The 113,373-nt window shown below is 65.0% G+C and carries 105 protein-coding genes, 2 tRNA genes, 1 other RNA gene and 1 riboswitch (1 of these 109 only partly in view); of the genes, 51 read left to right on the top strand and 57 right to left on the bottom strand.

Going from position 1 to position 113,373, the window contains the following annotated elements; all coding sequences use genetic code 11:
* From RN02_RS28680 to RN02_RS28670, 3 genes are all read left to right on the top strand, one after another.
* Positions 1–1,601, top strand: partial view of a DEAD/DEAH box helicase gene (locus RN02_RS28680; RefSeq protein WP_043318615.1) — the 3' portion only. Its footprint begins 466 nt before the window's first position; only the last 1,601 of its 2,067 coding nucleotides appear in the window; the start codon falls outside the window, past its left edge; it ends in the stop codon at positions 1,599–1,601.
* Positions 1,594–2,778, top strand: coding sequence for a GIY-YIG nuclease family protein (locus tag RN02_RS28675; protein WP_043318611.1), 1,185 nt, complete (start codon positions 1,594–1,596; stop codon positions 2,776–2,778). Before RN02_RS28680 ends, RN02_RS28675 begins: the two co-directional genes overlap by 8 nt.
* A 101-nt stretch (positions 2,779–2,879) precedes the next feature.
* On the top strand, positions 2,880–3,650 hold the full coding sequence (locus RN02_RS28670) for a nuclease-related domain-containing protein (RefSeq protein WP_043318609.1): 771 nt from the start codon (positions 2,880–2,882) through the stop codon (positions 3,648–3,650).
* Between the two features lie 176 nt (positions 3,651–3,826).
* Here RN02_RS28670 and RN02_RS28665 read toward each other — a convergent pair whose 3' ends face one another.
* Together RN02_RS28665 and RN02_RS28660 are read right to left on the bottom strand one after the other, a co-directional pair.
* On the bottom strand, positions 3,827–4,615 hold the full coding sequence (locus RN02_RS28665; protein ID WP_043318608.1) for a hypothetical protein: 789 nt from the start codon (positions 4,613–4,615) through the stop codon (positions 3,827–3,829).
* A gap of 127 nt (positions 4,616–4,742) precedes the next feature.
* On the bottom strand, positions 4,743–5,096 hold the full coding sequence (locus tag RN02_RS28660) for a hypothetical protein (RefSeq protein ID WP_042929653.1): 354 nt from the start codon (positions 5,094–5,096) through the stop codon (positions 4,743–4,745).
* Between the two features lie 131 nt (positions 5,097–5,227).
* Between RN02_RS28660 and RN02_RS28655 the strand changes: the two genes are divergently transcribed.
* Positions 5,228–5,575, top strand: coding sequence for a helix-turn-helix domain-containing protein (locus RN02_RS28655; RefSeq protein ID WP_043318606.1), 348 nt, complete (start codon positions 5,228–5,230; stop codon positions 5,573–5,575).
* On the opposite strand, the gene RN02_RS28650 is transcribed toward RN02_RS28655, so the two are convergent.
* From RN02_RS28650 to RN02_RS28570, 19 genes are all read right to left on the bottom strand, one after another.
* Positions 5,562–5,867, bottom strand: coding sequence for a hypothetical protein (locus tag RN02_RS28650; RefSeq protein ID WP_042929550.1), 306 nt, complete (start codon positions 5,865–5,867; stop codon positions 5,562–5,564). The two genes, RN02_RS28655 and RN02_RS28650, sit on opposite strands and share 14 nt — an antisense overlap.
* Before the next feature lie 60 nt (positions 5,868–5,927).
* Complete coding sequence (locus RN02_RS28645; protein WP_042929548.1) at positions 5,928–6,137, bottom strand: hypothetical protein; 210 nt, start codon at positions 6,135–6,137, stop codon at positions 5,928–5,930.
* A 13-nt stretch (positions 6,138–6,150) separates the two neighbouring features.
* A complete protein-coding gene (radC, locus tag RN02_RS28640) occupies positions 6,151–6,648 on the bottom strand; it encodes a RadC family protein (protein ID WP_042929547.1) in 498 nt (165 codons plus the stop codon).
* Positions 6,620–7,570 (bottom strand): recombination directionality factor, encoded by a 951-nt coding sequence (locus RN02_RS28635; protein WP_042929546.1) that lies wholly within the window; start codon positions 7,568–7,570, stop codon positions 6,620–6,622. Before RN02_RS28635 ends, radC begins: the two co-directional genes overlap by 29 nt.
* 88 nt (positions 7,571–7,658) lie before the next feature.
* Entirely contained in the window at positions 7,659–8,663 is a 1,005-nt protein-coding gene (locus RN02_RS28630) for a YqaJ viral recombinase family nuclease (protein ID WP_043318604.1), read from the bottom strand.
* A gap of 75 nt (positions 8,664–8,738) precedes the next feature.
* A complete protein-coding gene (locus RN02_RS28625) occupies positions 8,739–9,707 on the bottom strand; it encodes a DUF932 domain-containing protein (RefSeq protein WP_042929544.1) in 969 nt (322 codons plus the stop codon).
* Between the two features lie 94 nt (positions 9,708–9,801).
* Entirely contained in the window at positions 9,802–10,131 is a 330-nt protein-coding gene (locus tag RN02_RS34390) for a hypothetical protein (RefSeq protein WP_023094888.1), read from the bottom strand.
* A gap of 228 nt (positions 10,132–10,359) precedes the next feature.
* Positions 10,360–11,076 carry a hypothetical protein gene (locus RN02_RS33570; RefSeq protein ID WP_139092879.1) on the bottom strand — a complete coding sequence of 239 codons (717 nt, stop codon included), beginning with the start codon at positions 11,074–11,076 and terminating at the stop codon, positions 10,360–10,362.
* A 9-nt stretch (positions 11,077–11,085) separates the two neighbouring features.
* A complete protein-coding gene (locus RN02_RS28615; protein WP_043318599.1) occupies positions 11,086–13,812 on the bottom strand; it encodes an N-6 DNA methylase in 2,727 nt (908 codons plus the stop codon).
* A gap of 816 nt (positions 13,813–14,628) precedes the next feature.
* Positions 14,629–15,885 carry an integrase domain-containing protein gene (locus tag RN02_RS28610; protein ID WP_043318597.1) on the bottom strand — a complete coding sequence of 419 codons (1,257 nt, stop codon included), beginning with the start codon at positions 15,883–15,885 and terminating at the stop codon, positions 14,629–14,631.
* A gap of 185 nt (positions 15,886–16,070) precedes the next feature.
* Positions 16,071–16,426: a transfer-messenger RNA gene (gene ssrA, locus RN02_RS32900) on the bottom strand.
* A 73-nt stretch (positions 16,427–16,499) separates the two neighbouring features.
* Complete coding sequence (locus tag RN02_RS28605; RefSeq protein ID WP_043318595.1) at positions 16,500–17,177, bottom strand: type 1 glutamine amidotransferase domain-containing protein; 678 nt, start codon at positions 17,175–17,177, stop codon at positions 16,500–16,502.
* Between the two features lie 104 nt (positions 17,178–17,281).
* Positions 17,282–18,292: a sodium:calcium antiporter gene (locus tag RN02_RS28600; protein ID WP_043318593.1), complete on the bottom strand. Its 1,011-nt coding sequence runs from the start codon at positions 18,290–18,292 to the stop codon at positions 17,282–17,284.
* A gap of 58 nt (positions 18,293–18,350) precedes the next feature.
* Positions 18,351–18,525: riboswitch (yybP-ykoY riboswitch) on the bottom strand.
* A gap of 112 nt (positions 18,526–18,637) precedes the next feature.
* Positions 18,638–18,889, bottom strand: a complete 252-nt coding sequence (locus RN02_RS28595) for a hypothetical protein (RefSeq protein ID WP_043268982.1) — start codon at positions 18,887–18,889, stop codon at positions 18,638–18,640.
* A gap of 92 nt (positions 18,890–18,981) precedes the next feature.
* Positions 18,982–20,367, bottom strand: a complete 1,386-nt coding sequence (locus tag RN02_RS28590; RefSeq protein ID WP_043318591.1) for a sensor histidine kinase — start codon at positions 20,365–20,367, stop codon at positions 18,982–18,984.
* Positions 20,364–21,038, bottom strand: a complete 675-nt coding sequence (locus tag RN02_RS28585; RefSeq protein WP_043268986.1) for a response regulator — start codon at positions 21,036–21,038, stop codon at positions 20,364–20,366. Before RN02_RS28585 ends, RN02_RS28590 begins: the two co-directional genes overlap by 4 nt.
* A gap of 241 nt (positions 21,039–21,279) precedes the next feature.
* Positions 21,280–24,111 (bottom strand): FAD-binding and (Fe-S)-binding domain-containing protein, encoded by a 2,832-nt coding sequence (locus tag RN02_RS28580; protein ID WP_043318589.1) that lies wholly within the window; start codon positions 24,109–24,111, stop codon positions 21,280–21,282.
* Positions 24,112–24,246: 135 nt separating this feature from the next.
* Positions 24,247–25,392 carry an FMN-dependent L-lactate dehydrogenase LldD gene (lldD, locus tag RN02_RS28575; protein ID WP_043318588.1) on the bottom strand — a complete coding sequence of 382 codons (1,146 nt, stop codon included), beginning with the start codon at positions 25,390–25,392 and terminating at the stop codon, positions 24,247–24,249.
* 70 nt (positions 25,393–25,462) lie between these two features.
* A complete protein-coding gene (locus RN02_RS28570) occupies positions 25,463–27,139 on the bottom strand; it encodes a lactate permease LctP family transporter (protein ID WP_043318586.1) in 1,677 nt (558 codons plus the stop codon).
* Between the two features lie 318 nt (positions 27,140–27,457).
* Between RN02_RS28570 and RN02_RS28565 the strand changes: the two genes are divergently transcribed.
* On the top strand, positions 27,458–28,222 hold the full coding sequence (locus tag RN02_RS28565; protein WP_009613080.1) for an FCD domain-containing protein: 765 nt from the start codon (positions 27,458–27,460) through the stop codon (positions 28,220–28,222).
* Between the two features lie 102 nt (positions 28,223–28,324).
* Here RN02_RS28565 and smpB read toward each other — a convergent pair whose 3' ends face one another.
* Positions 28,325–28,804: an SsrA-binding protein SmpB gene (smpB, locus tag RN02_RS28560; protein ID WP_043268990.1), complete on the bottom strand. Its 480-nt coding sequence runs from the start codon at positions 28,802–28,804 to the stop codon at positions 28,325–28,327.
* Between the two features lie 172 nt (positions 28,805–28,976).
* Between smpB and RN02_RS28555 the strand changes: the two genes are divergently transcribed.
* Positions 28,977–29,411 carry a type II toxin-antitoxin system RatA family toxin gene (locus tag RN02_RS28555; RefSeq protein ID WP_043268992.1) on the top strand — a complete coding sequence of 145 codons (435 nt, stop codon included), beginning with the start codon at positions 28,977–28,979 and terminating at the stop codon, positions 29,409–29,411.
* Entirely contained in the window at positions 29,404–29,712 is a 309-nt protein-coding gene (locus RN02_RS28550; RefSeq protein ID WP_043318584.1) for an RnfH family protein, read from the top strand. The genes RN02_RS28555 and RN02_RS28550 overlap by 8 nt, the downstream gene beginning before the upstream one ends.
* A gap of 61 nt (positions 29,713–29,773) precedes the next feature.
* Here the strand turns inward: RN02_RS28550 and RN02_RS28545 are convergent, their stop codons facing one another.
* Positions 29,774–30,307, bottom strand: coding sequence for an outer membrane protein assembly factor BamE (locus tag RN02_RS28545; protein ID WP_043268997.1), 534 nt, complete (start codon positions 30,305–30,307; stop codon positions 29,774–29,776).
* Positions 30,308–30,403: 96 nt separating this feature from the next.
* Here RN02_RS28545 and fur point away from each other — a divergent pair, with 96 nt between their 5' ends.
* A complete protein-coding gene (fur, locus tag RN02_RS28540; protein ID WP_009613072.1) occupies positions 30,404–30,808 on the top strand; it encodes a ferric iron uptake transcriptional regulator in 405 nt (134 codons plus the stop codon).
* Between the two features lie 427 nt (positions 30,809–31,235).
* Here fur and recN read toward each other — a convergent pair whose 3' ends face one another.
* Entirely contained in the window at positions 31,236–32,912 is a 1,677-nt protein-coding gene (gene recN / locus RN02_RS28535; protein ID WP_043318582.1) for a DNA repair protein RecN, read from the bottom strand.
* 169 nt (positions 32,913–33,081) lie between these two features.
* On the opposite strand from recN, the gene grpE reads away from it, so the two are divergent.
* From grpE to RN02_RS28490, 9 genes are all read left to right on the top strand, one after another.
* Positions 33,082–33,645: a nucleotide exchange factor GrpE gene (gene grpE, locus RN02_RS28530; protein WP_009613068.1), complete on the top strand. Its 564-nt coding sequence runs from the start codon at positions 33,082–33,084 to the stop codon at positions 33,643–33,645.
* An 89-nt stretch (positions 33,646–33,734) separates the two neighbouring features.
* A complete protein-coding gene (gene dnaK, locus RN02_RS28525; protein ID WP_009613067.1) occupies positions 33,735–35,651 on the top strand; it encodes a molecular chaperone DnaK in 1,917 nt (638 codons plus the stop codon).
* Positions 35,652–35,773: 122 nt separating this feature from the next.
* Positions 35,774–36,904 carry a molecular chaperone DnaJ gene (gene dnaJ, locus RN02_RS28520; protein WP_009613066.1) on the top strand — a complete coding sequence of 377 codons (1,131 nt, stop codon included), beginning with the start codon at positions 35,774–35,776 and terminating at the stop codon, positions 36,902–36,904.
* Positions 36,905–36,991: 87 nt separating this feature from the next.
* A complete protein-coding gene (dapB, locus tag RN02_RS28515) occupies positions 36,992–37,798 on the top strand; it encodes a 4-hydroxy-tetrahydrodipicolinate reductase (RefSeq protein WP_043318580.1) in 807 nt (268 codons plus the stop codon).
* 229 nt (positions 37,799–38,027) lie between these two features.
* On the top strand, positions 38,028–39,164 hold the full coding sequence (gene carA / locus RN02_RS28510; RefSeq protein ID WP_043269001.1) for a glutamine-hydrolyzing carbamoyl-phosphate synthase small subunit: 1,137 nt from the start codon (positions 38,028–38,030) through the stop codon (positions 39,162–39,164).
* A 26-nt stretch (positions 39,165–39,190) separates the two neighbouring features.
* Positions 39,191–39,841: a leucine efflux protein LeuE gene (leuE, locus tag RN02_RS28505; RefSeq protein WP_099049140.1), complete on the top strand. Its 651-nt coding sequence runs from the start codon at positions 39,191–39,193 to the stop codon at positions 39,839–39,841.
* Positions 39,842–39,860: 19 nt separating this feature from the next.
* A complete protein-coding gene (carB, locus tag RN02_RS28500; RefSeq protein WP_009613059.1) occupies positions 39,861–43,082 on the top strand; it encodes a carbamoyl-phosphate synthase large subunit in 3,222 nt (1,073 codons plus the stop codon).
* Positions 43,079–43,555 (top strand): transcription elongation factor GreA, encoded by a 477-nt coding sequence (greA, locus tag RN02_RS28495; protein ID WP_009613057.1) that lies wholly within the window; start codon positions 43,079–43,081, stop codon positions 43,553–43,555. Before carB ends, greA begins: the two co-directional genes overlap by 4 nt.
* Positions 43,556–43,565: 10 nt before the next feature.
* Positions 43,566–43,970, top strand: a complete 405-nt coding sequence (locus RN02_RS28490) for a hypothetical protein (RefSeq protein WP_043318857.1) — start codon at positions 43,566–43,568, stop codon at positions 43,968–43,970.
* 49 nt (positions 43,971–44,019) lie between these two features.
* On the opposite strand, the gene RN02_RS28485 is transcribed toward RN02_RS28490, so the two are convergent.
* Positions 44,020–44,334 carry a YhbY family RNA-binding protein gene (locus RN02_RS28485; RefSeq protein ID WP_043318578.1) on the bottom strand — a complete coding sequence of 105 codons (315 nt, stop codon included), beginning with the start codon at positions 44,332–44,334 and terminating at the stop codon, positions 44,020–44,022.
* Positions 44,335–44,412: 78 nt separating this feature from the next.
* Here RN02_RS28485 and rlmE point away from each other — a divergent pair, with 78 nt between their 5' ends.
* The 18 genes from rlmE (at position 44,413) to RN02_RS28395 (ending at position 61,875) form a co-directional block, all read left to right on the top strand.
* A complete protein-coding gene (gene rlmE, locus RN02_RS28480) occupies positions 44,413–45,036 on the top strand; it encodes a 23S rRNA (uridine(2552)-2'-O)-methyltransferase RlmE (protein ID WP_009613054.1) in 624 nt (207 codons plus the stop codon).
* Between the two features lie 198 nt (positions 45,037–45,234).
* Entirely contained in the window at positions 45,235–47,154 is a 1,920-nt protein-coding gene (ftsH, locus tag RN02_RS28475) for an ATP-dependent zinc metalloprotease FtsH (RefSeq protein WP_024128095.1), read from the top strand.
* A gap of 9 nt (positions 47,155–47,163) precedes the next feature.
* Positions 47,164–48,033, top strand: a complete 870-nt coding sequence (folP, locus tag RN02_RS28470; protein WP_043318576.1) for a dihydropteroate synthase — start codon at positions 47,164–47,166, stop codon at positions 48,031–48,033.
* Positions 48,030–49,370, top strand: coding sequence for a phosphoglucosamine mutase (gene glmM / locus RN02_RS28465; protein ID WP_009613051.1), 1,341 nt, complete (start codon positions 48,030–48,032; stop codon positions 49,368–49,370). The genes folP and glmM overlap by 4 nt, the downstream gene beginning before the upstream one ends.
* Before the next feature lie 65 nt (positions 49,371–49,435).
* Positions 49,436–50,191, top strand: a complete 756-nt coding sequence (gene tpiA, locus RN02_RS28460) for a triose-phosphate isomerase (RefSeq protein ID WP_043318573.1) — start codon at positions 49,436–49,438, stop codon at positions 50,189–50,191.
* 2 nt (positions 50,192–50,193) lie between these two features.
* Positions 50,194–50,586, top strand: a complete 393-nt coding sequence (secG, locus tag RN02_RS28455) for a preprotein translocase subunit SecG (RefSeq protein WP_024128094.1) — start codon at positions 50,194–50,196, stop codon at positions 50,584–50,586.
* A gap of 13 nt (positions 50,587–50,599) precedes the next feature.
* Positions 50,600–50,685 (top strand) — tRNA-Leu (locus RN02_RS28450).
* Positions 50,686–50,774: 89 nt separating this feature from the next.
* Positions 50,775–50,851, top strand: a tRNA-Met gene (locus tag RN02_RS28445).
* A 128-nt stretch (positions 50,852–50,979) separates the two neighbouring features.
* Positions 50,980–51,438: a ribosome maturation factor RimP gene (gene rimP / locus RN02_RS28440; RefSeq protein WP_009613046.1), complete on the top strand. Its 459-nt coding sequence runs from the start codon at positions 50,980–50,982 to the stop codon at positions 51,436–51,438.
* A 46-nt stretch (positions 51,439–51,484) separates the two neighbouring features.
* Positions 51,485–52,966 (top strand): transcription termination factor NusA, encoded by a 1,482-nt coding sequence (gene nusA, locus RN02_RS28435; protein WP_043318572.1) that lies wholly within the window; start codon positions 51,485–51,487, stop codon positions 52,964–52,966.
* A 27-nt stretch (positions 52,967–52,993) separates the two neighbouring features.
* Positions 52,994–55,519, top strand: coding sequence for a translation initiation factor IF-2 (gene infB, locus RN02_RS28430; protein ID WP_009613042.1), 2,526 nt, complete (start codon positions 52,994–52,996; stop codon positions 55,517–55,519).
* Positions 55,520–55,622: 103 nt separating this feature from the next.
* Positions 55,623–56,012 carry a 30S ribosome-binding factor RbfA gene (rbfA, locus tag RN02_RS28425; RefSeq protein WP_009613040.1) on the top strand — a complete coding sequence of 130 codons (390 nt, stop codon included), beginning with the start codon at positions 55,623–55,625 and terminating at the stop codon, positions 56,010–56,012.
* 3 nt (positions 56,013–56,015) lie between these two features.
* Positions 56,016–56,930, top strand: coding sequence for a tRNA pseudouridine(55) synthase TruB (truB, locus tag RN02_RS28420; protein ID WP_043269015.1), 915 nt, complete (start codon positions 56,016–56,018; stop codon positions 56,928–56,930).
* 99 nt (positions 56,931–57,029) lie between these two features.
* The gene (rpsO, locus tag RN02_RS28415) at positions 57,030–57,299 is read left to right on the top strand and encodes a 30S ribosomal protein S15 (protein ID WP_009613036.1); all 270 of its coding nucleotides are present in this window, start codon (positions 57,030–57,032) and stop codon (positions 57,297–57,299) included.
* 166 nt (positions 57,300–57,465) lie between these two features.
* On the top strand, positions 57,466–59,571 hold the full coding sequence (pnp, locus tag RN02_RS28410) for a polyribonucleotide nucleotidyltransferase (protein ID WP_009613034.1): 2,106 nt from the start codon (positions 57,466–57,468) through the stop codon (positions 59,569–59,571).
* A gap of 90 nt (positions 59,572–59,661) precedes the next feature.
* A complete protein-coding gene (locus RN02_RS28405; protein WP_043318569.1) occupies positions 59,662–61,080 on the top strand; it encodes a hypothetical protein in 1,419 nt (472 codons plus the stop codon).
* A gap of 194 nt (positions 61,081–61,274) precedes the next feature.
* A complete protein-coding gene (locus RN02_RS28400; RefSeq protein ID WP_009613032.1) occupies positions 61,275–61,625 on the top strand; it encodes a BON domain-containing protein in 351 nt (116 codons plus the stop codon).
* 52 nt (positions 61,626–61,677) lie between these two features.
* Positions 61,678–61,875 (top strand): CsbD family protein, encoded by a 198-nt coding sequence (locus RN02_RS28395; protein WP_009613031.1) that lies wholly within the window; start codon positions 61,678–61,680, stop codon positions 61,873–61,875.
* Between the two features lie 54 nt (positions 61,876–61,929).
* Here the strand turns inward: RN02_RS28395 and RN02_RS28390 are convergent, their stop codons facing one another.
* The 26 genes from RN02_RS28390 to dksA form a co-directional block, all read right to left on the bottom strand.
* Entirely contained in the window at positions 61,930–63,381 is a 1,452-nt protein-coding gene (locus RN02_RS28390) for a rhomboid family intramembrane serine protease (protein WP_043318567.1), read from the bottom strand.
* Between the two features lie 60 nt (positions 63,382–63,441).
* Positions 63,442–63,738: a DUF2845 domain-containing protein gene (locus RN02_RS28385; RefSeq protein WP_043318565.1), complete on the bottom strand. Its 297-nt coding sequence runs from the start codon at positions 63,736–63,738 to the stop codon at positions 63,442–63,444.
* Between the two features lie 16 nt (positions 63,739–63,754).
* Positions 63,755–64,045, bottom strand: coding sequence for a DUF2845 domain-containing protein (locus RN02_RS28380; RefSeq protein WP_043318563.1), 291 nt, complete (start codon positions 64,043–64,045; stop codon positions 63,755–63,757).
* Between the two features lie 11 nt (positions 64,046–64,056).
* Positions 64,057–67,203, bottom strand: coding sequence for a DUF748 domain-containing protein (locus RN02_RS28375; RefSeq protein ID WP_043318561.1), 3,147 nt, complete (start codon positions 67,201–67,203; stop codon positions 64,057–64,059).
* Positions 67,204–67,294: 91 nt separating this feature from the next.
* Positions 67,295–67,915, bottom strand: coding sequence for a response regulator transcription factor (locus tag RN02_RS28370; RefSeq protein ID WP_009613026.1), 621 nt, complete (start codon positions 67,913–67,915; stop codon positions 67,295–67,297).
* A gap of 77 nt (positions 67,916–67,992) precedes the next feature.
* The gene (locus RN02_RS28365) at positions 67,993–69,171 is read right to left on the bottom strand and encodes an acetyl-CoA C-acetyltransferase (RefSeq protein WP_043318559.1); all 1,179 of its coding nucleotides are present in this window, start codon (positions 69,169–69,171) and stop codon (positions 67,993–67,995) included.
* 116 nt (positions 69,172–69,287) lie between these two features.
* On the bottom strand, positions 69,288–70,166 hold the full coding sequence (locus RN02_RS28360) for an oxygenase MpaB family protein (protein ID WP_043318557.1): 879 nt from the start codon (positions 70,164–70,166) through the stop codon (positions 69,288–69,290).
* 94 nt (positions 70,167–70,260) lie between these two features.
* Positions 70,261–72,198 carry an acetate--CoA ligase gene (gene acs / locus RN02_RS28355; protein WP_043318555.1) on the bottom strand — a complete coding sequence of 646 codons (1,938 nt, stop codon included), beginning with the start codon at positions 72,196–72,198 and terminating at the stop codon, positions 70,261–70,263.
* 405 nt (positions 72,199–72,603) lie between these two features.
* Positions 72,604–74,268 (bottom strand): glucose-6-phosphate isomerase, encoded by a 1,665-nt coding sequence (gene pgi, locus RN02_RS28350; RefSeq protein WP_009613022.1) that lies wholly within the window; start codon positions 74,266–74,268, stop codon positions 72,604–72,606.
* Between the two features lie 68 nt (positions 74,269–74,336).
* On the bottom strand, positions 74,337–74,717 hold the full coding sequence (gene panD, locus RN02_RS28345; protein ID WP_009613020.1) for an aspartate 1-decarboxylase: 381 nt from the start codon (positions 74,715–74,717) through the stop codon (positions 74,337–74,339).
* 110 nt (positions 74,718–74,827) lie between these two features.
* Positions 74,828–75,679: a pantoate--beta-alanine ligase gene (panC, locus tag RN02_RS28340; RefSeq protein WP_043318553.1), complete on the bottom strand. Its 852-nt coding sequence runs from the start codon at positions 75,677–75,679 to the stop codon at positions 74,828–74,830.
* Entirely contained in the window at positions 75,676–76,476 is an 801-nt protein-coding gene (gene panB / locus RN02_RS28335) for a 3-methyl-2-oxobutanoate hydroxymethyltransferase (RefSeq protein WP_043318551.1), read from the bottom strand. Before panB ends, panC begins: the two co-directional genes overlap by 4 nt.
* Before the next feature lie 124 nt (positions 76,477–76,600).
* Complete coding sequence (gene folK, locus RN02_RS28330) at positions 76,601–77,086, bottom strand: 2-amino-4-hydroxy-6-hydroxymethyldihydropteridine diphosphokinase (RefSeq protein ID WP_043269035.1); 486 nt, start codon at positions 77,084–77,086, stop codon at positions 76,601–76,603.
* Positions 77,083–78,486, bottom strand: a complete 1,404-nt coding sequence (locus RN02_RS28325; RefSeq protein WP_009613011.1) for a polynucleotide adenylyltransferase PcnB — start codon at positions 78,484–78,486, stop codon at positions 77,083–77,085. Before RN02_RS28325 ends, folK begins: the two co-directional genes overlap by 4 nt.
* A gap of 757 nt (positions 78,487–79,243) precedes the next feature.
* A complete protein-coding gene (locus RN02_RS28320; protein ID WP_043269039.1) occupies positions 79,244–80,680 on the bottom strand; it encodes a sigma-54-dependent transcriptional regulator in 1,437 nt (478 codons plus the stop codon).
* Positions 80,681–80,706: 26 nt separating this feature from the next.
* The gene (locus RN02_RS28315) at positions 80,707–83,658 is read right to left on the bottom strand and encodes a sensor histidine kinase (RefSeq protein ID WP_043318549.1); all 2,952 of its coding nucleotides are present in this window, start codon (positions 83,656–83,658) and stop codon (positions 80,707–80,709) included.
* Positions 83,642–83,818, bottom strand: a complete 177-nt coding sequence (locus RN02_RS33565; protein WP_003095129.1) for a hypothetical protein — start codon at positions 83,816–83,818, stop codon at positions 83,642–83,644. The genes RN02_RS28315 and RN02_RS33565 overlap by 17 nt, the downstream gene beginning before the upstream one ends.
* Positions 83,819–84,177: 359 nt before the next feature.
* Positions 84,178–84,597, bottom strand: coding sequence for a hypothetical protein (locus tag RN02_RS28305; protein WP_152623830.1), 420 nt, complete (start codon positions 84,595–84,597; stop codon positions 84,178–84,180).
* A gap of 159 nt (positions 84,598–84,756) precedes the next feature.
* On the bottom strand, positions 84,757–85,329 hold the full coding sequence (locus RN02_RS33560) for a hypothetical protein (RefSeq protein WP_152623829.1): 573 nt from the start codon (positions 85,327–85,329) through the stop codon (positions 84,757–84,759).
* Positions 85,310–85,993, bottom strand: a complete 684-nt coding sequence (locus tag RN02_RS28300; protein ID WP_052267917.1) for a hypothetical protein — start codon at positions 85,991–85,993, stop codon at positions 85,310–85,312. Before RN02_RS28300 ends, RN02_RS33560 begins: the two co-directional genes overlap by 20 nt.
* 69 nt (positions 85,994–86,062) lie before the next feature.
* Complete coding sequence (locus RN02_RS33555; RefSeq protein WP_152623828.1) at positions 86,063–86,638, bottom strand: hypothetical protein; 576 nt, start codon at positions 86,636–86,638, stop codon at positions 86,063–86,065.
* Positions 86,619–87,302 carry a hypothetical protein gene (locus RN02_RS28295; protein WP_052267916.1) on the bottom strand — a complete coding sequence of 228 codons (684 nt, stop codon included), beginning with the start codon at positions 87,300–87,302 and terminating at the stop codon, positions 86,619–86,621. Before RN02_RS28295 ends, RN02_RS33555 begins: the two co-directional genes overlap by 20 nt.
* Positions 87,303–87,371: 69 nt before the next feature.
* On the bottom strand, positions 87,372–87,950 hold the full coding sequence (locus tag RN02_RS33550) for a hypothetical protein (protein WP_152623827.1): 579 nt from the start codon (positions 87,948–87,950) through the stop codon (positions 87,372–87,374).
* Positions 87,931–89,127: a hypothetical protein gene (locus RN02_RS28290; RefSeq protein WP_052267914.1), complete on the bottom strand. Its 1,197-nt coding sequence runs from the start codon at positions 89,125–89,127 to the stop codon at positions 87,931–87,933. Before RN02_RS28290 ends, RN02_RS33550 begins: the two co-directional genes overlap by 20 nt.
* A gap of 381 nt (positions 89,128–89,508) precedes the next feature.
* On the bottom strand, positions 89,509–90,396 hold the full coding sequence (gene gluQRS, locus RN02_RS28285; RefSeq protein WP_043318541.1) for a tRNA glutamyl-Q(34) synthetase GluQRS: 888 nt from the start codon (positions 90,394–90,396) through the stop codon (positions 89,509–89,511).
* Between the two features lie 85 nt (positions 90,397–90,481).
* Positions 90,482–90,925, bottom strand: a complete 444-nt coding sequence (gene dksA, locus RN02_RS28280) for an RNA polymerase-binding protein DksA (RefSeq protein WP_009612973.1) — start codon at positions 90,923–90,925, stop codon at positions 90,482–90,484.
* Between the two features lie 191 nt (positions 90,926–91,116).
* On the opposite strand from dksA, the gene RN02_RS28275 reads away from it, so the two are divergent.
* Both RN02_RS28275 and sfsA read left to right on the top strand, forming a co-directional pair.
* Positions 91,117–92,289 carry a pyridoxal phosphate-dependent aminotransferase gene (locus RN02_RS28275; protein ID WP_043318539.1) on the top strand — a complete coding sequence of 391 codons (1,173 nt, stop codon included), beginning with the start codon at positions 91,117–91,119 and terminating at the stop codon, positions 92,287–92,289.
* The gene (gene sfsA / locus RN02_RS28270) at positions 92,289–92,996 is read left to right on the top strand and encodes a DNA/RNA nuclease SfsA (RefSeq protein WP_043318537.1); all 708 of its coding nucleotides are present in this window, start codon (positions 92,289–92,291) and stop codon (positions 92,994–92,996) included. Before RN02_RS28275 ends, sfsA begins: the two co-directional genes overlap by 1 nt.
* Positions 92,997–93,143: 147 nt before the next feature.
* Here the strand turns inward: sfsA and RN02_RS28265 are convergent, their stop codons facing one another.
* On the bottom strand, positions 93,144–93,473 hold the full coding sequence (locus RN02_RS28265; RefSeq protein ID WP_043318536.1) for a Rieske (2Fe-2S) protein: 330 nt from the start codon (positions 93,471–93,473) through the stop codon (positions 93,144–93,146).
* 446 nt (positions 93,474–93,919) lie between these two features.
* On the opposite strand from RN02_RS28265, the gene RN02_RS28260 reads away from it, so the two are divergent.
* Genes RN02_RS28260 through RN02_RS28240 form a run of 5 tightly spaced genes read left to right on the top strand, consistent with a single transcriptional unit; the run spans position 93,920 to position 98,576 of the window.
* On the top strand, positions 93,920–94,975 hold the full coding sequence (locus tag RN02_RS28260) for a hemin-degrading factor (protein ID WP_043318534.1): 1,056 nt from the start codon (positions 93,920–93,922) through the stop codon (positions 94,973–94,975).
* A 10-nt stretch (positions 94,976–94,985) separates the two neighbouring features.
* The gene (locus tag RN02_RS28255; RefSeq protein WP_043318531.1) at positions 94,986–95,879 is read left to right on the top strand and encodes a heme/hemin ABC transporter substrate-binding protein; all 894 of its coding nucleotides are present in this window, start codon (positions 94,986–94,988) and stop codon (positions 95,877–95,879) included.
* A gap of 50 nt (positions 95,880–95,929) precedes the next feature.
* Positions 95,930–96,913 (top strand): FecCD family ABC transporter permease, encoded by a 984-nt coding sequence (locus tag RN02_RS28250; RefSeq protein ID WP_152623835.1) that lies wholly within the window; start codon positions 95,930–95,932, stop codon positions 96,911–96,913.
* A complete protein-coding gene (locus RN02_RS28245) occupies positions 96,913–97,680 on the top strand; it encodes a heme ABC transporter ATP-binding protein (RefSeq protein WP_043318528.1) in 768 nt (255 codons plus the stop codon). The genes RN02_RS28250 and RN02_RS28245 overlap by 1 nt, the downstream gene beginning before the upstream one ends.
* Positions 97,681–97,691: 11 nt before the next feature.
* Positions 97,692–98,576, top strand: a complete 885-nt coding sequence (locus RN02_RS28240; RefSeq protein WP_043318527.1) for a ChaN family lipoprotein — start codon at positions 97,692–97,694, stop codon at positions 98,574–98,576.
* An 804-nt stretch (positions 98,577–99,380) separates the two neighbouring features.
* Here the strand turns inward: RN02_RS28240 and RN02_RS28235 are convergent.
* The 3 genes from RN02_RS28235 to RN02_RS28225 form a co-directional block, all read right to left on the bottom strand.
* Positions 99,381–100,181, bottom strand: a complete 801-nt coding sequence (locus RN02_RS28235; RefSeq protein WP_009612954.1) for a Crp/Fnr family transcriptional regulator — start codon at positions 100,179–100,181, stop codon at positions 99,381–99,383.
* Positions 100,182–100,288: 107 nt separating this feature from the next.
* On the bottom strand, positions 100,289–100,561 hold the full coding sequence (locus RN02_RS28230) for a TfoX/Sxy family protein (protein ID WP_009612953.1): 273 nt from the start codon (positions 100,559–100,561) through the stop codon (positions 100,289–100,291).
* Between the two features lie 209 nt (positions 100,562–100,770).
* Positions 100,771–102,333, bottom strand: coding sequence for a bifunctional aminoglycoside phosphotransferase/ATP-binding protein (locus RN02_RS28225; protein WP_043318525.1), 1,563 nt, complete (start codon positions 102,331–102,333; stop codon positions 100,771–100,773).
* 219 nt (positions 102,334–102,552) lie between these two features.
* On the opposite strand from RN02_RS28225, the gene mrcB reads away from it, so the two are divergent.
* From mrcB to RN02_RS28210, 3 genes are read left to right on the top strand one after another with little or no spacing between them, the layout of a single operon-like run.
* Complete coding sequence (gene mrcB / locus RN02_RS28220) at positions 102,553–104,874, top strand: penicillin-binding protein 1B (protein WP_043318524.1); 2,322 nt, start codon at positions 102,553–102,555, stop codon at positions 104,872–104,874.
* 16 nt (positions 104,875–104,890) lie between these two features.
* On the top strand, positions 104,891–105,721 hold the full coding sequence (locus tag RN02_RS28215; protein WP_043318523.1) for a hypothetical protein: 831 nt from the start codon (positions 104,891–104,893) through the stop codon (positions 105,719–105,721).
* A complete protein-coding gene (locus RN02_RS28210; RefSeq protein ID WP_043318522.1) occupies positions 105,721–106,050 on the top strand; it encodes a YqcC family protein in 330 nt (109 codons plus the stop codon). Before RN02_RS28215 ends, RN02_RS28210 begins: the two co-directional genes overlap by 1 nt.
* Before the next feature lie 10 nt (positions 106,051–106,060).
* Here the strand turns inward: RN02_RS28210 and RN02_RS28205 are convergent, their stop codons facing one another.
* Positions 106,061–106,507, bottom strand: a complete 447-nt coding sequence (locus RN02_RS28205; RefSeq protein WP_009612942.1) for a DUF4124 domain-containing protein — start codon at positions 106,505–106,507, stop codon at positions 106,061–106,063.
* A gap of 402 nt (positions 106,508–106,909) precedes the next feature.
* Here RN02_RS28205 and RN02_RS28200 point away from each other — a divergent pair, with 402 nt between their 5' ends.
* From RN02_RS28200 to msrQ, 6 genes are all read left to right on the top strand, one after another.
* Positions 106,910–108,640: an acetolactate synthase 3 large subunit gene (locus RN02_RS28200; protein WP_009612941.1), complete on the top strand. Its 1,731-nt coding sequence runs from the start codon at positions 106,910–106,912 to the stop codon at positions 108,638–108,640.
* A gap of 2 nt (positions 108,641–108,642) precedes the next feature.
* On the top strand, positions 108,643–109,134 hold the full coding sequence (gene ilvN, locus RN02_RS28195) for an acetolactate synthase small subunit (RefSeq protein ID WP_009612939.1): 492 nt from the start codon (positions 108,643–108,645) through the stop codon (positions 109,132–109,134).
* A gap of 46 nt (positions 109,135–109,180) precedes the next feature.
* Positions 109,181–110,197 (top strand): ketol-acid reductoisomerase, encoded by a 1,017-nt coding sequence (gene ilvC, locus RN02_RS28190; RefSeq protein ID WP_009612937.1) that lies wholly within the window; start codon positions 109,181–109,183, stop codon positions 110,195–110,197.
* A gap of 140 nt (positions 110,198–110,337) precedes the next feature.
* Positions 110,338–111,156 (top strand): CDP-diacylglycerol--serine O-phosphatidyltransferase, encoded by an 819-nt coding sequence (pssA, locus tag RN02_RS28185; RefSeq protein ID WP_009612935.1) that lies wholly within the window; start codon positions 110,338–110,340, stop codon positions 111,154–111,156.
* A gap of 62 nt (positions 111,157–111,218) precedes the next feature.
* The gene (gene msrP, locus RN02_RS28180; RefSeq protein WP_043318521.1) at positions 111,219–112,232 is read left to right on the top strand and encodes a protein-methionine-sulfoxide reductase catalytic subunit MsrP; all 1,014 of its coding nucleotides are present in this window, start codon (positions 111,219–111,221) and stop codon (positions 112,230–112,232) included.
* Positions 112,233–112,237: 5 nt separating this feature from the next.
* Positions 112,238–112,846, top strand: coding sequence for a protein-methionine-sulfoxide reductase heme-binding subunit MsrQ (msrQ, locus tag RN02_RS28175; RefSeq protein WP_043269178.1), 609 nt, complete (start codon positions 112,238–112,240; stop codon positions 112,844–112,846).
* A 126-nt stretch (positions 112,847–112,972) separates the two neighbouring features.
* On the opposite strand, the gene RN02_RS34070 is transcribed toward msrQ, so the two are convergent.
* The gene (locus tag RN02_RS34070; RefSeq protein WP_177331082.1) at positions 112,973–113,245 is read right to left on the bottom strand and encodes a hypothetical protein; all 273 of its coding nucleotides are present in this window, start codon (positions 113,243–113,245) and stop codon (positions 112,973–112,975) included.
* Positions 113,246–113,373 lie beyond the last annotated feature (128 nt).

The raw sequence follows: 113,373 nt of genomic DNA, 5'->3' as shown, positions 1-113,373 counted from the left end.
TGATCGCCGTGGATGAGTTCCACCACGTTTCCGCCAATCCGGACAATAAACTGGGCACTCACCTGGGCCAATTCATCGCTCGCGACAAGGTGCACATCGTCGCCATGACCGGCTCCTATTTCCGAGGTGATGCCGAGGCCGTACTGGCGCCGACCGATGAAGCTCGCTTCGATACCGTGACTTACACCTACTACGAACAGCTCAACGGCTACGAGCACCTGAAGAAGCTAGACATTGGTTACTACTTCTACTCGGGCGCATACTCCGACGACATCCTGAAGGTGCTCGACCATAGCGAAAAAACCATCCTCCACATCCCGAACGTGAACTCCCGCGAGAGCACCAAAGACAAGATCCGGGAGGTCGAGCACATCATCGAAGAGCTCGGTGAGTGGCAAGGCACCGACCCGGTGACAGGCTTCCAACTTGTGAAGACCGCCAATGGACGCTTACTCCGTATTGCCGACCTGGTGGATGATGACCCGGCCAAGCGCGACAAAGTCGCGGCAGCCTTGAAAGACCCGACCCAGAAGAACAACCGCGACCATGTCGACATCATCATCGCTCTGGGCATGGCCAAAGAGGGCTTCGACTGGATCTGGTGTGAGCATGCACTCACAGTGGGCTACCGCTCCAGCCTGACAGAGATTGTGCAGATCATCGGCCGAGCAACCCGCGATGCTCCCGGTAAGGCACGGGCGCGCTTCACCAACCTGATCGCCGAGCCAGATGCCAGCGAGAAGGTGGTGGCCGAGGCCGTGAACGACACACTCAAGGCAATTGCCGCCAGCCTCTTGATGGAACAGGTTCTGGCACCGCGCTTCGAGTTCAAGCCGAAGACCCCCACCAGTGGGCCTCAGGAAGGCTTTGACTACGGAGACGCAGGCTATCAGCCGGACAAGTGCAATGTTGGCTTCAACCACGAAACCGGCCATCTACAGATCGAAATCAAGGGCCTGGCTGAACCCAAGAGCCCTGAAGCCAATCGCATCTGCCAGGAAGACCTGAACGAGGTCATTGCCAGCTTCGTACAGGACAAAACCAACATCGAGCGCGGCCTGTTCGATGATGAGTTGGTGCCCGAGGAGCTGACCCAGCTGCGTATGGGCAAGATCATCCGCGACAAGTATCCCGAACTGGATGCCGAGGATCAGGAGGCCGTTCGCCAACACGCCATTGCTGCCCTGAACCTGACCCAGCAAGCCAAGCAGCTGGTATTAGGTGATGATCCGCAAAGTACGCTTAATGGGGGGAATGGCACCCCCAGCACGGCTCTGATTGATGGCGTGCGCAAGTTTGCAATGGATGTGCGGGAGCTGGATATCGACTTGATCGACCGGATCAATCCGTTCAGCGAGGCATACGCGATCCTGGCCAAGACCATGAGCGAGGAAAGCCTCAAGCAGGTTGCGGCGGTGATTGGTGCCAAGCGCACTCGACTGACGCCTGAAGAAGCCAAAGATCTTGCCGTGCGGGCAGTAAAATTCAAGAAGGATCATGGCCGGGTGCCTTCCCTGACCGCTCAAGACCCTTGGGAGCGGAGCATGGCGGAAGGCGCTGCAGCCTTTATGCGTTTCAAGAAAGAGGGCCGATATGGCTAACGAATTCGATCTGGATGAGCTGGAAGCGGAGCTTTCCGATTTCGCCACTTCAGACAAGAAGGTCGGTCGCACTCCTCGCGAGGAGCGCATCATCGCCGGCTTCGAGGATATCCAACGCTTCGTTGAGCTGCACGGCCGCGCGCCGCGCCACGGCGACGATAAGGATATCTTCGAGCGCCTGTATGCCGTGCGTCTGGATCGCCTGCGCGAACAGGAAGAATGCCGCGTGCTGCTGCAACCAATGGACCATCAGGGCCTGCTGAATGCCATCGAGGTACGGGAGCCGCAAGGTGACTACTCCATGACGGACGATGAGCTGTTGGCGGAGTTGGCTGGGGACGATGATGGTGCTGACATCCAGAATCTTCGCCACGTTCGCAGCAATGCTGAGAAGCGTGAGGCAGAGGAGATTGCCCAGCGCGATCGTTGCGAGGACTTCGAGCGCTTCCAGCCGCTTTTTGAGCTGGTACAGCGTGAGCTGCAGTCAGGCAGCCGTGTGACTCGCACCTTCATCCGGGATGCCAGCATCGAGGAAGGACAGTTCTTTATCCTTGGCGGACAGACGGTTTATGTGGCTGAAGTCGGTGAGCCCATTAAGGCTCCGAATGGTGAGAGCGATGCTCGGCTGAGGGTGATCTACTCCAACGGCACAGAGAGCAATCTACTGCGAAGATCCTTGCAGCGTGCACTGTACAAGGATGATGCCGGCCGTCGTATTACCGATGCGGATGCAGGCCCATTGTTTGGCGAAACGCTGGATCCCGACGACATCGAGAGTGGCACCATTTACGTGCTTCGCAGCCACTCAACGCATCCCTTCGTGGCCGAGCATCGCGATCTGATCCACAAAATCGGCGTCACGGGCGGCAAGGTGGAAACCCGCATCGCCGGTGCTGACAAGGACGCCACCTACCTACTGGCGGAAGTTGAGGTTGTGGCGACCTACAAGCTGCACAACATCAATCGCGCACGGATGGAAAACTTATTCCACCGGCTGTTCAGCCCTGCCCAAATAGAGCTGACCATCCCCGACCGCTTTGGCAACCCGGTCAAGCCCAGGGAGTGGTTCCTGGTGCCGCTGCACGTGATTGACGAAGCAGTGGAGCGTATTCGTGATGGCTCAATCACTGGCGTGGCGTACGACCCGCAATCAGCTCGACTCATCACGCAGGGATAGCTGTGCTACAGGGCGCGAGGCCAATAAACCGCGCGCCTTATCCTCTGTTGAGGTTTGTTTGGGTAAGATCCGGCAGATTCAGGATCGCCGAAGGTTAAGAAATGGACTTCACCCCCATCATCGCCCAGGTCTGGAGTACCGTCAGTTGGCTAATCCCGCTGATGCTGCTGATTGGCCTACTCAAGTCGCCCTGGGCCAAGGGCCATATTGGCGAGCTCCTGGTACGCCTGTTCGCTCACTGGCAACTGGACAAGCAAATCTACCGTGGCCTGCACAACGTCACCCTGAACACTCCAGACGGCACCACCCAAATCGACCACGTATTCCTCTCGCCCTACGGCATCTTCGTGCTAGAAACGAAGAACATGAGCGGCTGGATCTTCGGCAGCGAGAAGCAGGCGCAGTGGACGCAGAAGCTCTACAAACGCACTTTCAAATTCCAGAATCCGCTGCGGCAGAACTACAAGCATCTCAAAGCGCTTGAAGCCACTCTGGGCGTCAGCCCTGAGTACCTGCACTCGGTGATTACCTTTGTCGGCGGCAGCACGTTCAAAACCGAGGTGCCGGCCAACGTGACCCAGGGAATTGGTTTTATCCGCTACATCAAGTCGTTTCAGCAGCCGATATTCAGCCAGACTGAAGTCGAAACCATGGTGCAGGCCCTGCAAACTGGCCGCCGCGCCCCCACTCTCGCCACCCACCGCGAGCACGTGCACAACCTCAAGCGTCGGAGTGATCCAACAGCAGAGCGGAAATGCCCGAAATGTGGCAGCGTCCTGCTGATCCGCACTGTGAAGTCCGGCCCGAAAGCAGGGCAACAATTCTGGGGCTGTTCGGCGTTTCCCAAGTGTCGAGTGATGCAGAGTCTGTAATCGGCTGTTGAGTGTCCTAGCCGGCATCGCCTTCAGAACACCACGCCATTGCGCCATTTGAGGGCAAAAAAAGAGGGGGCTTGGGGCTCCCTCTGTTGGTAGTGCGGCCAATGCCGGTGAGTGAGATAGCAGCGGTGGTTCAGTGGTGTTGATTGATCCAGTGGAACTCAGGTCCGTTACTGCAGTAGGTAACCGGCAGGCTGATTGTCCTTATCAAAACAGAGGATGGTCTCGCAGTACCCGCCGATCTGATCGATGTTCGATTCAGCAACGGCAGGCAACCACTTACCAAGGTCTGCCACGGGTACCCTCTGGTTATTGATGTAGCACTCGTCATCCATGCGCGGATTGCACCAGGCGGATGTAACTTCCGGCCATTCAGATTGATCTGAGGGGCCAGACGATGGCGAGGCCCCAGCTTGAACTCCTCCTCTCTGTGCCTGCCACGCTACATAGCCGCCTTCATAGCGCCCATCGAACGTCGGCACCAGATGATCATCAGGGACGCCAATATCCAGATAGAACTGGTACAGGAGCGTACCTGCCTCGGCGTAGGACACCTGGCGCGAGGTATCGATGCGATAGGCGACCGCCTTACCGTCGGAACTGATACCGATGCGATACCAGATGGAGAGTAGGAAGAACCCATCCTGGTTCCACTCGCCCACGATGGCATTGCTAGTCCGGCACTTACCGCGCAGGCACGTACCGCTCACTTGGTTGCGATAACGCACATCCTGCTGGCGCTGAGCATCCCAGATGAGCACGTCGCGGGACATTTCTAGCCACGTGCACCGTAGCAGCGGCTTTCCGTCAGGGGCTTTCTGGGTAATGCATGGAATTGCTTCTGGGAGACCGCTAGTGGATGTCTCGTCGGGAATGGCGAGACTCGTCCACGTGTAGTCGACAGCGGCGCTGACGTTGACGCAGAAGGCTAGTAGCAGGATGCTGAGTATCCGTTTCATGAGGTAACTCCAGTCTGTGATTTCTTGCGAGAGCGAAAGGATCCGGCTGTTGAACGACCATTGGCGCAGCAGGGCTCGCCTGCTGTGAAACGAAACTCTTCGCTGTTGGTAGCTCTGGATTGAAGGGCTATTTCTTGTAGAGGACCTTGAGCCGCTTGTTCACGTAGTCCTTGATGATTTCGTAATCGGGGTTGTAGGTGGCGAGAGCGTGGCCGACACCTGCTGCAATGGTCAGTGCAGCCAGGGTGAGTGTCGCTGGTGCTGACATCACAGTGGCCGCCGCCCCAAGTGCTCCACCGCGCATAGCTGCACCTTTCAAATCGCTGATGACACGGCATTTCATTCCCGCGCTTTCGATCTTGGTTTCGACTAATTTGATGCCTTCCGTGAAATTGCCTCTGAGGCCGTTGATCTCGAAGGACGCTTTGCTGCGCACGAGACTTTCGATCTGCGCTTCGTTCAGTCCGGTGATGACGTGCATCTGTTCTGTGCTCCCTGCTTGGAGTTGGAGGAAAAGTTGAATATCGACCTTTTGGGTTGAGTCTCGGTTTGTGAAGTCCTTCATGTCAACAGGTTGATGCCCAACCATCCGAGTTGATCTGGAGGGGTGGCATGTCGAAAAGCGATTCAAAGCAGTTGGCGGAAGTCGTGGGCCAAGCGATTGCTCGTCAGCGAGTGCGTTGCAAGCTGAGTCAGGAACAGGTCGCGGAGCGCTTGGGGATTGGTAGTGAGGCCGTTTCACGCATCGAGCGTGGGGTCGTCATGCCCAATGTCGAACGTCTGATTGAACTGGCGGCTGTCTTCGGCTGTGAGACCGCCGACCTGCTGACCGAGGGAAGCTCGCGCCCAGAGGATCAGGCGCGTCGACTGCAGGGGCTGCTGTCCATGCTGAACTCGGACGATCGTGCGCTGGTGCTGGAGTTTGTGGAGCGTCTGGTGGCGCGCCTCAGCCGGGACTAAGGCCCTCCTGACTTTCTGCCGTCTCGTCGAACAAGGCGCCGCAGCGCAGGCACAGGCAGTCGAAGCCGGCGAAGTGAAACCGCGCGACATCCTCTGCCGCCTTTCGTGCCTCCGGGCAAGCGGGTACGACTGCTGCCAGACCGTTGAGAAGAGCGGCCTGGCCGCTCCCCTCATGTGGGCGCTGAGCGCCCTTGATTGCGCCATTGAGCAACCCGGCCAGCAGGGTCAGCCCTTTGGCTGCGTCCCGTGTCAGCACGGCGCTTGAGTCGCAGATCAAACACTGTCTGTTCATCGTCATGCTCCCTATTGAGTTGAGGCGGCCAGTGCATGCCTGGCGGCTCAGGGGTAGTGATTATTTCGGTGGTGCAGTGGCGGAATCTGCCGCGGCTGTTCCGGGTGCCAATGCGTTCACGAGGCGGCAGAAAATCCAGCACGCCAGCAGCACGGCGATCAGCAGGGGCGGAAAGCGCACCATCAGAAGCACCAGCAGCAGAAGGGCCAGGCAGCCCGCGAGGATGCCGGCGAACATGAACACGGCGGCAAAGATCCGTAGTAGCTTCATCGTCGTGTTCTCCTCACAGGTAGCCCTGTTCCGCCAGCGACACGCTGCCTTCACGACCCACGATGATGTGATCCAGCGTTCGCACCCCGATCAGACTCAGTGCCTCCTTCAGCTTGTGGGTTAGGTTGCGGTCTGCCTGGCTGGGTTCTGGATCCCCAGAGGGATGGTTGTGCACCAGAACCATTGCTGCGGCGTTGTGCTCCAGGGCTGCCTTGACGACCTCGCGTGGATAAACGCTGGCACCGTCGAGCGTGCCCCTGAACATTTCCTGGAAGGCGATTACCCGGTGACGGCTATCGAGGTGGAGTAGTGCAAAAACCTCATGCTCGTAATCGCCCAGCAGCGCCTGCAGGTGACTGAATACCGCCTTCGGTGAGGTCAGTGCTCGCCCCCGGCGCAGACGCAGATTCGCCAACTGCCGGGCCATCAGCAGGATGTCGGTTTCGGTGACTGGTGACTCCACTAGGTAGGTGCCTGTGGCGTCACTGGCCTTCAGCTTGTGCAAGCGCATGCTGGGCTCCTTGAGGGTTATCTGTCGGTGGGATGCCACGCTGGGCTCGTGCTGCCAGCTTCTCGGCCAGGCTGGCTTTCGCAGAGCGTTGGGGTGTGCTGCTGGCTGAAGAGGGGCTTTCCTCGACGGGGTAGAACTCCTCGGCGATGGCGCCAGCGTCTTCCTCGCTGTCCTCGAAGGCGCCATTGCCGAAGCCGCGTCGCGCCGCTTCATCCAAGGTGGTCTGATCGAAGCCTGCTGCTTGCCTCTGCGCATCGAGCTCATTGGTGGCCTGCAGTGCCTCCGTCATGTCCATACCGCCGCGTACCGTGAGGTCGACGTAGAAGATCGGCGTCCCATGGCTTTGCCGGGTGGACTTCCCGCGCAGGCGCAGTTCCAGCGGCAGACACGCCAGGCGGTTGCCCGAGATGGCCTGGAAGTAATGCAGGCGAGCTGCCAGGGTGCGGATGCTGTTGAAACCGGTGGTGCGGAACACGAAACTCCCCAACGGATCGTCATCGCCAATGACCACGTTCAGCCGACCGTAAGGTTTGCAGGCACCACCCTTGGCCAGCGGACATGCATCCGGTGAAGGACAGGGTAGTGATTGCATACCGTCCTGCGTGACGCGCTTGCAGGTCTCGCCATTACCCACGCACAGCGGCCGCCCGGACTGCCGGTCGAACAGGGTGTAGTCGGCGCGGAAGTTCAGCTCCGGTTCGTTGAACAGCAGACGTACCGGGATGCTGCGCAGCTTGTCGTCCTTGCCCTGACGCAGCTCGTCATTGAGCGGATGCAGCAGCCAGCCGTCCTTGCCTTGCACTTGGGAGGTAATGGTGAACTGGTCATCCTTCTCCGGCAGGCGCTTGCCGTTCTTCTCGACGACCTTGCCGATGGAGATGCGTCCGAGCACCGGCGGGGTGAGTGCGAGACCTTTGAGCATGGTGGTTCTCCTGAAAATGAAAAAAAGCCAGCCACGCAGCGCGAACTGCATGGACTGGCCAAGGGGGAAGGGGGGATGGAGGAGGAAATCAGCCGACCAGGAAACGCCGCGCACCGGGCTTCAGCAGCGGGTACTTGGCCTGCAGGTACGGCTTGTCCTGGAGCAGTTGCACGACATCGAGACCGACGCTGTCCTTGGCCTTGCGCCAGGAAACGTAGCCGCTGGAAAACTCCGCCCGGCTGGCATCGCCCATGGCCTGCTGCAGCATCTGCTTGAGCTCGGCCTCGCGCTTTTCCTTGTCGGCCATCGACTGCCGCAGGGCCTTCAGTTCGATATAGGCGGCGGTCAGTCCGGCGTGGTTACTGAAGTCGACGACTTGGCCGTTGTCCTCCGGGTAGAGGCAACGCAGAGCTGCCTCCGCGGACGCCGTACCATCGGCCGGCGGTGGCGTGTCAGTTTCCACGTACTGCCAGAACTTGCGCTCCAGCTCGATCAGGCGCGTGATCATCTGCTCGTCACGCTCGATGCGGTGGATCTCCAACGTCTGGCCGCCGAGCAGCACGGCGACATCCGCAGCCTGCTTGCCAGTGACGGCGAGCTGGTGCATCACCTGAAGCTCGACATACTCGGGGATGCCTTCCTTCCAGAGACGTGCCCCGTTTATGCCGGCGGTCTTGCATTCGAGGATCTGCACGTCGTCGGCTCCGATCACCTCGCGGTCGATGTTGGCCAGCATCCAGGGCAGCTCGAGATCCGGGTGTTGCAGCACGGCATTGATGCGCCGCACCTTGTTCTTGGTGCGCTTGCTGTAGTGCCAGGCCACGATGGGTTCCAGAACGTTGCCCCAGTACATCGGGCTTTCCTCATCCTGGGGATCGGCCTTGGGCATGCCGGCATCGCGACCGGTCTTCTCCAGCCACAGCTCCAGCTGTGATTTGTAGGGATTCAGGCCGACCGCAGCGGCGGCATCCGAACTGCCGATGCCTTGCTTGCGGATCTGCAGCCAGTCCTCGCGCGGCAGCTCCTTGGTGCTGATCAGACGCAGGGCAGGGCGTTTCTTGCTGGTGCTGCCGTTCAATGATGTTGCTTTCATGCTGTTCACCTGCCGACATAAAAACGCCCGACCAGCACAAGGCTGACCGGGCGCGAGGGTTGGTGTGAGTGAGGGTTAAGCGACGAGCTGCAGCGCGGTATCCAGGGCGCGTTGTTTGATCTGCGCTCCCTGGCCGAACCAGGCCGAGTCCATGCGGTACTCGTTGCTGCGCGCACGACGCTCGTGGTCGACGTACTCGGTCACGGCGTTGAGCAGGCCCCAGGCGGTGCCGCGTGCCGAGTCCAGCAGGCTACCGCGACCACGACCTTCGTATAGCTCCTGGACTTTGCGCAGGGCGCGCTCGTTCGGTAATACCTCCGGCATTGCACCGGTTGGGCTGGTTTCGCAGAGCACAGACATGAAGAATCCCAAAGCCTCATGCCACTGCACCTTGCGCTCGGCCAGCGCGCGCATGCGGTACATAAAATCGTCCCATTGGGAGACGGCGATGCCGAGTTGCTTCTTCACCACTTTGGGATCGAAGCGGGTGTTATGCGGCACTTTGATCGCGCGGCTGGTGCCGTCCAGGGCGATGGTCAGAGTGTTGTTGCACACCACCCGCACAGTGGTCGGCGTTGCTGTGGTGGCCAGGGTACCGTCACAGGACGTGGCCAGCAGCAGGTAGCCGTTGACCTGGTCGTTGCCCTTGAGCGCAGCGCCTTGCCCGGTACGTGCCAGCGCCCAGAACTTGCGACCGCCCTTGAGTACGCCGGCGGTTTCCAGCTCGTAGCCGGAGACCTCGGTCAGATCCCGGTAGAACTCCAGAACTTCGCGCGGCTGCACGGTGTGATAGCGCTGGGAGACCACCGACAGCGGTGCCTTGGTGTCCGAGCGGAACAGCACCTTCTGTTCGGGGAAGGAATGGATCGCGCCCAGGTGGCCGACGGCATCCGATTTGAAGTGCACGGGGCTCTCCAGGATCTGCCAGTCCATCCCGGCTTCGCGTTGCCAGACTTCGATGGGTTGTTTCTGAGTGAGTTGATTGCCCAGGCCGTGCCACGGTGTAGCGCCAGCGTAGGCCATGGTCTCGACGAGATGTGCCATGTGAACGATTCCTTTGGGTGCGCGCCGGCATAAAGCGCCGCGCACGGCGCAGCACCTACCGGACGATTGAGATGAGGATAGCGTGGGCGCCGGATCAGGCCGGCAGGTTGAAGCGATGACCGCAGAGCAGGCAGAGGTTGTGGGCCAGGACGTGGCGGTCGAGCGACTCACCCAGCTGAGCACCGAGTGCGCAACCACCTACGCCGCCGGCCAGGCCGCCAAGGATGGCGCCCGACACGGAGCCGAGGGTGATGCCGACAGGGCCGGCGAACGCGCCGATAGCTGCGCCAGCCTGACCACCCGCCAGGGCAGCGCTGACGCCACGCGCAACACCGCCCACGGTGCCGATGGCGGCGCCGACTTTCATGGCGTGGTGGAAGGACGCGACTTTGGGGGAATGACAGCGAGGGCACTGCAATGACATGGGGCGAACCTCATTGGTGGGGATGTCACTGCTGTTATGTAGGGCTGCGATTATTTCGAATCGATTGGCCGGGTGTTCAATTGCTGCGTGCGTCAAGATGCACCAAACACGATACTAGACACCCCATCACAGCTACATGCGAACAACCTGCTGGGCAGTTGAGTGAGGGGCATGGTTGTCGATGAGATGCTTTGGTTGGGGACGCTGTATGTCGTCCATGTGCCCCTGCTAATGCGTCATTTTCACCCATAGATGGCGCAGGTAGATCTCGGGCAGATTCGTTCGGTTGTGGACCGACTCGTGCACTGCAATTCCGGTTATATCGTCTTGTTTCTGAATGAGCAGTGTATCGGCTGGTGACCAGCCAGGACTGCCTGCGATGTGCAGGTCTCGAATCCAGTTTCCTATCAGGGTAAACCAGTGATCGAAATCATGTTCTTGTACGTAGGCGATTATGGCTGCACGTACATGTGCTGCACCGTGTTTGCCCTCTTTGTAGCGCTGGATGCCGCCCCCTACTCCAACCCGCGTTACAACGTATTCGCGCTCATCACGATCCCCTCCAGCAGGAATGGGCAGCCGCTTACATTCAATCGGTAGAATCGTCTCGAAATCGCTATAGCTCCTGCCCTGTACGATCAATGCATCGCCAGCTGCGGCAGCCACCAAGTCGATCTTGCGTGAGGCTAGCGTCTCATCAGCCTCCTCCACCCGAAATTGCAGACAATCCCAGCCAGGTGTTTTGCGTGTTGCGCTATTAAGGTGGGCGCACAGTTGCGACGTGAGCGCTGTCTCGCCAGTACGTGCCGGCCGGTCAGGCCGATCTCGCCAGCGAGGAAGCTGGTCCAAAATGAAATCCAAAATGGCAGCCCGAGAGCGGCCCTCGGAAAGAACTCCTGAGCCTAGTTCGCCTAATGCAGTAGAAGTGGGACGGTCCGCCAGCATCGCGCCTCTCTAATAGCCCTGAGCCCGAAGATCTGCCAAGACATCATCGGCGTCACGTAGTCCGACTGAGCGCATCCAGTAGCGCAACCGGTCCGGCTTCAGAATGAACAAGAAGCTGCGGTCGTATAGGCGACAGATACGTGTAATTGTCAGGTTCTGGTGCGATTCTGTGTGCAGTAATGTTGCGATGCGCTCACGCAACTCCTCTGCTCCCGACCATTCGACTTGCGTATCGCCAAAGGCATACGCCTGGCACACTGCGCCTGACCAAGTGTATTGACCGCGCAAGCCGAAATTTTGAGACCCGTACAATGCATTGACTTGTCTGGATAGCACGTCCGCATATGCTTGCAGGTCTTCATCACAAACTTGGTGCATCGCTGCTGATGACTCTCCCAGCCGGATTAGGTCCGATTGGTAATCCACGATATCGTCGACGACGGTGCGTTCGTTCTCGCTCAGGTCGAAGGTCTCCTCTACTGGATACGGAATCGAGTAGATGTCGTCGGCTTGTAAGGCGGTTGCTTTCTGGGCAAATAGACCGGGGCTGGTCAATGCCAGATAGGCACACAGCGTACGTTTTTCTGCGGTCAACCAGCGATCAATAGACTTGAGCTTAGGGAGATCCTTGTGCGGGGCGCAAAATCCAACCATGCGCTGGCTATACGTCAGGTAGTGCTTGTCCCATATGGCGTGCGCGAGGTGCATCTGCTCCCGTATTAGGAGCATGGGTGGGGTGAATCGTCGCTCAGTGTACGCTGACCGAAAGAGCTCATCTTCTAGTGGTTTGATCTGGGATTCGTCGATGCCGCTTGTGGTCAATGCGTTAGATGGAAGGTAAGGATGCCCTGTTAGATGAGGGGCATGCTTACGTTGGACACTTTGGCCCACTATGAAGCCTTCGCCAACTTCCCAGTCGTTTTGCTCAGCGTATTCGCGCAGTGTGCGTGATTGTGCCAGTCGGTTAACAAGCGACAGAGCGCGTCCGCCACCCAGAAGGTTGGCACGCCAGAGGCGGTCGTCTTTCAGGGCGACGCTATACGGTACGAAGTGCAGGTCATAGTAATCTAGGTCTAGCCCTTGCTCAGCATCCATGCGGCCCGTACGGCGGAATGTTGCGTGCAGTAGCTTGGCATTCGCGGGTTGAGGCCTCTTTTGTGCTACGACAACGATGATCTTTGTGTCGGCGGCACCTTTTTGAAAAAGGCCACGAACTGAAACGAAATCAAGGATCTCGCGAACCCAATATCGCTTTAAATAGCTGTGTCGAAACGCGAGAGCATTCTGGTTATACAGAAAGTTGTACTGCTGCAGCATGGAGATTGTGGCGCCATCCTCCATGATTTCGCTGGCTTCATGCAGGAATAGATAGCCGACCTGCTTATCTGGAAGCTTCTTTCCGTGTTCGTTCTGATACCGCGCATAGGCTCGCTGGGTGGCCGTTGTTTGTAGCGTGGACGCAAATGGCGGATTACCTAGAATCGCACCGACTCTCTTGGGTAGTAAGTCGGCCTCTTTGGCTTCAAAAAAGCAACCATGGTGCAGGGTCTGTTGGCGGAGGTTCGGGAAGAGCTTGATGCTGCAGCGAATATCTTTCGGTTGCAGGGCATCGCACATGGCCAAGCACAGACTAAAGCCGGCTAGCTCGACGGCATCCTCCTCTAGATCGACCCCATGCACAAAGGCCAATAAACTTTGCAAAACCTGTTTGTCCGGGCGTTGCCACTGGTGGCGTAGGCGCCAATGCAGTACTAGGCGTTTGTATGCCTCTACAAGAAAAACACCCGATCCGCAGGACGGGTCCAGAATTACTTGGTGATTTGAGGTAATGTGATCCAGCGTGTCCCAGCTAAGCGCCTCTTCTACCAAAAAGCGCACGAGGAATGGTGGGGTGTAAACAGAGCTGTCCGCATTCTCAACAAAGAGCTGATAAATTTGGCTGATCAGTTCGACTGGAAGGTCGCGGAACGAATACAGTTCCCACAATGACAACTGGCCCGATTGGTTTTCACGCGCTTCGATCATGCAAGCAAAGCGCTCCAATTGCTGGGTGTTCAGAAGTTTGTCGACTTCCGATGCTTCCAGCGCAAACACGTTACCGTTAAAGCGATCCTCTAGGGCTGCGAGTAACTGGACCAATGCCGGACCGTTACGCAGCACCTCGAAAAATCGTTGAGCCCCAGGTACGAAAGCCGAGAAAAACCCCTCACTGAACACGCCTCGCTGTTCTAGGTAGGCGATCAGCAGCGACAGGATTAGCAACCGGCGGCGTAAACGCTTAGGTAATATTTTCTCTTCGTCGAGGTAATTGCTCAGGCGCTTAAAAGCATCGAAAAGGCTTTTGTGTGCCGCCTTTCGGTTCGATAACAGCAACTCGCAGGTGCGTGGATCGGTCCAAAGCGTACCATTGCGAATGCGCTCCTCATCCCACCAGGGGTCAAGCTCAATCTGTGCTGCTAGGTTTAGCTGTTTTATGGGGTTGCACTTAAGGCTCCCGTCTTTGGCGAGAAAGTCAGGACGATGCGCGCAACGGAATAGCTGCAGCAGTCCAGGCGTGCGTCGATAAACCAAGGGCACGCCTCCCCAGCTCCAGAGCTTGCGGTGGCGTTCGGCGAACTCTTGATCATCTGTGAGTGTGTCGGAGCCATAAATAAATGCCTGTGCCGAGGCTCTCCGGCCGTACTGCTCAAGCTCAAAGAACACTGCGTCGGCACCATACTCGGCTGCCTTCTCCATTACGGAGACTTCCTCGGGCGGTCGTCCATCAGCTTGATAGCCATGCACTCGTACTAGCCCGCTGACCTGCGCAGAAGATTCTGATTGCAGCCAAGCATCCCACCAGCCTATACGGTTACGCATGATTCGACCGTCTCCGCTTGCGCTCGTGATGCGTGCAATCCCGTAGAGATGATTCTGTTGTCTTTGTGCTGACGGAGTTACAGGGTGTGTCTGGGGCTGTTAATGCTACGTCTCGTGATAGCAATGGCGTGGGCAGTAGATAAGATTCGATAGCCATAAAAATTGGGGGTAAGGCGACAACTAGACCATCCCCGATCAGGGGGGGCGTGTCGGCGTACTCGCATGTTGCATCCTGGATATGCATGACCAAGCTTGCGTGCTTGCATTCCTTGCTAGCTATCGTTAGGGCCATGGCAATCGGTTCGCATAGAGCAGAGACGACGCTTCTCTTGAGGCCGTAGGCCGTCTCTAGTCGGCAGAGCAAAACCACCAGTACTACATCTGTGCTTGAGTACACCCGTGCTACTCGGGCCTCACCATGCCTATCCGCGAAACGGGGCAATTGGGCTAGCAGCCCGCGCAGTTGGTCGCGAGAATATCCAGTTAACTCGCATAGATCGCTGATTGTAATTCGACGCATCTATGTATCTTATACGCAGATGTGGGGGATACCAACACAGATTTGTGTATTGGGTGCACAGTTTGTGCATCTAATGGGCGCGGAGGTCATCTCTGCACCTGGTGAGACCTGTATAGGTGCTTGCTGCTTGCGTCAGGAGGTCAGGAGTCCTTGGCTAGTCATGGCATCTTTGCCTATCGGATTGAAACGACTTTTTGGCTCCGATTTTCTTTGATGGCCGACACAGACAGATTGCCAGTAGCAGCCTCCTGGATGTGTTCGCTCCACCAGGTCATCATCGGGCGCCTGCGTTCGATGTAGTCCGCCCGGTTGTAGGCACTGCGAACCTCGTCCTTGTCGACGTGGGCAAGCGCTACCTCAATCAGTTCAGGATCCCAGCCGTGTTCGTTGAGGATGGTGCTGGCCATTGAACGCATGCCATGGCTGACTAAGCGTCCTTCGAAACCCATCCGCTTCAGCGCCATGTTGGCGGTCTGGCTGTTGCAGTGGGTGCGAGGGTTCCGGTCTGCGGGGAATACGTACTCCCTGTGTCCGCTGTAGGGCTTGATTGCTTCCAGTAGCGCGAGAGCCTGCTCTGTGAGCGGGACGATATGAGTACGGCGTTTCTTCATGCGCTCAGCGGGAATCGTCCAGATCTTCTTCTCGATGTCGATGTCCGCCCAGCGGGTGGTCGCTGCCTCTGCTGGCCGGGTCATGGTGTGGAGTTGCCATTCGATCAGGCAGCGGGTCGTCCTTTTGATGCTGGCATTGGCGATCGCCACCATGAGCTCCTTCAGCTCATCAGGGGGTAGTGCCGCCATGTTTTTCTTTTTCGGTTTCTTGAAGACAGAGCGAATACCGCTGAGCGGGTTAGCGTGAATCAGTCCCGAGTTGACCCCGTAGGTCATGATCTCGTTGAGCCGTTGCGTCAGCCGTTTAACGGTCTCAAGGCTGCCTTTGGTTTCGAGTGGTCGGAGCAGGTTGATGACCTTGGGGGCGTTGATGGCGGAAATCGGCGTGCTGCCCAAGTCCGGGAAGATGTGCAGTGTGAGGGAGCGCCAGATGTCCTCGGCGTAGGCCTGTGTCACCGCATCCTTTTTCAGCTCATACCAGGACGTCGCTACATTCTGGAATGTGTGCTCGGTTGCCGCTTTCTTGGCCTGCTGCATGGCGTCCCGTTTCTCTTTGGGGTCGATGCCATGGGCGAGAAGTTCACGTGCCTCAACGGTGCGCTTGCGTGCCTGTGCCAATGAAACTTCGGGGAAGGTTCCGAAGCCCATGTTGATCCGGTTCTTCGTCACCGGATGCCGGTAGTTGAAGTTCCAGAGCTTAGAGCCATTACATCTCACTCGCATTTGAAGGCCGTCACCATCGCTCAGGACGTAGTCCTTCTCCTGGGGCTTGGCGGCTTTGACCTTGAGGTCCGAGAGGCGAGTAGCTTGGGCGCACATGGGGTATTCCAGGAACGGTTTCGGTATTCCAAAAATTACCAGTGGATGGCTTGGAATACCACTTGGAATACCGAATTTCGTAGATCCTGCTGGATGCTGTCGGATCGTGATGACGCTGAAGGCCCCGTATTTACTGGATTTCAGGCACAAAAAAAGACGTCCGAGGACGTCTTTAGATGGTTATTTGGTGGAGCCGGGGGGATTTGAACCCCCGTCCGCCAGCTCTCCGCTATCGGTTCTACATGCTTAGCCATCTCTACTGAGTTAACTCCGCGCGGCCCGAGTGGCAGGGCGCTTGGAGCGAGCTGTATGAGTTTTAGCCGTTACGTCTACAGCGAACTTGGCGGCGATCCTGTTCTATCTGACAGACCTAATCTTCGGGTTTACAGGCATCCCCTAGGGTCTGCTGGCGCCCTTAGGCGGCCAGAGCGTAGTTGTCGTCGTTGGCAACTATGAATTGTGGCAGCGGATTTACGAGAACTGTCACCTACTCGGCATGCCCCTCAAGTTTTGTTACCGGCGTCGAATCCTAATCGGCCCCAGAACCTTTGAAGGTCCCGGCCAGTGTACGGCAAAGCCCCCGGCGAGTCCACCGGGGGCTCTGCAAACCCCTGTCAGGCCAGGAGTTTCAGCACGGCGGCGGCCACCGCTTCGCTCGATGCGGGGTTCTGCCCGGTGATCAGCAGGCGGTCCACTTCCACGTGGCTCTGCCAGTCGTCGGCCTTGGCGTAGCGGCCGCCCTTGGCCTTGAGTTCGCTCTGCACCAGGAAGGGCACTACGGCGGTCAGGCCCACGGCTTCTTCCTCGCTGTTGGAGAAGCCGGTGACGTGGCGGCCCTCGACCAGCGGCTTGCCGTCGCCGTTCTTCACGTGGCGCAGCACGCCGGGGGCGTGGCAGACGGCGGCGACCGGCTTGCCTGCGCTGGCGAAGGATTCGATCAGGGCGATGGAGTACCTGTCCTCGGCCAGGTCCCACAGGGGGCCGTGGCCGCCGGGGTAGAAGACGGCGTCGTAGTCGGCTTCGTTCACCTCGGCCAGCTTGCGCGTGCTGGCCAGGGCGGCCTGGGCTTCGGGGTCCTTGCGGAAGCGCTCGGTGGCCGGCGTCTGGGCGTCGGGCTCGTCGCTTTTCGGGTCCAGCGGCGGCTGGCCGCCCTTGGGCGAGGCGAGCGTCAGCTCGGCGCCGGCGTCCTTGAACACGTAGTAAGGCGCGGCGAACTCCTCCAGCCAGAAGCCGGTTTTCTTGCCGGTGTCGCCCAGTTGGTCGTGGGATGTGAGCACTACCAGGATCTTCATGGCCTCTCCTTGCATGCAGCGGTGTGTCGGCAGGCGCCGGCCGGGCGCCTGGCGGAACCGTCAGTTTAGGCGCTGCGCCGTGGCTTGCACGGCGGCGCCGGCGTTCAGCGGCCGAGGGTGATGGCCAGGTAGGCGACGTAGAGCGCGCCGTTGCCCAGCAGCACCCAGGCGGCGATGCCATTGTGGCGGGCGTTGAGGCGCAGCCAGAGCGCCGCGCCGAGGGTCACCAGCACCCCGGTGAGCACTTCGATGCGCGGCTGCCAGGGCGTCAGCAGGATGCCGATGGCCGGCAGCAGGGTGCCCTGGAAGACCATGGCGCCGGTGATGTTGCCGAAGGCCAGGGTGTCCTTGCCGCGGCGCACCCAGAGGATGCTGTTGACCTTCTCCGGCAGCTCGGTGGCGATGGGGATGATCAGCAGCGAGAGCAGCAGGGCGGAGATGCCGAGCAGGTCGGACAGGCCCTCCACGCCGTGGATGAAGCCCTTGGCGCCGAGCACCAGCAGGGCCAGGCCCAGCACCAGTTGCAGGAGGATGGTGAAGGCGTTGGTCGGCACGCCCAGGCGCGACAGCCACATGGGGTTTTCCGCCGCGGTGCCGTGGCCGTCTTCCACCAGGTCGCGGGAGGCGCGCAGGGTGAGGGTGATGTAGCCGACGTAGGTGAGCACCAGCAGCAGGCTCAGGCCGATGCGGTAGCTGTGCAGTTGCGAGGGCACGAACATCGCCACCGTGGCCAGGCAGAAGGCCAGGAGGAAGAAGTTGAGGTCGCGCAGCAGGCCGCTGCGCTCGGGCACCAGGCGCCCGCGCAGGCCACGGCCGCGGAGGACGAAGCAGGCCATCAGGCAGGTGGACAGGGTGGAGAGCATCAGCGGCGCACCGAGGATGGCGCCCACGCCCACTTCTTCGTTGAGCGAGACGTTGCTGGTGCCGGCCACCAGCGCCAGCAGCGGCACCAGGGTTTCCGGCAGGGCGGTGCCGATGGCGGCGAACAGCGAGCCGGTGACGCCTTCGGAGATGCCCAGGCGCTCGCCCAGGTGTTCCAGGGCGTTGGTGAAGAGTTCGGCGGCGATCAGGATCAGCAACAGCATGCCGAGCAGTTCGAGGACGAAGGTCAGCATGGCGCGCGCTCCTCGCGGGTGGAGGGCGATTCGGGACGGAGGCGGTGCATCACGGTGGAACTCCCGGCCGGTGTATTACCCATGACCATGCGCCTCCTCGGCCGTTGCGGAGGTTGCATGGTCAAAGGTCTTGCCAGGCTTTGCGCTGGCCACGCCATGGCCTGCCGGCCAAGGATGTTGACGTGGTCCCCGCCGGTGTTCCGGGCGGGCGGCTACTCCCCAATGACGCCGGGCATTCTAGCGGATTGCCCGGCGCGCTCAAGGGGTTGTTTCCTCGTGTGTCGATTGCCGCGGCTCGGGGCCGCCGCGTTTCCCCGCTCGCGGCGGCGCCCGCCGGGCGTCGGCTCAGCTGCTGGACGAGGCTTTCAGCAGCTTGAGGGCCTTCTCGGTCATGGCCACGCAGGCCTGGGTATTGCCCTGTTCCTGGGCCTGGGCGGCCTTTTCCTGGAGCCGCATAGCCTGCTCCTGCACGCTGTCGCTGCGGTTGGTGCTCTGCATGCTCTCGTCGATTCTCTGCAGGTTGTCGCTGCAGCGGTCGGCGGCGAACACCGGCGACGCGAGCAGCGCGGCACTGATGAACAGGATGGTGGTTTTCATGATGCGGTACCTGTACGGCTGAACATGTCACAGGCGGCGACTCGCCAGGCGAGCGGGGCCTGCACGGTGGACTGCGCCGCAGGTGCCGGGGTTCAGGAAAGTTGCGCGGACGGCAGTTCCACCCGCACGCCCAGGCCGCGCCCGTCCAGGCCGGGGTGCAGGCTGATGTGGCCCTGGTGGATTTCCACCACGCGCTTGACGATGGGCAGCCCCAGGCCGCTGCCGCCGGTGCCGGAGGCGACGCCGGGGCTGCGGTAGAAGCGGGTGAAGATGGCGGCCTGCTCGGCGGCGGCCACGCCGGGGCCGGAGTCCAGCACCCACAGCTGCACCTTGCCGCCCTCGGTGCCCAGGCGCACTTCCACGCGGCCGCCCTCGGGGGTGTAGCGCAGGGCGTTGCCCACCAGGTTGCCGAGCATGATGCCCAGCCACACCGGCACGCCCATGACCACGGCGCCCTGGCTCTCCAGTGTCAGCTCGATGCCCTTGTCGATGGCCTGGGGCGCCAGGTCGGCGATGGTTTCCTCGCTGAGCTGGCCGAGGTCGACGCGGGTGAAGGTCTCGTGCAGTTCCTCGTTGTCCAGGCGCGCCAGCAGGAGGATCTGCTCCATCAGCGTGCCGATGCGCTCGATGCTGCGGCTGACCTGCTGCAGGCCGTGGGCGAGCACCGCCGGGTCGGAGGAGCGCAGCGCCACCTGGGCATGGGTGCGCAGGCTGGCCAGGGGGGTGCGGATTTCGTGGGCGGCGTCGCTGGTCAGGCGGCGCTCGGCTTCCATGGCGGTGCCCAGGCGTTCGAGCAGCAGGTTGAGTTCGTTGACCAGGCTGTGCACTTCCACCGGCGCGCGGTTGAGCGCCAGCGGCTGCAGGCTGCGCGCGCTGCGCTGGTGCAGTTGCGCGGTGAGGCTGCGCAGCGGCGCCAGGCCGTTGTTGACGCCGAACCACACCAGCAGGGCCAGCAGCGGCAGGGCCAGCAGCAGCGGGAAGAGGGCGCTGAGCAGCAGCAGGTGCAGGGTGTGGCTGCGGTGGTGGAGGTTTTCCACTACCCAGATGCGCGCGTTTTCGTCGCGGGTGCTCAGTTGCAGGACGCGCCAGGTGATGCCGCTGTGACGGATTTCGGAGAAGCCGGTCTCCAGGGTTTCCAGGCCCGTGGGCAGGCCGGGCGTGGCGAACAGCGGCTGGCCCTGGTACCAGAGGCTGTAGCCCAGGGCGGATTCGCGCTTGATCAGCGGCAGGCCCTCGATGGCCTTGCGGCTGCGGGCGATCAGCTCGCCCTGGCCGCCGGCGACGTCCACCAGGCGCAGGGCGGCCTCGCCGAAGTCGATCATGTCTTCGTCGTAGAGCCGGTCCACCTGGCGCGAGGCGAGGTGGTAGGTGAGGGTGCCGGCCAGCAGCCAGCAGAGCGTCACGCCGCCGATCAGCAGCAGCAGCAGGCGCCGGCTCAGCGAGCCGGCGCGGCGCGTGCGGCCGGGCGTGGCGCTCAAGGCGCGTCCTTGGCCGGGCGGTCGATGCCGTAGCCGATGCCGCGCACGGTGCGGATCAGCTCGTTGCCCAGCTTGCGCCGCAGGTGGTGGACGTGGACTTCGATGGCGTTGCTTTCCAGCTCGCCGTCCCAGCCGTACAGGGCTTCGACCAGGCGGGTGCGCGAGAGCACCTTGCCGCGCTGCTCCAGCAGCAGGCGCAGCAGGGCGTATTCGCGCGGGGCCAGTTCCACCGGCTCGCCGCCCAGGCTGACCTGGTGGGTGGCCGGGTCCAGGCGCAGCTCCCCGTGTTCCAGCAGCGGCTGGGCGCGGCCGGTGTGGCGGCGGGTGAGGGCGCGTACGCGGGCCAGCAGTTCGTCGAGGTCGAAGGGCTTGCTCAGGTAGTCGTCGGCGCCGGCGTCCAGGCCGGCCACGCGGTCGGCCACCTTGTCGCGGGCGGTGAGGATCAGCACCGGGGTCATGTCGCCGCGCTTGCGCAGGCCGCGCAGCACTTCCATGCCGTCGCGCCGCGGCAGGCCGAGGTCGAGCACCAGCAGGTCGAACTCGTCGGTGGCCAGGGCCTGGTCGGCGGCCACGCCGTCGGTCACCCAGTCCACGGTGTCGCCTTCCAGGCCCAGCCCGGCGCGGATGCCGTCGCCCAGCAGCGGGTCGTCTTCAGCCAGCAGGATTCTCATCTTCGCCCCCATTCGCATGCTGTCGCCGAGCAGGATAGCCGCAGCGGCGGTTTCGCGGCAGAGGCTGGCAGGGCTCGCTTAACGTGGGGTTAAGGCCGGCGCTTTTCGTAGGATGGGTTGAGCTTGCGAAACCCATGCGGTGGTGGTGATGGGTATCGCTTCGCTCAACCCATCCTACGGGGAGCCCGCCGGGTGGTTGCGTGCCGGGGCAACGGCGGATAACCGCGAACGGTTATTCGCCCTACGGTGCGTCGATCCGCTGCGCCTGCGCACGGGGGCGGGTTACCCGGTCCACCAGGTAGACCACGCCGTGGTAGTCGATGCCGCTGTGGGCGCTCAGGCCGATTTCGCAGGTGCGGCTGGTGGAGATGCCTTCTTCGCAGTACTGCACCGCGTCTTTCAGGCTGCGTAGCGAGTGGGCGTTGAGTTCCGGGGTGGTGAAGCCCTTGTCGCCGGCGAAGCCGCAGCAGTGGATGCCTTCGGGGATCACCACTTCGTTCGTGCAGCGGCGTACCAGGTCGATCAGCGCCTGGCTTTCGCCCAGGTGCTGGGTGCTGCAGGTGACGTGCACCGCCACCGGCTTGTCCAGCGGCTGGAAGTCCAGGCGCTCGACCAGGAAGCTGCGGATGAACTTCACCGGGTCGTAGATCCGCAGCCGGCTGTCGGCCAGCTCCTGGACCAGGCGCAGGGTGCAGGGGCTGGTGTCGCAGTAGATCGGGTCGAGCCCGCCGCGGCTGGCCTGCAGCAGCGCGGCCAGCAGTTCGTCGCGCTTGTCGTCGGCCTGCTGCTTGTAGCCCTTGGAGGCGAACGGCTGGCCGCAGCAGAGGTTGTCGGCGTTATCCGGGAACACCACCTGGTAGCCGGCCTTTTCCAGCAACTGGCGGGTCTTGTCGATCAGCGGCACCTGTTCCTCGTCGCCGGCCGCCGGGCCCATGGCGCGGGACACGCAGGCGGTGAGGTAGACCACCCGCGGCTTGTCGGTGGCGTCGCTGGCCGCCGGCAGGCTGAAGCGCACCGGCTGCGGCATGGCTGGCGTCCACTGCGGCACGCGGCCCTTGCTGGCGTGGCTGATGGAGGCGCTGAGGCTGGCCAGGCGCGGTGCGCCGAGCAGCCTGCGCGCGCCGTTGGCGGCATGCAGCATGAAGCGCGTGCCCTTCATGGCCGTGGCGAAGTTGCGCGCCAGCCAGGTGGCGGTGCCGGCGTGGTGGGCCTGCTCGCCGCGCAGTTTCTTCACCAGCTCGCCGGTGTTGATGTTCACCGGGCAGCGCTGGGCGCACAGGCCGGTGGCGGCGCAGGTGTCGATGCCCTGGTACTGGTAGTCGCGCTCCAGTTGCGTGGTATCGACGCCGCTGCGGCGCTTGGCCTGGATGTCGCGCCACATGACGATGCGCTGGCGCGGGCTCAAGGTCAGGCCCTTGGACGGGCACACCGGTTCGCAGAAGCCGCACTCGATGCATTTGTCGACGATCTCGTCGGCGGCCGGCAGCGGCTTGAGGTTCTTCAGGTGCAGTTGCGGGTCGTCGGTGAGGATGACGCCGGGGTTGAGGATGCCCTGCGGGTCGAGCAGGCGCTTGAGCTGCCACATCAGCTGGTAGGCGTCGTGGCCCCATTCCAGCTCGACGAAGGGCGCCATGTTGCGCCCGGTGCCGTGCTCGGCCTTCAGCGAGCCGCCGTATTCCACCGCCACCAGGTGCGCCACGTCGTCCATGAAGGCCGAGTAGCGCGCCACCTGCTCGGGCGAGTCGAAGCCCTGGGTGAAGACGAAGTGTAGGTTGCCCTCCAGCGCGTGGCCGAACAGGATCGCCTCGTCGTAGCCGTGCTTGTCGAACAGCTCGATCAGGCGGTTCACGCCCTCGGCCAGTTGTTCGACGGGGAAGGTGACGTCTTCGATGATCACCGTGGTGCCGGTCTCGCGCACCGCGCCCACCGCCGGGAAGGTGTCCTTGCGGATGCGCCAGAGCTGGTTGTAGACGAGCGGGTCTTCGCTGAAATCGACCTGCTTCTCCACCGGGAATTCGGCGATGGAGGCCATGATCTGCGCGAGCTGTTCGTGCAGCAGCGTCTGCGTCGCCGCGCGGGATTCGATGAGCAGCGCGCAGGCGCCGGCGGACAGGCTCTTCACCCACACCGGCATGCCCTGCATGTTCTCCACCGAGCGCAGGCTGCGGCGGTCCAGCAGTTCCACGGCGGACACCGGCTGCTGCTTGAGCACCGGCACGGCCTTGCAGCAGGTTTCCACGTCGGGGAAGACGATCAGCGCGCTGGCCTTGTGCGGGTGGTCCGGCACGGTGTCGTAGGTCACTGCGCTGATGAAGCCCAGGGTGCCTTCGGAGCCGACCATCAGGTGGGTGAGGATGTCCAGCGGCTGGTCGTAGTCCACCAGGGCGTTGAGGGAGAAGCCGGTGGTGTTCTTCAGGCGGTACTTGTGGCGGATCTTGGCCGCCAGCTCGGTGTTGGCGCGGGTCTGCCGGCCCAGTTCGGCCAGTTGTTCCAGCAGCTCGCCGTGGCTGGCCTGGAAGGCCTCGATGTTGGCTGCGTCCTCGCTGTCCAGCAGGGTGCCGTCGGCCAGCACCAGGCGCAGGCCGGCCAGGGTGTTGTAGCTGTTCTGCGCGGTGCCGCAGCACATGCCGCTGGCGTTGTTGGCGACGATGCCGCCGATCTTGCAGGCGTTGATCGAGGCTGGGTCCGGGCCGATCTTGCGGCCAAAGGGCGCCAGCCAGGCGTTGGCCTGGGCGCCGATGACGCCGGGCTGCAGGCGGATCTGCCCGCCGCTGGCGCGGATGTCGCGGCCGTTCCAGTTGTCGCCCAGCACCAGCAGCACCGAGTCGCTGACCGCCTGGCCGGAAAGGCTGGTGCCGGCGGCGCGGAAGGTCACCGCCACCTGCTGGGCGTGGGCGGCGCGCAGCAGGGTGCGCACCTCGTCTTCGCTCTCCACGCGGATCACCAGCTTGGGGATCAGCCGGTAGAAGCTGGCGTCGGTGCCGAAGGCCAGGGTCGATAGGGGATCATCGAAACGCCGCTCGCGCGGGATCAGGTGTTCTACCGTGTCGAGGAACGCGGCGGGCAGGCTCATGGCGGCTCCAGTCATCATCGGTGAGCGTGGACCGCTGGACGGCCCATCGGTGTTCTTTTGATTTTGCAGGAGCGAGCTGGCTCGCGAACCCGGCGGGCTCGGAGCCGGGCAAGCTCGCTCCTACAGGGGGCGCCTTCAGGCGCCGAGTTCGCGCACCAGCGAATCGCGGGTGATTTCGCCGATCGACTTGGCGCCGGTGAGCACCATGGCCACGCGCATTTCCTTCTCGATCAGCTCCAGCAGGTTGCGCACGCCGGCCTCGCCATCCACCGCCAGGGCGTAGAGGAAGGCGCGGCCGAGCAGCACGCTGTCGGCGCCCAGGGCGATCATGCGGACCACGTCCAGGCCGTTGCGGATGCCGGAGTCGGCGAGGATGGTCAGGTCGCCCTTCACCGCGTCGGCGATGGCCGGCAGGGCGCGGGCGCTGGACAGCACGCCGTCGAGCTGGCGGCCGCCGTGGTTGGAGACGACGATGCCGTCGGCGCCGAATTTCACCGCGTCCTTGGCGTCCTCCGGGTCGAGGATGCCCTTGATCACCATCGGGCCTTCCCAGAAGTCGCGGATCCACTCCAGGTCCTTCCAGGAAATCGACGGGTCGAAGTTGGCGCCCAGCCAGCCGATGTAGTCGGCCAGGCCCGTGGGGTTGCCGCGGTATTTGGAGATGTTGCCCAGGTCGTGCGGGCGGCCCAGCAGGCCCACGTCCAGCGCCCACTGCGGGTGGGTCATGGCCTGCCACATGCGCCGCATGGGCGCGTTCGGGCCGCTCATGCCGGAGTGCGCGTCGCGGTAGCGGGCGCCAGGCACCGGCATGTCCACGGTGAACACCAGGGTCGAGCAGCCGGCGGCCTTGGCCCGCTCCAGGGCGTTCTTCATGAAGCCGCGGTCCTTCAGCACGTAGAGCTGGAACCACATGGGCCGGTCGATGGCCGGCGCCACTTCCTCGATCGGGCACACCGAGACGGTCGACAGGGTGAAGGGCACTCCCTTGGAGGCCGCGGCGCGCGCCGCCTGCACTTCGCCGCGGCGGGCGTACATGCCGGTCAGGCCGACCGGGGCCAGGGCCACCGGCATCGCCAGGGTCTCGTTGAACAGTTTGGTTTCCAGGCTCAGCTCGGACATGTTCTTCAGCACGCGCTGGCGCAGGGCGATGTCCGACAGGTCCGCCACGTTGCGGCGCAGGGTGTGCTCGGCGTAGGCGCCGCCGTCGGCGTAGTGGAACAGGAAGGGCGGAATCTTGCGTTGGGCCGCGGCGCGGTAGTCGGTGGAGGCGGAAATGATCATCTGGCAGGGCACCGGTTGGGGTGGACGGTGAAGGCCGGGCCCCGTAGCGCTGGGGCCCGGCAGGTACAGCTTAGTGAACGAGCATGCCGGTGAAGACATAGGCCTGCAGCAGGGTGATCACGCCGATCACCGCGGCGAACAGCAGGCTGTGCTTCAGGGTGAAGCGGAACAGGTCGGATTCCTTGCCGACCATGCCGGTGGCGGCGCAGGCCACGGCGATGGATTGCGGCGAGATCATCTTGCCGGTCACGCCACCGGTGGTGTTGGCGGCCACCAGCAGGGTGTCGTTGACGCCGATCTGGTGCGCGGTGGTGCCCTGCAGGGCGCCGAACAGCGCGTTGGACGAGGTGTCCGAACCGGTCAGGAACACGCCCAGCCAGCCGAGGAACGGCGAGAAGAACGGGAAGGCCGCGCCGGTGCCGGCCAGGACCAGGGCCAGGGTGGTGGACATGCCGGAGAAGTTGGTGACGAAGGCGAAGGCCAGCACCATGCCGATGGACAGCACCGGCCACTTCAGCTCGACCAGGGTTTCCTTGAAAGTGGTCAGACCAGTTTTCGTGGCGATGCGCAGGATGAACATCGAGACGATCGCGGAGATCAGGATCGCGGTGCCGGTGGCGGCCAGCGGGTCGAACTTGAACACGGCCGGCAGCGCGGTGGCGGCGGCAGCGATCGGCGGGCCCTTGAACACCAGTTGGTCCAGGCCCGGGATCGGGAAGTTGAACACCAGGCTGTAGAGCGCGCCGCCGGGCAGGAACATGGCCTTGAACGGCTTCAGCGTCCAGATGGTGACCAGCACGGTGAGCACCAGGAACGGCGACCAGGCCTTGATGATCTCGCCGGTGCTGTAGGGCGAGGGTTCGGAGCGCGGCGCGTTGCCGCCGCCGACCACGGCTGCGCCGCCGGAGACGCCGACCACTTCGACGGCGTTGGCCGGTTGCCAGACTTTCAGGAACAGGGTCAGGCACACCAGGCTGATCAGCGCGGAGGTGATGTCCGGCAGTTCCGGGCCGATGAAGTTGGAGGTGAAGTACTGGCTGACGGCGAAGCTGCCGCCGGCGACCAGCGCGGCCGGCCAGGTTTCCTTCACGCCCTTGAGGCCGTCCATCATGAACACCAGCCAGAACGGCACCAGCAGCGACAGCAGCGGCAGCTGGCGGCCGGCCATGGCGCCGATCTTGAAGGCGTCGATGCCCGAGACCTGGCCGGCGACGATGATCGGAATGCCCAGGGCGCCGAAGGCCACCGGCGCGGTGTTGGCGATCAGGCACAGGCCGGCGGCGTACAGCGGGTTGAAGCCCAGGCCGACGAGCAGGGCGGCGGTGATCGCCACCGGCGCGCCGAAGCCGGCCGCGCCTTCCAGGAAGGCGCCGAAGGAGAAGCCGATCAGCAGCACCTGCAGGCGTTGGTCGGAAGTGATCGACAGGACCGAGCTGCGGATGATCTCGAACTGCCCGCTCTTCACCGTCAGTTTGTACAGGAACACCGCCGCGACGATGATCCAGGCGATCGGCCAGAGGCCGTAGAGGAAGCCGTAGAACGCGGCGCCCAGGGCCTTGCCGACCGGCATGCCGTAGGCGGCGATGGCGACGACGATGGAGAGGATCAGGGTGATGGTGCCGGCGACGTGGCCCTTGAGGCGGAACACGGCCAGCGCCAGGAAGAAGAAGACGATCGGGATCACGGCGACCAGCGCGGACAGGCCGAGGCTGCCGAGCGGGGTATAGATCTGCTGCCAGGTTTGCATGCTGTTTTGGCTCCTAATTGTTTTTTGATTGGAGTCTAGTCTTGCGCCGTGTCGTGGGTTTGGCGCCGCCCCGGGCGGGGTTGGCGGCAGGCGGACGACCGTCTCGGCGGATCTCGCGAAAATTGGTAATACCAATTTACAAAAGCGAGCGCTCAGAGTAAAAGCATCCCTGTAGGCTGTCAATTTGCGGCGCTACAACTTTTGTCGGACCGGGCGATCCCGGCGATCGTCGGGCTTGTTGTGTCGGGTGCCGCTGGTTAGGCTGCCGCCCCTGCGAAACGGGGCCTTCCGCCAGGCGGGCCGAGAGGTGGGGAAAAGATGGCTTTCAATCAGGTACGGCAGCGCCGCTTGTCGGACGATATCGTCGAGCGTCTGGAGGCGATGATCCTCGAGGGCACGCTGAAGGCGGGCGAACGCCTGCCGGCCGAGCGGGTGCTGGCCGAGCAGTTCGGGGTGTCGCGGCCTTCGCTGCGCGAGGCGATCCAGAAACTGGTGGCCAAGGGGCTGCTGGTCAGCCGCCAGGGCGGCGGCAACTATGTCGCGCAGTCCCTGGGCTCGACCTTCAGCGACCCGTTGCTGCACCTGCTGGAGAGCAACCCCGAGGCGCAGCGCGACCTGCTGGAGTTCCGCCACACCCTGGAAGGCTCCTGCGCCTACTACGCCGCGCTGCGCGCCACCGAGGTGGACCACCAGCGCCTGACCAGCGCCTTCGAGACGCTGCAGGCCTGCTATCAGCGCAACGACAAGGTCAGCGAGGAGGAGGGGGCGGCCGACGCCAGCTTCCACCTGGCCATCGCCGAGGCCAGCCACAACACCGTGCTGCTGCACACCATCCGCGGCCTGTTCGACCTGCTCAAGCACAACGTGGTGACCAACATCGGCGGCATGTACGCCCAGCGCACGGAAACCCGCGAGCAACTGATGAGCCAGCACCGCGAGCTGTACGACGCGATCATGCAGGGCCGGGCGGAAGAGGCGCGGGAGATTTCCCACCGGCACATTTCCTATGTGCGGGAAGTGCTGGAGGAGGCACAGGACGAAGTGCGGCGCCTGGAGCGGGCGCAGCGCAGGCTGGGGGTTTAACGGCAGGAACCTGCAGGAGCGAGCAAACTCGCTCCTACGAAAAGCGGGGGCTGACGGCGATGGGTATCGCTTCGCTCCACCCATCCTACGAAAAGCCTGGCGTCAGTCGTCCTTGCCGTGCCGCATGGCGCGCTGGATCTCGCGATTGGAATCGCGTTCCTTCTCGGTGTCGCGCTTGTCGTATTCCTTCTTGCCCTTGGCCAGCGCGATCTCGCACTTGATCAGGTGCTTCTTCCAGTACATCGACAGCGCCACGCAGGCGTAGCCCTTCTGCTGCACCGCGCCGAACAGCTTGCCCAGCTCGCGCTTGTGCAGCAGCAGCTTGCGCGTGCGCACCGGGTCGGCGATCACGTGGGTGCTGGCAGTGGTCAGCGGGGTGATGTGGCTGCCCAGCAGCCAGGCCTCGCCGTCCTTGAGCAGGACGTAGCTGTCGACCAACTGGGCCTTGCCGGCGCGCAGGCTCTTGACCTCCCAGCCGGCCAGGGCGATGCCCGCCTCGAAGCGTTGCTCGATGAAGTAGTCGTGCAGAGCCTTCTTGTTCTGCGCGATGGTTCCCTGGGGGTGTTTCTTCTGTTTAGCCATAGGCCGCGCATTATAGGGAGTCGCTCGCCGCGCCGCCATCGGGGTCGGTCAATTCCGGGTGCGGCGGGATGCGCGCTTGAGGGTGGGTGGCTAATCTCGGAGAATGCGCGCTGTTTTTCGTACCGTTGGAGGCCGGTTCGCCGGCGTCCGCCACTGAAGAAGCGAGATCCCTATGAGCACGCATATCCAGCGTTCGGCCCTGCTGCCCTATCCCGCGAAGGCGCTGTACGACCTGGTCAACGATGTGGCGCGCTACCCGGAGTTCCTGCCCTGGTGCTCGGCGAGCAAGGTGCTGGAGGAAAGCGAAACGGCGATGCGCGCCGAGCTCAGTGTGGCCAAGGGCAACCTGTCGCAGCGCTTCAGCACGCGCAACGTGCTGGTGCCCGGGCAGAGCATCGAGATGAACCTCGAGGACGGCCCGTTCTCCGAGCTGCACGGCGTGTGGACCTTCAAGGCCCTGGGCGACAAGGCCTGCAAGATCACCCTGGACCTGACCTTCGATTACGCCGGCGCCCTGGTCAAGGCGACCCTCGGGCCGCTGTTCACCCAGGCGGCCAACACCATGGTCGACGCCTTCTGCCAGCGCGCCAAGCAGCTGTATGGCTGATAAGCGCAGCATCGCCATCGAGGTGGTCTGCGCGCTGCCTGAGCGCCAGCGCCTGCTGCGCCTGAGCGTGCCCTACGGCACGCGGGTGCGCGAAGCGGTGAGGTTGTCCGGCATCGCTGCGCAGTTCCCCGAACTGGACGTGCTCGACAGCCCGCTGGGCATCTTCGGCAAGGCGGTCGCCGACCCGGACGGCCGGGTGCTGGAGGAGGGCGAGCGGGTGGAAATCTACCGGCCGCTGATCGCCGACCCCAAGGAAGTGCGCAAGCAGCGTGCCGCCCGCGCCAAGGCCAGCAAGGGCTGAGCGAAACACGCGGACATGAAAAAGCCCGGTCGATGCCGGGCTTTTTTCATGGATGTGCCGGTTACTGCGGATTGGTTTCCAGCGGTTCCGGGGTGGGCACGGCGACCGGCTTGGCCTCGTCGACTTCGCGCTGCAGCTGTTCTTCCACCGAGCCCGGCTTGGCCGGCTCTTCCTTGGGCTGCTCCGGCTTCTGCTGTTGCGGCTGCTCGGGTGAAGCGGGGGTGGATTCCTTGCCGAGGATGGCCTCGTCGCGGCTGACGCCCGGGCGGAAGTCGCCGTTCAGGCCGATCAGCTGGTCGTTGCCGTTGAACATCAGGCTGACGCGCTCCTGCTGGCGCTGGCCGCCGCCGGGCTGGATGCTGTACAGGTAGTCCCAGCGGTCGGGGTGGAAGGTATCCACGATCAGCGGGTTGCCCATGATGAAACGCACCTGCCGACGGGTCATTCCCGGCTTCAGTTGGTCTATCATGTCTTGTGTTACGACGTTGCCTTGCTGGATGTCGATCTTGTAGACCCCCGGGAACGAACAACCGGCGAGTGCGGCTAGTCCCATTGCGAATGCGAGACTGGTCAGCATGAGCTTGGTGTTTTGCATCGGGGGGTGACTTCCACTATCTTGGCTGGGCGACGAAACCCCGATCATACCCGCATTGAAGGATGCTGCGAAGCATTCCGCGCCGAGAAAGCACACATGGTTGAAAATAGCGAACTGCGCAAGGCCGGCCTGAAAGTCACCCTGCCGCGCGTCAAGATCCTGCAGATGCTCGATTCCGCCGAGCAACGCCACATGAGCGCCGAGGACGTCTACAAGGCGCTGATGGAGGCTGGCGAGGATGTCGGCCTGGCCACCGTGTACCGCGTGTTGACCCAATTCGAGGCAGCCGGCCTGGTGGTGCGCCACAACTTCGACGGCGGCCATGCCGTGTTCGAGCTGGCCGACAGCGGCCACCACGACCACATGGTCTGCGTGGATACCGGCGAGGTCATCGAGTTCATGGACAGCGAGATCGAGAAGCGCCAGAAGGAAATCGTCAAGGAGCGCGGCTTCGAGCTGGTGGACCACAACCTGGTCCTGTACGTGCGCAAGAAGAAATAAAGCCTTGCAACGAACGGAAAACGGCGGCCCTGGGGTCGCCGTTTTCATTTTCAGGGGGATTTCAGGTGAGATTGGTGCGTAGGCGCAACTGTCTGCGCCGAGGCGCTTTTCGTAGGATGGGTTGAGCTTGCGAAACCCATGCGGTGGTGGTGATGGGTATCGCTTCGCTCAACACCATCCTACGAAAAGCCATGCTCGCTCATGCGGTAGGAGCGGACCTTGTCCGCGATAGTCGGAGGTCTCGGCGCGATTCGCGGATGAGATCCGCTCCTACAGGTTGCCCATGCGCCGTGCCCTTGTAGGAGCGCGCCCTGCGCGCGAATCGCAGGCAGGGCCTGCTCCTACAGTCAGCCCGAGGCGTGGCATTTCCCCGTAGGAGCGGACCTTGTCCGCGATAGCCGCGCATCGCGGCGCGATTCGCGGTTTTTCAGCCCTGCAGCGCCCGGTCCACCATCTTGCGGGCGTGGGCCAGGGATTCCTTGGTCATGTCCACGCCGCCGAGCATGCGGGCGATCTCTTCTATGCGTTCGGCCTTCTTCAGGTTGGCTACCGCGGTGCGGGTTTCGCTGCTGCCGCGTTCCTTGTGCACGAACAGGTGCTGGTGGCCCTGGGCCGCGACCTGCGGCAGGTGGGTGACGGTCAGCACCTGGCCGCCTTCGCCCAGGCGGCGCAGCAGTTGGCCGACCACTTCCGCGGTGGGGCCGCCGATGCCGACGTCCACTTCGTCGAAGACCAGGGTGGGCGTGCGCGATGTTTGCGCGGTGATCACCTGGATGGCCAGGCTGATGCGCGACAGTTCGCCGCCGGAGGCGACCCGCGCCAGGCCCTTGAGCGGCTGCCCGGGGTTGGCGCTGACCAGGAATTCCAGCTGCTCCAGGCCGTTGGCCTGGGGCTCGTCGGCGGGGGCGTCGCTCAGTTCGATGGCGAAGCGCCCGCCGGGCATGCCCAGGCGCTGCATTTCCGTCTCCACCAGGGCCGCCAGTTGCGGAGCGGCCTGGCGGCGCAGGGTGCTGAGTTCCGCGGCTTTTTCCTGGTAATGGCGCTCGTAGGCGGCCAGTTCCTCGCCCAGGCGTTCCGCGGCTTCGTCGTCGGCGTTCAGTGCCTCCAGTTCCTCCAGCAGGCGCTGTTGCAGGGCTTGCAGGTCGTGGGGCTGCACGCGGTGCTTGCGGGCCAGGCTGTAGATGGCGTCCATGCGTTCTTCCAGCTGTTGCAGGCGGCTGGGGTCGGCATCGAAGTTGTCGACGAAACGGTTCAGCTCGCCCACCGCTTCCTCTACCTGGATCTGCGCGCTGGACAGCAGGTTGACCGCCTCGGCCAGCGCCGCGGGCTGGCTCTGGAAGGCGGTCAGGCGGTTGAGGCTGGCGGTCAGCACCGACAACACGTTGCCGGCGTCGCTTTCGCTGCACATGTCCACCACCTGGCGGCAGGCGCCGAGCAGCGCGCCGGCGTTGCTCAGGGTCTTGTGCTCGGCCTCCAGCGCCTCCAGTTCGTGCTCGCCCAGGGCCAGGTTCTCCAGTTCGTCCAGCTGGTAGCTGAGCAACTGGTGGCGGGCGCGCTGTTCGTCGCTGCTGCGCGACAGGCGGTCGAGTTCGTGGCGCGTCTGTTTCCAGCGCTGCGCGGCCAGCTGTACCTGGCGCGCCAGGTCCTGGCTGCCGGCGTATTCGTCGAGCAGGCGGCGGTGGGTGTCGGCCTTGAGCAGCGACTGGTGCTCGTGCTGGCTGTGGATATCGATCAGCAGCTCGCCCAGGGCCTTGAGGTCGCCCAGGGTGCAGGGCGTACCGTTGATGTAGCCGCGCGAGCGGCCTTCGGCGGTGATCACCCGGCGCAGGATGCACGGGCCGTCCTGCTCCAGGTCGCGCTCGGCGAGCCAGTCGCGGGCCTCGGCGATGGCGCCGACGTCGAAGCTGGCGAGGATGTCGGCCTTGTCCGCGCCGGGGCGCACCACGCCGCTGTCGGCGCGGTCGCCCAGGGCCAGGCCGAGGGCGTCGAGCATGATCGACTTGCCGGCGCCGGTCTCGCCGGTGATCACGGTCATGCCGGCGGCGAGCTCGAGATCGAGGTGCTCGACGATGGCGTAGTTGTGCACGGAGAGATGAACCAGCATGGAGGCGGCTCCGGTGAAAAGGTCTGTTTATTTATACAGTATTTTTTGCCGCTGGCAATTCATCGCCCGCCCCTTGAACCGGCGCAAATGGCCCCCATATAGCCGGCAGAGCCGCGAGCCATTGGGTTCGCTTTGTTTTCAAAGGCTTTTTCTTTTTTAGGAGAGTGGCATGTCTGACGAGCAACAGACTCAGGATTCGCACCTGAACGAGCAGCCGGAACAGGTTGCCGGCGACGACCTGAACGCCCGCGTGCTGGACCTCGAGGAACAGCTGGCCGCGGCCAAGGACCAGAGCCTGCGCGTCGCCGCCGAGCTGCAGAACGTGCGCCGTCGCGCCGAGCAGGATATCGAGAAGGCGCACAAGTTCGCCCTGGAGAAGTTCTCCGGCGACCTGCTGCCGGTGGTCGACACCCTGGAGCGCGCGCTGGAGATGTCCAGCCCGGACGACGAGGCGATCAAGCCGATGCGCGAAGGCATCGAGCTGACCCTCAAGATGTTCCACGACACCCTCAAGCGCTACAACCTGGAGCCGGTCGACCCCCACGGCGAGCCGTTCAACCCCGAGCACCATCAGGCGATGGCGATGGAAGAGAGCGTGCACCTGGAGCCCGGCAGCGTGGTCAAGGTGTTCCAGAAGGGCTACCTGCTCAACGGTCGCCTGCTGCGCCCGGCCATGGTTGTGGTCAGCAAGGCACCCGAGCAAACCCCGCCTTCGATCGACGAGAAGGCTTGAAATCCGCCACCCGGTCCCCATCTGGGTAATCAACCGAGCACAAGGTCCGCAGCGGGATCAGCACGGAATCTAATTTCTGGAGAGTGAATATGGGCAAAATCATTGGTATCGACCTGGGGACCACCAACTCCTGCGTCTCCATCCTGGAAAACGGCAGCGTCAAGGTGATCGAGAACGCCGAAGGCGCTCGCACCACCCCGTCGATCATCGGCTACGCCAACGACGGCGAGATCCTGGTCGGCCAGCCGGCCAAGCGCCAGGCTGTCACCAACCCGAAGAACACCCTGTACGCGGTGAAGCGCCTGATCGGCCGTCGCTTCGAAGAGGACGTCGTGCAGAAAGACATCAAGATGGTGCCGTACAGCATCGTCAAGGCTGACAACGGCGACGCCTGGGTCGAAGCCAAGGGCCAGAAGATGGCCCCGCCGCAGGTTTCCGCCGAAGTCCTGAAGAAGATGAAGAAGACCGCCGAGGACTACCTGGGCGAGCCGGTCACCGAAGCGGTCATCACCGTGCCGGCCTACTTCAACGACAGCCAGCGCCAGGCCACCAAGGACGCCGGCCGCATCGCCGGCCTGGACGTCAAGCGCATCATCAACGAGCCGACCGCGGCTGCGCTGGCCTACGGCCTGGACAAGGCCAAGGGCGACCACACCATCATCGTCTACGACCTGGGCGGCGGCACCTTCGACGTCTCGGTGATCGAGATCGCCGAAGTCGACGGCGAGCACCAGTTCGAAGTGCTGGCCACCAACGGCGACACCTTCCTCGGTGGCGAAGACTTCGACCTGCGCCTGATCGACTACCTCGTCGACGAGTTCAAGAAAGAAACCGGCATGGACCTCAAGGGCGACCCGCTGGCCATGCAGCGCCTGAAAGAGGCTGCCGAGAAGGCCAAGATCGAGCTGTCCTCGACCCAGCAGACCGACGTCAACCTGCCGTACATCACCGCTGACGCCAGCGGCCCGAAACACCTGAACGTCAAGGTGTCCCGCGCCAAGCTGGAGTCCCTGGTGGAAGACCTGGTGCAGCGCACCATCGAGCCCTGCCGCGTGGCCCTGAAGGACGCCGGCCTGGACGTGTCGAAGATCGACGAAGTGATCCTCGTCGGTGGCCAGACCCGTATGCCGCTGGTGCAGAAGACCGTCGCTGAGTTCTTCGGCAAGGAAGCGCGCAAGGACGTCAACCCGGACGAAGCCGTGGCCATGGGTGCTGCCATCCAGGGCGCCGTGCTGGCCGGTGACGTCAAGGACGTGCTGCTGCTCGACGTCACCCCGCTGACCCTGGGCATCGAGACCCTGGGTGGCGTGATGACCGCGCTGATCGACAAGAACACCACCATCCCGACCAAGAAGTCGCAGGTGTTCTCCACCGCCGACGACAACCAGGGCGCCGTGACCATCCACGTGCTGCAGGGCGAGCGCAAGCAGGCCGCGCAGAACAAGTCGCTGGGCAAGTTCGACCTGGCCGACATCCCGCCGGCGCCGCGCGGCGTGCCGCAGATCGAAGTGACCTTCGATATCGACGCCAACGGCATCCTGCACGTGTCTGCCAAGGACAAGGCCACCGGCAAGCAGCAGTCCATCGTGATCAAGGCCTCTTCGGGCCTGTCCGAGGACGAGATCCAGCAGATGGTGCGCGACGCCGAGGCCAACGCCGAGGAAGACCGCAAGTTCGAGGAACTGGCCGCCGCCCGCAACCAGGGCGATGCGCTGGTCCACGCGACTCGCAAGATGGTCACCGAGGCTGGCGACAAGGCCACCGCCGAGGAGAAGGCTGCCATCGAGAAGGCGCTGGCCGACCTGGAAGCCGCCGTGAAGGGCGACGACAAGGCCGAGATCGAAGCGAAGATGAACGCGCTGTCCCAGGCGTCCACCCCGCTGGCGCAGAAGATGTACGCCGAGCAACCGCAGCCGGGCGCCGAAGCCCAGTCCGGCGATGCTGACCACAAGGCCGGCGACGACGTGGTCGACGCCGAGTTCGAAGAGGTCAAGGAGAACAAGTAAGCCTCGTGCAAGCTTGCGCTCCGGCGCACCGACCAGCGTGTCGGTGCGCATGAAACGTCACGCGGGGGCTTGCTCCCGCGTCGGCGTGTCTGGGGGAGAGGTTTTCAAGGTGCAAAGAATTTATGGCCAAACGTGATTTCTACGAGGTACTGGGTGTCGAGCGTGGCGCCAGCGAGTCGGACCTGAAGAAGGCCTACCGCCGGCTGGCCATGAAGTACCACCCGGACCGCAATCCCGGCGACAAGGAAGCCGAGGATAAATTCAAGGAGGCCAACGAGGCGTACGAGATCCTGTCCGACGCCAGCAGGCGCGCGGCCTACGATCAGTACGGCCACGCCGGCGTCGACCCGCAGATGGGCGGCGGTGGCGCCGGCTTCGGTGGCGCGAGCTTCTCGGACATCTTCGGCGACGTCTTCAGCGACTTCTTCGGTGGCGGCGGCGGTGGCCGTGGCGGCCGCGGCGGCCCGCAGCGCGGCGCCGACCTGCGCTACACCCTGGACCTGGACCTGGAAGACGCGGTCCGCGGCACCACCGTGACCATCCGCGTGCCGACCCTGGTCGGCTGCAAGACCTGCAGCGGCAGCGGCGCCAAGCCCGGCACCTCGCCGGTCACCTGCACCACCTGCGGCGGCATCGGCCAGGTGCGCATGCAGCAGGGCTTCTTCTCGGTGCAGCAGACCTGCCCGCGCTGCCATGGCAGCGGCAAGATGATCAGCGACCCCTGCGGCACCTGCCATGGCCAGGGGCGCGTGGAAGAGCAGAAGACGCTGTCGGTCAAGGTGCCGGCCGGCGTCGACACCGGCGACCGCATCCGCCTCACCGGCGAGGGCGAGGCCGGGGCCCATGGCGGCCCGGCGGGCGACCTCTACGTGGTGGTCAACGTGCGCGAGCACGACATCTTCCAGCGCGACGGCAAGCACCTGTACTGCGAAGTGCCGATCAGCTTCGCCGACGCCGCCCTGGGCGGTGAGCTGGAAGTGCCGACGCTGGATGGCCGGGTGAAGCTGAAGATCCCGGAGGGCACCCAGACCGGCAAGCTGTTCCGCCTGCGCGGCAAGGGTGTGGCCCCGGTGCGCGGCGGTGGCGCCGGCGACCTGATGTGCCGCGTGGTGGTCGAGACCCCGGTGAACCTGGACAAGCGCCAGCGCGAACTGCTCGAGGAGTTCCGCAGCAGCCTGCAGGGCGACACCTCCCACTCGCCCCGCGCCAGTGGCTGGTTCGAAGGCATGAAGCGCTTCTTCGACGATTTATAAGTGATGGGCTGGAAGCTCGAAGCTGGAGGCTTGAAGCGGGCCGGCTCGGGCTTCCGGCTTCTGGCTTCCAGCTTGGAGCTTTCTGTTATGCGACGTATAGCCGTAATGGGCGCCGCCGGGCGCATGGGCAAGAACCTGATCGAGGCGGTGCAGCAGACCAACGGCAGCGCCGGCCTGACCGCCGCCATCGACCGCCCGGACAGCACCCTGGTGGGCGCCGACGCCGGTGAACTGGCCGGCCTGGGGCGCATCGGCGTGCCGCTGTCGGGCGACCTGGCGAAGGTGGTCGACGAGTTCGATGTGCTGATCGACTTCACCCATCCCACCGTGACCCTGAAGAACCTGGAGGTCTGCCGCAAGGCCGGCAAGGCCATGGTCATCGGCACCACCGGTTTCTCCGTGGAAGAGAAGGTCCTGCTGGCCGAGGCCGCCAAGGACATTCCGATCGTCTTCGCCGCCAACTACAGCGTCGGCGTCAACCTCTGCCTGAAGCTGCTGGACACCGCCGCCCGCGTGCTGGGCGACGAAGTGGACATCGAGATCATCGAGGCCCACCACCGGCACAAGGTCGACGCGCCGTCCGGCACTGCCTTGCGCATGGGCGAGGTGGTGGCCAATGCCCTGGGGCGTGACCTGGAGAAGGTGGCGGTCTACGGTCGCGAGGGCCAGACCGGCGCCCGCGAGCGCGAGACCATCGGCTTCGCCACCGTGCGCGCTGGTGACGTGGTCGGCGACCACACCGTGCTGTTCGCCGCCGAGGGCGAGCGCGTGGAGATTACCCACAAGGCCTCCAGCCGCATGACCTTCGCCCGCGGCGCGGTGCGTGCGGCGCTGTGGCTGGAAGGGCAGGGCAGCGGCCTGTACGACATGCAGGACGTGCTCGGGCTGCGCTGAGCGCCTGCCGCGCGTCGGCATGACGGGGCAAAAATGACCCAGCGGTAGCGTTACGCGTCGTGCAAAAGGTGGACCATTATGTCGCGTTTCTGTAAACTACAGATTTAGTGTGTCCACTAAAAGCAGCGCAGCATGAACCATATAAAAAGCGGGATGACCTCTTCTGATGTCATCCCGCTTTTTTACAACCTGCGCACGCCCAGCCAGGCTTGATTCACGGGAGGTCTTCTTGACTAAGCCAGCCATACTTGCACTTGCCGACGGCAGCATTTTTCGCGGTGAAGCCATCGGTGCCGACGGTCAGACCGTCGGCGAGGTGGTGTTCAACACCGCCATGACCGGCTACCAGGAAATCCTTACCGATCCTTCCTATGCCCAGCAGATCGTCACCCTGACCTATCCGCACATCGGCAACACCGGGACCACCCCGGAAGACGCCGAAGCCAACCGCGTCTGGGCCGCCGGCCTGATCATCCGCGACCTGCCGCTGCTGGCCAGCAGCTGGCGCAACAAGCAGTCGCTGCCCGACTACCTGAAGGAGAACGGCACCGTCGCCATCGCCGGTATCGACACCCGCCGCCTGACGCGCATCCTGCGCGAGAAGGGCTCGCAGAACGGCTGCATCCTCGCCGGCGACGACGCCACCGAAGAGAAGGCGCTGGAACTGGCGCGTTCCTTCCCGGGCCTGAAGGGCATGGACCTGGCCAAGGTGGTGTCCTCCACCGAGCGCTACGAGTGGCGCTCCAGCGTGTGGAACCTGGAAACCGACAGCCACCCGGAAATCCCTGCCGCCGAGTTGCCCTACCACGTGGTCGCCTACGACTTCGGCGTCAAGCTGAACATCCTGCGCATGCTGGTGGCCCGCGGCTGCCGCCTGACCGTGGTGCCGGCGCAGACCCCGGCCAGCGAAGTGCTGGCGCTGAACCCGGACGGCATCTTCCTCTCCAACGGCCCCGGCGACCCCGAGCCGTGCGACTACGCCATCCAGGCCATCCGCGAGTTCCTCGACACCGAGATTCCGGTCTTCGGCATCTGCCTCGGTCACCAGCTGCTGGCCCTGGCGTCGGGCGCCAAGACCATGAAGATGGGCCACGGCCACCATGGCGCCAACCACCCGGTGCAGGACCTGGATACCGGCGTGGTGATGATCACCAGCCAGAACCACGGCTTCGCGGTGGACGAGGAAACCCTGCCGGGCAACCTGCGCGCCACCCACAAGTCGCTGTTCGACGGCACCCTGCAGGGCATCGAGCGCACCGACAAGGTGGCCTTCAGCTTCCAGGGCCACCCGGAAGCCAGCCCCGGCCCGCACGACGTGGCGCCGCTGTTCGACCGTTTCATCTCGGCCATGGCCGAGCGTCGCTGAGAGCTGCGAAGAGGTAAGCGAAGATGATGCCGACCCTGGGAATCACCGACCTCTGGACCTACGTCCTGGGTACGCTGTTCATCGTCCTGCTGCCGGGCCCGAACTCGCTGTTCGTGCTGGCCACCGCCGCCCAGCGCGGCGTCGGCGCCGGCTACCGGGCGGCCAGCGCGGTGTTCCTGGGCGATGCCATCCTGATGCTGCTGTCGGCCCTGGGCATCGCCTCGCTGCTCAAGGCCGAGCCGGTGCTGTTCCTCGGCCTGAAGTACGCCGGCGCTGCCTACCTGTTCTACCTGGGCCTGGGCATGCTCCGCGGCGGCTTGCAGAAGCTGCGCCAGCCGCTGGAACAGGCCGCCCCGGCGAAGGAAGTGGACGTCGCCCAGCCGTTCCGCAAGGCGCTGCTGCTGAGCCTGTCGAACCCCAAGGCGATCCTCTTCTTCGTGTCCTTCTTCATCCAGTTCGTCGACCCGGGCTATGCCTACCCCGGCGTGTCGTTCCTGGTGCTGGGCACGATCCTCGAGGTCATCAGCGCCCTCTACCTCAGCTTCCTGATCTTTTCCGGTGTGCGCCTGGCGGCCTGGTTCCGCCGCCGGCAACGACTGGCGGCCGGCGCCTCGAGCGGCGTCGGCGCCCTGTTCGTCGGCTTCGGCGTGAAGCTGGCCAGCGCAACCCTTTCCTGAATATTGCAACGAGAGTCCCATGCCCAAGCGTACAGACATCAAGAGCATCCTGATCCTCGGTGCCGGCCCCATCGTCATCGGCCAGGCCTGCGAATTCGACTACTCCGGCGCCCAGGCCTGCAAGGCCCTGAAGGAAGAAGGCTTCCGCGTCATCCTGGTGAACTCCAACCCGGCCACCATCATGACCGACCCGGCCATGGCCGACGCCACCTACATCGAGCCGATCAAGTGGCAGACCGTGGCCAAGATCATCGAGAAGGAGCGCCCCGACGCGCTGCTGCCGACCATGGGCGGCCAGACCGCGCTGAACTGCGCGCTGGACCTGGAGCGCCACGGCGTGCTGGAGAAGTTCGGCGTCGAGATGATCGGCGCCAACGCCGACACCATCGACAAGGCCGAGGACCGCTCGCGCTTCGACAAGGCCATGAAGGCCATCGGCCTGGCCTGCCCGCGCTCGGGCATCGCCCACAGCATGGAAGAGGCCTATGGCGTGCTGGAACAGGTCGGCTTCCCCTGCATCATCCGTCCGTCCTTCACCATGGGCGGCACCGGCGGCGGCATCGCCTACAACCGCGAAGAGTTCGAAGAAATCTGCGCCCGCGGCCTGGACCTGTCGCCGACCAACGAGCTGCTGATCGACGAATCGCTGATCGGCTGGAAGGAATACGAGATGGAGGTTGTCCGCGACAAGAAAGACAACTGCATCATCGTCTGCTCCATCGAGAACTTCGACCCCATGGGCGTGCACACCGGTGACTCCATCACCGTGGCCCCGGCGCAGACCCTGACCGACAAGGAATACCAGATCATGCGCAACGCCTCCCTGGCGGTGCTGCGCGAGATCGGCGTGGAGACCGGCGGTTCCAACGTGCAGTTCGGCATCTGCCCGGACACCGGGCGCATGGTCGTGATCGAGATGAACCCGCGGGTGTCGCGCTCCTCGGCCCTGGCCTCCAAGGCCACCGGCTTCCCGATCGCCAAGATCGCCGCCAAGCTGGCCGTCGGCTACACCCTCGACGAGCTGCAGAACGACATCACCGGCGGCCGCACCCCGGCGTCCTTCGAGCCGGCCATCGACTACGTCGTGACCAAGGTGCCGCGCTTCGCCTTCGAGAAATTCCCCAAGGCCGATGCCCGCCTGACCACCCAGATGAAATCCGTGGGTGAGGTCATGGCCATCGGCCGGACCTTCCAGGAGTCGGTGCAGAAAGCCCTGCGCGGCCTGGAAGTGGGCGTCGCCGGCTTCGATCCGAAGCTCGACCTGGCCGACCCGGAAGCCGAGGGCATTCTGCGCCGCGAGCTGACCGTGCCGGGCGCCGAGCGCATCTGGTACGTGGCCGATGCCTTCCGCGCCGGCAAGAGCATCGAAGAAGTCTTCGCCCTGACCAAGATCGACGAATGGTTCCTGGTGCAGATCGAGGACCTGATCAAGGAAGAAGAGAAGGTCAAGACCCTCGGCCTGTCCGGCATCGACGCCGACCTGATGCGCAAGCTCAAGCGCAAGGGCTTCTCCGACGCGCGCCTGGCCAAGCTGCTGGGCGTGACCGAGAAGAACCTGCGCAGCCACCGCCACAAGCTGAAAGTCGTGCCGGTGTACAAGCGCGTGGACACCTGCGCCGCCGAATTCGCCACCGACACCGCCTACATGTACTCGACCTACGAGGAAGAGTGCGAGGCCAACCCGTCCGGCCGCGACAAGATCATGATCCTCGGCGGCGGCCCGAACCGTATCGGCCAGGGCATCGAGTTCGACTACTGCTGCGTGCACGCGGCGCTGGCGATGCGCGAAGACGGCTACGAGACCATCATGGTCAACTGCAACCCGGAGACCGTCTCCACCGACTACGACACTTCCGACCGCCTGTACTTCGAGCCGGTGACCCTCGAAGACGTGCTGGAGATCGTCCGCGTCGAGCAGCCCAAGGGCGTGATCGTCCAGTACGGCGGCCAGACCCCGCTGAAACTCTGCCGCGCCCTGGAAGAGGCCGGCGTGCCGATCATCGGCACCAGCCCCGACGCCATCGACCGCGCCGAGGACCGCGAGCGCTTCCAGCAGATGGTCCAGCGCCTGAACCTGCGCCAGCCGGCCAACGCCACCGCGCGCAGCGAAGACGAGGCCCTGAGCCTGTCGAAGAACATCGGCTACCCGATGGTGGTGCGCCCGTCCTACGTACTGGGCGGCCGGGCGATGGAAATCGTCTACCAGGAAGAAGAGCTCAAGCGCTACATGCGCGAGGCGGTGAAGGTTTCCAACGACAGCCCGGTGCTGCTCGACCGCTTCCTCAACTGCGCCATCGAAGTGGACATCGACGCGGTCTGCGACGGCGAGACCGTGGTGATCGGCGCCATCATGCAGCACATCGAGCAGGCCGGCGTGCACTCCGGCGACTCCGCGTGCTCGCTGCCGCCGTACTCGCTGCCCAGGCACATCCAGGACGAGATCCGCGAACAGGTCAAGAAGATGGCCCTGGAGCTGGGCGTCGTCGGCCTGATGAACGTGCAGATGGCCGTGCAGGGCGAGGACATCTACGTCATCGAGGTGAACCCGCGCGCCTCGCGTACCGTGCCCTTCGTCTCCAAGTGCATCGGCGAATCCCTGGCCAAGATCGCGGCGCGCGTCATGGCCGGCAAGAGCCTCGCCGAAGTCGGCTTCACCGAAGAGGTGATCCCGCCGTACTATAGCGTCAAGGAAGCGGTGTTCCCGTTCGCCAAGTTCCCTGGCGTCGACCCCATCCTCGGCCCGGAAATGAAATCCACCGGCGAGGTCATGGGCGTGGGCGACAGCTTCGGCGAGGCTTTCGCCAAGGCCCAGCTGGGCGCCAGCGAGATCCTGCCGAACGCCGGTTGCGCCTTCATCAGCGTCCGCGAGGACGACAAGCCGCAGGCCGTGCAGGTCGCTCGCGACCTGGTCGCGCTGGGCTTCGAGGTGGTCGCCACCGCCGGTACCGCCAAGGTGATCGAGGCGGCCGGCCTGCCGGTGCGTCGCGTGAACAAGGTGACCGAGGGCCGCCCCCACGTGGTCGACATGATCAAGAACGACGAAGTCACCCTGATCATCAACACCACCGAAGGCCGCCAGTCGATCGCCGATTCCTATTCGATCCGTCGTAACGCCCTGCAGCACAAGATCTACTGCACCACCACCATCGCGGCGGGGCAGGCGATCTGCGAGGCGCTCAAGTTCGGTCCCGAGAAGACCGTTCGCCGGCTGCAGGACCTGCATGCAGGAATCAACGCATGAGCAAATTCCCGATGACCGTCCAGGGCGCCCGCGCCCTGGAAGAAGAACTGAAACACCTGAAGACCGTTCTGCGCCCGCAGATCACCCAGGCCATCGCCGAAGCGCGTGAGCTGGGCGACCTCAAGGAAAACGCCGAGTACCATGCCGCCCGCGAGCAGCAGGGCATGTCCGAGGCGCGCATCCGCGACATCGAGGCCAAGCTGTCCAACGCGCAGATCATCGACGTCACCACCATCCCGCACACCGGCAAGGTGATCTTCGGCACCACCGTGGACATCGCCAACGTCGAGACCGACGAGACCGTGACCTACCAGATCGTCGGCGACGACGAGGCCGACATCAAGGCGCGCAAGATCTCGGTCAACTCGCCGATCGCCCGCGCGCTGATCGGCAAGACCGAGGGCGACGCCGTGCTGGTGAAGACCCCGGGCGGCGACGTCGAGTACGAGATCGTTGAAGTCCGCCACGCCTGAGTCGCGTCCGCTGAAAGCCGCCGCAGCCAGTTGGTTGCTGGCCCAGACCTTCTGGGTCGGCGGCCTCTGGCTGTTGCGTTTCGTGGTCCTGCCGGCGCTGCAGAAGGTCGGCCTGGCGCCGCTGCTGGTGCAGTCGGTGGCCGACGCCCTGACGCCGTTGCTGGTCGGCTTCGCCGGCTTCTGCGCGCTGCTCCAGGTATTGGTGCTGGTGACTGCGCAGGGGCTGTCGAGCCTCTGGCGCGAGATGCGCGGGCAATTGCTGCTGACGGCGCTGGCGATGGTGGCGAGCTACCTGGTGGTGAACCAACTGGCGCCGGATGCCCAGCGCTGGCTGCTGTTCAACTACCTGGTGCTGGCCCTGTGCGGCGTGCTGCTGGTGCTGCAGCCGGTACCGGGGCGGGACGCGGCGCGCTGAGCGCCGGCGGGGAGCCTCGGCCGGGCGCCTGGGCGCCCGGCCTATGCTGTCACAGGCCGCTGTAGCGGCTGACGTTCGACAGGTTGCGGTTCGGCTTGGGGTTGCGGCGGTAGACCAGGGCCATCTTGCCGATGGTCTGGATCAGCTCGCAACTGCCGTTCCGGCACAGCTCGTCGATCAGCGCGCGGCGGTCGTCGCGCTCGGTGATGCGGAACTGCACCTTGATCAGTTCGTGATCGTTGAGCGCACGCTCCAGTTCGGCCATGACGCCCTCGGTAAGACCGTTTTCGGCAACGGTCAATACAGGCTTCAGGTGGTGGCCGATAGATTTGAACTGTTTCTTCTGCTCCTGAGTGAGCGCCATAATCAGACCCCTGGGAAAAAAGGCGGATATTCTACCCGAGTTTCGGTTTACCGGGTGCCCGCTCAGACGAGGTAACAAGTGGCCCGTTCCAAGACTAGCCATCGCTGGCTGAAAGAACACTTCGACGATCCTTACGTGAAGATGGCGCAACGCGACGGCTACCGCTCGCGCGCCAGCTACAAGCTGCTGGAGATCCAGGAGAAGGATCGCATCCTGCGCCCGGGCATGACCGTGGTCGACCTCGGCGCCGCGCCGGGCGGCTGGTCGCAGGTCACCAGCCGGGTGATCGGCGACAAGGGCACGCTGATCGCCTCGGACATCCTGCCGATGGACAGCATCCCGGACGTCACCTTCATCCAGGGCGACTTCACCGAAGACGAGGTCTTCGCCCGGCTGCTCGAGGCCATCGGAGAAAATCCGGTAGACCTTGTGATTTCCGATATGGCCCCCAATATGAGTGGACTGCCCGCCGTGGACATGCCCCGTGCCATGTTCCTCTGCGAGCTGGCGCTGGACCTGTGCGCCCGGGTGTTGCGACCGGGCGGCGATTTCCTGATCAAGATCTTCCAGGGCGAGGGCTTCGACACCTACCTGAAGACGGTCCGCGAGAATTTCGAGAAGGTACAGATGCGCAAGCCGCTGTCCTCCCGCGACCGCTCCCGCGAGCAATATCTGCTCGCGCGGGGCTTCCGCGGGGCCTAGACTGCGACGAATGGGCCGTCTGTCCGTCCACTGCACGCAAGTAGGGCTTGTCCCGGCTCGCGCCGGGGTTCATAAAGGGTTACAGACGCCTCCTACGTCGCTAGGGGTTGTGTAGTAATTTGGCCGGCAGGAGTCTGGCCGTCGTGTGAAGCGGTTTCCAGGGCGGAGCCGGCTTCAGAGGGTAATCAATTGAACGACATGGCAAAGAACCTGATCCTGTGGTTGATCATCGCGGCGGTGCTGGTCACCGTGATGAACAACTTCTCCAGTCCGAGCGAGCCGCAGACGCTCAACTACTCGGACTTCATCCAACAGGTGAAGGAAGGCAAGGTCGAGCGGGTTACCGTCGACGGCTACGTGATCACTGGCAAGCGCCAGGACGGGGATACCTTCAAGACCGTCCGTCCGGCGATCCAGGACAACGGCCTGATCGGCGACCTGGTCAACAACAACGTGGTCATCGAGGGCAAGCAGCCCGAGCAGCAGAGCATCTGGACGCAACTGCTGGTCGCCAGCTTCCCGATTCTGGTGATCATTGCCGTGTTCATGTTCTTCATGCGCCAGATGCAGGGCGGCGGCGGTGGCCGCGGCGGCCCGATGAGCTTCGGCAAGAGCAAGGCGCGCCTGCTGTCCGAGGACCAGGTCAAGACCACCTTCGCTGACGTCGCCGGCTGCGACGAGGCCAAGGAAGAGGTCAGCGAGCTGGTCGAGTTCCTCCGCGACCCGGGCAAGTTCCAGCGCCTGGGCGGCCGCATCCCGCGCGGCGTGCTGATGGTCGGCCCGCCCGGTACCGGCAAGACCCTGCTGGCCAAGGCCATCGCCGGCGAGGCCAAGGTGCCGTTCTTCACCATCTCCGGTTCCGACTTCGTCGAGATGTTCGTCGGCGTGGGCGCCTCCCGCGTGCGCGACATGTTCGACCAGGCCAAGAAACACGCCCCGTGCATCATCTTCATCGACGAGATCGACGCCGTCGGCCGCCATCGTGGCGCCGGCCTGGGCGGCGGTCACGACGAGCGCGAGCAGACTCTCAACCAGTTGCTGGTGGAGATGGACGGCTTCGAGATGAACGACGGCATCATCGTCATCGCCGCGACCAACCGTCCGGACGTGCTCGACCCGGCGCTGCTGCGCCCGGGCCGCTTCGACCGCCAGGTGGTGGTCGGCCTGCCGGACATCCGCGGCCGCGAGCAGATCCTCAAGGTGCACATGCGCAAGGTCCCGCTGGGCGACAACGTCGACGCGGCGGTGATCGCCCGCGGTACCCCGGGCTTCTCCGGCGCCGACCTGGCCAACCTGGTCAACGAGGCCTCGCTGTTCGCCGCCCGCGCCAACAAGCGCATCGTCGACATGCGCGAGTTCGAGCTGGCCAAGGACAAGATCATGATGGGCGCCGAGCGCAAGACCATGGTCATGTCCGAGAAGGAGAAGAAGAACACCGCCTTCCACGAGGCCGGCCACGCCATCGTCGGCCGCCTGGTGCCGGAGCACGACCCGGTCTACAAGGTTTCCATCATCCCCCGCGGCCGCGCTCTGGGCGTGACCATGTTCCTCCCCGAGGAGGATCGCTACAGCCTGTCCAAGCGCGCCCTGGAAAGCCAGATCTGCTCGCTGTTCGGCGGCCGTATCGCGGAAGAGATGACCCTCGGCTTCGAAGGCGTCACCACCGGCGCCTCCAACGACATCATGCGTGCCACCCAGTTGGCGCGGAACATGGTCACCAAGTGGGGCCTGTCCGAGAAGCTCGGCCCGCTGATGTACGCCGAAGAGGAGGGCGAGGTGTTCCTCGGCCGCAGCGCCGGCAGCCAGCACGCCAACGTGTCCGGCGAGACCGCCAAGCTGATCGACCAGGAAGTGCGGCGCATCATCGACGACTGCTACGGCACCGCCAAGCGCCTGCTGGAAGAGAACCGCGACAAGCTGGACATGATGGCCGACGCGCTGATGAAGTACGAAACCATCGATGCCGACCAGATCGACGACATCATGGCCGGCCGCGTGCCGCGCGAGCCGCGCGACTGGCAGGGCGGCGGTTCCGGTTCCTCCGGCTCGGCGACCGCCAGCCGCGACGAGGGTGGCCGCAAGGAAAACCCCATCGGTGGGCCCGCCGGCGAGCACTGAGAGCACTAGATGAGTTTCGAGCTGTACCCGACCCGGTTGCCTTGCGGCAACCGGGTTCTTGATTTAGGGCGTACCCATGTCATGGGTATCCTCAACGTCACCCCGGACTCCTTCTCCGACGGCGGCCGCTTCAGCCAGCGCGACGTCGCGTTGCGCCACGCCGCCGCGATGGTCGAGGCTGGCGCCAGCCTGATCGACGTGGGCGGCGAGTCGACCCGTCCGGGCGCGCGCCTGGTGTCGCCGACCGAGGAGCTGGAGCGCGTGGCGCCGGTGGTGGAAGCCATCGCCCGCGAACTGGACGTGGTGATTTCCGTCGACACCTCGACCCCCGCCGTGATGCGCGAGACCGCGCGCCTGGGCGCCGGGCTGATCAACGACGTGCGCTCGCTGCAGCGCGATGGCGCGCTGGACGCCGCGGTGGATACCGGGTTGGCCGTGTGCCTGATGCACATGCGCGGCGAGCCGAGCACCATGCAGAACGATCCGCGCTACCCCGACATCCTGGCCGAGGTGCATGACTTCCTCGCCGAGCGCATCGCCGTCTGCGAGGCGGCGGGAATCGCCCGCGAGCGCCTGGTGCTCGACCCCGGCTTCGGCTTCGCCAAGACCCAGGCGCACAACCTGGTGCTGTTCCAGCGCATGGAGCGTCTGCTGGAACTGGGCTGCCCGCTGCTGGTCGGAGTGTCGCGCAAGAGCATGATCGGCCGCGCCCTGGGGCGCGAGGTCGGTGACCGTCTGTATGGCAGCCTGGCGCTGGCGGCCTTGGCCGTGGCCAAGGGGGCGCGCATCATTCGCGTGCACGACGTTGCCGAAACGGTGGATGTGGTCCGCATGATCGATGCGGTGGAACAGGCTAAGGAAGAAGGAATGACAGCATGAGCAGGAAATATTTCGGTACCGATGGCATCCGTGGCCGCGTCGGCACGCCGCCGATCACGCCGGACTTCGTGCTCAAGCTGGGCTGGGCGGTAGGTATGGCTTTCCGCCAGCAGGGCAAGTGCCGCGTGCTGGTGGGCAAGGACACGCGGATTTCCGGCTACATGTTCGAATCGGCCCTGGAGGCCGGCCTGTCGGCCGCCGGCGCAGACGTGATGCTGCTGGGCCCGATGCCGACCCCCGGCATCGCCTACCTGACCCGCACCTTCCATGCCGAGGCGGGCATCGTCATCAGTGCCTCGCACAACCCGCACGACGACAACGGCATCAAGTTCTTCTCCGGCCAGGGCACCAAGCTGCCCGACGACGTCGAGCTGATGATCGAGGAACTGATCGACACGCCCATGACGGTGGTCGACTCCGCGCGCCTGGGCAAGGTCTCGCGGATCAACGACGCCGCCGGCCGCTACATCGAGTTCTGCAAGAGCAGCGTGCCCACCAGCACCGACTTCTCCGGCCTGCGCCTGGTCGTCGACTGCGCCCATGGCGCCACCTACAAGGTCGCGCCCAGCGTGTTCCGCGAGCTGGGGGCCCAGGTCTCGGTGATCGGCGCGCAGCCCAACGGCCTGAACATCAACGACAACTGCGGCTCCACCCACGTCGCCGCGCTGCAGGCGGCGGTCATCGCCGAGCAGGCCGACATGGGCATCGCCTTCGATGGCGACGGCGACCGCGTGATGATGGTCGACCATACCGGCGCGGTGGTGGACGGCGACGAGATCCTCTTCCTGATCGCCCGCGACATGCAGGAGCGCAACCGCCTGCAGGGCGGCGTGGTCGGCACCCTGATGAGCAACCTGGGCCTGGAGCTGGCCCTGGCCGACCTGCAGATCCCCTTCACCCGGGCCAAGGTCGGCGACCGCTACGTGATGGCGGAAATGCTCGATCGCGGCTGGCAGTTGGGTGGCGAGAACTCCGGCCACGTGGTCTGCGCCCAGCACACCACCACCGGCGACGCCATCATCGCCGCGCTGCAGGTGCTGATGGCACTGAAGAGCCGCGGCCAGACCCTCGCCGAGGCGCGCCAGGGCATCCGCAGGTTCCCGCAGGTGCTGATCAACGTGCGCTACCAGGGCAAGGACGTCGATCCCATCGAGCATCCGGCGGTCAAGGAGGCTTGCGCCCGCGTCACCGAAAGCATGGCCGGCCGCGGCCGCGTGCTGCTGCGCAAGTCCGGCACCGAGCCGCTGGTGCGGGTGATGGTCGAGGGCGACGAAGAGACCCGGGTGCGTGCCTACGCCGAACAGCTGGCGAAGGTCGTAACCGAGGTATGTGCTTGATTTCTCTTGTCAGTCCGATTTTTGTCGAGTAACATCTGCGCCCACTTTGCTCAGCGAGGTACAGCATGCGTCGACCCTTAGTGGCCGGGAACTGGAAAATGCACGGTACCCGCTCCAGTGTTGCGGAGCTGATCAAAGGCTTGCGACAACTGGCTCTGTCTACAGGTGTCGACGTGGCGGTTCTGCCGCCCTGTCTGTACATCAACCAGGTTCTTCAGGGCCTGGATGGCAAGGCGGTTGCGGTCGGTGCGCAGAACTGCGCGATCGAGCCGATGCAGGGCGCCCTCACGGGCGAAATTGCTGCCAGCCAGTTGGCCGATGCCGGTTGCTCCCTGGTTCTGGTGGGGCACTCCGAGCGCCGCCAGGTGCTGGGCGAAAGCGATGGTATCATCAGTCGCAAGTTCGCCGCGGCGCAATCCTGTGGCCTGGTTCCCGTGTTGTGCGTGGGCGAGACCCGCGAGCAGCGCGAAGCCGGCAAGACCCTCGAGGTCGTCGGGCGTCAGTTGAGCTCGGTGATAGAAGATTTGGGCGTCGGGGCTTTCTCCCGCGCCGTAGTGGCTTACGAGCCGGTGTGGGCAATCGGGACGGGGCTTACCGCCTCGCCTGAAGAAGCCCAGGAAGTACATGCGGCCATCCGTGCGCAATTGGCGGCAGAGAATGCCGAGGTCGCCCGCGGGGTTCGCCTGCTTTACGGCGGTAGCGTCAAGGCGGCGAATGCGGTCGAACTGTTCGGCATGCCGGACATCGATGGGGGGCTGATTGGTGGTGCCTCCCTGAATGCGGATGAGTTCGGTGCGATCTGTCGCGCCGCGGGAAGCTGAAGATGCTGGAAACAGTTGTAATCGTGATTCACCTGCTGATGGCGCTGGGTCTGGTTGTACTGGTCCTGCTTCAGCATGGCAAGGGTGCGGATGCCGGTGCCTCCTTTGGCGCTGGTGCTTCGGGTACCGTTTTCGGTAGCCAGGGTTCCGCAACCTTCCTCAGTCGTTTTACTGCTGTACTGGCTGCAGTTTTTTTCATTACCAGCTTGGGTTTAGCGTATTTCGCTAAAGAAAAAGCTGATATGATACGTCACATCGGACTTCCTGATCCGGCAGTGATGGAGCAGCATCAGGAGAAGGTCCCGGCAACCTCCGACGTGCCGGCGACCCAGGGGCAGCAACAAGCCCCGGCAGCCGGCAACGGTGACGTTCCGGCAGCTCCTGAGCAGAAGTAAGGCAAAGGTTTTTGCCGAGGTGGTGGAATTGGTAGACACGCTACCTTGAGGTGGTAGTGGCCATAGGCTGTAGGGGTTCGAGTCCCCTCCTCGGTACCATATACGAAGCCCCGCATGCGGGGCTTTCGTTTCCGGTGCGTCGGTTGACCTGGATAGGGTGTAACCGTATAATTTCGCACCAGCTTTGACGCGGGATGGAGCAGTCTGGTAGCTCGTCGGGCTCATAACCCGAAGGTCGTTGGTTCAAATCCAGCTCCCGCAACCAGTTATGGCAGAGCCCCTTTTCAGGGGCTTTTTGCTAGCTGGACAGTCCGCGCCGCCGTTGCTGGGCGGCCCTTTAGGGATGGGCGTTTCGCCCATTTTTCGTTTCTACGGCATACGCGAGGCGATCAGGTGTCGAGCAAGCTAGAACAGTTGCAGGCCTTGCTGGCCCCTGTGGTAGAGGCGCTCGGCTACGAGTGCTGGGGCCTCGAGTTCCTGTCCCAGGGACGTCATTCCCTGCTGAGGGTTTATATCGACAAGGCCGACGGCATCCTGATCGAGGACTGCGAGACGGTCAGTCGTCAGGTCAGCGGCGTGCTCGACGTCGAGGACCCGATCAGCGGCGAATACACCCTGGAAGTTTCCTCCCCGGGTATGGACCGCCCGCTGTTCACCCTCGAGCAGTTCGCCCGCTACGTTGGCGAGCAAGTGAAGATCAAGTTGCGCGTGCCCTTCGAGCGTCGCCGCAACTTCCAGGGCGTCCTCCGCGGTGTGGAGGAGCAGGACGTGGTGGTCCTGGTGGACGACCATGAATACCTGCTGCCGATCGATTCGATCGATAAGGCCAACATCATTCCCCGATTTGAGTGAGCCGCGGATCAAGCGGATTCCAATGGATTGAAAGGCGAGGCGTACGATGAGCAAAGAAGTACTGCTGGTTGTTGAGTCGGTATCCAACGAGAAAGGTGTACCGCCCGGCGTGATTTTCGAGGCGCTGGAACTGGCTCTGGCGACCGCCACCAAGAAGCGTTTCGAGGACGAGGTCGACCTGCGCGTGCAGATCAACCGCACCAACGGCAACTACGACACCTTCCGCCGCTGGACCGTGGTCGAGGACGAGGACTACTCCAACCCGGCCGCCGAGCTGACCGTCGAGGACGTGCAGGAAAGCCACCCGGGCACCAAGGCCGGCGACGTCATCGAAGAGAAGATCGAGTCCATCGAGTTCGGCCGCATCGCCGCGCAGACCGCCAAGCAGGTCATCGTGCAGAAGGTCCGCGAGGCCGAGCGCGCCCAGGTGGTCGACGCCTACCGCGAGAAGGTCGGCGAGATCATCTCCGGCACCGTCAAGAAGGTCACCCGCGACAACGTCATCGTCGACCTGGGCAACAACGCCGAAGCGCTGCTGGCCCGCGACCAGATCATCCCGCGCGAGACCTTCCGCGTCGGCACCCGCGTGCGTGCCCTGCTCAAGGAAATCCGCAGCGAGAACCGCGGCCCGCAACTGGTCCTCTCGCGCACCGCGCCGGAGATGCTGGTCGAGCTGTTCCGCATCGAAGTGCCGGAAATCGCCGAGCAGCTGATCGATGTCATGGCCGCCGCCCGCGACCCGGGTTCGCGCGCCAAGATCGCGGTACGCTCCAAGGACAAGCGCATCGACCCGCAGGGCGCCTGCATCGGCATGCGCGGTTCGCGCGTCCAGGCCGTGTCCGGCGAGCTGGGCGGCGAGCGCGTGGACATCGTCCTGTGGGACGACAACCCCGCGCAGTTCGTCATCAACGCCATGGCCCCGGCCGAAGTGGCGGCGATCATCGTCGACGAGGATACCCACACCATGGATATCGCCGTCGCCGAGGACAACCTGGCCCAGGCCATCGGCCGCAGCGGCCAGAACGTCCGCCTGGCCAGCCAACTGACCGGCTGGACGCTGAACGTGATGACCGAGGCCGACATCCAGGCCAAGCAGCAGGCCGAGACCGGCGACATCCTGCAGCGCTTCATCGACGAGCTGGATGTCGACGAGGAGCTGGCCCAGGTACTGGTCGAGGAAGGCTTCACCACCCTGGAAGAAATCGCCTACGTACCGATGGAAGAGATGCTCAACATCGACGGCTTTGACGAAGACATCGTCAACGAGCTGCGCTCGCGCGCCAAGGACCGTCTGTTGACCAAAGCCATCGCGACCGAGGAAAAACTTGCCGACGCGCAACCGGCCGAAGACCTGCTCAGCCTCAATGGCATGACCAAAGAGCTGGCCTTGGACCTGGTGCTGCGTGGCGTAACCACCCGTGAAGATCTTGCCGAGCAGTCTATCGACGACCTGCTCGACATCGACGGCATGGACGAAGAGCGTGCCGGCAAGTTGATCATGGCCGCCCGGGCCCATTGGTTCGAGTAAGCATTCGCGGCCTGAGGAGAGAAATGCATGACGCAAGTCACGGTGAAAGAACTGGCCAAAACGGTCGATACGCCGGTCGAGCGCCTGCTGCAGCAGATGCGCGAGGCGGGCCTGCCGCACAGCAGTGCCGAGCAGGTAGTGACCGATAACGAAAAGCAGGCTCTGCTGGCGCACCTCAAGGGTAGCCACGGCGATCGCCTGGAAGAACCGCGCAAGATCACCCTGCAGCGTAAGACCACCTCCACCCTGCGGGTGGCCGGCAGCAAGACGGTGAGCGTCGAGGTCCGCAAGAAGAAGACCTACGTCAAGCGCAGCCCCGACGAGATCGAGGCCGAGCGCCAGCGCGAGCTGGAAGAGCAGCGCGCCGCCGAGGAAGCGGCTCGCCTGAAGGCCGAGGAAGAAGCCCGTCAGAAGGCCGAAGCCGAAGCCCGCCGTCAGGCCGAGGAAGCGGCTCGTCGCCAGCCTGACCAGGCTCCCCAGCCTGCGGCCCCCGCTGTCGCTGCCGGGGCTCCGGCTGCCGCGCCTGTCGCGCCCGCCGCCGCTCCGGCTGCTGGCGAGGAGCGCAAGAAGGAAGCCGAAGTACGCCGTCCGCCCAAGCGCGAAGAGGAAGACGAGCGTCGCGATCGCAAGCATGCCCAGCATCGCCCGTCGATCAAGGAAAAGGAAAAGACCTCCGCGCCGCGCGTTGTTCGCACCGGTGTGGATGACGACGACAGTTTCGGTCGCCGTGGCGGCGGTCGCGGCAAGTCGAAGCTGAAGAAGCGTAACCAGCACGGGTTCCAGAGCCCGACAGGACCGATTGTGCGTGAAGTGAGTATCGGTGAGACCATCACAGTTGCTGAGCTGGCTCAGCAGATGTCGGTGAAGGGCGCCGAAGTCGTCAAGTTCATGTTCAAGATGGGCACCCCGGTGACCATCAACCAGGTGCTCGACCAGGAGACCGCCCAACTGATCGCCGAGGAACTCGGCCACAAGGTCAAGTTGGTCAGCGAGAACGCACTGGAAGAGCAACTGGCCGAGTCGCTGAAGTTCGAAGGCGAGGCGGTAGCCCGTGCACCGGTAGTGACCGTGATGGGCCACGTCGACCACGGCAAGACCTCGCTGCTCGACTACATCCGCCGTGCCAAGGTGGCCGCGGGCGAAGCCGGCGGCATCACCCAGCACATCGGCGCCTACCACGTGGAAACCGACCGCGGCATGGTCACCTTCCTCGACACCCCCGGCCACGCCGCGTTCACCGCGATGCGTGCCCGTGGCGCCCAGGCGACCGACATCGTCATCCTGGTGGTGGCGGCCGACGACGGCGTCATGCCGCAGACCCAGGAAGCCGTCCAGCACGCGAAAGCCGCTGGCGTGCCGATCGTGGTCGCGATCAACAAGATCGACAAGCCCGACGCCAACCCGGACAACATCAAGAACGGCCTGGCCGCGCTCGACGTGATCCCGGAAGAGTGGGGCGGCGACGCACCCTTCGTGCCGGTCTCGGCGAAGATGGGTACCGGCGTCGACGAGCTGCTCGAAGCCGTGCTGCTGCAGGCCGAAGTCCTGGAACTCAAAGCCACCCCGTCGGCCCCCGGCCGTGGCGTGGTGGTCGAGTCGCGCCTGGACAAGGGCCGTGGCCCGGTAGCCACCGTGCTGGTCCAGGACGGTACCCTGCGCCAGGGCGACATGATCCTCTGCGGCGTGAACTATGGCCGCGTGCGCGCCATGCTCGACGAGAACGGCAAGCCGATCAAGGAAGCCGGCCCGTCGATCCCGGTCGAAATCCTCGGCCTGGACGGCACCCCGGATGCCGGTGACGAAGTGACCGTGGTCGCCGACGAGAAGAAGGCCCGCGAAGTCGCGCTGTTCCGCCAGGGCAAGTTCCGCGAGGTCAAGCTGGCTCGCCAGCAGTCGGCCAAGCTGGAAAACATCTTCGAGAACATGGGCCAGGAAGAGAAAAAGACCCTCAACATCGTCCTCAAGGCCGATGTGCGTGGTTCTCTGGAAGCCCTGCAGGGCTCGCTCAGCGGCCTGGGCAACGAAGAAGTGCAGGTCCGCGTGGTCGGCGGCGGCGTCGGTGGCATCACCGAATCCGATGCCAACCTGGCGCTGGCCTCCAACGCGGTGCTGTTCGGCTTCAACGTCCGTGCCGACGCCGGTGCGCGCAAGATCGTCGAGGCCGAAGGCCTGGACATGCGTTACTACAACGTGATCTACGACATCATCGAAGACGTCAAGAAAGCCCTGACCGGCATGCTTGGCAGCGATGTCCGCGAGAACATCCTGGGTATCGCCGAAGTGCGTGACGTGTTCCGTTCGCCGAAGTTCGGCGCGGTCGCCGGCTGCATGGTCACCGAGGGCCTGGTGCACCGCAACCGTCCGATCCGCGTACTGCGCGACGACGTGGTGATCTTCGAAGGCGAGCTGGAATCGCTGCGCCGCTTCAAGGACGACGTGGCCGAAGTCCGTGCCGGCATGGAGTGCGGTATCGGCGTGAAGAGCTACAACGACGTCCGCGTCGGCGACAAGATCGAAGTGTTCGAGAAGGTCGAAGTCGCTCGTACCCTGTAAGGGCCGACGAGCGTAAACGCAGCGCCCGGGTCAGCCTTGCTGATCCGGGCGTTTGCCGCTTATTCGTCCGGTGCCCCTGGGCCACCGGAAGCAGGTTAGGAAAATGGCAAAAGAGTACAGCCGTACCCAACGCATCGGCGATCAGATGCAGCGCGAACTGGCGCTGCTGATCCAGCGCGAGGTCAAGGACCCGCGCCTGGGCCTGGTGACCATCACTGGCGTCGACGTGGCGCGCGACCTGTCCCACGCCAAGGTGTTCATCACCGTGATGGGGCAGGACGACAACGCCGAGCTGATCAAGCAGAACGTCTCGATCCTCAACGACGCCGCCGGCTTCCTGCGCATGCACCTGGGCAAGGCGATGAAGCTGCGCAGCGTGCCGCAGCTGCATTTCAGCTACGACGCCAGCATCCGCCGCGGCGCCGAGCTGTCGGCGCTGATCGAGCGGGCGGTGGCGGAAGACCGTCGTCACGGTGGCGGTTCCGAGGAGTAAGGCGTGGCCCAGGTGAAACGTATCCGCCGTGCGGTCAACGGCGTGCTGGTGCTCGACAAGCCGCGCGGCATGAGCTCCAACCAGGCCCTGCAGAAGGTGCGCTGGCTGCTCAATGCGGAAAAGGCCGGGCACACCGGCAGCCTCGACCCCCTGGCCACCGGCGTACTGCCGCTGTGCTTCGGCGAGGCCACCAAGTTCTCCCAGTACCTGCTGGATGCCGACAAGGGCTACGAGACCCTGGCCCAGCTGGGCGTCACCACCACCACCGGCGACGCCGAGGGCGAAGTGCTCGAGGAACGCCAGGTGACCGTCGGTCGGGAGGCCCTGGAGGCCCTGCTGCCGCGCTTCCGCGGCGAAATAGAGCAGGTGCCGCCGATGTATTCGGCACTGAAGAAGGACGGCCAGCCGCTGTACAAGTTGGCCCGCGCAGGAGAGGTAGTGGAGCGCGAGGCGCGTTCTGTTACTATTGCGCGCTTGGAACTGCTGGCCTTCGAGGCGCCTTGCGCCACCCTGGCCGTTTCCTGCAGCAAGGGCACCTACATCCGCACCCTGGTCGAGGACATCGGCCGCGAGCTGGGCTGCGGCGCCCACGTGGCTGCGCTGCGGCGCACCCAGGCGGGCCCCTTCGGCCTGGCCCAGGCGGTGACGCTGGAGGAACTGGTGCAGGTCCATGCCGAGGGCGGCAACGAGGCCCTCGACCGCTTCCTGCTGCCGGTGGACGCCGGCCTGGAACACTGGCCGCTGCTGCAGCTGTCCGAGCACAGCGCCTACTATTGGCTGCATGGGCAGCCGGTACGCGCACCCGAGGCGCCGAAGTTCGGCATGCTACGGGTACAGGATCACGAAGGTCGCTTCATCGGTATCGGTGAGGTGACCGACGACGGGCGCATCGCGCCGCGTCGACTGATTCGGTCGTAAGGCCGGAAACCCGAGGGTGGCTGTCAACAGGCACGGTCACACCTCCTTTATGAACACAGGGAAAAGTCCCTGGCCTGTTACCTCAGAGGAAAGCCCATCATGGCACTGAGCGTCCAAGAGAAAGCCCAGATCGTAAACGAGTACAAGCAAGCTGAAGGCGACACCGGTTCCCCGGAAGTGCAGGTTGCCCTGCTGTCCGCCAACATCAACAAGCTGCAGGACCACTTCAAGGCCAACGGCAAAGACCACCACTCCCGTCGTGGCCTGATCCGCATGGTCAACCAGCGCCGCAAGCTGCTGGACTACCTGAAGAACAAGGACACTGCTCGTTACAGCGCCCTGATCGGTCGCCTGGGCCTGCGTCGCTAAGACGTGAGCGAGCCGGAAGCTGGAAGTGGGAAGCTGGAAGTGGGGCGTTGCTCTTGCTTCCAGTTTTCGGCTTCCAGCTTTCGGCTTTTTTAGGGAATGATTTTGGGTCCGACTCCCGGCATTTCCACGATTTCCCCCAAGGCAACTAAGTGAAGGTAAAGACACCGTGAACCCGGTAACCAAGAAATTCCAGTTCGGTCAATCGACCGTAACCCTCGAGACTGGCCGCATTGCCCGCCAGGCCACCGGCGCCGTGCTGGTCACCATGGACGATGTCACCGTGCTGGTCACCGTCGTGGGCGCCAAGCAGGCCGACCCGAACAAGGGCTTCTTCCCGCTGTCCGTCCACTACCAGGAAAAGACCTACGCAGCCGGCCGCATCCCCGGTGGTTTCTTCAAGCGTGAAGGCCGTCCTTCCGAGAAGGAAACCCTGACCTCGCGCCTGATCGACCGTCCGATCCGCCCGCTGTTCCCCGAAGGCTTCATGAACGAAGTGCAGGTCGTCTGCACCGTCGTTTCCACCGGCAAGAAGACCGATCCGGACATCGCCGCCATGATCGGCACCTCCGCCGCCCTGGCGATCTCCGGCATTCCCTTCGCCGGCCCGATCGGCGCCGCCCGCGTGGGCTTCCACCCGGAAGTCGGCTACATCCTCAACCCGACCTACGAGCAACTGCAGAGCTCCAGCCTCGATATGGTCGTGGCCGGTACCTCCGACGCCGTGCTGATGGTCGAGTCCGAAGCCGACGAGCTGACCGAAGACCAGATGCTGGGCGCCGTGCTGTACGCCCATGAAGAATTCCAGGCGGTCATCCGCGCCGTCGCCGAACTGGCCACCGAAGCCGGCAAGCCGAGCTGGAACTGGAGCGCCCCGGCCGAGAACACCGCCCTGATCGAGGCCATCAAGGCCGAGTTCGGCGCCGCCATTTCCGACGCCTACACCATCACCATCAAGCAGGAGCGCTACGCCGCCCTGGACGCCCTGCGCGAAGAGATCGTCGCCAGGTTCGCCGGCGAAGGCGAAGGCCAGTACTCGGCCAGCGAGGTCAAGGACGTCTTCGGCCTGCTGGAATACCGCACCGTTCGCGAGAACATCGTCAACGGCAAGCCGCGTATCGACGGCCGCGACACCCGCACCGTGCGTCCGCTGAAGATCGAAGTCGGCGTGCTCGGCAAGACCCACGGTTCGGCCCTGTTCACCCGTGGCGAAACCCAGGCCCTGGTCGTCGCCACCCTCGGCACGGCCCGCGACGCCCAGCTGCTCGACACCCTCGAAGGCGAGCGCAAGGATCCGTTCATGCTGCACTACAACTTCCCGCCGTTCTCGGTGGGCGAGTGCGGCCGCATGGGCAGCCCGGGCCGTCGCGAAATCGGCCACGGCCGTCTGGCCCGTCGTGGCGTCGCCGCCATGCTGCCGTCGCAGGACGAGTTCCCCTACACCATCCGCGTGGTTTCCGAGATCACCGAATCCAACGGTTCCAGCTCCATGGCTTCCGTGTGCGGCGCCTCCCTGGCGCTGATGGACGCCGGCGTGCCGGTTCGCGCTCCGGTTGCCGGCATCGCCATGGGCCTGGTCAAGGAAGGCGACAAGTTCGCCGTCCTGACCGACATCCTGGGTGACGAAGACCACCTGGGCGACATGGACTTCAAGGTCGCCGGTACCGCCAAGGGCGTCACCGCCCTGCAGATGGACATCAAGATCAACGGCATCACCGAAGAGATCATGGAGATCGCCCTGGAGCAGGCGCTGGAAGCGCGCCTGAACATCCTCGGCCAGATGAACCAGGTCATCGCCCAGCCGCGCGCCGAGCTGTCGGAAAACGCCCCGACCATGCTGTCGATGAAGATCGATCCGGACAAGATCCGCGACGTCATCGGCAAGGGCGGCGCCACCATCCGCGGCATCTGCGAAGAGACCAAGGCCTCGATCGACATCGAGGACGACGGCAGCGTGAAGATCTACGGCGAAACCAAGGAAGCCGCCGAGGCCGCCAAGCAGCGCGTCCTGGGCATCACCGCGGAAGCCGAGATCGGCAAGATCTACGTCGGCAAGGTCGAGCGTATCGTCGACTTCGGCGCCTTCGTCAACATCCTGCCGGGCAAGGACGGTCTGGTGCACATCTCGCAGATCAGCGACAAGCGCATCGACAAGGTCACCGACGTGCTCAAGGAAGGCGAGGAAGTCAAGGTCCTGGTTCTGGACGTCGACAACCGTGGCCGCATCAAGCTGTCCATCAAGGATGTGGCCGCCGCAGAAGCTTCTGGCGTCTAAGCGGTAGCAAAATGAAAGAGGGCCCCTTGCGGGCCCTCTTTTTTTGCCTGGAAAATGGCGTCTCGCCAGCACGCAAGGACAGCCAGGCCGATGGACAAGCATTACTGCCACTACCACCAGGCGCAGCCCGCCACCTGGTTCTGCCTGCCGTGCCAGCGCCACTACGGCGACTGCTGCGTGCCGCTGAACGCCGACGCACCGGAATACGCCCCGGCCTGCCCGCTGTGCCGCAACGGCCTGCAATACCTGGGCGCGGCCAACAGCGCCCAGCCGTTCTGGGAGCGCCTGCCGAAGTTCTTCGCCTACGCCCTGCAACCAGGCCCGCTGATGTTCGCCGCGGCGCTGGCCCTGGCCAGCCTGTTCATGCCCAGCATGCTGCTGCTGTGGCTGGCCCTGCTGAGCGTGGCCACCAAGTACCTGCACAGCGTCATCGAGGCGGTCAGCCTGGGCAGCAACGACGCGCCCGGCCTGGGCGAGGCCTTCGACCTCTCCAGCCTGGGCGCCTTCCTGCGCCAGCTGGCGGTGTTCGTCGTGGCCGCGGTGGTGCTCTGGCTGGCCGCGGACTTCGACAATCCCTCGCTGTTCTGGGCGGTGAACCTCGCCCTGGTGCTGGTGCTGCCGGCCAGCGTCATCCGCCTGGCCCTGGACAAGAGCCTGGGCGCGGCGCTCAGCCCGGTGGAGGTCGGCCAGGTGATCGGCGCCATGGGCTGGCGCTACCTGATCCTCTGCGTGTTCCTGTTCATCCTCTGGCAATCGCCGAACTACCTGGCCTGGCTGCTCGGCTTCGGCCTGCCCAAGGTGGTGCTGATGCCGGTGATGGTGGCGCTGCTCGGCTACTTCGGCGTGGTGATGTGCGCAATGATGGGTTACGCCGTGTTCCAGTACCAGGGCGCGCTGGGCTACGCGGTGGCTGGCGATGACCTCGTGCAGGGCTTCCCCGAGGCCGAATGGCGCCGGCGTCGGGCGCTGGCAGAAGCCGAAGTGCGGGTGAAGGAAGGGCAGGGCGGCGCTGCCGTGGAAACCCTGGCCGCGGCCCTGCGCCAGGACGCCGAGGACCTGCGCCTGAACGAGCGCTACCACCAGCTGCTGTACGGGCTGAACGAGCGCGAGGCCTGCCTGGCTCACCTGGCGGGCTACCTGCCCCTGGCGACGCGGCTGAACCCGCAACTGGCGGCCGGCGCGCTGCTCAATGCCCGGCAGTTGCAGGCCGACTACCTGCCGGACGACCCGCTGGTGTGCGAACGCATCGCCGAGGTGCTGCTGCAGCGGCACAAGGCCCGCGAGGCCCTGAGCCTGCTGCGCAACCTGCACCAGCGCTTCCCGCAGTACCCGCAGATTCCGCGGGCGTACCTGCTGGCCGCGCGCGGCTTCGCCGAAGGCCTCGGGCAACTGGAGCCGGCCGGCAAGCTGCTGGCGTTCATCCGCCAGCGCTACCCGGACACGCCGCTGCTCGCCGAGGTGGCCAGCCTGGAACAGGTGCTGGAGAAGATGGCCCGCCAGGGCGGTTAGCCCATGCAAATTGCACGGCGCCCCGGGCCCCAGTGTGCAATTTGCCGGCCCGGGTGCCTCTGGCTGTTTTTCTATGTGTTTGATTTATAAGAAATTAGTCTTAGCGGAAAAACTGGCCCGGAGCTTGCGATATCCCTTGTGAAACTGCCGCCAGGCATGGTCGCAGTTCCTTGCAAAGTACAGGAGAGATCGCCATGAAACACCGTTTCAGCAAACTGGCCCTTGCCGCTGCCACCGCTTCCGCCCTGAGCTTCTCGCTCGCCAGCCCGGTGTTCGCGCAACCGACGACCCTCGCTGCGAATGACACCGTGCAGAAGACCGAGGAAGCGGTTTCCGATACCTGGATCACCAGCAAGGTGAAATCCAGCCTGATCGCCAACAAGGACATCAGCGGCACCAGCATCAAGGTGGAAACCAACCAGGGTGTGGTCTCCCTGTCCGGTACCGTGAAGACCGACGCCGAGCGTGACCTGGCGATCGAAACCACCAAGGGCATCAAGGGCGTCAAGGCGGTTTCCGCCGACGGCCTGAAGGCCGTGGACTGACAATGGCGGCCCGGCTCGCGCCGGGCCTGCCCATCGAACGAGGAATAGCGTGATGAATTCCGACGTGATCAAGGGCAAGTGGAAGCAGCTGTCCGGCACCCTGAAGGAAAAGTGGGGCAAGCTGACCGACGACGACCTGCAAGTGGCGGACGGACATGCCGAATACCTGGTCGGCAAGCTGCAGGAGCGCTACGGCTGGAGCCGCGACCGTGCGGAGCAGGAAGTCCGCGACTTCAGCGACCGCCTGTAACCCTGCGCGAGGTTTCACGAGGCCCCGCCGGCGCAAGCCGGCGGGGCCTTTTCGTCAGCGCGCCAGTTGCTGCTGGTAGAGCGCCAGCTGGCGCGTCTGCTCGGCCTCGGGGTAGCGCTGGCGAAGGAACTGTGCCAGTTCGCGCAGGCCCTGGTTGTCGCGCTGGGCGCCGAGGCGCTTGGCCAGTTGCAGCGTCATCTGCGGCAGCTGCGCCGGGTGCTGGCCGCCTTTCGCCAGGCGTCTCCAGGCACCCAGGGCGCGCGCTCCGTCCTCCAGTTGCAGGAGCCGTTGCAGCAGGTGCAGTTGCACCACGGGGTGGGCCAGCTGGCGCTGTTTCTCCGCGGCGCTGTCGTCGGCCAGGCGGCGCAGCAGCGCTGCGGCCTCGCTCGGCGGCAGGGCGAACAACTGCTTGAGCACGGCGCCGAGCAGCGCCGCATCCTGGCGGGAGACCGCCACGCCGTACAGGCGTTCGATCAGCAGCAGGCGCCCGGGGTGGCGTTGCAGCAGGTCCTGCCCGCGGCTCGCCGCCTGGTCCAGGGCGAAGCGGCCGATCAGGGCGTCGAGGGCGGCCAGGTCGCGCTTGAAGCCGGCGTCCGGGTCTTCCTTGGCCAGGTAGGCTTCGTCGACCTTCAGCCGCCCGAAGCGGCGCGGCAGCCACACCAGCAGGAAGCCCGAGGCCAGGCCGCCGAGGTGGGCGTAGTAGTTGACGTGGTCGGCGGCGCGCAGCAGGCCGTAGAGCTCCTTGCCCATCCATAGCGGCAGTATCCACAGCGCCGGCGCGCTGAAGTAGCCGAGCAGCGGCCCCAGCCAGTAGAAGAAGCGGATGCGCCGCAGCCCGTAGACGCCGATGTACATGCCCATCAGCCCGGAGATGGCGCCGGAGGCGCCGATGCCGGTCACCCATACCGGGTCCAGCGCCCACCACAGCAGCCCGGAGCAGAGCCCGCTGACCAGGTACAGGGCGAGGTACTTGAGGCGGCCCAGGGCGATTTCCAGGGCGAAGCCGAAGATGAACAGGAACACCATGTTGCCGGCCAGGTGCCAGAAGTCGCCGTGTAGGAACATGGAGCCGAACAGCCCCAGCAGGCTGAATTGCGCGGGGATGAAGCCGAAGCGCAGCGAGCTCAGGCGGTCCCGCGCGGCCTCGGCGCTGGCCCGCGCCGCTTGCCAGGCCGGGTCCTGCTGGAAGGCCGGCTGGCCGCGCAGTTCATGGCCGAACTCCAGGTCGCGAAGGATCAGCCAGGCCAGGTCCTGGCGGCGCAGGCCCTCGATGGCGCGTTTCTGGGTGTCGTCCAGCTTCTCGCGGCGCGCCAGCGATTCACCGAACAGGGCGCGCTCGCGGCCCAGCAGGTCCAGCTCCAGGTAGACGCCGACGGCCTGTTCCTGGCGGGCCCGGTCGCCACCCTGGTAGACGAAGAAGATCAGGCAGTTGAGCAGGATCAGCAGCAGCGTGACCAGCGGCGGCTTCTTCCAGTCCAGCGGGTGTTCGGCGGGCACGATGAGCATGGGGCGACCTGTCCTTGGCGGTGATGGCGCGAGACTATCACCGGCATCGGGCGCTGTCTGTCAGTTGCTGCGCTTGCTCTGGATGGCGTCGACGCGGTTGCCGCGCAAGCGCACGAAATACAGCATGCCGTTCCAGGGCCCGTAGATCCATTCCTCCACCCGCACCTCCTCGCGCTGGCCCCAGTCGCCGACGACGATGCGGTTGCCCAGGTAGGAACGGTCCACCGGCTGGCCGCAGCGTTCGAGCACGTCGCTGCTGCTGTCGCCGCTGCTGATCAGGCGGCTGCCGCAGCGCAGGCTGTCGGCCAGCGCCGGAGTGGCGGCGAGCAGCAGCAGGGGGAGGACGAACAGGCGCATGGCGGCTCCGCTGCGGTCAGTCGCGCTTGAATTCGATGCGCTTGAGGCGGTTGGCTTCGAAGGTGAGGATGTAGGTGGCGCCGTTGCGCGGGCCGTACACCCATTCCTCGACCTTGAACTCGCGGCGGTCGTAGCCGCCGAGGGTGTAGCCGACGTCGTCGCGATGGTCCGGCGCGCCGCACTTCTGCTCCACTTCCCAGGCGCGGTCGCCGACGCTGACCAGGGCGCTGCCGCAGCGCATGCTGTCGGCCTGGGCTGCGGCGCTGGCCAGCAGCAGGGCGCCGGCCAGCAGGGGAAGGGACTTCATCGGGGCGTGCCTCATTCGCTGTCGAGGTGGAGCTGGGTGACGACCTCGCCGCCCTTTTCCGCCTCGGCCTGGCTGACGTCGATCAGGTAGATGCGATCATCCCCCAGTCCGCCCTTGGTGACCAGATAGTCCTTGATGTGCGCGCCGCGCTCCTGGGCCAGCTTGCGCAGCAGCAACTGGCTGCCGCTCCAGGAGTCGACCACCGCCTGGCGCAGCTTGGCGGTGCGCTCGTCCTTGCCCAGTTCCTGCCACTCGGCCGGCGGCTGTTTCTTCAGGCGCGTGCGGTAGATGCCTTCGAGCAGGGCCGGTTGCAGGTCTTCCGGCACTTCCAGCTGGCTGGCGTCGCTGGGCACCTTGTCGCCGCGGCGCTGCAGCATCTTGTAGTAGTTGCTGCGGAATTCCTGCTGCAGGCGCTGCTCGGCCAGCAGCGGGCCGTCGGCCGCGGCGGCGCTCACCCCCTCGACTTCCAGCTTCAGCGCCGGGCGCTGCTTGAGCGCGGCGGCGAGCTTGTCGAGGTTGCCTTGCGCCGCGGGCGTCAGCTCGCTGGAGCCGGCGGCGAAGGGCACGTTGCCCAGGTCCTCGTCGCCACCGCCGGCGGCCAGGCCGGCGATGAACTTGAAGGGCGCCTGCACGGCGCGCAGCACCAGGTTGCGCAGGGTTTGCCAGACGATGGGCATGACGCTGAACTGCGGGTTGTTCAGGTCGCCTTCCACCGGCAGCTGGATGTCGATGTTGCCGTTGGTGTCCTTGAGCAGGGCCACTGCCAGCTTCACCGGCAGGTCGACGGCGTCGGGGCTGTCGACCTTCTCGCCCAGCTGCAGGTGTTCCACCAGCACCTTGTTGTCGGCCTTCAGCTGGCCCTTGGTGATCTGGTAGTGCAGGTCGAGGTTGAGCCGGCCCTTGCGGATGCGGTAGCCGGCGAACTTGCCGGAGTAGGGCGTCAGGGTGGTCAGCTCGACGCGCTTGAAGCTGGTGGCGATGTCCAGCTTCTCCAGCGGCGAGAAGGGGTTGAGGCTGCCCTTGATGGTCACCGGGGCGTACTTGTCGACCTTGCCCTTGATGTCGACACTGGCCGGCTGCGGATTGCGGTTGTCGAGGGTGCCGATCTCGCCGCCCAGTTGCTGGATGGCGGTGGCGAAGTCCGGGCGCAGGGTCAGGTCGGCGAAGTTGGCCGAGCCGTCGTTGATGCGGATGCCGCCGATGTGGATGCCCAGGGGCTTGTCGCTGCCGGCCTTGGCCGGGCTGGCGGCGCCCTTGGCCGCCGGCTGCTTGGGCTGGGCGATGATCAGCTCGCTGACGTTGGTGCTGCGGTCCTCGTTGATGATGAAGCGTGCGTAGGGCTGCTCGAAGGACACGCTCTGGATCACCAGGCTGTCGCCATGCTTGTAGGCCAGCCCGTCGAGGGTGAGCTTCTGCCATTTGACGAAGTCGCGGCTCTTCAGGGTGTCCAGGGTGTGCAGCTGGCTGACCTCGGCGCTGCCGCCGACGCTGAAGGCCAGCGGCTCGGTGCTCTTGAGGTCGACGTCGAGCTTGCTGGCGAGGAAGCCGCTGCGCAGCTCCAGGCGGATGAAGGGTTCCAGGTACGACTGCGCCAGGCGCAGGTCGATGTCGCGGGTGGCGACCTTGAGCCTGGCGCTGGCCGGGTTGGGGATGACGCTGCCGCTGGCCTCGATCAGCCCGCGGTTGCCGATGCCGGTCTTGAGCTTGAGCTGCAGCGCCTGGGTCAGCGAGCTGTCGAGGTCCTGCAGGTCGAGGTCCAGCGGGCCGACGTCCAGGGCCACCGACCTGGCCGGTACGCGGTCGGCCAGGTGCACCTTGTAACCGCGCAGCTGGGTGTCGCGCAGGACCACGTGCCAGGGCTTCTGCGGCTCGGTCGGCCTGGCCGGTTCCGGCGGCGGGCTTGCCGGCTTGTCGGCGGCGGCCGCAGCCTGGTCGGCTTGGGCTTGGGCCTCTGCTTCAGGCTTGGCCTCGGGCTTCGCCGCGGCCTGGGTTGCGGTCTTGTCCGCCGGGGCCGCATCGCTCTTGGCGGGCGCAGGGCTGGCCGCGTCCGCTACGGGCTCGGCGGCCGCAGTGGCGTCGGCGGGTTTCGCCGCGGCATCGGCCGTGGGCGCCGGTTGTTCTGCGGGGGCCGGGGCCGGCTTGCGCGCGGGCTTCTGGAAGTCAGCGAAGAGTTTCTGCCAGTCGAGCTGGCCGTCCTTCTCGCGGGCCGCCCAGGTTTCCAGGCCCTGGCTGCGGATCTGGCCGACCAGCACTTCGCGCTTGGCCAGGTCCAGGCTGGTCTCGGCCACGTCGAGGCTGGCCAGGGTGACCAGCGGCTTGCCGGCCGGGCTCTTGAGGTCGAGGTCGCGCAGGTTGGCGCTGGTCTTTTCCAACTGCAGATGGGTGTCCTTGCTCAGGTCCAGCTTGTACTCGGTGGCAACGCTGAGGATGCCCTTCTGCAACTCCAGCGGCGCGTTGTCGCGCACGTAGGGCCACCAGGCCTTGAGCGGAATGCCCTGGATCGACAGGCTGCCGCTGGAGGCGAGCGGAGTCAGGCTGAGGTCGCCCTTCCAGTCGACCTTGCCGCCGTGGGGGCCGGCGCCGCTCAGGGTCATCTGCGCGCCGCTGTCGGGCAGGGTGCTGAGGTTGTGCAGCTCGAAGCCCAGCGGGTCGAAGACGAAATCCACCTGCTCGCTCGGGCGATTGTCCTGGAAGTGCACGCTGCCCTGGCTCAGGGCGACGCGCTCGATGCGTAGCGGGAAGGGCTTGCTGTCCGGCTGCTCGGGCTTGGGCTCGCTGGGCGGCAGCTTGAACAGGCGGCTGAGGTTGAGGCTGCCGTCCTCGGCGAACACCACTTCGCCATGGGGCTTGTCCAGTTGCACGTCGGCCAGGTGCAGCTGGCGCGTCCACAGGCTGTCGAGCTGTAGGTTGGCGTACAGGCGCTCGAAGGCCACCTGCTCCTGGCCGGGCTGGCCGATGCGCAGGCCCCAGACGTTCAGCTCCAGGCTGAAGGGGTTGAGTTCGATGCGCTCGATGTGCGCCGGCACGGTGGCGTACTGGGCCAGTTGCTGGTTGGCCACGCGTAGGGCGATGCCGGGGAGGATCAGGAAGCCCAGCAGGCAATAGAGGAGGAACAGCAGCACCAGGGTGCCGATCGCGCGAATCAATCCTTTGGGCATAGCGGGAGTCATTTTCCGTCGTGGCGTACCTCGGAGTATGGCACGCGTGCAAAGTTCCAAGTCTTGAGCCGTGGCTGCGCGGCCGCGGCGCTCAGGCCTGCAGGTTGTGCTGGCGGGCGAACTCCACCAGGTCCACCAGGCTGTTCAGCTGCAGTTTCTCGAGGATGCGCGTCTTGTAGGTGCTGACGGTCTTCTGGCTGAGGAACAGCTCCTCGGCGATCTGCTTGTTGCTCTGGCCGCGCACCAGGCTGCGCAGCACCACCAGCTCGCGCGGGGTGAGCGCCGCCACCGGGTCGTCGCCGGGCTGCCCGGGCGCGCCCAGGGGGCGCTCGGGGAAGCAGCGGTAGCCGGCGACCAGCATGCGCGCGGCGTTGAGGATGGCCGTGGTGTCCTTGTTCTTGCTGACGAAGCCGTGCCCGCCGGCGGCTTCCACGCGGCTGGCGTAGAGCCGCTCGTCCTGGGAGCTGAGCACCAGCAGGCGGATGTTCTCGTCGAAGATGTGCACCCGCGCCAGCAGGTCCATGCCGTCCATGCCCGGCAGGTTGAGGTCGAGGATGACCAGGTCGGGCTTGTGCTGGCGCACCAGGTTGAGCCCGGCGTTGCCGTCGTCGGCCTCGCCGACGATTTCGAACTGGGGGTCCTGGGCGAGCAGCGAGCGAATCGCCAGGCGCATGGCCGGGTGATCCTCCACCACGATGACGCGTTTGTTCATGGGCAATCCTTTAAGGCGCGATCCGCCCAATGAAGATAGCCCAGTTGGCGCGACCTTGCGGCCGCGCCCGGCGAGGCTCAGCGTTGCAGGGCCAGCGCGACGCCCTGGCCGCCGCCGATGCAGAGGGTGGCGAGGCCCTTCTTCGCGTCGCGGCGGAGCATTTCGTGCAGCAGGGTGACCAGCACGCGGCAGCCGGAGGCGCCGATGGGGTGGCCGAGGGCGATGGCGCCGCCGTTGACGTTGACCTTGGCGGCGTCCCAGCCCAGTTCCTTGCCCACTGCCAGGGACTGCGCGGCGAAGGCTTCGTTGGCCTCGATCAGGTCCAGCTCGGCCAGCTGCCAGCCGGCCTTGTCCAGGCAGCGGCGGGTGGCGGACACCGGGCCGATGCCCATGATCGCCGGGTCGACGCCGGCATTGGCGTAGGCGGCGATGCGCGCCAGCACCGGCAGGCCCAGTTCGGCGGCCTTGGCGGCGCTCATCAGCAGCACCGCGGCGGCGCCGTCGTTGAGGCTGGAGGCGTTGCCGGCGGTGACGCTGCCGTCTTTCTTGAAGGCCGGCTTGAGCTTGGCCAGGGACTCGGCGCTGGTGCCGGCGCGGACCTGTTCGTCGGTGGCGAAGCGCAGCGGCTCGCCCTTGCGCTGGGGAATCTCGATGGGGGTGATCTCCGCCTCGAAGCGCCCGGCGGCGATGGCTTCGGCGGCCTTGCGCTGGGACTCGGCGGCGAAGGCGTCCTGCTCCTCGCGGCTGATGCCGTACTTGTCCACCAGGTTCTCGGCGGTGATGCCCATGTGGTAGTCGTTGAAGGCGTCCCACAGGCCGTCGACGATCATGCTGTCGAGCAGTTGCGCGTGACCCATGCGCAGGCCGGTGCGGGCCTTGGGCAGCACGTAGGGCGACAGGCTCATGCTTTCCTGGCCGCCGGCGACGATCACTTCGGCATCGCCGCAGCGGATGGCCTGGGCGGCCAGGTGCAGGGCCTTGAGGCCCGAGCCGCAGACCTTGTTGACGGTCATCGCCGGTACGCTGTTCGGCAGGCCGGCGGCGATGGCGGCCTGGCGCGCGGGGTTCTGCCCGGCGCCGGCGGTGAGGGTCTGGCCGAGGATGATTTCGTCGACCGCCTCCGCGGCGACGCCGGTCTGCTCGAGCAGGCGGCGGATCACCGCGGCGCCCAGTTCATGGGCCGGCAGGGCCGATAGGGAACCCTGGAAGCTGCCGATGGCGGTGCGGGTGGCAGCGACTATGACGACATCTTGCATGACACGAATCCTCAGCATGGGGCGGCGCGGGCCGCGGCGAACGAGCGGGCATGGTTGCACAGGCGGGCATGGCCGACCACTCTCCGAACCGCTGAGTCAGGCGCGGGATCGGCCGGTCAGCGCAGCGGCGGCAGGCCCATGCGCCGGCGCGCGCGGTGCAGCGAGCCGTTGCGTACCGCCCAGCGCAGCAGTGGCACGCTGCGCTTCACGCTGGTGCGGATCAGTTGGCGTTGCAGCGGGCGCAGGGAGAAGCCGAGCATGTCGGCGGCCCAGTCCGGCAGCAGGTCGATGCCGGCGCGCATCATCAGGGCGCTGAAGGGCCTGGCCAGGGAGCTGGGCGCCGGGGCGTCGAGCAGCACCTCGACCACGTCGCGGGTGCGCTCGTTGTAGTGGAGCTGGGGGCGCATGCGTTCCAGGTACTCGGCCACCTCCAGGCGCGAGCGCGGCACGTCGCGGGCGCCCAGGCGTTCGGCGACCAGGGCGATCTCGTCGTAGTAGCGATCCTGCTCGCTGCCGGGCAGCTCGGGGTTCAGGTAGCGCAGGTGCGACTTGAGGAAGCAGCTGACCTCGGCGACGTGCACCCAGGTCAGCAGGTCCGGATCGCTGGCCGCATAGGGCGTGCCGTCGGGCAGGGTGCCGCTGACGTTGTCGTGGATGCGCCGCACCCGGGCGATCAGCTTCTCGGCGTCGGCCACCGAGCCGTAGGTGGTGGTGGAGATGAACTGGCCGGTGCGGCGCAGGCGGCCGAGCATGTCGGCGCGGAAGTTGGAGTGGTCCCAGACGCCGCCCAGGGCGGCGGGATGGAGCATCTGCAGGAGCAGGGCGCTGATGCCGCCGATGAGCATGGAGCTGAAGTCGCCATGGACTTTCCAGCAGGCCGAGTCGGGGCCGAACAGGCCCGGGTCGCCCTTGGGGGATTCGAAATCGACGCCCCCGAGGGCGAGTCCGGTCAGGCTCAGGACCTGGCTTTCGATATGACGGCGAACGGTTTCCATGTCGACGAGCTGCAAGCCTCAAGCGTCAAGCTACAAGTGGTGCATACGGTTAGCTTAACCGCAGGCGCTCTGTCTTGCAGCTTGCAGCCGCCCTTCACCTGTTGATGCGGTTGTCGATCAGCCCCTGGACCACGCCGGGGTCGGCGAGGGTCGAGGTGTCGCCGAGGTTGTCCAGTTCGTTGCAGGCGATCTTGCGCAGGATGCGCCGCATGATCTTGCCCGAGCGCGTCTTCGGCAGGCCCGGCGCCCACTGCAGCACTTCCGGCTTGGCGAAGCTGCCGATCTCCTTGCTGACCACCGCCAGCAGTTCCTGCTTCAGCTCTTCGCTGGGCTCGACGCCGTTCATCGGCGTGACGAAGGCGTAGATGCCCTGGCCCTTGAGGTCGTGGGGGTAGCCCACCACCGCGGCCTCGGCGATGCCGTCGTGCAGCACCAGGGCGCTTTCCACCTCGGCGGTGCCGATGCGGTGGCCGGAGACGTTGATCACGTCGTCGACGCGCCCGGTGATCCAGTAGTAGCCGTCCTCGTCGCGGCGCGCGCCGTCGCCGGTGAAGTAGTAGCCGGGATAGGGCTTGAAGTAGGTGTCGACCATGCGCTGGTGGTCGCCGTAGATGCTGCGGATCTGGCTCGGCCAGCTGGCCTTGATCGCCAGCACGCCGGCGCCGGGGCCGTCGATCTCCTTGCCGTGCTCGTCCAGCAGCACCGGCTGCACGCCGAAGAACGGCAGGGTCGCCGAGCCGGGCTTGAGCGAGGTGGCGCCGGGCAGCGGGGTGATGAGGATGCTGCCGGTCTCGGTCTGCCACCAGGTGTCGACGATCGGGCAGCGCGTCTCGCCGACCACGTGGTAGTACCACTCCCAGGCCTCGGGGTTGATCGGTTCGCCCACCGAGCCGAGCAGGCGCAGGCTGGCGCGCGAGGTCTTCTTCACCGGTTCCTCGCCTTCGCGCATCAGGGCGCGGATGGCGGTGGGCGCGGTGTAGAAGATGTTCACCTGGTGCTTGTCGATCACCTGCCAGAAGCGCGAGGCGTCCGGGTAGCTGGGCACGCCCTCGAACATCAGGGTGGTGGCGCCGTTGGCCAGCGGGCCGTAGACGATGTAGCTGTGCCCGGTGACCCAGCCGACGTCGGCGGTGCACCAGTAGATGTCACCCTCGTGGTAGTCGAACACGTACTTGTGCGTCATGGCCGCGCCCAGCAGGTAGCCGCCGGTGGTGTGCAGCACGCCCTTGGGTTTGCCGGTGGAGCCGGAGGTGTAGAGGATGAACAGCGGGTCCTCGGCGTCCATGGGCTCCGGCGGGCAGTCCTCGCTGACGCCGTGCAGGGCTTCGTGGTACCAGAGGTCGCGGCCCTCGACCCAGGGCACCTTGCCCTGGGTGCGCTGCACCACCACCACGGTGGAGACGTTCGGGCAGTCCTGCAGGGCCTTTTCCACGTTCTGCTTGAGCGGGATGTACTTGCCGCCGCGCACGCCTTCGTCGGCGGTGATCACGGTGTGGCAGTCGGCGTCGAGGATGCGGTCGCGCAGGGAGTCCGGCGAGAAGCCGCCGAACACCACCGAGTGGATGGCGCCGATGCGCGCGCAAGCGAGCATGGCGTAGGCCGCCTCGGGGATCATCGGCATGTAGATGCACACCCGGTCGCCCTTCTCCACGCCGCGGCTCTTGAGCACGTTGGCCAGGCGGCAGACATGGCTGTGCAGCTTGCGGTAGGTGATGTGGGCGGACTCGGCGGGGTTGTCGCCTTCCCAGATGATGGCGACCTGTTCGCCGCGCTGTTCCAGGTGGCGGTCGATGCAGTTGTAGGCGACGTTGAGCTGGCCGCCCTTGAACCAGCTGGCCTGGCCGCGGGCCAGGTCGCCGTGGTGCACGGAGTGCCAGGGCTTGAACCAGTCGAGCAGGGCCTTGGCCTGTTCGCCCCAGAACACGTCCGGTTGTTCGATGGATTGGCGGTAGAGGCGCCGGTAGCCCTCCTCGTCGAGGTAGGCACGCTGGCGAACGGCGTCCGGCACCGGGTGAGCGGTGATTTCGAACATGACGATATCCTTGTTGTTGTGATGTTTTGCTAAGGCGTCTGGTTCAAGACTGGGCCAATGCGCGGCCCGGTTCAAGCCTTGGAGGGATGGCCGGCAGTTCGGTCGGGGAGGCGTAGGGCGGATAACGCCCACGGCGTTATCCGCCGTTTGGCCTTGATCCCCGGCGGCTCCGGGGTTGACCTGGGCGCTGGCTGTGGCCCCGGTGTATCGGCGCATAACCGCGGACGGTTATGCGCCCTACGGGAACACCATGCCTTCCGGCGAATTGTAGGAGCGGGCCCTGCCCGCGATTTCGCGCGCAGGGCGCGCTCCTACAGGGGAATGGTGGGGCGGCGTATGCCGTACCGGAAATGAAAACGCCGCTTCCCCCATGGAGGAAACGGCGCTTTTTGCCAAGGCAGGGAATCAGCCGCGGTGGCGGCCGCGGAAGAAGTCGATCAGGCCCTGGGTGGAGGCGTCCTCGGCCGGGCTTTCCTCGCTGCCGACCAGGCGCCCGTAGACGGCCTTGCCCAGCTCCTTGCCCAGTTCCACGCCCCACTGGTCGAAGGCGTTGATGCCCCAGAGAATGCTCTGCACGTAGACCTTGTGCTCGTACATGGCGATCAGCGCGCCCAGGCGGCGGGCGCTGATGCGTTCCAGCACCAGGGTGTTGCTCGGGCGGTTGCCGGGGATCACCTTGTGCGGTGCCAGGCGCTGCACCTCGGCTTCGTCCAGGCCCTTGGCGCGCAGCTCGGCCTCGGCTTCGGCGCGGGTCTTGCCCTGCATCAGCGCCTGGCTCTGCGACAGGCAGTTGGCGTACAGCCACTGGTGGTGGTCGGCCAGCGGGTTGTAGCTGGAGACCGGGACGATGAAGTCCGCCGGGATCAGCTGGGTGCCCTGGTGCAGCAGCTGGTGATAGGCGTGCTGGCCGTTGCAGCCGACGCCGCCCCAGATCACCGGGCCGGTGCCGGCGCTGACCGGGGTGCCGTCCTGGCGCACACTCTTGCCGTTGGACTCCATGTCCAGCTGCTGCAGGTGGTCGGTGATGTTCCGCAGGTAGTAGTCGTAGGGCAGGATGGCGTGGCTGCGCGCGCCCCAGAAATCGCCGTACCAGACGCCGAGCAGGCCCAGCAGCACCGGGATGTTGCGGGCGAAGGGCGCGCTCTGGAAGTGCTGGTCCATGCTGTAGGCGCCGGACAGCAGTTCCTTGAAGTTGTTGATGCCCACCGACATGGCGATCGGCAGGCCGATGGCCGACCACAGCGAGTAGCGCCCGCCGACCCAGTCCCACATGGGGAACACGTTCTCTTCGCGGATGCCGAAGGCCACCGCCGCTTCCTTGTTGCTGGAAACCGCGATGAAGTGACGGTACAGCTCGGCTTCGTTGCCGCCCTGGGCCAGGTACCAGGCGCGCGCGGCCTGGGCGTTCTTCAGCGTCTCCAGGGTGCCGAAGGACTTGGAGGAGACGATGAACAGGGTGGTCTCGGCGTTCAGCTTGCTGGTCAGCTCGCGGAACTCGCTGCCGTCGATATTGGCCAGGTAGTGGCAGCGCACGCCTTTCTGGGCGAAGGGCAGCAGGGCCTCGGAGACCAGCTGCGGGCCGAGGAAGGAGCCGCCGATGCCGATGTTCACCACGTCGGTGATGGGCTTCTCGGTGTAGCCGCGCCACAGGCCGTTGTGCACGTAGGCGACCAGCTCGGTCATCTGGTGCAGCACGCGGTGCACTTCCGGCATCACGTCGACGCCGTCCACCAGCACCTTGTCGCCGATCGGCCGGCGCAGCGCGGTGTGCAGCACCGGACGGCGCTCGGAGGCGTTGATCACCTCGCCGCGGAACATGGACTGGATGGCCTCGCCCAGCTGGGCTTCTTCCGCCAGCTTGACCAGCAGGCCGAGGGTGTCCTCGCGGATCAGGTTCTTCGAGAAGTCGAGGAACAGGCCGCAGGCGCTCAGGGAGAAACGCTCGAAACGCTTCGGATCGCCGGCGAATGCCTGGCGCATGCTGAAGTCCTGCAGATCCTTGCGGTGCTCGGCCAGTGCCTGCCAGCTCGGCAGGCGAGTGGCATCCAGCGGGGTGAGGTGGTGTTCCATGCGGTACCTTCGGGGGTGTGACGTGCGTTGGAGCGTGAAAAAGCCCGGGGGTTCCGGGCTTTGACGGTTCAGGCGAGCTGCACCGGGATGGCGTTGCTGGTGTGGCTGAGCTGGTTGCCCGGGGCCATGTAGAGCATGCGCGGCTGGTAGTTGGCGAGCTCGGCGTCGCTGTACTGAGCATAAGCGCAGATGATCACCCGGTCACCCACCTTGGCCTTGTGCGCGGCGGCGCCGTTGACCGAAATCATCCGCGAGCCTTCCTCGCCGCGGATGGCGTAGGTGGTGAAGCGCTCGCCGTTGTCGACGTTGTAGATCTGGATCTGTTCGTACTCGCGGATACCGGCGAGGTCCAGCCACTCGCCATCGATGGCGCAGGAGCCTTCGTAGTCGAGGACGGCGTGGGTGACTTCGGCGCGGTGCAGCTTGGCCTTGAGCATGATGCTGTGCATGGCGGGCGCTCCTGTTGTTGTGGGGCTTGGCGCGGACGGCGGCAGAGTATGCCCAACCTGTTACCTGGCCTCAAGCCGCGTGCGGCGCGGCCTGGGCGGGTAACGGCGGGTCAGTCGAGCTGCAGCGGCAGGTTGTCGATCAGGCGGGTCTTGCCGAGGAAGGCGGCGGCCAGGACCACCACCTGCCTGTCGCCGGCGTCGGCAGGGCGCAGGCTCAGGGCCTCGCGGATTTCCAGGTAGTCCACCCGCAGGCCGGCGGCCTCGATCTGCCGGCGGCCCTCTTCGAGCAGCGCCGGAAAGTCGCGCGAGCCGCCGCGCAGGGCCTCGGCGAGCTGCCGCAGGGTGCGCTGGATGACCGGCGCGCGGGCGCGCTCGTCCTCGTTCAGGTAGCCATTGCGCGAGGACAGCGCCAGGCCGTCCTCGGCGCGCACGGTGGGTTCGCCGAAGATCTGCACGGGGATGTTCAGGTCGCGCACCAGCTTGCGGATCACCGCCAGTTGCTGGAAGTCCTTCTCGCCGAACAGCGCCATGTCCGGCTGCACCATGTTCAGCAGCTTGCAGACCACGGTGGCGACGCCGTCGAAGTGGCCCGGGCGGCTGCCGCCGCACAGCCCCTCGGAAATGCCGGGCACGCTGACCTTGGTCTGGCCTTGCATGCCGTCGGGGTACATCTCTTCCACGCCCGGGGCGAACAGCAGGTGGCAGCCGGCTTCCAGCAGCCTGGCCTGGTCGGCGGCGAGGGTGCGCGGGTACTTGTCCAGGTCTTCGCTGGGGCCGAACTGCAGCGGGTTGACGAAGATGCTGGCGACCACGAAGTCGGCGCGCTGGCCGGCCTTGGCCACCAGGGCGGCGTGGCCGGCGTGCAGGTTGCCCATGGTCGGCACCAGGGCGATGCGCTTGCCTTCGCCGCGCGCGCGGGCGACCGCGGCGCGCAGTTCGCGGACGGTCTTGACTGTGTTCATGCGGAGAATCCGTGTTCGGGGCCAGGGAAGGAGCCGTCTTTCACGGCCTTGACGTAGGCGGCGAAGGCGCCCTGGATGCTGTCCTGGCCTTCCATGAAGTTCTTCACGAACTTGGGCGCGCGGCCGGACAGCGACAGGCCGAGCATGTCGTGCATCACCAGCACCTGGCCGTCGGTGCCGGGGCCGGCGCCGATGCCGATCACCGGGATCTTCACCGCTTCGCTGATCTCCTGGCCCAGGGCGCTGGGCACGCACTCCAGCAGCAGCATGGCGACGCCGGCCTGCTCCAGGGCGATGGCGTCGGCGCGCAGCTGGCGGGCCTGGGCTTCCTGGCGACCTTGGACCTTGAAGCCGCCGAACAGGTTGACCGATTGCGGAGTCAGGCCCAGGTGCGCGCACACCGGCACGCCCATCTGCGCCAGGCGCACGATGGGCTCGGCCAGCCAGGCGCCGCCTTCGAGCTTGACCATGTGGGCGCCGGCCTGCATGACCTTGACCGCGTCGTCCAGCAGGCGTTGCAGCGAGGTGCCGGAGGCGAAGGGCAGGTCGGTGACGATCATCGCGCCCTGGTTGCCGCGCTTCACGCAGGCGGTGTGGTAGGCCATTTCCTCGACCGTGACCGGCAGCGTGCTGTCGTGGCCTTGCAGCACCATGCCGAGGGAGTCGCCGATCAGCAGCATCTCCGCGCCCGCGGCGCTGGCCGCCTGGGCGAAGGTGGCATCGTAGGCTGTGAGCATCGCGATCTTCTCGCCGCTTTGCTTCAGGCCTTGCAGGGTGGTCAGGGTGACATCAGGCATGAAAACGGTCCTCGTTGGGCCGGCTGGCGCCGGCGCGGGGCACCTATAGTCCGGATGGGGCGGAGCGAAGTCAATCGCAGGTGTTACCGGACTGTTACGGCGTTACCGCCAACTGGGGTGACGATCAGGATAGCCGTTCGAGACCGGCGAATGGGCAATCCGCCAGCAGTTCCGACAGGCTGCGGCCGTCGGGCAGGCGCAGCTGCGGCGCCAGGTCCGCCAGGGGGTAGAGGACGAAGGCGCGGGCGTGCATGTGGTAGTGCGGCACGGTCAGGCGCGGCTCGTCGAGCTGGCGCTCGCCGAACAGCAGGATATCCAGGTCGAGGGTGCGCGGGCCCCAGCGTTCGTCCTTGCGCACGCGGCCCTGTTCCAGCTCGATGGCCTGCAGGGCGTCGAGCAGGGCCAGGGGGGCAAGCTCGGTGTCCAGCGCGGCCACGGCGTTGACGTAGCGCGGCTGGTCCGGCGGGCCCAGCGGGTCGCTGATGTAGAAGGGCGAAACCGCGGCCAGCGTGGTTTGCGGGATGGCCCGCAGAGCTTCGATGGCGGCGCGCAGTTGGCCCAGGGGATCGGCAAGGTTGCTGCCCAGGCCGAGATAGACGCGCTCGCTCACTCGTTGCCGGCCCCCTCGCTGCGCGGGCCTCGGCGGCGACGGCTAGCACCGCCGCGGCGACGCTTGCGCGGGGCAGCGCCGCCATCGTCCGGGCTGGCCGCCAGGTTGCGGATCATGCCGCGGCGTTCGCCGTCGCTGGCGTCCTGGTAGTCGGTCCACCAGTCGCCGAGGCCGCCGGTTTCCTCGCCGGCGCTCTCGCGCAGCAGCAGGAAGTCGTAGCCGGCGCGGAAGCGCGGGTTCTCCAGCAACAGATCGGCGCGCTTGCCCTGGCGTCGCGGCAGGCGTTCCTGCATGTCCCAGATCTCGCGGATCGGGATGGTGAAGCGCTTGGGCACGGCGGTGCGCTGGCACTGCTCGCTGATCAGTTCGTGGGCGGCTTCCTGCATCGCCGGGATCGGCGGCATGCCGCGCTCCTGCAGCTGCGCCACGCGCGCCGGCAGGGCCGGCCAGAGCAGGGCGGCGAAGAGGAAGGCGGGAGTGACCGGCTTGCCCTGGTGGATGCGCAGATCGGTGTTGGCCAGGGCCTGGCGGATCAGCTTGCCGGTGTACTCCGGGTCGCGGGCCAGGGCCTTGGCGCTGGCCGGGAACAGCGGGGCGAACAGCTCGTATTCGAGCAGCAGCTCGAAGGTGCGCTCGCCGCGGCCGCTGAGGAACAGCTTGAGCACTTCGTCGAACAGCCGTGCCGAGGGAATCTCGCGCAGCAGCGGCGCCAGCTTGCGGATCGGCGCGGCGCTGTGCTTCTCGATCTCGAAGTCCAGCTTGGCGGCGAAGCGCACCGCGCGCAGCATGCGCACCGGGTCTTCGAGGTAGCGCTGCTCGGGGTCGCCGATCAGGCGCACCAGGCGGTTGCGGATGTCGTGCACGCCGTGGGCGTAGTCGAGGATGCGCTCGTCGCTGCAGTCGAAGTACAGGGCGTTGATGGTGAAGTCGCGGCGCTGGGCGTCGTCTTCCAGGGTGCCGTAGACGTTGTCGCGCAGGATGCGCCCGGCCTCGTTGCGCGACGCCTGGTTACTGTCGCCTTCGCCTTCTTCCTGCGGGTGGTGGGCACGGAAGGTGGCCACCTCGATGATCTCGCGGCCGAAGTGCACGTGCACCAGCTTGAAGCGTCGGCCGATCACCCGCGCGTTGCGGAATTCGGCGCGCACCTGCTCGGGGGTGGCGCTGGTGGCCACGTCGAAGTCCTTGGGGGCGATGCCCAGCAACTGGTCGCGGACGCCGCCGCCGACGATGTAGGCCTGGTATCCCGCCTTCTGCAGCCGGTCCACCACGCTCACCGCATGCCGGCTGAACTGCTCGCGACGCAGCGGATGCTGGTTGCTGCCGACGATTTCCGGAGTGGTGCGGATTGCGCGCTTGCGGCGCAAGGGAGAGCGAAGGGAGGAGATCAGCTTTTTCAGCATGGAGGCACTATTAACAGGTTGGGGTGGATTGCGTCGCGCAACGCAGCGTGCCCTGGCCGGTGGTCGCAGTCGGCAGGCAGCCCATCATGCTTGAAAAGCATGGCCAGCGGAAACAATCGGCGGTAATTCTGATGCGTTGTATATCCGAACGGGTTCGGATTCTAGCATCGGGGCGCAGGAGATGGGGAACGAAGGAAGGAGAGGGAAGCAGGGGAGAGCGGGGAAAGCTACTGGGGGAGCCGAAGCTCCCCCCCAAGTAGGTGCGTGCTTTGTTCTTGTTATGATGCCGGGCTTGTTGTTTTTGTTTGTAGACCCGTCCTCGAGGCTAGCCGCTTCGAGGCATTCCCATTCGGGATCGACAAGAGCAAACGGATTGCTTTGGTCGCTGAGTGAGCAGTGATCTTTCGATCCAACCGATTTCGCCGCTGCCTCGAGGCAGTTTTATTGTTCTTCGATCGGTTGCGGGATTTCTCCCGCCAGCTACTCTCCTCCAAAAGAATCAGTTAGCTGCGCCTCCGCGATTTTGTTTTTGTTGTGCTGGAGTCGTTACGTGTTGTTTTTGTTCTGTGGTTTCGTGCTTGTTATTGTTGTTGTGCCAATAACAAAGCAGATGCCGTGCCAACTTTTTAGAATCCTTATTTTTCAAGGGTTTAGCTGTAGGAAGGGGTTTCGGGTAGGCACAAAAAAGCCGGGTTATCGTTACCGATGAACCCGGCTTTTGTTACGCGGGATGTCCGCGGTAACAGCTGTGCGCACCTCAGGAGTCGGCCGAGGCCCCCGACTTGCGCCGCGGGATGCCCAGGCGCTGGCGTCGTTCCCACAGGCATTTGCGGCTGATACCCAACTTGCGGGCCAGCTCGGTCTCGGTCATGTGGTCCTGGTGCTCGAGGACGAAATGCTGGAAGTAGTCCTCCAGCGACAGGTCCTCGGTGGGCTCGTGGTTGTTGGCTGCCACGGCGTTGCGCACCTCCGTCTCGTCGACGAAGTCGTCCTCCAGATCGTCCAGCTCGATGTCGATGCCCAGCAGGTCGGCGGGGATTTCCTGGCCTTCGCTGAGGATCACCGCGCGCTCGATGGCATTCTCCAGCTCGCGCACGTTACCCGGCCACGGGTAATGGCGGATGGCCTGTTCGGCCTCGTGGGAGAAACTCAGCGGGGCGCGCCCCATCTGCGAGCACTGGCGCGCCAGGAAGGCGCGGGCGATCTCCATCACGTCGCTGCCGCGCTCGCGCAGCGGCGGCAGCTTCAGCGAGATGACGTGCAGGCGGTAATAGAGGTCTTCGCGGAACTGCCCGGTCTTGGCCAGCATCTTCAGGTCGCGGTGGGTGGCGGCGATCAGGCGCACGTCGACCTTCTGCGACTGCACCGAGCCGACACGGCGGATCTCGCCTTCCTGCAGCACGCGCAGCAGGCGGGCCTGGGCTTCCAGCGGCAGTTCGCCGATCTCGTCGAGGAACAGGGTGCCGCCGTCCGCGGCTTCCACCAGGCCGGCGCGGCCGGCGCTGGCGCCGGTGAAGGCGCCCTTCTCGTGGCCGAACAGTTCGGATTCGATCAGGGTTTCCGGGATGGCCGCGCAGTTCACCGAGATCAGCGGCGCCTTGGTGCGCTTGGAGAGGTTGTGCAGGGCGCGCGCCACCAGTTCCTTGCCGGTGCCCGACTCGCCCTGGATCAGGACATTGGAGTCGGTGGGGGCGACCTTGCGGATCTTCGAATACAGCTCGAGCATCGGCGGACAGGAGCCGATGATGCCGATCTCGCCCTCGGCCGGGGCGGCGTTACCGTTACCGCGCTCGCCCGCCGCGCGGGTGTTACCCCGCGCTTCGGCGCTGGCGCCACGGCCTTCCTGGCGGTCCTTGAGGATGCGCGCCACGGCCTGGAGCATCTCGTCGTGGTCGAAGGGCTTGGCGATGTAGTCCACCGCGCCCATCTTCATCGAGTCCACGGCCGAGCGCAGGCTGGCGTAGCTGGTCATGATCAGCACCGGGGTGCCCTGGGCCAGCTTGATCAGTTCGGTGCCGGGGGCGCCGGGCAGGCGCAGGTCGCTGACGATCATGTCGAAGGACGGAATGCTGTAGCGCTCCTGGGCCTCCTGGACCGAGCCGGCCTCGCTGACCTGGTACTGGTTGCGCTCGAGCAACCGTCGCAGGGCGGAACGGATGATGGTTTCGTCTTCGACGATGAGGATATGTGCCATGTATTCAGCTCTCTCGACGTGCTCGTCTACTGCTCGGCCGTCGGGCCAGGATGCCGCGGCAAGGTCACGCGGATGCGGGTGCCGCATTCGCGTTCCGGATCGGCCGGGCTGTCGATGGTGATCTGCCCATAATGCTCTTCCACGATCGAATAGACCAGTGCGAGGCCCAGGCCGGTCCCCTTGCCGGGGTCCTTGGTGGTGAAGAAGGGCTCGAACAGGCGGTCGATGATGGACTTGGGAATGCCGCTGCCTTCGTCTTCGACGATGAGGTCGACGGTGTTCTCCGAGGCTTCGCTGCGTACCCGTATGGCGCCGCCGGGCGGGGAGGCGTCGCGGGCGTTGGACAGCAGGTTGATGAGTACCTGGGCCAGGCGCTGGGCATCGCCCTCCACCCAGTGGTCCGGGTCGCACAGGTTGAAGAACTGCACTTCGACGCTGCGTCGGTTCAACGATAGCAAACTGATGGCTTCCTGGGTGACGTCGGCCAGGCACACCGGCTCGGCGGCCACCTGCTTGCCGCCGGCGTGGGCGAAGCTCATCAGCGACTGGACGATGCGCGAGACGCGCTTGGTCTGTTCGAGGATCTGCGCGCTGATCTCGGTCAGCTCGCCGTCGCCCTCGCGTTCCTCGCGCAGGTTCTGCGCCAGGCAAGCGATGCCGGTGATGGGGTTGCCGATCTCGTGGGCCACGCCGGCGGCCAGGCGGCCGATGGAGGCCAGGCGCTCGGAGTGGATCAGCTTGTCTTCCAGGGACTGCGTTTCGGTGAGGTCCTCGACCAGCAGCACCAGGCCGCTGTTGCCCGGCGCCAGGGGTTCCTCGATGGCCGCCTTGTGCAGGTTCAGCCAGCGCGTCTGGCCGTCGATGGCCAGGCGCTGCTTGTGCAGGTGCTGGTCGGGGGCCTCGATGAAGCCTTCCAGCAGGCCCTTCCAGGGATCCGGCAGGGCCGACAGGCGCGAGCCGACCACGCGCTGCGCGGGCACCCCGGTGAGTTCCTCGATGGCGCGGTTCCACATCAGCACTTCCTGGTCCTTGGCCAGCGAGCACACGCCCATCGGCAGGTCCTGCAAGGTCTGGCGGTGGTAGCGGCGCAGGGCGTCCAGTTCCGCGGCCAGGCCGGTGAGCCGCGAGTGGTAGTCCTCCAGGCGGCTCTCGATGAAGTGGATGTCTTCGGTGACGTAGCTTTCGCTGTTGGCCTTGTAGGGCAGGAAGGTCTCGACCATGTCCTGGGCCACGCTTGGGCCCATCAGCCCGGAGAGGTTGGCCTCGATGCGGTCGCGCAGGCGGCGCAGGGCGTAGGGGCGGCGCTCGTCGAAGGGCAGGTGCAGGTCGCGCAGGGCCTGCTCCACTTCCTTCTGCGCGGTCTTGGCGCCCAGCGGCTTGGCCAACTGGCTGGCGAATTCCTGGGGCGAGACGGCGAGCAGTTCGCGGCGCTGCGGGCGGCGCACGTTGTCCACCGCGCAGGCTTCGGCAGCGCCCTTTTCCTCGTCGCTGGGCTCGCTGAACAGCGACACCAGGGTGAACACCAGCACGTTGGCCGCCAGCGAGGCGAGGGCGGCCAGGTGCCAGCTGGCCTCGTCGAGCACGTACAGCGAGTCGAACAGCGGGATGTGCAGGGTCTGCACGTTGCCCATCAGCGGCACCAGCATGGTGGCGCCCCACACCAGCATGCCCGCCACCAGGCCGGTGATGAAGCCGCGGCGGTTGGCCGCGGGCCAGTAGAGCACCGAGAGCGCGCCGGGGAGGAACTGCAGGGTGGCGACGAAGGAGACGATGCCCAGGTTCGACAGTTCCTGCTCCGAGCCCAGCAGCAGGTAGAAGCCGTAGCCGAGCAGGATGATGGTGGCGATCAGCGCCCGCCGCGTCCATTTCAGCCAGCGGTAGATGTTGCCCTCGGCCGGGGGCTGGTACAGCGGCAGCACCAGGTGGTTGAGGACCATGCCCGACAGCGCCAGGGTCATCACGATGATCAGCCCGCTGGCCGCCGAGATGCCGCCGATGAAGGCGGCCAGCGCCAGGGCCGGGCTGTCCACCGCCATGCCCAGGCCGAGGGTGAAGTATTCCGGGTTGGTCGAGGCGCCCAGGTGCAGGCCGGCCCAGAGGATCGGCGGCACCGCCAGGCTCATCGGCAGCAGGAACAGCGGCAGGCCCCAGCTGGCGCTGAGCAGGGCGCGCGGGTTGAGGTTCTCGGTGAAGGTCATGTGATACATGTGCGGCATCACGATGGCCGAGGCGAAGAACACCAGCAGCAGGGTGCGCCAGGGGCCTTCGGCCAGCGGCGTGTGCAGGGTGCTCAGGGCCTCCTGGTTCTGCAGCAGCCACACCTCCAGGCCGTCGGGGCCGCCGAACACGCCGTAGAGGGCGAACAGGCCGATGGAGCCCAGGGCGATCAGCTTGACCAGCGACTCGAAGGCGATGGCCATCACCAGCCCTTCGTGGCGCTCGCGGGTGGCGATGTGGCGGGCGCCGAAGAGGATGGCGAACAGGGTGATCAGCGCGCAGAACGCCAGCGCCGCGCTGTGGGCGTCGGCGCCGCGGGTCAGCAGGCTGATGGAGTTGGTCACCGCCTCGATCTGCAGGGCCAGCATGGGCAGCACGCCGATCAGCATGAACAGCGTGGTCAGCGCGCCGGCCCAGGTGCTGCGGAAGCGGAAGGCGAACAGGTCGGCCAGCGACGACAACTGGTAGGCGCGGGTGATGCGCAGGATCGGGTAGAGCAGCACCGGGGCCAGCAGGAAGGCCCCGGACACCCCCAGGTAGATGGCCAGGAAGCCATAGCCGTACTGGTAGGCCAGGCCGACGGTGCCATAGAAGGCCCAGGCGCTGGCATAGACGCCCAGCGACAGGGTGTACACCAGCGGATGGCGCACCAGGCGGCGCGGCACGTAGCCGCGCTCGGTGATCCAGGCGACACCGAACAGGGTGGTGAGGTAGGCGGCGCTGATCAGGATCAGCTGGGTGAGGCTAAAGCTCGTCAGCATCGCGCTGGCTCTGCAGGATGAAGGTCACGACTATGAGAATCAGCCACAGCAGGTAAGGGCGATACCAGGCGCCGTTGGGGTCGATCCACCAGTCCATGATGGCGGGCGAGAACAGGTAGATGCCCACGACCAGGAGCAGCACCAGTCGGTAGATGTACATGTCATGCCTCTCGTTGTGCGGACGGCAGGCTACAGGCAGCCGATGGGCGCCTGCAAGCCGGGGCGCATGACCCCTCCCATCATCTTAGAGCCGGGCGTCTTCCAGCGGGGCACCTGGTGCGCAAGACGATCTCTTGCGCTTGACGTTAATGGCTTTGCGCGCATTGGGCGCGATGCGGGAGCTTGCTTCCCGGCCCGTGCGCATTTCCAGCCTGCTCGCTGGAGATTGCCGCCAGCGTTTCTGCCATTTCCTTGGCTGTTATCGCCGCGTCGTAAACAACATGACCTCGATGGGCACGATACCCCATACAGGAGAACCGGTGACCGCTGCGGGCATGAGCATTGGGAGTTTTTCGCGGATCAAGCATGTTTCCAAAGCGTCCAGCCTTTCAGGGCCTCGGATGCCAGTAGCAGCAGAACCAAAGGGAGTGGATTTTGTGCCCAGTAGCTTCCCGCCATCAAGATTGGCGTTATCGACGGGTAGATGAACAGAAGTCGGAACGGAATCTGCGCAAGACCGAGGTAACGAGCCGGGCGGTAGCCGCAAAGAAACAATATGGCGGTCAAGATTATGGAAAATTGCAGGCCCCATGATGCGGCGGCCATCATCAGCAAGGGCAGGCCGAGCTCGGAGCTTAAAGCAAGGGTATTCATGAGGTCGGTGAGATAAGGGATGTTCCCGGCTTGCCAGGCTTTCAGGCTGTATCGAGTGAGGTGAAAAGCGTCCATCGCTCCCCAGGCCAGGAGTATTTTGTTCGAATCTTTAAACCATCTCGTCACTCGCCTGCATCCTTTTCTTGTAAGTACTCTTAGCGGTCGCCGGTCGCCAATGCCATGCTTTCTCGACACGGAGCAATTGTCTGGTTCTTCCCGACAGCTCTGCTCGATCCGCCGCATTTCACCATTTCACAGCGCTCAGGTCCTGTAAGGCCAGCGCAGCTATTGGGGAGTGGGACAGCTGGCTCTGGCCTGCTGTATGGCTTTCTCATGATCGATAAAGGTTGCCGGGTCGTGAGGCTTGGCGCCAATGGAGAATTGGGAGTGACTTCTTGGGGCTAGATCTTGGAAGAGGTATATTTCCCAGGCTTCTCCCTCATAGTCCGTGATTAATTGGAATGTGTGGAATAGTAATTTGCTGGACTCGCTGAGTATGGAGTTTCTGTAATGTAGTCCCATGTACCATTCCGGTTTTTTGGTAATGTACTGTATTACCAGTTTGGCAGTGTTTTTTTGTTTTTCTCTAACATGGATCGTGGTCTCGGTTTCGAACGAACTTGTATTTTTCAGTTGGTCTGCTGGCACGGGTAAGGGTATGCGGCTAACGAGGCTTCCGAGCTCGCAATTGAATAGCCAGTCTCCTGAGTCAATATAGTGGTCTCCATAGATGATGATGCCGTTTCCCATGTCCTGATTAAATTTACTATTCATGGCTTTGTACTCAATGTATGCCCAGAGGACGGCCGTTGATAAGATAAGAGTTAATGCAAATATACTACTGCGGGATAAATTCAAGTTGACCTCTTGGGGCTCCGTAAGGGGTGGTTCCAGATATCACTGGATTCATGGCGCCACTGGTTTGATAGGTATACTTGTTTTCAGAAGAGTTCTTGCGCCGTTCTTTATCCAGCTCTCGCCAGCTCCTGCACCATGCAATAGACGATGCCTGGTTATCTGAAAGACCACAAAGATCAGCCAATCGGCGCTCCTCGAATGAACCCCAGGTATTCCGGTAATCGGAGCGTCTTATATAAGCCCTGACCTTGACTCGCAGATGGTTCGCCAGAAGTTGAGCCAGGCTTTCCCTGGTTTGCGGGTAGAACTGGACCGCCTCTTCGATGGGCAGGTCCGGTTGGTTGCCCATGCCGGTGCGGCAGGCATGGCTGTCCAGCCGTGCGTCGTCGGCGAAGGCGGCGGGAGAAAGCTTGCGGTAGTTGAGGACGTTCAAGTCCATGCTGGACTCATCGGCCAGTTCATTGCCGAAGGCGATGCGTTGCGGCACGCCATGGCTGAACAGGGCGAGGTGTTCGATGGGCGACTGCTTGCGGTCCTTGCCCTGGTTCAGGTAGCGGAACAGTTCCTCGATGCCTTGCACCGTCACGAAGTCGGCCCGGTAGAGTTCGGCGGATTCCTTGGCCGACGCCAGCATTTCAGCGCTGTAGCCCGCGGTGAACACCACTGGTGTCGCTCCCGGTTGGTGGGAAAAGGTGTTATCGGCCCTGCCGACGATACTTTTTTATTAGCGCAGCTATTGGGGAGTGGGACAACTGGCTCTGGCCTGCTGCATGGCTTTCTCATAATCAATGAAGGTTTCAGGGGCGTAAGGGGCGGCGGCTATATAGAAACGCGACCACTCTTCATTTTCGATTGCCTGAAACAGATAGATAACCCAGGTGCGGTTTTCATGTTCGGTGGTGGTATTAAACAAATGCTGACTAAGCTTGCTGTTCTCGCTAACTGTGGAGAATACGTAGCGCAAATTTGAATGCCAGTTCGATTCCTTGGTAAGTTTCTGAATAATCTCGTTCGCAGTGGCTCGATCAGAGGGGGATAGTGAGTATGCCGAGGTAGGTTTTGGTCGTGCTTCTTGTTTCAGATGATCAAGCGGGGGAGGTAGCGGGCTTCGGCTAATGAGACGTGAATAGTTGCAGTCGAAGACCCAGTCCCCACTCTCTACATATTTGTCGGCATAGATGACTACGCCATTTCCCATATCTTGATTGAATTTGCTAGTCATGGCTTGATGCTCGAGATATGTCCAGGTTGTTAGTGCAATAAGAAAGCCTGAGATAATCGCTAAATTCTTATTGAGGGTGAAACTCAAAGTGACCTCCAGGCACTCCATAGGGAGTGGTTCCTGAAATGACAGGGCTTGTTGCACCGGTGATTTGGTAGGTATATTTTTTCAGAGAGTTGGATTCTGATCGTTCTTCGGTCAAATCCTTCCACTTTTTACACCAAATTTCTGATGGAGCATTGCCATCGGTAACACCGCAGAGTTCCCCCAATCGACGCTCCTCGAATGAACCCCAGGTATTCTTGTAATCCGATCTTCTGATGTAGGCTCTCACCCTGACTCGCAGATGGTTCGCCAGAAGTTGAGCCAGGCTTTCCCTGGTTTGCGGGTAGAACTGGACCGCCTCTTCGATGGGCAGGTCCGGTTGGTTGCCCATGCCGGTCCGGCAGGCATGGCTGTCCAGCCGTGCATCGTCAGCGAAGGCGGCGGGAGAAAGCTTGCGGTAGTTGAGGACGCTCAAGTCCATGCTGGACTCATCGGCCAGTTCATGGCCGAAGGCGATGCGTTGCGGCACGCCATGGCTGAACAGGGCGAGGTGCTCGATGGGCGACTGCTTGCGGTCCTTGCCCTGGTTCAGGTAGCGGAACACTTCCTCGATGCCTTGCACTGTCACAAAGTTGGCCCGGTAGAGTTCGGCGGACTCCCTGGCCGACGCCAGCATGTCAGCGCTGTAACCCGCGGTGAATACCACAGGCGTCGCTCCCGGTTAGTGGGAAAAGGTGTTATCGGCCTTGCCGAAAATACTTTTTTATTCGTGCGGTTATTGGGGTGTGGGGCAACTGGCTTTGGCCTGCTGCATAGCTTTCTCATAGTCAACGAAGGTTTCAGGGTCGTAAGGGGTGGCGGCTATGTAAAAGCGCGACCACTCTTCGTTTTCTAATCCTTGGATTAGATGAACGACCCAGGTACGGCCACCATGAGCAGTGAGCATTTGAAATGAATGTTGGGTGAGTTGACTAGAGTCGTTCAATGAGGAGAAAAGATAGTGTAGGTCGTGATACCATCCCGATTCTCTGATGAGCTTCCGGATTAATTCTTTCGCCTCGGCTCTATCGGAGGTGGAGAGTGGAAAAGCTGAAATGGGTTTTAGAGGTGTATCATTCTTCAAATGATCAAAGGGTAGAGGTACAGGAATTCGGCTGATAAGTCGTTGGTACTTGCAGTCGAAGATCCACTCCCCGCTCTCTACGTAGTTGTCGGCGTAAATAACAACGCCGTTCCCGAGGTCTTTCTTGAATATACTGGTCATGGCTCTGTACTCGAAATATGCCCAGGTTGCGAGCCCGGTGAGGGCAAAAATCATGGCTATAGTTGAAGACTTATTGGTGGCGAAACTCAATGTGACCTCCAGGCACCCCGTAAGGAGTAGTTCCTGAAATGACAGGGTTTATAGCGCCTGAGATTTGATAAGTGTAATCGAGTCGATTGTCCAGTGCTTTACGCTCATCGAATAGGGACTTCCACTCTTTACACCAAACTTCTGATGGAGCATTGCCATCGGTAACACCGCAGAGTTCTCCCAATCGGCGCTCCTCGAATGAACCCCAAGTGTTCTTGTAATCCGATCTTCTGATGTAGGCTCTCACTCTGACTCGCAGGTGGTTCGCCAGAAGTTGGGCGAGGCTTTCATTGGTTTGCGGGTAGAACTGGACCGCCTCTTCGATGGGCAGGTCCGGTTGGTTGCCCATGCCGGTGCGGCAGGCGTGGCTGTCCAGCCGTGCGTCGTCAGCGAAGGCGGCGGGAGAAAGCTTGCGGTAGTTGAGGACGCTCAAGTCCATGCTGGACTCATCGGCCAGTTCATGGCCGAAGGCGATGCGTTGCGGCACGCCATGGCTGAACAGGGCTAGGTGTTCGATGGGCGACTGCTTGCGGTCCTTGCCCTGGTTCAGGTAGCGGAACAGTTCCTCGATGCCTTGCACCGTCACGAAGTCGGCCCGGTAGAGTTCGGCGGATTCCCTGGCCGACGCCAGCATTTCAGCGCTGTAGCCCGCGGTGAACACCACCAGGGTACGGCTTAGCCGGGGCTTGTTGCGTTGGAATTCCGCCAGTTCGCGCACCGCCTGACCGATGAACATCATCTTGTTGCCGCTGCGGTCGTCGTGCTGGCTGCCGGCCACGGCGATCAGTTCCGGCGACAGCGGTTGCGGCGGTGGCCCCGGCTTGCTGCGGGGCAGAGGGTAGGGAATGCTGGCCGTGGGGGCGGGTGGGTCGAACAGGTAGCCCATGCTCCGGGGGCTGATGTGGTATCGCTGCCTTTCGCTCGCCGAGAGTGGCGAGAAGGCGTTGCGGCTGATCAGGAGCCAGTCGCCTTGCTCGACCCGCCTCACTGCTCTCTCCCGTGAGCCATGGCTATCGTCCAACAGTTGCGTGAGATCGTAGCGGCAACTGAAACCGTTTCTGCGGTCCTCAAGTTCGCCGCGGATGAAGTTGGCAGCGAAGAAAGGCGACTCGATATGGTCGAGATCTTCTTTCCGGATATCCCAGCGCTTGACCAGCTTCCAGATCCCATAGCGCATTTGGTCACCTCTTTACCCTGTACGAGGGTTGGAAGCGTATCGCTGGCTACGAGGCTCGGCGTCGCGGTATTTCAGGTGCGAACTCTGAAATCGCCAGGCATATCTGGCTGTCAGGCTGAATGAAAAATCCTATGGCGATGAGGCGGCTCCCTCCAATGCGCCCAACCGGCGGGTCGACTCGCATCCATGGAGTAATCGGCAAGAGTCCCGCCTGGCATCGCGCCCGCTTGGTGGAAAAGGTGTTATCTGCCATCGTCCCGGGCATCGGTGCTCGGGCCGACGGCGGATAACCGCGAACGGTTATGCGCCCTACAGCCCTTTTTTGCCGAGTGGTTGGGCTGTACGCAGGTTGTTCTTGCTGGCGAGACAGGATGCACGCCTCTAGAGCCGGGCGTCTTCCAGCGTCAGTACGCTGGGGATGCGCGCGGCGTCCCAGTGCGCCACGCCCCAGGCCAGCACCTCGGCCGGGGTGGCGCCGGCCAGTTCCGTCGGCGCGGCCTGGCCCAGGGCCTTCAGCGCGCGCAGCAGCAGCGGGGCGGCCTGCTCGGCGGCCAGTGGCGGCGAGCGGTAGGACTTGCCCAGCTTGTGGCCGTCGGGCTGGACGATCAGCGGCACGTGCAGGTAACGCGGGTGGGCTATCCCGAGCAGCTCCTGCAGGTACAGCTGGCGCGGGGTGTTGTCCAGCAGGTCGGCGCCGCGGACGATGTCGGTCATGCCCTGCCAGGCGTCGTCCAGCACCACTGCCAACTGGTAGGCATAGAGGCCGTCGCGGCGGCGGATGACGAAGTCGCCCACTTCGCGGCCCAGATGCTGGCGGAACTCGCCCTGGATGCGGTCGACGAAGGCGTATTCCAGTTCCGGCACGCGGATGCGGATGGCCACCTCGCCATGCCAGTCGTGGCCGGCGTTGCGGCAGGTGCCGGGGTAGATGCCGCCCGTGCCTTCGAGCTGCTTGCGCGAGCAGGTGCAGGCATAGGCCAGGCCGCTGCGCAGCCACTGCTCGACCACCGCCGCGTAGGCTTCGCCGCGTTCGCTCTGGCGTTCGACCGGGCCGTCCCACTCGAAGCCGTAGCGCTCCAGCGTCTGCAGGATGGCGGCCTGGGCGCCGGGCATTTCCCGTGGCGGGTCGAGGTCTTCCATGCGCACCAGCCAGCGCCCGCCAACGGCGCGGGCGTCGAGGTAGGAGGCGACGGCGGCGACCAGCGAGCCGAAATGCAGGTAGCCGCTGGGGGTGGGGGCGAAGCGTCCGGTGTAGCGGGAGTCGGGCATGGCGCAGGCTTGTGGTCAGGGGCGGGGAGCGCCGCACAAACGCGACGGGGCGCCTAGGCGCCCCGTTCGCGAAAAGCCGCCGGCATCAGGAGCCGAGCTGCTTTTCCTTGATTTCCGCGAGGGTCTTGCAGTCGATGCAGAGGGTCGCGGTGGGGCGGGCTTCGAGGCGGCGGATGCCGATCTCCACGCCGCAGGAGTCGCACCAGCCGTAGTCGTTGTCCTCGATCAGCTGGAGGGTCTCGTCGATCTTCTTGATCAGCTTGCGCTCGCGGTCGCGGGCGCGCAGTTCGAGGCTGAACTCCTCTTCCTGGCTGGCGCGGTCGGCCGGGTCCGGGAAGTTGGCCGCTTCGTCCTGCATGTGGTGCACGGTGCGATCGACTTCTTCCATCAGCTCAACTTTCCACTTGTTGAGGATGGAGGTGAAGTGGGCGCGCATGCGCTCGCTCATGTACTCCTCGCCCTTGGTTTCCTGGTAGGGCTCGAAGCCACGAATCAGTTGGCTGCTCTGCTGTTTTGCATTGGTGGGCATGTGTGGCCGCCTCTCACTCTCGCTAATCCTGTCGCGGATGGTCCCTCTCCGGTCGACGCCGGCCCCGCGCTCGCAAGCGGGCGAACTTACCAGATCGATAATCGCGATGCTACTCCCGGTTGTCGAGCCTGCTGCCACCCGCCGATGGCTTGGTTAGAATCGCCTCTTCGTCGCAAAGTTCGGTATTTCCCATGGTTTCTTCCTTCAGTGCCCGCAGCCGCGCCATCGAACCTTTCCACGTCATGGCGTTGCTGGCGCGAGCCAACGAGCTGCAGGCCGCCGGCCACGACGTCATCCACCTGGAGATCGGCGAGCCGGATTTCAGCACCGCCGCGCCCATAGTCGCCGCCGGCCAGGCCGCATTGGCCGCCGGCCATACCCGCTACACCGCGGCCCGCGGCCTGCCGCAGCTGCGCGAGGCCATCGCCGGTTTCTACGCCTCGCGCTACCGCCTGGCCATCGACCCCGAGCGCATCCTGGTCACCCCGGGCGGTTCCGGCGCCCTGCTGCTGGCCAGCAGCCTGCTGGTCGACCCGGGCCGCCACTGGCTGCTGGCCGACCCCGGCTACCCGTGCAACCGCCACTTCCTGCGCCTGGTGGAGGGCGCCGCGCAACTGGTGCCGGTGGGCCCGCAGAGCCGTTACCAGCTCACCCCGGAGCTGGTGAATGCGCACTGGAATCAGGACAGTGTAGGCGCTTTGCTGGCATCGCCGGCGAATCCTACCGGCACTTTGCTGCACAAGGATGAACTGGCCGCGTTGTCGCAGGCGCTGAAGGCCCGCGGCGGGCACATGGTGGTGGACGAGATCTACCACGGCCTGACCTACGGCGTGGACGCCAGCAGCGTGCTGGAAGTGGACGACGAGGCCTTCGTCCTCAACAGTTTCTCCAAATATTTCGGCATGACCGGCTGGCGCCTGGGCTGGCTGGTGGCGCCGCCGGAGGCGGTGGGCGAGCTGGAGAAGCTGGCGCAGAACCTCTACATCAGCGCCCCGAGCATGGCCCAGTACGCCGCGCTGGCCTGTTTCGAGGAAGGCACCCTGGCCATCCTCGAAGAGCGCCGCGCCGAGTTCGCCCGGCGCCGCGACTACCTGCTGCCGGCCCTGCGCGAGCTGGGCTTCGGCATCGCCGTGGAGCCGGAAGGGGCCTTCTACCTGTACGCCGACATCAGCGCCTTCGGCGGCGACGCCTACCGCTTCTGCCAGCATTTCATCGAGACCGAGCACGTGGCCTTCACCCCGGGCGTGGACTTCGGCCGCTACCAGGCCGACCACCACGTGCGCTTCGCCTACACCCAGAACCTGGAGCGCCTGGAGCAGGCGGTGGAGCGCGTCGCCCGCGGCCTGAAGAGCTGGCGGCCCTGATGCGCTTCGCTCCGGAACTGGAAGAGGCGCGCCTGCTGCGCCGCTACAAGCGCTTCCTCGCCGATATCGAAACCGCCGGCGGCGAGCAGTTGACCATCCACTGCCCGAACACCGGTTCCATGCTCAACTGCATGAGCGAGGGTTGCCGGGTCTGGTTCAGCCGCTCGGACGACCCCAGGCGCAAGCTGCCGGGCACCTGGGAGCTGAGCGAGACGCCCCAGGGGCGCCTGGCCTGCGTCAACACCGGGCGCGCCAATCGCCTGGTGGAGGAGGCCCTGCTGGCCGGGGGCGTCGCCGAACTGGCCGGCTTCGCCGCGCTGCGCCGGGAAGTCGCGTATGGCGTGGAGAACAGCCGCGCGGACTTTCGCCTGGAGTTCGCCGCCGGGCCGGTGTTCGTCGAGGTGAAGAGCGTCACCCTGGGCTTCGACGCCACGCCGGTGGCGGCCTTCCCCGATGCGGTCACCACCCGCGGGGCCAAGCACCTGCGCGAGCTGGCGGCGCTCGCGCGGCAGGGCACCCGCGCGGTGCTGCTGTATTGCGTGAACCTGTCCGGCATCGAGGCGGTGCGCCCGGCGGAGGAAATCGACCCGGCCTATGCCGCAGCGCTACGCGAGGCGCGAGACGCCGGCGTCGAGATGCTGGCCTATGGCGCGGACATCGACGTCAGCGAAATCCGCCTGAGCCGGCCGCTGCGCATCGAGCTGTAGGTCGCTCGGAGCCTGTCTACGATCTCGCGAGCTAGAGCAGAACAAGGCTGAAACAGGCGAGAGCGCGCAGTTCAGTCCGCTAAATGAGCATCGCTCGCCTGTTTTTAACGCAGTTATGCCGACGCGCAGCAGGTCGTGGACTGGTTCTCAGTCATCCTCGGGCAGGCTTATCCACAACCCCTGCTCGTCCTCGCGGCACGGCAGGCTGTCGAGCACCTCGCCCAGGCAGGGGCCCTGGATGCATTCGCCGGATTCGATGAGGAACAGCGCGCCGTGGTGGGCGCACTGCAGCAGCGCGCCACTGGCATCGAGGAAGCGGTCGGCCTCCCATTCCAGGGGCACGCCGCGGTGCGGGCAGCGGTTGCGGTAGACATGGACGCGGCCCTGGCGGCGCACGGCGAAGACCTTCAGGTCTTCGACCTGGAAGCCGCGGGTCCGCCCCTCGGCCAGCTCGCCCGGATGGCACAGCCGGATCATCCGGACGCTCCCGGCGCCGACAGCAGGGCGCAGGGCGCCCTCTGACGTCGGGATAGGGTGCACGTCCTTGTGCTGAAGTCGTCAGGACCAGCCTCGACGTTGCGCAGGGCGCGCTGCGATCCGGGCTGGAGCCGTTGTCGGTGAGACCGTGCAGGTCGCCCCATTGCCAGTGCTTCTTTTCGCTGAGGTTGAACGGGCGGAGCTTCATCCCTGGCGACGCCTGGCATTCGGGCCAGGTTCGCGTATCGCTGAGGTCGCCGCGGGCCCGCATCATATCCCAAACCGGCAGTTGGCTTGGATGGCCGCGGAAAATTGGCTGCACACCATAGGGGGTCATGAAATCAGATGCAAATAATTATCAAATAGAATTGCCGGATTCGTTGTGGCAGAGTTTCTTTCATTGTGCCGCGATGCGGCAGGTCCCCTTGCGAACGAGGATTTCTGCGATGACTACCCTTTCCGCGCCGGCTTCCGAGCTGTACCGCGCCTGGCAGGCGCTGCGTGCCGAGAAACCGCGCCTGCGCGCCCGCGATGCCGCGCAACACCTGGATGTGAGCGAGGCCGAGCTGACCGCCAGCCGCCTCGGCGTCGATGCCGTGCGCCTGCGCCCGGAATGGGCCGCGCTGCTGCCGGCCCTCGGCGAGCTGGGCCCGATCATGGCGCTGACGCGCAATGAGCACTGCGTGCATGAGCGCAAGGGGCCGTACCAGGAGGTCACCGTATCGGGCAATGGGCAGATGGGCCTGGTGGTGTCCCCGGACATCGACCTGCGCCTGTTCCTCGGCGGCTGGGACAGCGTGTTCGCCATCGGCGAGGAAACCGCCCACGGCACCCAGCGCAGCATCCAGGTGTTCGACCGCCAGGGCACCGCGGTGCACAAGGTGTTCCTCACCGAGCACAGCGACGTCGCCGCCTGGGCGCCGCTGGTGGAGCGCTTCCGCGCCGAGGAACAGAGCGAGCGCCTGGAGCTGCGTCCGGCCGAGGCGAAAGCCGCGCCGCTGGCCGACGGCGAGATCGACGTCGCTTCCCTGCGCCAGGGCTGGGCGGCGCTGAAGGACACCCACCACTTCTTCGCCCTGCTGAAGAAGCACAAGGCCGAGCGCACCCAGGCGCTGCGCCTGGCCGGCCGCGAATGGGCCGAGCCGCTGGACGTCGCCGAGCTGCCGCGCCTGCTGGAGGCCGCCAGCCAGTCCCGCCTGCCGATCATGATCTTCGTCGGCAACGCCCACTGCATTCAGATCCACACCGGCACCGTGGACAACCTGAAGTGGCTGGACGACTGGTTCAACGTGCTCGACCCGCAGTTCAACCTGCACCTGAAGACCTCCGGCGTGCGCGAGCTGTGGCGCGTGCGCAAGCCGAGCAGCGACGGCATCGTCACCAGCTGGGAAGCCTTCGACGTCGACGGCGAGCTGGTCCTGCAGGTGTTCGGCGCACGCAAGCCGGGTGTGCCGGAACTGCAAGAATGGCGTAGCCTCGCCGAATCCTTCGCGGCCATCTGAGGAGGCAACCATGACTGCGCGTCCCCTGCTGGCCGGCCTCTTCGCCGGGCTGTGCCTCGCCGCCTCCAGCGCCATCGCCGACAGCCTGCCCAAGCGCTGGGTGAGCGCCGGCGGCTCGCTGAGCGAGTGGGTTGTGGCCCTGGGCGGCGAGTCGCGCCTGGTCGGCGTCGACACCACCAGCCTGCACCCGGCCAGCCTCAAGGCGTTGCCGAAGATCGGCTACCAGCGCCAGCTGACGGCCGAAGGCATCCTGGCGCTGAAGCCGGACATCCTCCTCGGCAGCGAGGAGATGGGGCCGCCGCCGGTGCTGCAGCAACTGCGCGCGGCGGGCGTGCGGATCGAAACCCTGTCGGCCAAGGCCGACGAGAAGACCGTGCACGACAACCTGCTACGCCTGGGCGAGCTGCTGGGCACGCCCGAGCAGGCCGGCAAGGCGGCGGCGGACTTCCAGGCGCGCCTGGCGGCGCAGCAGGCCTGGGTGAGCAAGGCCCAGGCCGGGCAGGCCGCGCCGGGCGTGGTGCTGCTGGTCGGCAACGCCGGCGGCAGCCTGCTGGTGGCCGGACAGGACACCGCCGGCGACTGGATGATCCAGCACGCCGGCGGGCGCAACCTGGCCAGCCACAAGGGCTACAAGGCGTTGTCCGGCGAAGCCCTGACCGCCCTCGATCCGCAGGTGGTGGTGCTGGCCGACCGCAGCCTGGATGGCGACAAGGCCCGCGAGGCGCTGATCCGCCAGAACCCCGGGCTGGCCGCTACCCGCGCGGCGCGTGAGGCCCGCGTGCTGGTGCTCGATCCGACGCTGCTGGTCGGCGGTCTCGGTCCGCGCGTTCCGGACGCATTGGCCAGCCTCTCCCAGGCCTTTTATCCTTCCGCGCAGGCCCTGAACCCGGAAGGTCGTCCTTGACTGCGAAGCACGCTGCCCGACCGCTGTTCCTGCTCCTTGGTTTTCTTCTGCTGCTGGTCCTCTGGCTGTCCCTGGCCCTGGGGCCGGTCAGCCTGCCGCTGGGCGACACGCTGCGGGCGCTGGCGCGCCTGTGCGGCCTGCCGGTGTCCGCCGACGACCTCGGCCAGGCCGAGCTGATCGTCGGGCAGATCCGCCTGCCGCGCACCTTGCTGGGCGTCGCCACCGGCGGCGTGCTGGCGCTGGCCGGGGTGGCCATGCAGGGGCTGTTCCGCAACCCGCTGGCCGATCCCGGGCTGATCGGGGTGTCCAGCGGGGCCGCGCTGGGCGCCGCCATCGCTATCGTCTTCGGCGCTTCCATGGGCGGCCTGCCGGAAGCCTTCGCACCCTACCTCTTGTCCGCCTGCGCCTTCGGCGGCGGCCTGCTGGTGACGGCGCTGGTCTACCGCCTCGGCCGCCACAACGGCCAGACCAGCGTGGCCACCATGCTGCTCGCCGGCATCGCCCTGACCGCGCTGGCCGGCGCGCTGATCGGCCTGTTCACCTACCTGGCCGACGACGCCACGCTGCGCACCCTGACCTTCTGGAACCTCGGCAGCCTCAACGGCGCCAGCTACCCGCGGCTGTGGCCGCTGCTGCTGGTCACGCTGCTGGTGGCCTGCTGGCTGCCGCGCCGGATGGACGCGCTCAACGCGCTGCTGCTGGGCGAGTCCGAGGCGCGCCACCTGGGCTTCGACGTCGAGCGGCTGAAGGTCGAGCTGATCCTCTGCACGGCGCTGGGTGTCGGCGCCGCGGTGGCCGCGGCCGGGCTGATCGGCTTCATCGGCCTGGTGGTGCCACACCTGCTGCGCCTGATCGTCGGCCCCGATCACCGGGTGCTGCTGCCGGCCTCGATGTTCGGCGGCGCCATCCTGCTGCTGCTCGCCGACCTGGTGGCGCGCCTGGCGCTGGCGCCGGCGGAGCTGCCGATCGGCATCGTCACGGCGCTGATCGGCGCGCCCTTCTTCCTTTATCTGCTGGTCCGGGGGCGTTCCTGATGCTGGCGGCGGAAAACCTGACGGTGAAGCGCGGGCGGCAGGTCGTCCTGCAAGGCGTGAGCCTGGCGCTGCAGCCGGGCGAGGTGCTCGGTGTGCTGGGGCCCAACGGCGCGGGCAAGAGCACCTTGCTGGGCGCCCTAAACGGCGAGCTGCCGCTGGCCGGCGGCAGCGTGAGCCTCGATGGCCGCGCGCTGGAGCAATGGCAGGGCACCGAGCGGGCGCGACGCCTGGCGGTGCTGCCGCAGTCTTCGTCGCTGAATTTCGCCTTCAGCGTCGAGTCGGTGGTGGGTTTCGGCCGGCTGCCCCACGACAGCGGCCGCCAGCGCGACCTGCAGATCATCGCCGAAGCCATGGCCGCCGCCGACGCTTCGCACCTGGCCGGCCGCAGCTATCTGTCGCTGTCCGGCGGCGAGCGCCAGCGCGTGCACCTGGCGCGGGTCCTGGCGCAGCTGTGGCCGGGCGGCGCGGAGCAGGTGCTGCTGCTGGACGAGCCGACCTCGGCGCTCGACCCCCTGCACCAGCACACCACCCTGCATGCGGTGCGTGAATTCGCCGGGCGCGGCGCCGCGGTGCTGGTCATCCTGCACGACCTCAACCTCGCCGCGCGCTACTGTGACCGCCTGCTTCTGCTGCACGACGGCCGCCCGCACCTGTTCGGCACCCCGGACGAAGTGCTGCGCGCGGAGCCGCTGCGCCAGGTGTTCGGCCTGGACGTGCTGGTGCAGCGCCACCCCGAGCGCGGCCATCCGCTGATCGTCGCCCGTTGAAAGGAGTTCACATGAAATACCTGCTGATTCCCCTGGTGGCGCTGCTGGCGGCCTGCCAGAGCCTGCCTTCCGCGCCGCCCCTGCCGGCCTGGCAGAGCCCCGAGGGCCGCGACAGCGCCGAGCTGGGCGTCATCCGCGACCTGCGCAGCGGCCAGGCGCTGACCCCGGAGCAACTGCTCGAACGCCTGCAGGCCGCGCCCCGCGTGCTGGTCGGCGAACAGCACGACAACCCCGACCATCACGCCCTGGAACTGTGGCTGGTGCGCGCCCTGGCCCAGCGCCGCGAGCAGGGCAGCGTGCTGCTGGAAATGCTCAACCCCAACCAGCAGCAGCGGGTGACGGCCGCGCAGGAGGCCGGCGCTGCCGGCAAGGCGCCGCAGGACCTGTACGCCGCGCTGGCCTGGCAGCCGGGCTGGGACTGGTCGCTCTACGGCCCGATGCTCTCCTGGCTGGTCAGGCAGCCGGCGCCGCTGCTGGCGGCCAACCTGGACCGCAGCGAGATCAAGCGCATCTATGGGGAGCAGCCAGCCCTGGCCGGCACTCGCTCGACGGCCGAGGAGGTGCGCCGGGTGCTGCTGGACGACATCCGCGAATCCCACTGCGGCCTGCTGCCGGAAAGCCAGATGCCGGCCATGCTGGCGGTACAGCAGCAGCGCGACCGGCGCATGGCCGAACGGCTGAAGGCGGCGCCTGCGCCGGCCGTGCTGATCGCCGGCGGCTTCCACGTGCGCCGTGACCTGGGCGTGCCCCTGCACCTGGAAGACCTGGGGGCAGGGGAGGGCATGCAGGTGCTGATGCTGGCCGAGGTCGGCAAGACGGTGTCGCCGCAGCAGGCCGACTACGCCTGGTACACGCCGGCGCTGCCGCCGCAGGATCATTGTGCGAAGTTGCGTTGATGCGGGCGGGAGGGCTCCTCTTTTGTAGGAGCGAGCTTGCTCGCGAATAGCGCTCCCGGCTGCGTTGGTGTTTCGGTGGTATTCCGTTCCCTCTCCCCAGCCCTCGGCTGCGCGCCCCGCCCTGAAGGGAGAGGGGGCTAGTCCGTGCCGAGAGAAGGCGTGGTTTCAGCCGGTAATCTCTGTGCTAGCCGGCTAACGCCGAAACACCAACGCACTCCGAACGGTTCCCTCTCCCTTCAGGGAGAGGGTTAGGGAGAGGGTGTTCTTCAGAACAGGCGCCGAAGCCTCCGGTAGAACACCCTTCGCGAGCAAGCTCGCTCCTACAAAAAGAAATCCCCCCATGACTTTCCTCCAGGCAAAAAAAGACCCGGCGATGAGCCGGGTCGAAACCGTGATTAGCCTGATGAGGAGATAATCTGATCGTCCGACTGCGTGGTCGCTCAGCTTACCGACTGGCCTCGCGACCAGTTGAGTTAATAATAACAATTATCATTCGCGAGTCAATGCTTTTTTCATCGCCCCGGCAATTTCCGGCGAACGGTCAGAGGGAAGGGCCCAGGAAAAAAAGCGGGCAAAAAAAGACCCGGCGATGAGCCGGGTCGAAAACCGTGATTAGCCTGATGAGGAGATAACCTGAGCGTCCGACTGCGGTAGGGCTCTCAGCTTACCCGCCGACCTCGCGGCCAGCTGTGGTAATAATAACTATTATCATTTGTGAGTCAACAGCATTTCGCAAAAAAAGTCCGCCCTGCTGAAATGACGAAGCCCGGCACATGGCCGGGCTTCGTCTGGATCGGGCTTCGGCTAGCCGGCGCCGAGCTGCAGGCGCAGTTGGGTGACCTCGCGGTTGAGCAGGTCGATGCGCCGGGCCATGCCCTCGATCAGGCTGTGGGCGATGCGTGGGTTGCTCTGCATCAGGCTGAGGAACTGGTCCTTGGGGATCACCATCACGGTGCAGGGCTCGCTGGCGACCACGCTGGCGCTGCGTTTCTCGCCGGTGAACACGGCCATGGCGCCGAAGATCTCGTCCTTCTGCACGTCGCCGACCTTCTGCCCGTCGACGAAGGCCTCGGCATGGCCCTCGATGATGATGAACACATGCTCCGCGTCGTCGCCTTGCTGTATCAACTGGTCGCCGGCGGCGAAGTGGCGGAAGCCGGTGGACGGGCGGATGTCCGGCTGCTTGAGATGCGCCAGGGCATCGGAAAGCAGGGCGGTGTGGCCGATCAGGTAGTGCAGGAAGAGTTCCTGGCGCTGCTCGTCGGCGTGGATGTGGCGGAACACGTCGCTGCGCGAGTAGGGCACCAGGCACAGCGGCTCGTCGCTGGTGTAGCGGCACGGCGGCAGGTCGATGCCCTGGCGCAGTCCCACCAGGTCGCCCTCTTGCAGGTAGAACAGCGGGCGTTCGTCGACCAGCGCGTGGAGCAGGCCGTTCTCGATCAGGAACAGCTGCTGGTTCGGCAGCTCGGCCGACAGGTCGTCGGTACGTTCCAGGCGGATGGGCTCCGCGCAGGGGGCGAGGCCGGAAAGCAGCTGGGCGGGAATCCCCTGCAGACGGCTGATCAGCTGGTCGGCATAGGCCGGTTGTTCACCGAGTAGGTACATGGGCCGTAATTCCTTGGACGGACGTTGGCGGTCGGGGCGCACGAAGGGCCCTGAAACGATAGGGTTCTGGCCCGCGGCCGTAAATCATTTCCTGGAAGGCTTGTGAGCTAACTCTGATTCCTTTGAGGAAAAGTCTCCAATTGGCCCAATAGTTCGGCCTTGTGCGCCGGCGGCAGGTCGTTCCAGTGGACGTCCAGCAGGGCACCCTCGATGGCATAGAGCAGCACCTTGGAGGCCCGGAAGCCGCGGGCCCGAACGGCGCGGTAGGCGCCGACCGCCCCCAGGCGGCGGAGGTCGGAGGCGTTGTGGATGCCCACGGCGTGCAGCCACTGGGCCGAGGTCTTGCCGAGATTCTTCAGATGCAGCAGTTCGTCGTTCATCGTCGGTCCTTGCGATGCGGCACACGGGGTGGGTCATGCATGGCGGCGAGGGCCGTGAACTGCTGGAGACGGCCGGCTCACTTGACGATGAAGTGTAGCGGGCCCTTGGCGGGGCAATGTGGCTTTGTGATATCGGCAGGCGCCAAAGCGCCCTCGGCATGACGAACGGCAGCCCGGGCATCGATCGTGCCCGGGCTGCGTCGAGGGGGTCAGATGCCCGGCAGGCGCTGGCGGATGCTTTCCACCAGGGTATCCAGGCTGGCGCTGTCCTGGGTGTCGACGCGCTTGCTGTGGGCCTGCTCGTCGGCGTCCAGGGCTTCGCGTCCGGCCTGTTGGGCCTGCACCACTTCGAGGGTGGCGTCGGACGGGTCGCCGCCTTGCGCCTGGCGCTGGGTCAGCCAGCCGGCGATCACGCTTTCCGGCGCCTGGCAGTCGAGGATCAGGTAGGGCACCCCGGTGTCGTCGGCGATATGGCGCGCGGCCTGGCGCTGGGCGTGCTTGAGGAAGGTGGCGTCGAGCACCACCGGGTAGCCGGCGCGGAGGATGTCGCCGGCCAGGGCGTTGAGGCGCTCGTAGGTGGCCGCGCTGGATTCGGCATTGTAGATGCCGCCTTGCAGGGCGCCGCGCTGGGCTTGCTGCTGTTCGCCGAACAGGCGCTTGCGCTCCACGTCCGAGCGCAGGCGGATGGCGCCCAGGGCCTCGACCAGGCGCAGCGCCACCGAGCTCTTGCCCACCGCGGAAACGCCCATGGTCAGAGCCAGGAAGCGCGAGGGGATGGCGCTGTAGCTCTCCGCCAGGTTGGCGTAGTTGCGGTACTGGCGCAGGGTCGCGGCCTTCTGCACGGCGTCGTTCTGGTGGGCCAGGCTGAACAGGGCGATCTTGGCCCGCACCAGGGCGCGGTAGGCCTTGTAGAAGTTGAGGATTTCCAGGGACTGGTAGTCGCCGGTCTGCTCCAGGTACTGGCTGACGAAGCGCCGCGAATGGCACTTCAGGCCGCGGTCCTCGAGGTCCATGGCGAGGAAGGCGTAGTCGGCGCAGACGTCGGTGAAGCGGAACGGCTCGTTGAACTCGATGCAGTCGAACAGCACCACCTGGCCGTCGATCAGCGCGGCGTTGCCCAGGTGGATGTCGCCGTGGCATTCGCGGATGAAGCCGTTCGCCTTACGCGCCTGCAGCAGCGCTTCCAGGCGGTCGTAGGAGCTTTCGGCCCAGGCTTCCAGGGCGTCCAGCTGCAGCAGGTCGGCCTTGTCGCTGAGCAGCGGGCGGATCTGCTCGAAGTTCTGCCGCACCGGTGCCATCACCGCCTCGGCCGAGCCCAGCGGGTTGTCCTGCGGCACCTGCGGGGTGCGCAGGTGGAAGCCGGCGATCTGCTTCGCCAGGGCGTCGATGTGCTCGGAGCTCAGCTCGCCGCGTGTCTGCACCTCGCTGAGCAGGGCGTTCTGCGGGAATTCGCGGCACTTGAGCGCGTATTCGATCGCCGGGCCTTCGCCGCCCAGTTGCGGCGCGGCCTCGCTGCCGGTGATCGGCAGCACTTCCAGGTACAGGCCTTCGGTGAGGCGCTGGTTCAGGCGCAGTTCTTCCTCGCAGAAATGCTTGCGCGCCGCGAGGTCGGTGAAGTCGAGGAAGCCGAAGTTCACCGGCTTCTTGATCTTGTAAACGTACTGGCCGGTGAGCAGGACCCAGGAAATGTGGGTTTCGATGACCCGCACCTGCTCCACCGGGTGGGGGTACAGGGCAGGGTTCTGCAGGGCAGCGATCAGAGTCTGGCTCACGGGATATTGTCCTTGGCTGTCCGGATTCGGGAGGCAGGCATTATGGCGGCATCGCCGGTGGCTGCAAACTTGCCTGGCGCCGCAGGCAACCAATCGGCCGCCCGCTGGTCGAAGCTGCGTCGCTTTGGCCGGGGCACTTCCGCGCGCCTGCGACAGAGCCCGGACACCGCCTCGCGCGGCGTCTGTCCCCTGTGGATAAAGTACGTATAATGCGCCGCCATGACGCGTCCCCGATCCCCCCGTTCCCGTAAGAATCAAAAGTCCGCTCCGTCGCGCAAGTGGCTGGGCTGGCTGCTCAAGCTCAGCCTCGTCGGCCTGGTCGTGCTGGCCGGTTTCGCCGTGTACCTCGATGCGGTCGTGCAGGAGAAGTTCTCCGGCAAGCGCTGGACCATCCCGGCCAAGGTCTATGCCCGGCCGCTGGAGCTGTTCGTCGGCCTGAAGCTGAACAAGGACGACTTCCTCCAGGAACTCGGCGCCCTGGGCTACCGCCGCGACGGCACGGTCAGCGGCCCGGGCATGGTGGCCGTGTCCGGCGGCACTGTCGACCTCAATACCCGCGGCTTCCAGTTCTACGAGGGCGCCGAGCCCGCGCAGCGCATCCGCGTGCGTTTCTCCGGCGACTACGTGGCCGGCCTGTCCCGCGCCGACGGTTCCAAGCTGGACGTCGCGCGCATGGAGCCGCTGCTGATCGGCGGCATGTACCCCTCGCACAACGAAGACCGCATCCTCATCAAGCTGGACGAGGTGCCGCCTTACCTGGTCGACACCCTGGTGGCGGTGGAAGACCGCGACTTCTGGTCCCACCATGGCGTCTCGCTGAAGTCCATCGCCCGCGCCGTCTGGGTCAACGCCAGCGCCGGGCAGTTGCGCCAGGGCGGCAGCACCCTGACCCAGCAGCTGGTGAAGAACTTCTTCCTGACCAACGAGCGCAGCCTCAGCCGCAAGCTCACCGAAGCCATGATGGCGGTGCTGCTGGAGCTGCACTACGACAAGCGCGAGATCCTCGAGGGCTATCTCAACGAGGTGTTCCTCGGCCAGGACGGCCAGCGTTCGGTGAACGGCTTCGGCCTGGCCAGCCAGTACTTCTTCAGCCAGCCGCTGGCCGAGCTCAAGCTGCCGCAGATCGCGCTGCTGGTGGGCATGGTCAAGGGGCCGTCCTACTACAACCCGCGGCGCAACCCGGAGCGCGCCATGGAGCGGCGCAACGTGGTGCTCGACGTGCTCGCCGAGCAGGGCGTGATCACCCCCGAGCAGGCCGCGGCGGCCAAGCAGGCGCCCCTGGGCGTGACGCGCCAGGGCAGCATGGCCAACAGCTCGTACCCGGCGTTCCTCGACCTGGTGAAGCGCCAGCTGCGCCAGGACTACCGCGAGGAAGACCTGACCGAGGAAGGTCTGCGCATCTTCACCAGCTTCGACCCCATCCTGCAGTACAAGGCGGAAACCGCGGTCAGCGAGACCTTCAAGCGCTTCGCCGGGCGCAAGGGCCTGGACCAGACGGAAACCGCGATGGTCGTGACCAACCCGGAGACCGGCGAGGTGCAGGCGCTGATCGGCAGCCGCGATTCGCGCTTCGCCGGCTTCAACCGCGCGGTGGACGCCACCCGGCCGATCGGCTCGCTGGTCAAGCCGGCGGTCTACCTGACCGCCCTCGAGCGGCCCAGCCAGTACACCCTGACCACCTGGATCCAGGACCAGCCGTTCTCCATCAAGGGCAAGGACGGCCAGGTATGGACGCCGAAGAACTACGAAGGCAGCTCCAACGGCACCATCTTCCTCTACCAGGGGCTGGCGCGTTCGCTGAACCTGTCCACCGCCAAGCTGGGCCTGGACCTGGGCGTGCCCAACGTGCTCAAGACCCTCGAACGCCTGGGCGTGCAGGTGGACTGGCCGGCCTACCCGTCGATGCTGCTGGGCGCCGGCGCCATGACGCCGATGCAGGTGGCGACCATGTACCAGACCATCGCCAGCGGCGGCTTCAACACCCCGCTGCGCAGCATCCGCAGCGTGGTCGCCGCCGACGGCCAGCCGCTCAAGCGCTATCCGTTCCAGGTCCAGCAGCGCTTCGACTCGGGCTCCATCTACCTGCTGCAGAACGCCATGCAGCGGGTGATGCGCGAGGGCACCGCGCGCTCGGCCTACAACCAGCTGCCGTCGAACCTGACCCTGGCGGGCAAGACCGGCACCACCAACGACTCCCGCGACAGCTGGTTCTCCGGTTTCGGCCAGGACCTGCTGGCGGTGGTCTGGCTGGGCCGCGACGACAACGGCAAGACGCCCTTCACCGGCGCCACCGGCGCGCTGCAGATCTGGACCAGCTTCATGCGCAAGGCCGACCCCCTGCCGCTGGACATGCCGATGCCGGATAATGTCAGCATGGCCTGGGTCGATCCGCGTACCGGCCAGGGCAGCGACGCCAATTGTCCGGGCGCCGTGCAGATGCCCTATATTCGCGGAAGCGAGCCGGCGCCCGGCGCCGGCTGTGGCAACAACCAGACGCCGGCCGGCGAGGTCATGGACTGGGTCCGTGGCTGGCTGAACTGAGGCGAGAGGATTCGAAGTGAAAAACGCGTGGTTTGCCGTGGCTGCCGCCGCGGCCGTGCTGTCCGGCTGCGCTTCCCCGCAGCAGGGCGCCATCCCGGTACGGGATTCCGGCACCTCGGTGTCCAACCAGGAGCGGGTCGGCTATTCCAATGCCAACCGCCCGGCCAATGCCAGCACCGCGCCGAGCGCGGCCTCGCAGCCAGCGGGTGATTCCGGCGTGACCGTGATGGTGCCCCAGGATGCCGGCATGGCGCCGATCCAGACCTTCCCGGCGCAGAGCGGCGCGGCGCCGCTGTCCACCGGCCCGATCACCCCGGGCGTGCAATCCGGCAGCGTCCCCGCGGCCCCCGCCGCCAGCGCACCGAGCAACATCAGCGCCACCGGCGGTTTCAGCCAGCAGACCTACCAGCAGCCGGTCTACCAGCAGCAACAGCCCAGCTACCAGCAGCAGGCCCCGGCCGCGCCGGTGCAGGCGCCGTCCGGCATTCCCTCGCGCAACGCGCCGCTGGCCGCCGACGAGCAACTCGATGGCCCGGTCCTGGCTCTACTCACCACTGCCCAGCAACAGCAGGGCGGCGGCGACCTCAACGGCGCCTCGGCCAGCCTGGAGCGCGCCCAGCGCATCGCCCCGCGCGAGCCGCAGGTGCTCTACAAGCTCGCCCAGGTGCGCCTGGCCCAGGGCGACGCCGCCCAGGCCGAACAGGTGGCGCGCCGCGGCCTGTCGCTGGCCAATGGCCGACCGACGCTGCAGGCCAGCCTGTGGGACGTGATCGCCAAGGCCCGCGAGGCCCAGGGTGACGCGGCCGGCGCGGCCACCGCGCGGCAGAACGCCAAGGCAACGCTGTGATGGACGACCGCCTGCCGGCCGTGGCCGACCAGCTCCTGCTGATCGAGCGGGAGCTGCGCGCGCTGTCGCTGTGGGGGGAGCAGCCGCCCTCGGAGGAGGCGCTGGCCAGCCAGGAGCCGTTCTGCGTGGATACGCTGGAGCTGGAGGAATGGCTGCAGTGGATCTTCCTGCCGCGCATGAAGCTGATCATCGAGACGGGCGCGCAGCTGCCGCGCGCCTCGGGCATCCGCGCCATCGCCGAAATGGTCTACGTGGACGAGGGCGAGCACATGCACGCCCTGTTCGAGGCCCTGGGCGAGTTCGACCGGCTGATCTGCGAGGCGCCCTGAGCCGCGCCTGTCAGTTGCAGTTCTTCTGCAGGTCCTGCTCGGTCTGGGTGATGCGGGCCTGCCGCTCTTCTTCCGGGATGCGCCGCATCTCGCCGTCGTCGTCGGCCACCCGCACCCGCGGGTTGTTCTTCAGCTGCGCCAGGTTGGTCCGCAGGGTGTCACAGTAACGCGCGCGCTCGGCCTCCTGCTGGGCGACCTCCTGGCGCACCTTCTCGTCGGCGGCCTTCTGCTTGTCGCTGGCCGAAGGCGCCGGCGCGGGAGCCGGCCTGGGCGGCAGCGGGAAGCCCGAGGGCGGCGGGGCGACCTTGGTGTCCACGGTGGCGGCTTCGGCGCCCTGCGGCGGCTGCGCGCCAAAATGCGTGACGCCCTGGGCGTCGACCCACTTGTATACCTGGGCGGCCATCAGCGGAGCACTCAGGGCGAACATCAGGGCGCCCATCACAATCGTCCGTCGCATGCGGTTTCGGTCCTTGGATGCGGAAACTGCGGGTAACTATAACCAAAAGTGTCGATGCGTCCGCAGAGAAAGATCACAACCTGCGTTAGACACAAATCCATATATGGCTTGACTTGACGCGGCCGAATCAGAAGAATCCAAGGTTCGCTGCAGTGGGCCGGCCGCAAGCTGGTTTTACTCGGCAGACAAGAGGCGCTACCCGCGCCGCTAAGTTTCACCCTGCTTCGCGTTACCTCGCGCTGGGTGGAGGCCCTCCGTAACACACCAGGTGCGCCTCCAAGTTCTGCTCATTCGGCAGTCGACGTAGCCGGCGATTACATTCGCCCAATTGTCTGCCGGGCAGCCAACCAAGTTTCGGTCCCCCGCCCCTGGGAGATCGTTTAGCGTTCTAGAGGTGACAACGTGGAGCTTTTATCCGGCGCTGAAATGGTCGTCCGCTCGTTGCGTGACGAAGGCGTTAAGTACATCTACGGGTACCCGGGCGGTGCCCTCCTGCACATCTACGACGCTCTCTTCAAAGAGAACGACGTGACCCACATCCTGGTGCGTCACGAGCAGGCCGCTACCCACATGGCCGACGGCTATGCGCGCGCCACCGGCAAGCCCGGCGTGGTCCTGGTGACCTCCGGCCCCGGCGCGACCAACGCCATCACCGGCATCGCCACCGCCTACATGGACTCCATCCCGATGGTGGTGATCTCCGGCCAGGTGTCGAGCAACATGGTCGGCACCGACGCCTTCCAGGAAACCGACATGGTCGGCATTTCCCGGCCGATCGTGAAGCACAGCTTCATCATCAAGCACCCTTCGGAAATCCCCGAGGTCATCAAGAAGGCCTTCTACATCGCCCAGTCCGGCCGTCCCGGCCCGGTGGTGATCGACATTCCGAAGGACATGGGCGACCCGACGCAGAAGTTCGAGTACGCCTACCCGAAGAAGGTCAAGCTGCGCTCATACAGCCCCGCGGTCCGCGGCCACTCCGGCCAGATCCGCAAGGCCGCCGAGCTGCTGCTGTCGGCCAAGCGCCCGATCATCTATTCCGGTGGCGGCGTCATCATGGGCAACGCTTCCGAGCCGCTGACCGAAGTGGCGCGCCTGCTCAACGTCCCGGTGACCAACACCCTGATGGGCCTGGGCGGCTTCCCCGGCAACGACCGCCAGTTCGTCGGCATGCTCGGCATGCACGGCAGCTACACCGCCAACCTGGCGATGCACCACGCGGACGTGATCTTCGCCGTCGGCGCGCGCTTCGATGACCGCGTCATCAACGGCGAGACCGCGGCCAAGTTCTGCCCCAACGCCAAGATCATCCACGTCGACATCGACCCGGCCTCGATCTCCAAGACCGTCAAGGCCGACATCCCGATCGTCGGCCCGGTGGACAGCGTGCTGGCCGAGATGGCCACCATCCTCAAGGAAATCGGCGAGACACCGAACAAGGAAGCCCTCGCCGCCTGGTGGAAGCAGATCGACGAGTGGCGCGGCAACCGCGGCCTGTTCCCCTACGACAAGGGCGACGGCAGCATCATCAAGCCGCAGAGCGTCATCGAGACCCTCTGGGAAGTCACCAACGGCGACGCCTTCGTGGCTTCCGACGTGGGGCAGCACCAGATGTTCGCCGCCCAGTACTACCGCTTCAACAAGCCCAACCGCTGGATCAACTCCGGCGGCCTGGGCACCATGGGCTTCGGTTTCCCCGCGGCCATGGGCGTGAAGCTGAACTTCCCGGAGGCCGACGTGGCCTGCGTGACCGGCGAAGGCAGCATCCAGATGAACATCCAGGAGCTGTCGACCTGCCTGCAGTACGACCTGCCGGTGAAGATCGTCAACCTGAACAACGGTGCGCTGGGCATGGTCCGCCAATGGCAGGACATGCAGTACAACAGCCGCTACTCGCACTCCTACATGGAATCCCTGCCTGACTTCGTCAAGCTGGCCGAGGCCTATGGCCACGTCGGTATGCGCATCACCGACCTCAAGGACCTGAAGCCGAAGATGGAAGAGGCGTTCGCCATGAAGAACCGCCTGGTCTTCCTCGACATCCAGGTCGACACCAGCGAGCACGTCTATCCGATGCAGATCCGCGGCGGTGCGATGCGCGACATGTGGCTGAGCAAGACGGAGCGTACCTGATCATGCGACACATCATTTCCCTGCTGCTGGAAAACGAACCCGGCGCGCTGTCCCGCGTGGTCGGCCTGTTCTCCCAGCGCAACTACAACATCGAGACCCTGACCGTGGCGCCGACCGAGGACCCGACCCTGTCGCGCCTCACCCTGACCACGGCCGGGCATGACGAAGTCATCGAGCAGATCACCAAGAACCTCAACAAGCTGATCGAGGTGGTGAAGCTGGTGAACCTGTCGGAAAGCGCCCACATCGAGCGCGAGCTGATGCTGGTGAAGATCAAGGCCACCGGCGCCCAGCGCGCCGAGGTCAAGCGCACCACCGACATTTTCCGCGGGCAGATCGTCGACGTCACCAGCAGCGTCTACACCGTGCAGTTGGCCGGCACCAGCGACAAGCTCGACAGCTTCATCCAGGCCATCGGTACCGCTGCGATCATCGAGACGGTGCGCACCGGCGTGACCGGCATCGCCCGCGGCGACAAGACTCTCAGCATCTGAATTTGAAAGACGGCCCACGAGGCCACTAGACCAGGGGATTACCCAAATGCGCGTTTTCTACGATAAAGACTGTGACCTCTCCATCATCCAGGGCAAGAAAGTTGCCATCATCGGTTACGGTTCCCAGGGCCACGCCCATGCCTGCAACCTGAAAGACTCCGGCGTCGACGTCACCGTCGGCCTGCGTTCGGGCTCGCCGTCCGCCGTCAAGGCGCAGAACCACGGCCTGAAAGTCGCCGACGTGGCCAGCGCCGTCGCCGCCGCCGACCTGGTGATGATCCTGACCCCGGACGAGTTCCAGGGCCGCCTGTACAAGGACGAGATCGAGCCGAACCTGAAGAAGGGCGCTACCCTGGCCTTCGCCCACGGCTTCTCCATCCACTACAACCAGGTCGTACCGCGCGCCGACCTCGACGTGATCATGATCGCGCCGAAGGCTCCGGGCCACACCGTGCGTTCCGAGTTCGTCAAGGGCGGCGGCATCCCCGACCTGATCGCCATCTACCAGGACGCTTCGGGCAATGCCAAGAACGTCGCCCTGTCCTACGCCTGCGGCGTCGGCGGCGGCCGTACCGGCATCATCGAAACCACCTTCAAGGACGAGACCGAAACCGACCTGTTCGGCGAGCAGGCCGTTCTGTGCGGCGGTTGCGTCGAGCTGGTGAAAGCCGGTTTCGAAACCCTGGTCGAAGCCGGCTACGCGCCGGAAATGGCCTACTTCGAGTGCCTGCACGAACTGAAGCTGATCGTCGACCTCATGTACGAAGGCGGCATCGCCAACATGAACTACTCGATCTCCAACAACGCCGAGTACGGCGAGTACGTGACCGGCCCGGAGGTCATCAACGCCGAATCCCGTGCTGCCATGCGCAATGCCCTCAAGCGCATCCAGAACGGCGAATACGCCAAGATGTTCATCAGCGAAGGCGCCACCAACTACCCGTCGATGACCGCCTACCGCCGCAACAACGCGGCCCATGGCATCGAAGTCATCGGCGAGCAGCTGCGCGCCATGATGCCCTGGATCGCCGCCAACAAGATCGTCGACAAGTCCAAGAACTAAGGGCTTAGCGACACTCGAAGAAACGCGGCCCCGGCCGCGTTTTTTCGTTCTTGCCCGGGGTTCTGGTATAAAGCCTGTGCGCCCGGGCGTCCGTGCCCCGCGCTCGATCTTTTTCCGCTGAGTTCCCTAAGGAAGTCTCCATGAGTGAAGGTCCCGAGGAGCCGAACAAGGCCTCCGAAGAAACCGAAAGCCTGCTGCCCATCGACGAGCACGTCGAGGAAGGGCACGACGCCGACGGCCGCAAGGTGCGCCACCGCGGCATCTACCTGCTGCCCAACCTGTTCACCACCGCGGCGCTGTTCACCGGCCTGTACGCCATCATCAACGCCATGAGCGGCGACTTCTCCAATGCCGCCATCGCCATCTTCGTCGCCATGGTCCTGGATGGTCTGGACGGTCGCGTCGCGCGCCTGACCAACACCCAGAGCGCCTTCGGCGCCGAGTACGACTCGCTGTCGGACATGGTCGCCTTCGGCGTGGCCCCGGCGCTGGTCGCTTTCGAGTGGGCGCTGAGCAGCCTGGGCAAGGTCGGCTGGATGGTCGCCTTCATCTATGTGGCCGGTGCCGCGCTGCGCCTGGCGCGCTTCAACACCCAGGTGGGCAAGGCCGACAAGCGCTACTTCATCGGCCTGGCCAGCCCGGCCGCCGCCGCCCTGGTGGCCGGCACCGTGTGGGCCTTCGCCGACTTCGACATCCAGGGTGCCAAGGTCTCCCTGCTGGTCGCGCTGATGGTCGCCGCCGCCGGCATGCTGATGGTCAGCAACATCAAGTACCACAGCTTCAAGGATCTCGACCTGCGCGGCCGCGTGCCCTTCGTGGCGATCCTGGTGGTGGTGCTGGCCTTCGCCGTGGTCTTCACCGACCCGCCGCGCATCCTGCTGCTGCTGTTCCTCGCTTATGCCGCGTCCGGTCCGGTGCAATACTTGTTGCAATTGCGCCGTCGCCGCCGTCCGAGCTGATGTAATTTCCCCCGGGCTCCGCAGTCTATTGGCGCACACAGCCAGTCGTTGCGGAGCCCGCCATGCTGATCCGTATTGCCCGACCTTCCGCTTGCCACGAGTCGGAAGTCACCCCCGAAACCCTCTATCTCTCCCGCCGCCGTTTCCTCGCCGCCAGTGCGGCAGGCGCCGCCCTTGCCGGTCTGCCGGCCATGGGGTTGGCCGATCCTTCCCGCTATGCCGATGTAGAAGCCGCTGCGAGCACACCGGGCTGGTTCAGTGAGAAGCTGCCGGCGGTCAAATGGGATGCCGTCACCGTGCAAGGGGAGAGCATCACCCCCTTCAAGGATGCGACCACCTACAACAACTTCTACGAGTTCGGCCCGGACAAGGGCGACCCGGCCGCCAACGCCGGCGCGCTGAGGACCGAGCCCTGGTCGGTGGTGATCGATGGCGAGGTGGCGAAGCCCGGCAAGTACGCCCTCGAGGACTTCATCAAGCCCTACCAGCTGGAAGAGCGCATCTACCGCCTGCGCTGCGTGGAGGCCTGGTCGATGGTCATCCCCTGGATCGGCTTCCCGCTGTCGGAGCTGATCAAGCGTGTCGAGCCGACGGGCAACGCCAAGTACCTGCGCTTCGAAACCCTGGTCGACCGCGAGCGCATGCCCGGCGTGCAATCCAATTTCGCCCTGATCGACTGGCCCTACGTGGAGGGCCTGCGGATGGACGAGGCCATGCACCCGCTGGCGATTCTCGTCGTGGGCATGTACGGTCGCATCCTGGCCAACCAGAACGGCGCGCCGCTGCGCCTGATCGTGCCGTGGAAGTACGGCTTCAAGGGCGCCAAGTCGATCATCCGCATCAGTTTCGTCGCCGAGCAGCCGAAGACCACCTGGGAAAGCCTGGCGCCCGACGAGTATGGCTTCTACGCCAACGTCAACCCGACGGTGGACCACCCGCGCTGGAGCCAGGCTCGCGAGCGGCGCCTGCCCAGCGGACTATTCAGCCCCAACGTTCGTCCCACCCTCATGTTCAACGGCTACGCCGACGAAGTGGCCTCGCTGTACGCGGGGATGGACCTGAGGAAGAACTACTGATGCAGATGCGCAATCCCATCTGGCGCGCCAGCGTATTCCTGCTGGCGCTGATACCGCCGCTCTACTGGCTGTACCTGGCCTGGATCTTCGCCCTGGGGCCCGACCCGGGCAAGGCGCTGGTTGACAACCTGGGGCAGGGCGGCCTGGTCCTGTTGCTGCTGACCCTGGCCATGACCCCGCTGCAGAAGCTGACGCGCTGGAACGGCTGGATCCTGGTGCGCCGGCAGCTCGGCCTGTGGTGTTTCGCCTATATATGCCTGCACCTGTGCGCCTACCTGGTGTTCATCCTCGGTCTGGACTGGACGCAACTGGGCGTCGAGTTGCGCAAGCGGCCCTACATCATCGTCGGGACCCTGGGTTTCCTGGGCCTGTTGCCGCTGGCCCTGACCTCGAACAAATACAGCATGCGCAAACTGGGCAGCGGCTGGAAGAAACTGCACCGGCTGGTCTATGTCATCCTCGCTCTGGGGCTCCTGCATATGCTGTGGGTGGTGCGTTCGGACATCGAGCGCTGGTCGTTATATGCAGCCATAGGCGTATTCCTGCTCTTGCTGCGCCTGCCGCCGGTGGCGCGGCAATTGCCGGCGCTGCGGGCCCGTTTCGCATCCCGCTGAAGATTCTTTCAGAAAAGTGTTGACGGGGGGTTTTAACTCCCTATAATGCGCACCACTCCCAGCGACGAAGCGCTGAAAGAGCTTGAAAATCAAGCACTTAAGCAGATTCGAAATTGGGGGTGGTGATCAGGCAGGTGCTTCACTCGCCGCCTTTGGGTTCGACAGCTGCTCCGGCAGCGAGCCAAGAGGAAGATCGCCGAGGTGCTTGACAGTGGTTCTGATCGCTGTAGAATGCGCCTCCCGCTGACGAGAAGCTCCGGCCGATCGAAAGCGCAAGCGGTTGAGTAGGAACGAAAAATTCTGAAAATAACGCTTGACGAAATAGGAGGTTGGCGTAAAATGCGCGGCCTCGGTTGAGACGAAAGAATCAACCAACTGCTCTTTAACAAGTTGAATCAAGCAATTCGTGTGGGTGCTTGTGAGCTAAGGCTGGTGATCGCAAGATTATCAGCATCACAAGTAACACTCGTGAATTCGAGAGTTTTTTGCGATTGCTGAGCCAAGTTTAGGGTTTTCTCAAAACCCGA

The sequence above is a fragment of the Pseudomonas sp. PI1 genome, assembly GCF_000812405.1.
In the GTDB taxonomy this organism is placed as follows: Bacteria; Pseudomonadota; Gammaproteobacteria; order Pseudomonadales; family Pseudomonadaceae; genus Pseudomonas; species Pseudomonas citronellolis.
This window is presented reverse-complemented; position numbering and strand designations above follow the sequence as displayed.

Excerpts from the sequence above, each read along its gene's own strand:
- RN02_RS28675 (WP_043318611.1), top strand. The coding sequence starts at position 1,594 with ATGGCTAACGAATTCGATCTGGATGAGCTGGAAGCGGAGCTTTCCGAT.
- RN02_RS28670 (WP_043318609.1), top strand. The coding sequence starts at position 2,880 with ATGGACTTCACCCCCATCATCGCCCAGGTCTGGAGTACCGTCAGTTGG.
- RN02_RS28665 (WP_043318608.1), bottom strand. The coding sequence starts at position 4,615 with ATGAAACGGATACTCAGCATCCTGCTACTAGCCTTCTGCGTCAACGTC.
- RN02_RS28660 (WP_042929653.1), bottom strand. The coding sequence starts at position 5,096 with ATGCACGTCATCACCGGACTGAACGAAGCGCAGATCGAAAGTCTCGTG.
- RN02_RS28655 (WP_043318606.1), top strand. The coding sequence starts at position 5,228 with ATGTCGAAAAGCGATTCAAAGCAGTTGGCGGAAGTCGTGGGCCAAGCG.
- RN02_RS28650 (WP_042929550.1), bottom strand. The coding sequence starts at position 5,867 with ATGAACAGACAGTGTTTGATCTGCGACTCAAGCGCCGTGCTGACACGG.
- RN02_RS28645 (WP_042929548.1), bottom strand. The coding sequence starts at position 6,137 with ATGAAGCTACTACGGATCTTTGCCGCCGTGTTCATGTTCGCCGGCATC.
- radC (WP_042929547.1), bottom strand. The coding sequence starts at position 6,648 with ATGCGCTTGCACAAGCTGAAGGCCAGTGACGCCACAGGCACCTACCTA.
- RN02_RS28635 (WP_042929546.1), bottom strand. The coding sequence starts at position 7,570 with ATGCTCAAAGGTCTCGCACTCACCCCGCCGGTGCTCGGACGCATCTCC.
- RN02_RS28630 (WP_043318604.1), bottom strand. The coding sequence starts at position 8,663 with ATGAAAGCAACATCATTGAACGGCAGCACCAGCAAGAAACGCCCTGCC.
- RN02_RS28625 (WP_042929544.1), bottom strand. The coding sequence starts at position 9,707 with ATGGCACATCTCGTCGAGACCATGGCCTACGCTGGCGCTACACCGTGG.
- RN02_RS34390 (WP_023094888.1), bottom strand. The coding sequence starts at position 10,131 with ATGTCATTGCAGTGCCCTCGCTGTCATTCCCCCAAAGTCGCGTCCTTC.
- RN02_RS33570 (WP_139092879.1), bottom strand. The coding sequence starts at position 11,076 with ATGCTGGCGGACCGTCCCACTTCTACTGCATTAGGCGAACTAGGCTCA.
- RN02_RS28615 (WP_043318599.1), bottom strand. The coding sequence starts at position 13,812 with ATGGAGAAGGCAGCCGAGTATGGTGCCGACGCAGTGTTCTTTGAGCTT.
- RN02_RS28610 (WP_043318597.1), bottom strand. The coding sequence starts at position 15,885 with ATGTGCGCCCAAGCTACTCGCCTCTCGGACCTCAAGGTCAAAGCCGCC.
- RN02_RS28605 (WP_043318595.1), bottom strand. The coding sequence starts at position 17,177 with ATGAAGATCCTGGTAGTGCTCACATCCCACGACCAACTGGGCGACACC.
- RN02_RS28600 (WP_043318593.1), bottom strand. The coding sequence starts at position 18,292 with ATGCTGACCTTCGTCCTCGAACTGCTCGGCATGCTGTTGCTGATCCTG.
- RN02_RS28595 (WP_043268982.1), bottom strand. The coding sequence starts at position 18,889 with ATGAAAACCACCATCCTGTTCATCAGTGCCGCGCTGCTCGCGTCGCCG.
- RN02_RS28585 (WP_043268986.1), bottom strand. The coding sequence starts at position 21,038 with ATGAGAATCCTGCTGGCTGAAGACGACCCGCTGCTGGGCGACGGCATC.
- RN02_RS28580 (WP_043318589.1), bottom strand. The coding sequence starts at position 24,111 with ATGAGCCTGCCCGCCGCGTTCCTCGACACGGTAGAACACCTGATCCCG.
- lldD (WP_043318588.1), bottom strand. The coding sequence starts at position 25,392 with ATGATCATTTCCGCCTCCACCGACTACCGCGCCGCGGCCCAACGCAAG.
- RN02_RS28570 (WP_043318586.1), bottom strand. The coding sequence starts at position 27,139 with ATGCAAACCTGGCAGCAGATCTATACCCCGCTCGGCAGCCTCGGCCTG.
- RN02_RS28565 (WP_009613080.1), top strand. The coding sequence starts at position 27,458 with ATGGCTTTCAATCAGGTACGGCAGCGCCGCTTGTCGGACGATATCGTC.
- smpB (WP_043268990.1), bottom strand. The coding sequence starts at position 28,804 with ATGGCTAAACAGAAGAAACACCCCCAGGGAACCATCGCGCAGAACAAG.
- RN02_RS28555 (WP_043268992.1), top strand. The coding sequence starts at position 28,977 with ATGAGCACGCATATCCAGCGTTCGGCCCTGCTGCCCTATCCCGCGAAG.
- RN02_RS28550 (WP_043318584.1), top strand. The coding sequence starts at position 29,404 with ATGGCTGATAAGCGCAGCATCGCCATCGAGGTGGTCTGCGCGCTGCCT.
- RN02_RS28545 (WP_043268997.1), bottom strand. The coding sequence starts at position 30,307 with ATGCAAAACACCAAGCTCATGCTGACCAGTCTCGCATTCGCAATGGGA.
- fur (WP_009613072.1), top strand. The coding sequence starts at position 30,404 with ATGGTTGAAAATAGCGAACTGCGCAAGGCCGGCCTGAAAGTCACCCTG.
- recN (WP_043318582.1), bottom strand. The coding sequence starts at position 32,912 with ATGCTGGTTCATCTCTCCGTGCACAACTACGCCATCGTCGAGCACCTC.
- grpE (WP_009613068.1), top strand. The coding sequence starts at position 33,082 with ATGTCTGACGAGCAACAGACTCAGGATTCGCACCTGAACGAGCAGCCG.
- dnaK (WP_009613067.1), top strand. The coding sequence starts at position 33,735 with ATGGGCAAAATCATTGGTATCGACCTGGGGACCACCAACTCCTGCGTC.
- dnaJ (WP_009613066.1), top strand. The coding sequence starts at position 35,774 with ATGGCCAAACGTGATTTCTACGAGGTACTGGGTGTCGAGCGTGGCGCC.
- dapB (WP_043318580.1), top strand. The coding sequence starts at position 36,992 with ATGCGACGTATAGCCGTAATGGGCGCCGCCGGGCGCATGGGCAAGAAC.
- leuE (WP_099049140.1), top strand. The coding sequence starts at position 39,191 with ATGCCGACCCTGGGAATCACCGACCTCTGGACCTACGTCCTGGGTACG.
- carB (WP_009613059.1), top strand. The coding sequence starts at position 39,861 with ATGCCCAAGCGTACAGACATCAAGAGCATCCTGATCCTCGGTGCCGGC.
- greA (WP_009613057.1), top strand. The coding sequence starts at position 43,079 with ATGAGCAAATTCCCGATGACCGTCCAGGGCGCCCGCGCCCTGGAAGAA.
- RN02_RS28485 (WP_043318578.1), bottom strand. The coding sequence starts at position 44,334 with ATGGCGCTCACTCAGGAGCAGAAGAAACAGTTCAAATCTATCGGCCAC.
- ftsH (WP_024128095.1), top strand. The coding sequence starts at position 45,235 with ATGGCAAAGAACCTGATCCTGTGGTTGATCATCGCGGCGGTGCTGGTC.
- folP (WP_043318576.1), top strand. The coding sequence starts at position 47,164 with ATGAGTTTCGAGCTGTACCCGACCCGGTTGCCTTGCGGCAACCGGGTT.
- glmM (WP_009613051.1), top strand. The coding sequence starts at position 48,030 with ATGAGCAGGAAATATTTCGGTACCGATGGCATCCGTGGCCGCGTCGGC.
- tpiA (WP_043318573.1), top strand. The coding sequence starts at position 49,436 with ATGCGTCGACCCTTAGTGGCCGGGAACTGGAAAATGCACGGTACCCGC.
- secG (WP_024128094.1), top strand. The coding sequence starts at position 50,194 with ATGCTGGAAACAGTTGTAATCGTGATTCACCTGCTGATGGCGCTGGGT.
- nusA (WP_043318572.1), top strand. The coding sequence starts at position 51,485 with ATGAGCAAAGAAGTACTGCTGGTTGTTGAGTCGGTATCCAACGAGAAA.
- infB (WP_009613042.1), top strand. The coding sequence starts at position 52,994 with ATGACGCAAGTCACGGTGAAAGAACTGGCCAAAACGGTCGATACGCCG.
- rbfA (WP_009613040.1), top strand. The coding sequence starts at position 55,623 with ATGGCAAAAGAGTACAGCCGTACCCAACGCATCGGCGATCAGATGCAG.
- rpsO (WP_009613036.1), top strand. The coding sequence starts at position 57,030 with ATGGCACTGAGCGTCCAAGAGAAAGCCCAGATCGTAAACGAGTACAAG.
- RN02_RS28405 (WP_043318569.1), top strand. The coding sequence starts at position 59,662 with ATGGACAAGCATTACTGCCACTACCACCAGGCGCAGCCCGCCACCTGG.
- RN02_RS28400 (WP_009613032.1), top strand. The coding sequence starts at position 61,275 with ATGAAACACCGTTTCAGCAAACTGGCCCTTGCCGCTGCCACCGCTTCC.
- RN02_RS28395 (WP_009613031.1), top strand. The coding sequence starts at position 61,678 with ATGAATTCCGACGTGATCAAGGGCAAGTGGAAGCAGCTGTCCGGCACC.
- RN02_RS28390 (WP_043318567.1), bottom strand. The coding sequence starts at position 63,381 with ATGCTCATCGTGCCCGCCGAACACCCGCTGGACTGGAAGAAGCCGCCG.
- RN02_RS28385 (WP_043318565.1), bottom strand. The coding sequence starts at position 63,738 with ATGCGCCTGTTCGTCCTCCCCCTGCTGCTGCTCGCCGCCACTCCGGCG.
- RN02_RS28380 (WP_043318563.1), bottom strand. The coding sequence starts at position 64,045 with ATGAAGTCCCTTCCCCTGCTGGCCGGCGCCCTGCTGCTGGCCAGCGCC.
- RN02_RS28375 (WP_043318561.1), bottom strand. The coding sequence starts at position 67,203 with ATGCCCAAAGGATTGATTCGCGCGATCGGCACCCTGGTGCTGCTGTTC.
- RN02_RS28370 (WP_009613026.1), bottom strand. The coding sequence starts at position 67,915 with ATGAACAAACGCGTCATCGTGGTGGAGGATCACCCGGCCATGCGCCTG.
- RN02_RS28365 (WP_043318559.1), bottom strand. The coding sequence starts at position 69,171 with ATGCAAGATGTCGTCATAGTCGCTGCCACCCGCACCGCCATCGGCAGC.
- RN02_RS28360 (WP_043318557.1), bottom strand. The coding sequence starts at position 70,166 with ATGGAAACCGTTCGCCGTCATATCGAAAGCCAGGTCCTGAGCCTGACC.
- acs (WP_043318555.1), bottom strand. The coding sequence starts at position 72,198 with ATGTTCGAAATCACCGCTCACCCGGTGCCGGACGCCGTTCGCCAGCGT.
- pgi (WP_009613022.1), bottom strand. The coding sequence starts at position 74,268 with ATGGAACACCACCTCACCCCGCTGGATGCCACTCGCCTGCCGAGCTGG.
- panD (WP_009613020.1), bottom strand. The coding sequence starts at position 74,717 with ATGCACAGCATCATGCTCAAGGCCAAGCTGCACCGCGCCGAAGTCACC.
- panC (WP_043318553.1), bottom strand. The coding sequence starts at position 75,679 with ATGAACACAGTCAAGACCGTCCGCGAACTGCGCGCCGCGGTCGCCCGC.
- panB (WP_043318551.1), bottom strand. The coding sequence starts at position 76,476 with ATGCCTGATGTCACCCTGACCACCCTGCAAGGCCTGAAGCAAAGCGGC.
- RN02_RS28325 (WP_009613011.1), bottom strand. The coding sequence starts at position 78,486 with ATGCTGAAAAAGCTGATCTCCTCCCTTCGCTCTCCCTTGCGCCGCAAG.
- RN02_RS28320 (WP_043269039.1), bottom strand. The coding sequence starts at position 80,680 with ATGGCACATATCCTCATCGTCGAAGACGAAACCATCATCCGTTCCGCC.
- RN02_RS28315 (WP_043318549.1), bottom strand. The coding sequence starts at position 83,658 with ATGCTGACGAGCTTTAGCCTCACCCAGCTGATCCTGATCAGCGCCGCC.
- RN02_RS33565 (WP_003095129.1), bottom strand. The coding sequence starts at position 83,818 with ATGTACATCTACCGACTGGTGCTGCTCCTGGTCGTGGGCATCTACCTG.
- RN02_RS28290 (WP_052267914.1), bottom strand. The coding sequence starts at position 89,127 with ATGCGCTATGGGATCTGGAAGCTGGTCAAGCGCTGGGATATCCGGAAA.
- gluQRS (WP_043318541.1), bottom strand. The coding sequence starts at position 90,396 with ATGCCCGACTCCCGCTACACCGGACGCTTCGCCCCCACCCCCAGCGGC.
- dksA (WP_009612973.1), bottom strand. The coding sequence starts at position 90,925 with ATGCCCACCAATGCAAAACAGCAGAGCAGCCAACTGATTCGTGGCTTC.
- RN02_RS28275 (WP_043318539.1), top strand. The coding sequence starts at position 91,117 with ATGGTTTCTTCCTTCAGTGCCCGCAGCCGCGCCATCGAACCTTTCCAC.
- sfsA (WP_043318537.1), top strand. The coding sequence starts at position 92,289 with ATGCGCTTCGCTCCGGAACTGGAAGAGGCGCGCCTGCTGCGCCGCTAC.
- RN02_RS28265 (WP_043318536.1), bottom strand. The coding sequence starts at position 93,473 with ATGATCCGGCTGTGCCATCCGGGCGAGCTGGCCGAGGGGCGGACCCGC.
- RN02_RS28260 (WP_043318534.1), top strand. The coding sequence starts at position 93,920 with ATGACTACCCTTTCCGCGCCGGCTTCCGAGCTGTACCGCGCCTGGCAG.
- RN02_RS28255 (WP_043318531.1), top strand. The coding sequence starts at position 94,986 with ATGACTGCGCGTCCCCTGCTGGCCGGCCTCTTCGCCGGGCTGTGCCTC.
- RN02_RS28245 (WP_043318528.1), top strand. The coding sequence starts at position 96,913 with ATGCTGGCGGCGGAAAACCTGACGGTGAAGCGCGGGCGGCAGGTCGTC.
- RN02_RS28240 (WP_043318527.1), top strand. The coding sequence starts at position 97,692 with ATGAAATACCTGCTGATTCCCCTGGTGGCGCTGCTGGCGGCCTGCCAG.
- RN02_RS28235 (WP_009612954.1), bottom strand. The coding sequence starts at position 100,181 with ATGTACCTACTCGGTGAACAACCGGCCTATGCCGACCAGCTGATCAGC.
- RN02_RS28230 (WP_009612953.1), bottom strand. The coding sequence starts at position 100,561 with ATGAACGACGAACTGCTGCATCTGAAGAATCTCGGCAAGACCTCGGCC.
- mrcB (WP_043318524.1), top strand. The coding sequence starts at position 102,553 with ATGACGCGTCCCCGATCCCCCCGTTCCCGTAAGAATCAAAAGTCCGCT.
- RN02_RS28210 (WP_043318522.1), top strand. The coding sequence starts at position 105,721 with ATGGACGACCGCCTGCCGGCCGTGGCCGACCAGCTCCTGCTGATCGAG.
- RN02_RS28205 (WP_009612942.1), bottom strand. The coding sequence starts at position 106,507 with ATGCGACGGACGATTGTGATGGGCGCCCTGATGTTCGCCCTGAGTGCT.
- ilvN (WP_009612939.1), top strand. The coding sequence starts at position 108,643 with ATGCGACACATCATTTCCCTGCTGCTGGAAAACGAACCCGGCGCGCTG.
- ilvC (WP_009612937.1), top strand. The coding sequence starts at position 109,181 with ATGCGCGTTTTCTACGATAAAGACTGTGACCTCTCCATCATCCAGGGC.
- pssA (WP_009612935.1), top strand. The coding sequence starts at position 110,338 with ATGAGTGAAGGTCCCGAGGAGCCGAACAAGGCCTCCGAAGAAACCGAA.
- msrP (WP_043318521.1), top strand. The coding sequence starts at position 111,219 with ATGCTGATCCGTATTGCCCGACCTTCCGCTTGCCACGAGTCGGAAGTC.
- msrQ (WP_043269178.1), top strand. The coding sequence starts at position 112,238 with ATGCGCAATCCCATCTGGCGCGCCAGCGTATTCCTGCTGGCGCTGATA.